This is a genomic window from Marinobacter persicus (genome assembly GCF_900114155.1).
GTDB classification, from domain to species: domain Bacteria; phylum Pseudomonadota; class Gammaproteobacteria; order Pseudomonadales; family Oleiphilaceae; genus Marinobacter; species Marinobacter persicus.
The window spans coordinates 1-115,343 of record NZ_FOSC01000007.1 but is presented as its reverse complement, the minus strand read 5'-3'; the positions used below and the strand labels follow the sequence as shown (position 1 = coordinate 115,343).

Annotated in this window: 93 protein-coding genes and 1 riboswitch (1 of these 94 running past the window's edge); of the genes, 68 read left to right on the top strand and 25 right to left on the bottom strand. The window is 54.7% G+C overall.

All coding sequences use genetic code 11. From position 1 onward, the window contains the following. The 3 genes in view from recC to recD are tightly spaced (each overlapping or abutting the next) and all read left to right on the top strand, a layout consistent with a single transcriptional unit that may run on beyond the window. Nucleotides 1-1,334 carry the 3' portion of an exodeoxyribonuclease V subunit gamma gene (gene recC, locus BMZ63_RS09100; protein WP_091704654.1) on the top strand. It extends 2,272 nt beyond the left edge of the window, so 1,334 of the gene's 3,606 nt are visible here — the last part of the coding sequence; its start codon lies beyond the left edge, outside the window; it ends in the stop codon at nucleotides 1,332-1,334. Next, the gene (gene recB, locus BMZ63_RS09095) at nucleotides 1,331-5,059 is read left to right on the top strand and encodes an exodeoxyribonuclease V subunit beta (protein WP_091704651.1); all 3,729 of its coding nucleotides are present in this window, start codon (nucleotides 1,331-1,333) and stop codon (nucleotides 5,057-5,059) included. The genes recC and recB overlap by 4 nt, the downstream gene beginning before the upstream one ends. Next, nucleotides 5,056-7,308 carry an exodeoxyribonuclease V subunit alpha gene (gene recD, locus BMZ63_RS09090; protein WP_091704648.1) on the top strand — a complete coding sequence of 751 codons (2,253 nt, stop codon included), beginning with the start codon at nucleotides 5,056-5,058 and terminating at the stop codon, nucleotides 7,306-7,308. Before recB ends, recD begins: the two co-directional genes overlap by 4 nt. 123 nt (nucleotides 7,309-7,431) lie before the next feature. Here recD and BMZ63_RS09085 read toward each other — a convergent pair whose 3' ends face one another. Next, nucleotides 7,432-9,225, bottom strand: a complete 1,794-nt coding sequence (locus tag BMZ63_RS09085; RefSeq protein ID WP_091704645.1) for an ABCB family ABC transporter ATP-binding protein/permease — start codon at nucleotides 9,223-9,225, stop codon at nucleotides 7,432-7,434. Between the two features lie 136 nt (nucleotides 9,226-9,361). Between BMZ63_RS09085 and gabT the strand changes: the two genes are divergently transcribed. Both gabT and BMZ63_RS09075 read left to right on the top strand, forming a co-directional pair. Beyond that, nucleotides 9,362-10,639, top strand: a complete 1,278-nt coding sequence (gene gabT / locus BMZ63_RS09080) for a 4-aminobutyrate--2-oxoglutarate transaminase (RefSeq protein ID WP_091704643.1) — start codon at nucleotides 9,362-9,364, stop codon at nucleotides 10,637-10,639. A gap of 114 nt (nucleotides 10,640-10,753) precedes the next feature. Further along, nucleotides 10,754-11,512, top strand: coding sequence for a VC0807 family protein (locus tag BMZ63_RS09075; RefSeq protein WP_091704640.1), 759 nt, complete (start codon nucleotides 10,754-10,756; stop codon nucleotides 11,510-11,512). Nucleotides 11,513-11,638: 126 nt separating this feature from the next. On the opposite strand, the gene gyrB is transcribed toward BMZ63_RS09075, so the two are convergent. The 4 genes from gyrB to dnaA are packed head-to-tail and all read right to left on the bottom strand — an operon-like array spanning nucleotide 11,639 to nucleotide 17,845. Further along, the gene (gene gyrB, locus BMZ63_RS09070) at nucleotides 11,639-14,053 is read right to left on the bottom strand and encodes a DNA topoisomerase (ATP-hydrolyzing) subunit B (protein ID WP_091704638.1); all 2,415 of its coding nucleotides are present in this window, start codon (nucleotides 14,051-14,053) and stop codon (nucleotides 11,639-11,641) included. Next, nucleotides 14,053-15,207 carry a DNA replication/repair protein RecF gene (gene recF / locus BMZ63_RS09065; protein WP_091704635.1) on the bottom strand — a complete coding sequence of 385 codons (1,155 nt, stop codon included), beginning with the start codon at nucleotides 15,205-15,207 and terminating at the stop codon, nucleotides 14,053-14,055. Before recF ends, gyrB begins: the two co-directional genes overlap by 1 nt. A gap of 24 nt (nucleotides 15,208-15,231) precedes the next feature. Then, on the bottom strand, nucleotides 15,232-16,335 hold the full coding sequence (dnaN, locus tag BMZ63_RS09060) for a DNA polymerase III subunit beta (protein WP_091704632.1): 1,104 nt from the start codon (nucleotides 16,333-16,335) through the stop codon (nucleotides 15,232-15,234). A 52-nt stretch (nucleotides 16,336-16,387) separates the two neighbouring features. Further along, on the bottom strand, nucleotides 16,388-17,845 hold the full coding sequence (gene dnaA, locus BMZ63_RS09055) for a chromosomal replication initiator protein DnaA (protein ID WP_177187055.1): 1,458 nt from the start codon (nucleotides 17,843-17,845) through the stop codon (nucleotides 16,388-16,390). Between the two features lie 665 nt (nucleotides 17,846-18,510). Here dnaA and rpmH point away from each other — a divergent pair. The 6 genes from rpmH to BMZ63_RS09025 all read left to right on the top strand — a co-directional run bounded on the left by rpmH (nucleotide 18,511) and on the right by BMZ63_RS09025 (nucleotide 23,863). After that, nucleotides 18,511-18,645, top strand: a complete 135-nt coding sequence (gene rpmH, locus BMZ63_RS09050) for a 50S ribosomal protein L34 (RefSeq protein ID WP_091704626.1) — start codon at nucleotides 18,511-18,513, stop codon at nucleotides 18,643-18,645. A 15-nt stretch (nucleotides 18,646-18,660) separates the two neighbouring features. After that, on the top strand, nucleotides 18,661-19,065 hold the full coding sequence (gene rnpA, locus BMZ63_RS09045; RefSeq protein WP_091704623.1) for a ribonuclease P protein component: 405 nt from the start codon (nucleotides 18,661-18,663) through the stop codon (nucleotides 19,063-19,065). After that, nucleotides 19,065-19,358 carry a membrane protein insertion efficiency factor YidD gene (gene yidD / locus BMZ63_RS09040; RefSeq protein ID WP_091704620.1) on the top strand — a complete coding sequence of 98 codons (294 nt, stop codon included), beginning with the start codon at nucleotides 19,065-19,067 and terminating at the stop codon, nucleotides 19,356-19,358. Before rnpA ends, yidD begins: the two co-directional genes overlap by 1 nt. 4 nt (nucleotides 19,359-19,362) lie before the next feature. Beyond that, the gene (gene yidC, locus BMZ63_RS09035) at nucleotides 19,363-21,060 is read left to right on the top strand and encodes a membrane protein insertase YidC (protein WP_091704614.1); all 1,698 of its coding nucleotides are present in this window, start codon (nucleotides 19,363-19,365) and stop codon (nucleotides 21,058-21,060) included. Between the two features lie 72 nt (nucleotides 21,061-21,132). Beyond that, nucleotides 21,133-22,503: a tRNA uridine-5-carboxymethylaminomethyl(34) synthesis GTPase MnmE gene (mnmE, locus tag BMZ63_RS09030; RefSeq protein ID WP_091704611.1), complete on the top strand. Its 1,371-nt coding sequence runs from the start codon at nucleotides 21,133-21,135 to the stop codon at nucleotides 22,501-22,503. Between the two features lie 169 nt (nucleotides 22,504-22,672). Continuing rightward, nucleotides 22,673-23,863 (top strand): site-specific integrase, encoded by a 1,191-nt coding sequence (locus tag BMZ63_RS09025; protein WP_091704608.1) that lies wholly within the window; start codon nucleotides 22,673-22,675, stop codon nucleotides 23,861-23,863. 45 nt (nucleotides 23,864-23,908) lie between these two features. Here BMZ63_RS09025 and BMZ63_RS09020 read toward each other — a convergent pair whose 3' ends face one another. From BMZ63_RS09020 to BMZ63_RS09010, 3 genes are read right to left on the bottom strand one after another with little or no spacing between them, the layout of a single operon-like run. Further along, nucleotides 23,909-24,253: a helix-turn-helix transcriptional regulator gene (locus BMZ63_RS09020; RefSeq protein ID WP_091704607.1), complete on the bottom strand. Its 345-nt coding sequence runs from the start codon at nucleotides 24,251-24,253 to the stop codon at nucleotides 23,909-23,911. A 60-nt stretch (nucleotides 24,254-24,313) separates the two neighbouring features. Next, on the bottom strand, nucleotides 24,314-25,990 hold the full coding sequence (locus BMZ63_RS09015) for a DUF927 domain-containing protein (protein WP_091704604.1): 1,677 nt from the start codon (nucleotides 25,988-25,990) through the stop codon (nucleotides 24,314-24,316). Nucleotides 25,991-26,005: 15 nt separating this feature from the next. Continuing rightward, nucleotides 26,006-26,200: a helix-turn-helix transcriptional regulator gene (locus tag BMZ63_RS09010; RefSeq protein ID WP_091704602.1), complete on the bottom strand. Its 195-nt coding sequence runs from the start codon at nucleotides 26,198-26,200 to the stop codon at nucleotides 26,006-26,008. An 897-nt stretch (nucleotides 26,201-27,097) separates the two neighbouring features. Here BMZ63_RS09010 and mobI point away from each other — a divergent pair. From mobI to BMZ63_RS14965, 10 genes are all read left to right on the top strand, one after another. Continuing rightward, on the top strand, nucleotides 27,098-27,697 hold the full coding sequence (gene mobI / locus BMZ63_RS15150; protein WP_227663468.1) for a conjugative transfer protein MobI(A/C): 600 nt from the start codon (nucleotides 27,098-27,100) through the stop codon (nucleotides 27,695-27,697). 90 nt (nucleotides 27,698-27,787) lie between these two features. Next, complete coding sequence (locus tag BMZ63_RS09000; protein WP_227663469.1) at nucleotides 27,788-28,741, top strand: WYL domain-containing transcriptional regulator; 954 nt, start codon at nucleotides 27,788-27,790, stop codon at nucleotides 28,739-28,741. Further along, nucleotides 28,738-31,503: a class I SAM-dependent DNA methyltransferase gene (locus BMZ63_RS08995; protein ID WP_091704598.1), complete on the top strand. Its 2,766-nt coding sequence runs from the start codon at nucleotides 28,738-28,740 to the stop codon at nucleotides 31,501-31,503. Before BMZ63_RS09000 ends, BMZ63_RS08995 begins: the two co-directional genes overlap by 4 nt. Continuing rightward, nucleotides 31,496-32,809, top strand: a complete 1,314-nt coding sequence (locus BMZ63_RS08990; RefSeq protein ID WP_091704596.1) for a restriction endonuclease subunit S — start codon at nucleotides 31,496-31,498, stop codon at nucleotides 32,807-32,809. Before BMZ63_RS08995 ends, BMZ63_RS08990 begins: the two co-directional genes overlap by 8 nt. A 20-nt stretch (nucleotides 32,810-32,829) precedes the next feature. Further along, nucleotides 32,830-33,399: a DarT ssDNA thymidine ADP-ribosyltransferase family protein gene (locus BMZ63_RS08985; RefSeq protein ID WP_091704594.1), complete on the top strand. Its 570-nt coding sequence runs from the start codon at nucleotides 32,830-32,832 to the stop codon at nucleotides 33,397-33,399. Further along, the gene (gene darT / locus BMZ63_RS08980; RefSeq protein ID WP_091704592.1) at nucleotides 33,399-34,043 is read left to right on the top strand and encodes a type II toxin-antitoxin system toxin DNA ADP-ribosyl transferase DarT; all 645 of its coding nucleotides are present in this window, start codon (nucleotides 33,399-33,401) and stop codon (nucleotides 34,041-34,043) included. The genes BMZ63_RS08985 and darT overlap by 1 nt, the downstream gene beginning before the upstream one ends. A 28-nt stretch (nucleotides 34,044-34,071) precedes the next feature. Beyond that, complete coding sequence (darG, locus tag BMZ63_RS08975) at nucleotides 34,072-35,151, top strand: type II toxin-antitoxin system antitoxin DNA ADP-ribosyl glycohydrolase DarG (RefSeq protein ID WP_091704590.1); 1,080 nt, start codon at nucleotides 34,072-34,074, stop codon at nucleotides 35,149-35,151. Nucleotides 35,152-35,173: 22 nt separating this feature from the next. Continuing rightward, nucleotides 35,174-38,431 (top strand): type I restriction endonuclease subunit R, encoded by a 3,258-nt coding sequence (locus tag BMZ63_RS08970; protein ID WP_091704587.1) that lies wholly within the window; start codon nucleotides 35,174-35,176, stop codon nucleotides 38,429-38,431. 8 nt (nucleotides 38,432-38,439) lie between these two features. Beyond that, a complete protein-coding gene (locus BMZ63_RS08965; RefSeq protein WP_091704585.1) occupies nucleotides 38,440-39,147 on the top strand; it encodes a M48 family metallopeptidase in 708 nt (235 codons plus the stop codon). 84 nt (nucleotides 39,148-39,231) lie between these two features. Beyond that, nucleotides 39,232-39,387 (top strand): hypothetical protein, encoded by a 156-nt coding sequence (locus BMZ63_RS14965; protein ID WP_177187054.1) that lies wholly within the window; start codon nucleotides 39,232-39,234, stop codon nucleotides 39,385-39,387. On the opposite strand, the gene BMZ63_RS15300 is transcribed toward BMZ63_RS14965, so the two are convergent. The 5 genes from BMZ63_RS15300 to BMZ63_RS08940 all read right to left on the bottom strand — a co-directional run bounded on the left by BMZ63_RS15300 (nucleotide 39,354) and on the right by BMZ63_RS08940 (nucleotide 42,484). After that, complete coding sequence (locus BMZ63_RS15300; protein WP_425319892.1) at nucleotides 39,354-39,686, bottom strand: DUF7673 family protein; 333 nt, start codon at nucleotides 39,684-39,686, stop codon at nucleotides 39,354-39,356. The genes BMZ63_RS14965 and BMZ63_RS15300 overlap by 34 nt on opposite strands. Before the next feature lie 330 nt (nucleotides 39,687-40,016). Continuing rightward, the gene (locus tag BMZ63_RS08955; RefSeq protein WP_091704582.1) at nucleotides 40,017-40,649 is read right to left on the bottom strand and encodes a recombinase family protein; all 633 of its coding nucleotides are present in this window, start codon (nucleotides 40,647-40,649) and stop codon (nucleotides 40,017-40,019) included. Nucleotides 40,650-40,769: 120 nt separating this feature from the next. Further along, nucleotides 40,770-41,159, bottom strand: a complete 390-nt coding sequence (locus BMZ63_RS08950) for a hypothetical protein (protein ID WP_091704579.1) — start codon at nucleotides 41,157-41,159, stop codon at nucleotides 40,770-40,772. Nucleotides 41,160-41,229: 70 nt separating this feature from the next. Continuing rightward, a complete protein-coding gene (locus tag BMZ63_RS08945) occupies nucleotides 41,230-41,643 on the bottom strand; it encodes a hypothetical protein (protein ID WP_091704576.1) in 414 nt (137 codons plus the stop codon). Next, nucleotides 41,636-42,484: a hypothetical protein gene (locus BMZ63_RS08940; RefSeq protein WP_091704573.1), complete on the bottom strand. Its 849-nt coding sequence runs from the start codon at nucleotides 42,482-42,484 to the stop codon at nucleotides 41,636-41,638. Before BMZ63_RS08940 ends, BMZ63_RS08945 begins: the two co-directional genes overlap by 8 nt. Before the next feature lie 149 nt (nucleotides 42,485-42,633). On the opposite strand from BMZ63_RS08940, the gene BMZ63_RS08935 reads away from it, so the two are divergent. Then, entirely contained in the window at nucleotides 42,634-43,866 is a 1,233-nt protein-coding gene (locus BMZ63_RS08935) for a hypothetical protein (protein WP_091704571.1), read from the top strand. A 13-nt stretch (nucleotides 43,867-43,879) separates the two neighbouring features. On the opposite strand, the gene BMZ63_RS08930 is transcribed toward BMZ63_RS08935, so the two are convergent. Continuing rightward, nucleotides 43,880-44,683: a BrxR family helix-turn-helix transcriptional regulator gene (locus BMZ63_RS08930; protein ID WP_091704568.1), complete on the bottom strand. Its 804-nt coding sequence runs from the start codon at nucleotides 44,681-44,683 to the stop codon at nucleotides 43,880-43,882. 87 nt (nucleotides 44,684-44,770) lie between these two features. Here BMZ63_RS08930 and BMZ63_RS08925 point away from each other — a divergent pair, with 87 nt between their 5' ends. The 5 genes from BMZ63_RS08925 (at nucleotide 44,771) to BMZ63_RS08905 (ending at nucleotide 55,428) form a co-directional block, all read left to right on the top strand. Continuing rightward, nucleotides 44,771-46,261 carry a Wadjet anti-phage system protein JetA family protein gene (locus BMZ63_RS08925; RefSeq protein ID WP_091704565.1) on the top strand — a complete coding sequence of 497 codons (1,491 nt, stop codon included), beginning with the start codon at nucleotides 44,771-44,773 and terminating at the stop codon, nucleotides 46,259-46,261. Beyond that, nucleotides 46,251-46,889, top strand: coding sequence for a DUF4194 domain-containing protein (locus tag BMZ63_RS08920; protein WP_091704563.1), 639 nt, complete (start codon nucleotides 46,251-46,253; stop codon nucleotides 46,887-46,889). Before BMZ63_RS08925 ends, BMZ63_RS08920 begins: the two co-directional genes overlap by 11 nt. Then, on the top strand, nucleotides 46,886-50,308 hold the full coding sequence (locus BMZ63_RS08915) for an SbcC/MukB-like Walker B domain-containing protein (RefSeq protein ID WP_091704560.1): 3,423 nt from the start codon (nucleotides 46,886-46,888) through the stop codon (nucleotides 50,306-50,308). Before BMZ63_RS08920 ends, BMZ63_RS08915 begins: the two co-directional genes overlap by 4 nt. Further along, complete coding sequence (locus tag BMZ63_RS08910) at nucleotides 50,305-51,543, top strand: Wadjet anti-phage system protein JetD domain-containing protein (protein ID WP_218141230.1); 1,239 nt, start codon at nucleotides 50,305-50,307, stop codon at nucleotides 51,541-51,543. The genes BMZ63_RS08915 and BMZ63_RS08910 overlap by 4 nt, the downstream gene beginning before the upstream one ends. A gap of 126 nt (nucleotides 51,544-51,669) precedes the next feature. After that, nucleotides 51,670-55,428, top strand: a complete 3,759-nt coding sequence (locus BMZ63_RS08905; protein ID WP_091704555.1) for a hypothetical protein — start codon at nucleotides 51,670-51,672, stop codon at nucleotides 55,426-55,428. 207 nt (nucleotides 55,429-55,635) lie between these two features. On the opposite strand, the gene BMZ63_RS08900 is transcribed toward BMZ63_RS08905, so the two are convergent. Both BMZ63_RS08900 and BMZ63_RS08895 read right to left on the bottom strand, forming a co-directional pair. Further along, nucleotides 55,636-55,959 (bottom strand): HigA family addiction module antitoxin, encoded by a 324-nt coding sequence (locus tag BMZ63_RS08900; protein ID WP_091704551.1) that lies wholly within the window; start codon nucleotides 55,957-55,959, stop codon nucleotides 55,636-55,638. A gap of 14 nt (nucleotides 55,960-55,973) precedes the next feature. Then, nucleotides 55,974-56,267, bottom strand: a complete 294-nt coding sequence (locus BMZ63_RS08895) for a type II toxin-antitoxin system RelE/ParE family toxin (RefSeq protein WP_044628576.1) — start codon at nucleotides 56,265-56,267, stop codon at nucleotides 55,974-55,976. Between the two features lie 547 nt (nucleotides 56,268-56,814). Next, a riboswitch (guanidine-I (ykkC/yxkD leader) is annotated at nucleotides 56,815-56,917 on the top strand. Between the two features lie 58 nt (nucleotides 56,918-56,975). Here BMZ63_RS08895 and BMZ63_RS08890 point away from each other — a divergent pair. The 7 genes from BMZ63_RS08890 to BMZ63_RS08860 all read left to right on the top strand — a co-directional run bounded on the left by BMZ63_RS08890 (nucleotide 56,976) and on the right by BMZ63_RS08860 (nucleotide 67,204). Further along, entirely contained in the window at nucleotides 56,976-57,701 is a 726-nt protein-coding gene (locus BMZ63_RS08890; RefSeq protein ID WP_091704549.1) for an urea amidolyase associated protein UAAP1, read from the top strand. 12 nt (nucleotides 57,702-57,713) lie between these two features. After that, nucleotides 57,714-58,352: an urea amidolyase associated protein UAAP2 gene (locus BMZ63_RS08885; RefSeq protein WP_091704546.1), complete on the top strand. Its 639-nt coding sequence runs from the start codon at nucleotides 57,714-57,716 to the stop codon at nucleotides 58,350-58,352. Beyond that, on the top strand, nucleotides 58,343-61,969 hold the full coding sequence (uca, locus tag BMZ63_RS08880; RefSeq protein ID WP_091704543.1) for an urea carboxylase: 3,627 nt from the start codon (nucleotides 58,343-58,345) through the stop codon (nucleotides 61,967-61,969). Before BMZ63_RS08885 ends, uca begins: the two co-directional genes overlap by 10 nt. 54 nt (nucleotides 61,970-62,023) lie before the next feature. Beyond that, a complete protein-coding gene (locus tag BMZ63_RS08875) occupies nucleotides 62,024-63,091 on the top strand; it encodes a putative urea ABC transporter substrate-binding protein (RefSeq protein ID WP_091704540.1) in 1,068 nt (355 codons plus the stop codon). Between the two features lie 33 nt (nucleotides 63,092-63,124). Continuing rightward, on the top strand, nucleotides 63,125-63,940 hold the full coding sequence (locus tag BMZ63_RS08870) for an ABC transporter permease (RefSeq protein ID WP_091704537.1): 816 nt from the start codon (nucleotides 63,125-63,127) through the stop codon (nucleotides 63,938-63,940). Continuing rightward, a complete protein-coding gene (locus BMZ63_RS08865; protein WP_091704534.1) occupies nucleotides 63,940-64,725 on the top strand; it encodes an ABC transporter ATP-binding protein in 786 nt (261 codons plus the stop codon). The genes BMZ63_RS08870 and BMZ63_RS08865 overlap by 1 nt, the downstream gene beginning before the upstream one ends. A gap of 406 nt (nucleotides 64,726-65,131) precedes the next feature. Next, a complete protein-coding gene (locus tag BMZ63_RS08860; RefSeq protein WP_218141231.1) occupies nucleotides 65,132-67,204 on the top strand; it encodes a hypothetical protein in 2,073 nt (690 codons plus the stop codon). A gap of 99 nt (nucleotides 67,205-67,303) precedes the next feature. Here BMZ63_RS08860 and thpD read toward each other — a convergent pair whose 3' ends face one another. After that, nucleotides 67,304-68,239, bottom strand: coding sequence for an ectoine hydroxylase (gene thpD, locus BMZ63_RS08855; RefSeq protein ID WP_091704531.1), 936 nt, complete (start codon nucleotides 68,237-68,239; stop codon nucleotides 67,304-67,306). A gap of 269 nt (nucleotides 68,240-68,508) precedes the next feature. Between thpD and BMZ63_RS08850 the strand changes: the two genes are divergently transcribed. From BMZ63_RS08850 to BMZ63_RS08705, 30 genes are all read left to right on the top strand, one after another. Next, entirely contained in the window at nucleotides 68,509-69,036 is a 528-nt protein-coding gene (locus BMZ63_RS08850; protein WP_308429625.1) for a DUF3833 domain-containing protein, read from the top strand. 18 nt (nucleotides 69,037-69,054) lie between these two features. After that, nucleotides 69,055-70,149 (top strand): efflux RND transporter periplasmic adaptor subunit, encoded by a 1,095-nt coding sequence (locus BMZ63_RS08845; protein ID WP_091704526.1) that lies wholly within the window; start codon nucleotides 69,055-69,057, stop codon nucleotides 70,147-70,149. 2 nt (nucleotides 70,150-70,151) lie between these two features. Next, nucleotides 70,152-73,298 (top strand): efflux RND transporter permease subunit, encoded by a 3,147-nt coding sequence (locus tag BMZ63_RS08840; protein WP_091704522.1) that lies wholly within the window; start codon nucleotides 70,152-70,154, stop codon nucleotides 73,296-73,298. 318 nt (nucleotides 73,299-73,616) lie between these two features. Next, nucleotides 73,617-75,503 carry a tRNA uridine-5-carboxymethylaminomethyl(34) synthesis enzyme MnmG gene (gene mnmG / locus BMZ63_RS08835; protein WP_091704520.1) on the top strand — a complete coding sequence of 629 codons (1,887 nt, stop codon included), beginning with the start codon at nucleotides 73,617-73,619 and terminating at the stop codon, nucleotides 75,501-75,503. Nucleotides 75,504-75,517: 14 nt separating this feature from the next. Continuing rightward, nucleotides 75,518-76,177 carry a 16S rRNA (guanine(527)-N(7))-methyltransferase RsmG gene (rsmG, locus tag BMZ63_RS08830; RefSeq protein ID WP_091704519.1) on the top strand — a complete coding sequence of 220 codons (660 nt, stop codon included), beginning with the start codon at nucleotides 75,518-75,520 and terminating at the stop codon, nucleotides 76,175-76,177. Between the two features lie 23 nt (nucleotides 76,178-76,200). After that, nucleotides 76,201-76,995, top strand: coding sequence for a ParA family protein (locus tag BMZ63_RS08825; protein ID WP_091704518.1), 795 nt, complete (start codon nucleotides 76,201-76,203; stop codon nucleotides 76,993-76,995). Nucleotides 76,996-77,055: 60 nt separating this feature from the next. Then, nucleotides 77,056-77,931, top strand: coding sequence for a ParB/RepB/Spo0J family partition protein (locus tag BMZ63_RS08820; RefSeq protein WP_091704517.1), 876 nt, complete (start codon nucleotides 77,056-77,058; stop codon nucleotides 77,929-77,931). A gap of 217 nt (nucleotides 77,932-78,148) precedes the next feature. Then, nucleotides 78,149-78,541, top strand: a complete 393-nt coding sequence (locus BMZ63_RS08815; RefSeq protein WP_091704516.1) for an ATP synthase subunit I — start codon at nucleotides 78,149-78,151, stop codon at nucleotides 78,539-78,541. 18 nt (nucleotides 78,542-78,559) lie between these two features. After that, the gene (gene atpB / locus BMZ63_RS08810; RefSeq protein WP_091704515.1) at nucleotides 78,560-79,414 is read left to right on the top strand and encodes a F0F1 ATP synthase subunit A; all 855 of its coding nucleotides are present in this window, start codon (nucleotides 78,560-78,562) and stop codon (nucleotides 79,412-79,414) included. An 81-nt stretch (nucleotides 79,415-79,495) separates the two neighbouring features. Next, nucleotides 79,496-79,723 carry a F0F1 ATP synthase subunit C gene (atpE, locus tag BMZ63_RS08805; protein ID WP_091704514.1) on the top strand — a complete coding sequence of 76 codons (228 nt, stop codon included), beginning with the start codon at nucleotides 79,496-79,498 and terminating at the stop codon, nucleotides 79,721-79,723. A gap of 84 nt (nucleotides 79,724-79,807) precedes the next feature. Then, nucleotides 79,808-80,278: a F0F1 ATP synthase subunit B gene (locus BMZ63_RS08800; protein WP_091704512.1), complete on the top strand. Its 471-nt coding sequence runs from the start codon at nucleotides 79,808-79,810 to the stop codon at nucleotides 80,276-80,278. A 12-nt stretch (nucleotides 80,279-80,290) separates the two neighbouring features. After that, complete coding sequence (locus BMZ63_RS08795) at nucleotides 80,291-80,827, top strand: F0F1 ATP synthase subunit delta (RefSeq protein ID WP_091704511.1); 537 nt, start codon at nucleotides 80,291-80,293, stop codon at nucleotides 80,825-80,827. A 28-nt stretch (nucleotides 80,828-80,855) separates the two neighbouring features. Then, nucleotides 80,856-82,400 carry a F0F1 ATP synthase subunit alpha gene (gene atpA / locus BMZ63_RS08790; protein WP_091704510.1) on the top strand — a complete coding sequence of 515 codons (1,545 nt, stop codon included), beginning with the start codon at nucleotides 80,856-80,858 and terminating at the stop codon, nucleotides 82,398-82,400. Nucleotides 82,401-82,469: 69 nt separating this feature from the next. Further along, nucleotides 82,470-83,333, top strand: coding sequence for a F0F1 ATP synthase subunit gamma (gene atpG, locus BMZ63_RS08785; protein WP_091704509.1), 864 nt, complete (start codon nucleotides 82,470-82,472; stop codon nucleotides 83,331-83,333). Between the two features lie 51 nt (nucleotides 83,334-83,384). Continuing rightward, nucleotides 83,385-84,779 (top strand): F0F1 ATP synthase subunit beta, encoded by a 1,395-nt coding sequence (atpD, locus tag BMZ63_RS08780; RefSeq protein ID WP_091704507.1) that lies wholly within the window; start codon nucleotides 83,385-83,387, stop codon nucleotides 84,777-84,779. Between the two features lie 37 nt (nucleotides 84,780-84,816). Further along, nucleotides 84,817-85,239 (top strand): F0F1 ATP synthase subunit epsilon, encoded by a 423-nt coding sequence (locus tag BMZ63_RS08775; protein WP_091704505.1) that lies wholly within the window; start codon nucleotides 84,817-84,819, stop codon nucleotides 85,237-85,239. Nucleotides 85,240-85,386: 147 nt separating this feature from the next. Beyond that, on the top strand, nucleotides 85,387-86,751 hold the full coding sequence (gene glmU / locus BMZ63_RS08770; RefSeq protein ID WP_091704503.1) for a bifunctional UDP-N-acetylglucosamine diphosphorylase/glucosamine-1-phosphate N-acetyltransferase GlmU: 1,365 nt from the start codon (nucleotides 85,387-85,389) through the stop codon (nucleotides 86,749-86,751). A gap of 28 nt (nucleotides 86,752-86,779) precedes the next feature. After that, nucleotides 86,780-88,612, top strand: coding sequence for a glutamine--fructose-6-phosphate transaminase (isomerizing) (glmS, locus tag BMZ63_RS08765; RefSeq protein ID WP_091704500.1), 1,833 nt, complete (start codon nucleotides 86,780-86,782; stop codon nucleotides 88,610-88,612). A gap of 141 nt (nucleotides 88,613-88,753) precedes the next feature. Then, entirely contained in the window at nucleotides 88,754-89,575 is an 822-nt protein-coding gene (locus tag BMZ63_RS08760) for a TnsA endonuclease N-terminal domain-containing protein (protein WP_091704497.1), read from the top strand. Beyond that, nucleotides 89,559-91,634, top strand: a complete 2,076-nt coding sequence (locus BMZ63_RS08755) for an integrase catalytic domain-containing protein (protein WP_091704494.1) — start codon at nucleotides 89,559-89,561, stop codon at nucleotides 91,632-91,634. The genes BMZ63_RS08760 and BMZ63_RS08755 overlap by 17 nt, the downstream gene beginning before the upstream one ends. Then, the gene (locus BMZ63_RS08750; RefSeq protein ID WP_091704491.1) at nucleotides 91,631-93,292 is read left to right on the top strand and encodes an AAA family ATPase; all 1,662 of its coding nucleotides are present in this window, start codon (nucleotides 91,631-91,633) and stop codon (nucleotides 93,290-93,292) included. Before BMZ63_RS08755 ends, BMZ63_RS08750 begins: the two co-directional genes overlap by 4 nt. Before the next feature lie 5 nt (nucleotides 93,293-93,297). Beyond that, the gene (locus BMZ63_RS08745; RefSeq protein WP_091704489.1) at nucleotides 93,298-94,863 is read left to right on the top strand and encodes a TnsD family Tn7-like transposition protein; all 1,566 of its coding nucleotides are present in this window, start codon (nucleotides 93,298-93,300) and stop codon (nucleotides 94,861-94,863) included. Next, nucleotides 94,799-96,454, top strand: a complete 1,656-nt coding sequence (locus BMZ63_RS08740) for a Tn7-like element transposition protein TnsE (protein WP_143072206.1) — start codon at nucleotides 94,799-94,801, stop codon at nucleotides 96,452-96,454. Before BMZ63_RS08745 ends, BMZ63_RS08740 begins: the two co-directional genes overlap by 65 nt. A 139-nt stretch (nucleotides 96,455-96,593) precedes the next feature. After that, nucleotides 96,594-97,724, top strand: coding sequence for a DUF3800 domain-containing protein (locus BMZ63_RS08735; protein ID WP_091704483.1), 1,131 nt, complete (start codon nucleotides 96,594-96,596; stop codon nucleotides 97,722-97,724). Nucleotides 97,725-97,968: 244 nt separating this feature from the next. Then, nucleotides 97,969-99,915 carry a Qat anti-phage system ATPase QatA gene (gene qatA, locus BMZ63_RS08730; protein ID WP_091704480.1) on the top strand — a complete coding sequence of 649 codons (1,947 nt, stop codon included), beginning with the start codon at nucleotides 97,969-97,971 and terminating at the stop codon, nucleotides 99,913-99,915. Continuing rightward, a complete protein-coding gene (gene qatB, locus BMZ63_RS15260; RefSeq protein ID WP_342351335.1) occupies nucleotides 99,915-100,763 on the top strand; it encodes a Qat anti-phage system associated protein QatB in 849 nt (282 codons plus the stop codon). Before qatA ends, qatB begins: the two co-directional genes overlap by 1 nt. Continuing rightward, on the top strand, nucleotides 100,760-102,127 hold the full coding sequence (gene qatC, locus BMZ63_RS08720; protein WP_091704471.1) for a Qat anti-phage system QueC-like protein QatC: 1,368 nt from the start codon (nucleotides 100,760-100,762) through the stop codon (nucleotides 102,125-102,127). Before qatB ends, qatC begins: the two co-directional genes overlap by 4 nt. Continuing rightward, entirely contained in the window at nucleotides 102,099-102,893 is a 795-nt protein-coding gene (gene qatD, locus BMZ63_RS08715) for a Qat anti-phage system TatD family nuclease QatD (RefSeq protein WP_306821720.1), read from the top strand. The genes qatC and qatD overlap by 29 nt, the downstream gene beginning before the upstream one ends. Nucleotides 102,894-103,088: 195 nt before the next feature. Beyond that, nucleotides 103,089-103,874: a 3-methyl-2-oxobutanoate hydroxymethyltransferase gene (panB, locus tag BMZ63_RS08710; RefSeq protein ID WP_091704465.1), complete on the top strand. Its 786-nt coding sequence runs from the start codon at nucleotides 103,089-103,091 to the stop codon at nucleotides 103,872-103,874. Nucleotides 103,875-103,932: 58 nt separating this feature from the next. Beyond that, on the top strand, nucleotides 103,933-104,553 hold the full coding sequence (locus tag BMZ63_RS08705; protein WP_091704462.1) for a LysE family translocator: 621 nt from the start codon (nucleotides 103,933-103,935) through the stop codon (nucleotides 104,551-104,553). A gap of 106 nt (nucleotides 104,554-104,659) precedes the next feature. Here BMZ63_RS08705 and BMZ63_RS08700 read toward each other — a convergent pair whose 3' ends face one another. Beyond that, nucleotides 104,660-105,124, bottom strand: a complete 465-nt coding sequence (locus tag BMZ63_RS08700; RefSeq protein WP_091704460.1) for an NUDIX hydrolase — start codon at nucleotides 105,122-105,124, stop codon at nucleotides 104,660-104,662. A 232-nt stretch (nucleotides 105,125-105,356) separates the two neighbouring features. Then, nucleotides 105,357-105,938, bottom strand: a complete 582-nt coding sequence (locus BMZ63_RS08695) for a TetR/AcrR family transcriptional regulator (RefSeq protein ID WP_091704457.1) — start codon at nucleotides 105,936-105,938, stop codon at nucleotides 105,357-105,359. 103 nt (nucleotides 105,939-106,041) lie between these two features. Here BMZ63_RS08695 and BMZ63_RS08690 point away from each other — a divergent pair, with 103 nt between their 5' ends. Next, a complete protein-coding gene (locus BMZ63_RS08690) occupies nucleotides 106,042-106,524 on the top strand; it encodes an HPP family protein (RefSeq protein WP_177187053.1) in 483 nt (160 codons plus the stop codon). Nucleotides 106,525-106,537: 13 nt separating this feature from the next. Here BMZ63_RS08690 and BMZ63_RS08685 read toward each other — a convergent pair whose 3' ends face one another. After that, nucleotides 106,538-107,434 carry a LysR family transcriptional regulator gene (locus tag BMZ63_RS08685; RefSeq protein ID WP_177187052.1) on the bottom strand — a complete coding sequence of 299 codons (897 nt, stop codon included), beginning with the start codon at nucleotides 107,432-107,434 and terminating at the stop codon, nucleotides 106,538-106,540. A 144-nt stretch (nucleotides 107,435-107,578) separates the two neighbouring features. On the opposite strand from BMZ63_RS08685, the gene BMZ63_RS08680 reads away from it, so the two are divergent. The 3 genes from BMZ63_RS08680 (at nucleotide 107,579) to BMZ63_RS08670 (ending at nucleotide 110,048) form a co-directional block, all read left to right on the top strand. Next, complete coding sequence (locus BMZ63_RS08680) at nucleotides 107,579-108,733, top strand: MFS transporter (RefSeq protein ID WP_091704452.1); 1,155 nt, start codon at nucleotides 107,579-107,581, stop codon at nucleotides 108,731-108,733. Between the two features lie 245 nt (nucleotides 108,734-108,978). Beyond that, nucleotides 108,979-109,455, top strand: a complete 477-nt coding sequence (locus BMZ63_RS08675) for a GNAT family N-acetyltransferase (RefSeq protein WP_227663470.1) — start codon at nucleotides 108,979-108,981, stop codon at nucleotides 109,453-109,455. A gap of 128 nt (nucleotides 109,456-109,583) precedes the next feature. Next, on the top strand, nucleotides 109,584-110,048 hold the full coding sequence (locus BMZ63_RS08670) for a GNAT family N-acetyltransferase (protein WP_091704449.1): 465 nt from the start codon (nucleotides 109,584-109,586) through the stop codon (nucleotides 110,046-110,048). Nucleotides 110,049-110,118: 70 nt separating this feature from the next. Here BMZ63_RS08670 and BMZ63_RS08665 read toward each other — a convergent pair whose 3' ends face one another. From BMZ63_RS08665 to BMZ63_RS08645, 5 genes are all read right to left on the bottom strand, one after another. Then, nucleotides 110,119-110,541 carry an ATP-binding cassette domain-containing protein gene (locus BMZ63_RS08665; protein ID WP_091704446.1) on the bottom strand — a complete coding sequence of 141 codons (423 nt, stop codon included), beginning with the start codon at nucleotides 110,539-110,541 and terminating at the stop codon, nucleotides 110,119-110,121. Nucleotides 110,542-110,649: 108 nt separating this feature from the next. Further along, nucleotides 110,650-111,327, bottom strand: a complete 678-nt coding sequence (locus BMZ63_RS08660) for a LysE family translocator (RefSeq protein ID WP_091704443.1) — start codon at nucleotides 111,325-111,327, stop codon at nucleotides 110,650-110,652. Between the two features lie 65 nt (nucleotides 111,328-111,392). Beyond that, entirely contained in the window at nucleotides 111,393-112,304 is a 912-nt protein-coding gene (locus BMZ63_RS08655; protein ID WP_091704441.1) for a helix-turn-helix domain-containing protein, read from the bottom strand. A gap of 32 nt (nucleotides 112,305-112,336) precedes the next feature. After that, complete coding sequence (locus tag BMZ63_RS08650; RefSeq protein ID WP_091704438.1) at nucleotides 112,337-113,617, bottom strand: aminotransferase-like domain-containing protein; 1,281 nt, start codon at nucleotides 113,615-113,617, stop codon at nucleotides 112,337-112,339. 439 nt (nucleotides 113,618-114,056) lie between these two features. Further along, nucleotides 114,057-115,277, bottom strand: coding sequence for an MFS transporter (locus BMZ63_RS08645; protein ID WP_091704435.1), 1,221 nt, complete (start codon nucleotides 115,275-115,277; stop codon nucleotides 114,057-114,059). Nucleotides 115,278-115,343: the final 66 nt, after the last annotated feature.

Sequence of the window (115,343 nt, the reverse complement as noted above, 5' to 3'; positions counted from 1 at the left end):
TGGGGCGCAGCATCAAGGACGATTCGGAACGGCCGCCCTCGGTGCTGGTGGGTCAGCTACAGGATCATCTGGACAACCTGTGGTCTGTAGAGGGGCAGCCGGAAATGGCGGTTACCAAAGCCCTGACCACCCAGCACCCGCTGCAGCCCTTCAGCCGCGACTATTTCCCCAAGGCCAACAATGGCGTGGGTGAAAGCAAAGAGGCCCGGCCCAGACCGCTGGCTGAGGTGCTGCAGGCCCGTGGCCTGTTCACCTACGAACGGGAATGGCGCAGCGCGCATGGGGTGGAAACCGTCGAACAGGCTCACCAGACCCTGCCGTACCAGGCGCCGGAAGACCCCATCAGCCTGAACGAGCTGGCAAACTTCCTGAAAAAGCCCATCGACACCTTCTACCAGCGCCGCCTGCAGGTGCGCTTTGAAGACGTGGAAGACGAGGACACCGACAACGAAAACTTCGATTTGAACGGCCTGGACCGCTGGCGCCTGGATAATGAGCTGATAGAGAGCTGTGTGCTAAAAGCCGCCAGCGGGGAAGAACTGTACCAGCGCCTGGAAAACAGCCTGGACCGCATGGCCCGCCGGGGCGACCTGGGCATGGGGGTGACCGAACACCGGCTGCGCACCGAACTGGCCGGGCGCCTGCCGGATCTTTTCGAGCGCTATCGCGGTGCTCTGGCGGAGTGGCCGGAACCAGTGGCCGAACCGCTACCGTTCGAATTTGGCTATTCGGACAGCACCGGGGCCGTCGAGGTGGCCGATTTCATCACCAACCTGCGCTGCAACCCCGAGGGCCATCTGTGCCGGCTGGTGGTGGCCAGTTCCGGCTTGCTGAGCGGTTCGGGCAGCGGCAAAAAGGTGCGCTACGCGAACCTGCTTCGGGACTGGGTGGTACACCTCGCCGGCCAGCTCAGCGATCAGCCCTTTGAAACCCTGATTCTGGCCAAAGAGGAAGGCCGCAAGTTCCACCTGCCCGTTATCCCGCCTGCCCGGGCCAGGAAGCACCTCGAAACCGTCCTGGCCCACTGGATGCAGGCGACAACCCGGGCTCTGCCCATTCACTGTGACGCCGGCTTTGCCTGGATCACCAGTTATTACGGCGGCAAGAAATACCTGGGTGATCATGAACGGGCCATCAGTGAAGCGGAACAGGCGTATACCACCGCCCTGGAGCGGGACACCGGCTACCTGCGCGGTGCCTTTGAAAGCCCGGAAGCGCTGATGGCCAGTGGCGAATTCGAAGCACTGTTACACCAGCTCTACGTGCCGCTGTGGGAAGCCGAACAGGACAAATCCGCGGCTGAGCAGGTGGGTTACCAGGAGGAACAGGCATGAGCCAGACAGCCGCTAACCGCAACCCGAACCTGGACCCTCTGGCGCTGCCACTGAACGGCAGCGCCCTGATCGAAGCCAGTGCCGGCACCGGTAAAACCTTCACCATCGCTATTCTGTATGTGCGTCTGGTACTGGGCCATGGCCAGAGCGAGGACAGCCCGCTGCAGGATCTGCTGCCACCGAACCTGCTGGTGGTGACCTTTACCGAAGCGGCCACCAAGGAGCTGCGCGACCGCATACGCACCCGCCTGACCCAGGCCGCCGAGGTGTTTTCCGACAGCCCGGACGAACCGGAACCGCCTGCGGAAACCCGACTGATCTACCAGCTGCGGGATGAAAGCTACCCGGACCCCGCCCGTTGGCCCGACTGCCGCAAGAAACTGCTGCTGGCCGCCGAATGGATGGACGAGGCGGCCGTGTCGACCATTCACGGTTTCTGCAACCGCATGCTCAGCGAACACGCCTTCGACAGTGGCAGCCTGTTCAAACTCACCCTGGAAACCGACCAGAGTGAACTGCTGGACGAAGTGGCCCGGGATTACTGGCGTACCTTCATCTATCCACTGCCGCCAACCCTGATGGATGAGGCACTCAGCCACTGGAAAACGCCGACCGATCTGCGCAAGGCCGTGCGCAACCTGATCGATAATCCGGATGCACTGGGCGCACCGCCAGAGAACGTGCACCAGGCCATCAACCAGGTGGTCAGCGAGCGGCTGGCCCAGGCCAATGAATTGAAGTCACACCCCTGGGCCCAGTGGCGCCAGGAAGTCATCGACCTGCTGAACGATCTGAACAAAAACAAACGCCTGCACGGTGGCAGCAAGAACGCCATGCTCAAGGTCTGGGATCTGCTGCTCGCCTGGACCGAATCCGGCGAACTGCTTCCGGAGAAACTGGACAGCGCCGCCGGCTTCAGGAACCAGACCCCAGAAGGCCTGGCCAATATCCTGAAAGGTGATGACCCGGCGCCCGACCACCCCGCCTTCGAGGCCATTGAGGCCCTGATGGCCTTTGGCCAGAACCAGCCCAGCGCCAGGTCCAATATCCTGCGCCACGCCAGCCACTGGATCGCCGGGCGACTGGAGGCGGAAAAACAGCAACGTTCGGAAATGGGCTTTGATGACCTGCTCACCCGCCTGGACGACGCCCTGCACGGGCCAAGGGGCGACCAACTGGCCGCCACCATCCGGCGCCAGTTCCCGGTGGCGCTGATTGACGAATTCCAGGACACCGACCCGGTCCAGTACCGGATTTTCAACCGGATCTACAACGTGCAGGCCAACAGCCCGGACACCTGCCTGCTGATGATCGGTGACCCGAAACAGGCCATTTACGGCTTCCGGGGCGCCGATATCCACACCTACCTGCAGGCCCGCCTGGGCGTACAGGACCGCACCTGGACCCTGGGCAAGAACTTCCGCTCTGCCAAACCCATGGTGACGGCGGTGAACCGGGTATTCGAGTACAGCGACCAGTACAGTCCGAAAGGGGCCTTCCTGTTCGGCAAGGGCGACAGCACACCGCTGCCATTCCAGGGCGTCGATGCCAACGGCACCAAACGCCAGTGGTCGGTGCACGGTGAGCCGCAACCGAGCCTGGTGTTCTGGACCCACGAATCCGGCGATGAAGACAGGGAAGGCAAGCCAAAGGGACTGGCCAAGGGCACCGCCACCGCGGATGTGGCCGAGACCTGCGCCAGTGAAATTGCCCGGCTGCTGACATTGGGCCAGAAACAACAAGCCGGTTTTGCCCTGCCGGATAACCCGGCAGACCTGGAACCCGTGAAACCCAAAGACATCGCCGTGCTGGTGAACAACCGCAACGAAGCCGCCGCCGTGCGGGATGCCCTGGGCCGCCGGCGCATCAAAAGCGTGTACCTGTCGGACCGGGACTCGGTACTGGGCTCCCGGGAGGCAAAGGAGATGCTGTGCTGGCTTCGGGCCTTCGCCGAGCCCCGGCAACTGGCACTGATCCGGGCCGCCCTGGCCACACCGACCCTGGGCCAGAGCTGGCAGACGATGGATCTGCTGCTGACCGACGAACTGGTACTGGAGCGGGAAATCGAGCGTTTTCAGCGCTACCAGCAGCAATGGCAAAGCCAGGGCGTACTGCCCATGCTGCGCAGTTTCCTGATGGACTTCGAGGTACCCGGTCGCCTTTTGCAAAGGCCGGACGGTGAGCGAAGACTCACTGACATCCTGCATATTGCCGAACTGCTGCAGCAGGACAGCCTGCAACTGGACGGCGAACATGCGCTGGTGCATCACTTCACCCAGATCCTGAGAGCGGCGGATGAGGAAGACGAACACCGCACCCTGCGCCTGGAAAGCGATGCCGGACTGGTGAAGGTGATTACCGTGCACAAATCCAAGGGCCTGGAATACCCGCTGGTGTTCCTGCCCTTTGGCACCGCCTTCCGGGCAGAAAATCAGAAACAGACGTCCATGAGTTACCACGATGACGAGGGCAATAAAGTCACCGTGCTCGAGCCCACACAGGAAGATGCTGAAAAAGCCGACCAGGAGCGCCTGGGCGAAGACATCCGAAAGCTTTATGTGGCCCTGACCCGGGCCCGGTTTGCCACCTGGGTGGGGGCAGCGGCCGTGGATAACTGGCACCAGAGCGGTCTGGGTTATGTGCTGGCCGGCTCACCGGAGCAGGGTGTCAGCCAGGCGCTGGCGCCACTGGCCCAGGGCCGCCCGGAAATCGCCCTGACTCCGTTGCCGCAGGCCCGGGACACCCTGTTCACCGAAACCGCCCCGGAAGCCCTGGGGCCGGCCCTGGTATCCACCCGGGAAGCGAAGGAAGACTGGTGGATTGCCAGTTACTCCAGCATTGAATACACCGGCATGGCAGGCACGGGCATTACCTTCACCGGAGAAGTGGAAGACCCCCAGACCCAGAACCTTCTGGAGGAGAGCGCCCAGGAACAGACCGGAGAGGCTCCGCCAGCCATTGCCACCGAACGCAATCATCACCATTTTCCCAGGGGCGCCAGCCCAGGCACCTTCCTGCACGAATTACTGGAATGGTGCTGCGCCCAGGGGTTTCAGACGATTGTGGATAACCCGGAGCGACTGCATGAACAACTGGCCCGAAGGTGCGGAACCCGGGGCTGGACCCAGTGGGTAGAGCCTCTCCAACAGTGGCTGCTGGCCTTGATCGCCAACCCCCTGAAGCTGGACCGGCAAGGCCTCCAGACCGCCGCGCTGACCGAACTGGACAGCCTGCGCCCGGAACTGGAATTCTGGTTTGAGAGCGCGGATGTCAGCATCCGCCAATTGGATACGCTGGTGACCCGTCATACCCTGAACGGCGCCGACCGGCCCCAGGCCGAGCCCGGTCGTTTCAACGGTATGCTCAAGGGCTTCATCGACCTGGTGTTTGAACACAAGGGGCAGTATTACGTGCTGGACTACAAATCCAATGCTCTGGGCGAGGATGATGCCGCCTACACCGATCAAGCCATGGGACAGGCAATTCTGGACAAACGCTACGACCTGCAATACGTACTCTACCTGCTGGCCCTTCACCGGCTGCTGAAAGCCCGGCTGCCCGGTTACGACTACGACCGGCACATTGGCGGCGCGGTCTACCTGTTCCTGCGCGGGGTGAATGCCACCAGCGGCGGCGCGTTCACCGACAAACCACCCAGAGGGCTGATTGAACAACTGGATGCCCTGTTCGATGGCGAGTCAGTTTCCGGGGAGGTGGCCGCATGAGCCGGACCCACCATACCGAAAGCCAGTTTGCCCTGGACCTGGGGGACAACACGCCGGGGAACACAACACAAGCGGAACCGCGAACGCCTGTGGATAACTCCCACCGCCTGGCCAGCCTGACGGACACCGAAACCCTGTTGCTGCAATGGCAACAGGCCGGCTGGATTCGCCCGCTGGATACCGGCTTTGCGCGGCTGATCCGGGAACTGAGTGAAGAACAGGGCGAGCGTCCGCAGCCACTGGTACTGCTGCTGGCGGCGCTGACCTCCCATCAGGTGGGCCGTGGCCATGTCTGCATCGACCTGGCCACCCTGCTGGCCGATGCCGGCAACACCCTGGCACTGCCACCCGAAGAACCGGCCCACACGAACCTTTCCGAAGCCGAGGTGGCAAACCTGCAAGGCCTCTATCCACAGGATCTGCTGGCCCGGGTACAACTGGCCGATTGCCTTGCCGCCCTGAAAAACTCCCTGGCCATCAGCGATGGCTCCGTGCCGGCACCGCTGGTTCTGAATGGAACCCGGCTTTACCTGCGCCGGTTCTGGCGCTATGAACAGCGTATTGCCGAGGGCATCCAGCAAAGACTGGCCTTGCACTCAATCCTGGCGGACCCGCAATCGCCCGGGGCGCAAACCCTGTCACGGGCACTGGGCCACCTGTTCCGGTCAACCGACCCGGTGGATTACCAGAAACTGGCCTGTGCCCTGGCCGCCCGGAACCGGTTTTCGGTGATCACCGGCGGCCCGGGTACCGGCAAGACCACCACCGTGGTGAACCTTCTGGCGGCACTGCAGGCCGTGGCTGGCGAAAGCCCGGAACGGGCAGGGCGCAAGTACCGCATCCGCCTGGCCGCGCCCACCGGCAAGGCGGCCGCCCGCCTGAATGAGTCCATTGGCGGCGCAGTCCGCAAACTGCCACTGGCGGACTTGCCGGGTTCGGTACAACTGGACGACATTCCCACCAGGGTCACCACCCTGCACCGGTTGCTGGGAAGCCGGCCAGACACCCGCCAGTTCCGGCACAACCGGGATAACCCGCTGCCAGTGGATATCCTGGTCATCGATGAAGCCTCCATGGTGGACGTGGACCTGATGGCCTCGGTGGTAGACGCGCTGCCGGAAAAAGCTCAACTAATCCTGCTTGGCGACAAGGACCAGCTGGCCTCGGTGGACACCGGTGCGGTTCTGGGCGAGCTTTGCCAGCGCGCCGCCGATGCCCACTATACGCCGGAGACCACCAACTGGCTGCGGGCGGTAACCGGCATGTCAGTACCCGAAGACCTGACCGACGCCAACGGCCTGGCACTCGACCAGGCCGTGGCCATGCTTCGAAAAAGCTATCGTTTTCAGGAGGATAGTGGCATTAAACAGCTGGCCGAAGCAGTCAATACCAGTACCCTTGACCAGACCCTGCTGACCCGGGCCCGTGAGGCCGCCTTCGATGATGTGGTCTGGCTCAATGGTCACATCGCCCGGCCAGACCCGGAAGCCACGCTTTCACAAATTTGCCAACACGCGATAACCGGCACGCCGGATGCCTTTGCCAATGCTGGCGTTGGGCGGGTTATCCACAACCAGCCACTGCCGCCACCGGTGGGCTACCGGCACTACCTGGAACGCATGAACAACCATGGGCTGACCGCAGACAGCCCCCGGGAAAACTGGGACGCACTGGCCATCGACGTGCTGGAAGCCTTCAACGATTTCCAGATCCTGTGCGCCCTGCGCAAGGGTCCGTGGGGTGTGGAAGGGCTGAACGACCGCATTGCCCGACACCTGCTGGCTGAAAAACTGCTGCCCCGGGCCGAAGGCTGGTACGCCGGCCGGCCCGTACTGATCACGGGGAATGATTACAACCTGGGGCTGATGAATGGCGATATCGGCATCACCTTCTCGGTGCCCTGGGGACGGAATGACCACGGCGAACCGGTGTTCGTGCTTCGCGTGGCCTTCCCGGACAGCGACAGCGCCGGCGGCATCCGCTGGATTTCTCCGAGCCGCTTACAGCAGCTGGAAACGGTGTTTGCCATGACGGTGCACAAATCCCAGGGCTCTGAGTTCAACCACACCTGCTTGGTACTGCCGGATCGCCTGAGCCCTGTGCTGACCAGGGAGCTGGTTTACACTGGCATTACCCGGGCAAAGAACTGGTTCAGTTTGATTACCGGCGATGCGCAGGTGTTCAGTGAGGCTGTTAATCAAAGGGTTGTTCGGGCTTCCGGGTTGGCGCTCAGGCTTGGAGAACACTAACACCCAAGCTTGGTGCGACAGTGAGGGGAGGAGCCCTTCCAGAACCGTGCGGAGCCATGGATGGCGGAGCTCGAGCGCCACATGGATGTGCCGAAGGAGCGTGTTTTGGAAGGGCTCCTCCCCTTACTGATCGCCACCCCGATGCTGTTGCTCCCAAAGATGGGCATAGTGACCACCAGTCGCCAACAACTGGTTATGGCTACCACTCTCAACAATCCGGCCCCCATCCATCACCAGAATGGTATCGGCATCCCGAATCGTGGAAAGTCGATGAGCAATCACCAAAGTCGTGCGCTGGCGACTGACTTCTTTCAAAGCTCCCAGAATTGCCTGCTCTGACAAGGAATCCAGTGACGAAGTAGCTTCGTCCAATATCAGCAAGGGCGGATTTTTCAGGATCACCCGGGCAATGGCCACCCGCTGTTTTTCACCGCCGGAGAGTTTCAGGCCCCGTTCACCCACTTTGGTTTCGTAGCCATCCGGCAGGCTGTGGATAAAGTTTTCCAGATGGGCCATGCGCGCAGCCCGGTAAACCTCTTCCTCGGTGGCTTCGGGGCGGCCATAGGCCAGGTTGCTGTAGAGGGTGTCGTTGAACAGCACGGTATCTTGCGGCACCACGCCGATGGCGGCGCGCAGGCTGTCCTGAGTGACGTCGCGAATGTCCTGGCCGTCGATACGAATGGCACCTTTATCCACATCGTAGAAACGGAACAGCAGGCGGGCGAGGGTGGATTTTCCCGCACCACTGGCGCCCACCACCGCCACCTTATGGCCCGCCGGGATGGTGAAATCCACGTCCCGGAGGATTGGCCGGTCCTTGCGGTAGGCAAAATGGATGTGTTCGAAGCGCACTTCGCCGTTATCCACAACCAGTTCCCGGGCATCCGGCGCGTCTTCAATGGCGGGTTTATCTCCAAGCAGTTTGAACAACCGCTCCACGTTTACCAGCGCCTGGCGGATTTCCCGGTAGACAAAGCCCAGGGCATTCAGGGGAATGAACAGCTGTAACAGGTAGGCGTTGATCATGGTGAAATCACCCAGGGTGATCTCGCCGCTGGCTACCTCGGTGACCGCCATGGCCATAATCACCATCAGCGCGGCGCCAATGATCAGCGCCTGCCCGGCGTTCAGGGTGGCCAGCGACAACCGGTTTTTCAGGCGCGCTTGCTCCCATTCCTGCAGGTCGGCGTCGTAGCGCTGGGCTTCGAAACGCTCGTTATTGAAGTATTTCACCGTCTCGTAGTTCAGCAGGCTGTCCACCGCCCGGGAGTTGGACTGGTTGTCCCGGGCGTTGGCTTCGCGCACGTACTTGGTTCGCCATTCGGTCACCTTGATGGAAAACACCACGTACACCACTACGGCCACCAGAATGGCGATCACGTAGCCCACGTTGAACACCACCAGCAGAATACCGGCCACCAGCAGGATTTCCAGCAGGGTGGGGACGATGTTGAACAGGGTGAAACGCAGCAAAAAACTGATGCCATTGGTGCCCCGCTCGATATCCCGGGCCAGGCCACCGGTTTTTCGGTCCAGGTGAAAGCCCAGTTCCCGCTGGTGCAGGTGCTCGAACACCCGCAGCGACACTCGCCGCATGGCCCGCTCGGCCACGCGGGCAAAGACGGCATCCCGCAGTTCGCTGAACAGCGTGCTGCCAAAACGCAGCAGACCATAGGCGACCACCAGCAGCACCGGAATCCACAGCAGCAAATCCTGGCCACTGTTCTGGTCCAGATAATCCACAATGTATTTCAGGGCAATGGGCGTGGCGACCGTTGCCAGCTTGGCCAGCACCAGGAGGGTCAACGCCAATGCCACCCGGCCCCGGAATTCGGTCAGGTAGGGCCAGAGCCCGGCAATGATCTTCCAGTCGGGTTTGTGGTCGGCGGGGTAATCGTTATCTGCGTAAGCGCGCACGTGGATACCTGTAATAGTGGTAAAGGAAACTGGCGGAAAGCCGGGATTTTTAGGGGCTTCGGTTTGTATGCTTAGGGCGTACTCCCTACACTGTATGTATCAATCCCTTCGACTCCACGAAAAGGAGAATGGTAACGTGAACAACCAAGAACTTCAGGCATTGAAAGAACGTTATGTGGCAGCCGGGGCCGCGAGCCCGAACGAACAGTTTGCTGACCATGCCCTGAACGCGGAACTCTGGGATGCCGATGGCAAGCGCATGATCGATTTCGCCGGCGGCATCGGCGTACTGAACGTTGGTCATCGCCACCCGAAAGTTGTCGAAGCGGTCAAAGCGCAGCTCGACAAGCTGATGCATACCTGCCAGACCGTGATGCCGTATGAGGGCTACGTAAAACTGGCCCAGAAGCTTTCCGAAGTGGTGCCGGTGAAAGGCGACGCCAAGGTTATGCTCGCCAACTCCGGTGCCGAAGCCCTGGAAAACGCGGTCAAAATCGCCCGTGCCGCGACCAAAAAAGACAACGTGATCTGCTTTACCGGCGGTTATCACGGTCGTACCTTCATGACCATGGCCATGAACGGCAAAGCAGCGCCCTACCAGACCGATTTCGGTCCGATGCCCGGCCTGGTTTACCGTGCGCCTTATCCGGTGCCTTACCATGGCGTAAGCGAAGAAGAAGCCCTGCGCGGCCTGCACATGGCCATGAAAGCCGATTCTCCGGCCCACAACACCGCCGCCATCGTGATTGAGCCGGTGCTGGGTGAGGGTGGCTTCTACGCCGCATCCCCGGAATTCCTGAAGGAAATCCGAAAGATTTGCGACGACAACGACATTCTGATGATCGTCGACGAAGTCCAGAGTGGTTTCGGCCGGACCGGCAAGATGTTTGCCATCGAACACAGCGGCGTTCAGCCGGACATCATGACCATGGCCAAGTCCATGGCCGACGGTATGCCGATCTCCGCTATTGTCGGCACCGACAAGGTGATGGATTCCTCCGGCCCCAACTCCCTGGGCGGTACCTACACCGGCAGCCCGACTGCCTGCGCGGCAGCCCTGGCGGTATTCGATGTGTTCAAGGAAGAAGACATTCTGGGCAAGAGTCAGCGTCTGGGTGAGAAACTCAACGAACGCTTCAAGCAGTGGGAAAACAAGTTCGAGCATGTGGATAATGCCCGAAACCTGGGTGCCATGGCGGCCTTCGAGCTGGTTGAAAGCAAGGACAGCCACAAGCCCAAGCCAGAGCTGGCGGCAGCCATCACCAAGAAGGCCAAGGAAAAGGGCCTGATCCTGCTCAGCTGTGGCCTGTTCGGCAACACCATCCGCTTCCTGATGCCCGTCACCATTGAGGACGAGGTACTGGAAGAAGGCCTGAAGATTGTCGAAGAAGCCCTGCAGGAAGTGGGTGCCTGATAGGCGTTAACCACTGATCCACAGGATCGCGAAAGGCGGCGTTATCATCATATACTGTTCCGGTTAGCCCGGAACCCGATGGTTTCGCCGCCTTTTTTGTTTTCAGGATCCTGCATGACTTCCAATTCTGAACCGAACACCATTCCCGACCACAAACCACGCCCCTGGATCGACCTTCTGGTCAGCATCATCATTCCTTCCGTCATTCTGATGAAATTCAGTGGCGACGAACACCTGGGCAGTGTCAACGCGCTGATCATCGGCCTGGCCTTTCCCCTGGGGTGGGGCCTGTTCGAGTTGATCCGGTATCATAAAAAGAACTTCATCGCGCTGCTCGGCCTGATCAGCGTGGCGCTGACCGGCGGCATTGGCCTGCTGGAACTGGACGCTGGCTGGCTGGCCATCAAGGAGGCAGCGGTGCCGGCCATCATCGGCCTGGCGGTATTGATCTCCACCCGCACCAGATACCCGCTGGTAAGGGCCCTGCTGTACAACCCGGCGGTACTGGATGTGGATAAAATCCACAAAGCCCTTGAAGAGCGGGGTGGAGTGGCGGAATTTGAATCCCGGTTGTTGAAAGCCAGTTATTATTTCGCCGGCACCTTTCTGTTCTCCTCGATTATGAACTACGTCCTGGCCAAATGGATCGTCGTCAGTCCGTCCGGCACCGAGGCGTTCAACGAGGAGCTGGGCCGGATGACCCTGGTGAGCTACCCGATGATCGCCATTCCTTCCATGGTCATGATGATGCTGATCTTCTATTACCTGTGGCGCACCATTCGCCGGCTGACCGGTTACACGCTGGAAGAAGTGATGGCGCCGCACCTGGTGGAGAAAGAGAAGGAAAAGCAGCGGAAGAAGGAGCAGGGCTAAAGCTGTTTTGGCTTTGTAAAGGCCCATCCCCCTGACTCATCAAACACTGCGTAGCCTTCATAAAAAAACGGTGGCTCCTCGCGGATGCCACCGTTTTTTATGCCTGCCTGAAATCCGCAGCAACCATCAGATATCCAGGTTGCTGACCTCCAGCGCATTACTCTGGATAAAGTTCCGACGCGGCTCGACATCATCGCCCATCAGGGTTGTAAAAATCTGATCGGCGGCAATGGCGTCCTCGATGGTCACCTTCATCATGCGGCGGGTTTCCGGATCCATGGTGGTTTCCCACAGCTGTTCCGGGTTCATTTCACCCAGACCCTTATAGCGCTGAATATTCAGACCACGCTGGGCTTCTTTCATCAACCAGCCCAGGGCTCCTTCGAAAGAGAAGATCGCCTGTTTGCGCTCGCCACGCTGGATGTAGGCGCCTTCCTCAATCAATCCTTCCAGAGTTTCGCCCAGACGAGCGATGGCCTTGTAGGAGGATGATTCAAAGAAATCGTGGCCGAATACGTGCTCATAGGGAATGCCGTGCACATAAATCGTCACCATCGGCAGATACAGATGGCGCTCTTCGTCACGGGTTACCGAGAAGCTGTACTTGGTACCGGTGCGGGTATCCAGGTCCAGCCCTTCGCCCAGGCGCGCCACCCAACGGGCCACCGGTTCTTCCGTTTTCAGATCTTCCAGCGTCAGGGTGCTGTTGTAGATCATCTGCCGCAGCACCAGGGCCGGGTAGGCCCGTGACAGGCGATCAATCATCGCCATCACCGCCTGATAGTCCTTCACCATGGTTTCCAGGGCGGAATCCTTGATGGCCGGGGCATCGGCGTTCACGAACAGCTGAGCGCCTTCCAGGGCAGTCTGGGTCAGGTAGGCTTCCTTGGCCTTTTCGTCCTTCAGATACTGCTCCTGTTTGCCACGCTTGACCTTGTACAGGGGCGGCATGGCGATAAACACATGGCCCCGCTCGATGATTTCACGCATCTGCCGGAACATGAAGGTCAACAGCAGGGTGCGGATGTGCGAGCCATCCACATCGGCGTCGGTCATGATGATAATGGAGTGATAACGCAGCTTGTCCGGGTTGAACTCTTCCCGACCAATGCCGCAGCCCAGTGCGGTGATCAGGGTGCCCACTTCCGCCGAGGACAACATCTTGTCGAAACGGGCCTTTTCCACGTTCAGGATTTTACCTTTCAGTGGCAGGATCGCCTGGGTCTTTCGGTCGCGGCCCTGTTTGGCGGAACCACCGGCCGAGTCACCCTCCACAATGAACAGTTCGGAAAGCGCCGGGTCTTTTTCCTGGCAGTCCGCCAGCTTGCCGGGCAGGCCAGCGATATCCAGCGCGCCTTTCCGGCGGGTCATGTCACGGGCCTTGCGCGCCGCTTCCCGGGCCCGGGCCGCCTCAATCATCTTGTTGACGATCAACTTGGCTTCGTTCGGCTGCTCCTGAAGGTAATCCGCGAACTTCTGGTACAGCTCCTGCTCAACCGCGGTCTTCACCTCGGAGGAAACCAGCTTGTCCTTGGTCTGGGAGGAGAACTTCGGGTCCGGCACTTTCACCGAGATAATGGCGGTCAAACCTTCCCGTGCGTCGTCACCGGAGGTGTGTACCTTGGCTTTCTTGCCCAGGCCTTCCTGCTCGATGTAATTGTTCAGCGAGCGGGTAAGGGCGGCACGGAAGCCAGCCAGGTGTGTACCACCATCCCGCTGGGGAATGTTGTTGGTGAAGCAGTAGATGTTCTCCTGGAAGGCATCGTTCCACTGCATGGCCACTTCAACGGCAATGCCGTCTTCACGCTCGTGGTCAAAATGGAACACCCGGTTGATTGGCGTCTTGTTGGTGTTCAGGTGTTCAACAAACGCCTGAAGGCCACCTTCGTACTCAAAGATTTCTTCTTTGCCGGTGCGCTCGTCGGTCAGGCGAATATGCACGCCCCGGTTCAGGAATGCCAGTTCCCGGAGGCGCTTGGCCAGAATGTCGTAGTGAAACTCGATATGGGTAAAGGTTTCCGGTGACGGAATGAAATGGACCTTGGTACCGGACGCATCGGTTTCGCCCACTTCCGTCAGGGGTGCATTGGGCACACCATGGGAATAGCTCTGCTCATAAACCTTGCCATCACGACGAATGGTCAGGGTCAGGGTGGAGGACAGGGCGTTAACCACCGAGACACCCACACCGTGCAAACCACCGGACACCTTGTAGGAGTTATCGTCGAACTTACCACCGGCGTGGAGGACCGTCATAATAACTTCGGCGGCGGAGACACCTTCCTCTTCGTGCATATCCACCGGAATACCGCGACCGTTATCCTGAACGGTGATGGATTCGTCCGGATGGATTCTGATCCCGATTTCCGAGCAGTAGCCCGCCAGAGCCTCATCGATGGAGTTATCCACCAACTCAAAGACCATGTGGTGCAGGCCGGTGCCATCATCGGTGTCGCCGATGTACATGCCCGGGCGTTTGCGCACCGCATCAAGGCCTTTGAGGACTTTGATACTGGAGGAATTGTAGTTCGATTCACTCATTAATGAGACTCCTGAGGGTATTCCCCGGTTTTTTCTTCCGTCAATTTGCCATGTTCCACGTGGAACATTCTGTATTCGGGTGACTGACCATCGGCCCAGAGCACGCCCGGCTCCGGGTGCTCGATGGAGGTGATAAACACCTGACAACGCAACGCCTGAAGTTTCTGTGCCAGCATCTTTCGATGACGGACATCCAGCTCCGCATTAATGTCGTCCAGCAGAAACGTGACCTGTTTGCCGCTTTCACTCAGCACCTGGCCCTGGGCGATTTTCATCAGTATGACCAGAGTTTTCTGCTGGCCCCGGGAAAAGGTTTCCGCGACCGGGCGCCCCCGGTACTTTACCCGCACATCGGCCCGGTTGGGACCATACAGGGTATGTCCCATGCGCAACTCCTGTTCCCGATGATTCAGCAACACATCGGACAATGGCTTAGAACGATCCCACCCGGGATAGAAGTCCACTTTCAGGCCTTCGTCCCAGCCGGTTTCCAGCTCTCCAAGCACCTGACTGAAGGCTATCTTGAAACGCTCGAAAACGGCCGCTCGCGCATCGCTGATCTGCTCCGCCAGGGCACTGTACTGCGTATCCCACACCCGCAACAGAGGTTCGTCCAGTCTACCATTTCTGAGTATTTTATTCCGCTGCGATGTCACTCTTTGGCATTGCTGCCAGGCGGATGAAAAAGAAGGTTCCACGTGGAACACCAGCCAGTCCAGAAACTGCCGACGCTTGCCGGGACCGCCGGCTACAATGTCAAAAACACCGGGGTCAATAACGGATACGGGCATATGCATAGCCAGTGAGGAAAGGCTGCGAACCGCCTCTCCATCCACCCGTAACACGGTTTCCTTGGCGGCAACATCTCTGGAAAGGCCCAGACGATGGGCAGGAGCACCGGTACCCGGATGGCTACCAGAAAGACCGGCATCCAGGGCGCCAAACACGGTGAGCTTCTGCTCACCGTGGGACACCACCGCCTGGTGCCGGTTCACCCGAAAGGAGCGACCCAGTCCCAGATAGCCGATGGCCTCCAGAACGCTGGTTTTGCCGCTGCCATTGGCTCCGTACAGGAGATTGAAGGAAGGGGAAAAGGTGACCGCATCTGGCGCCAGGTTCCGGAAATGCTGGGTCTGGAGTTTAATCAGCGCCATAAAAAGCCGGACCTGCCCACACGCCTACAGGCGCATGGGCATGACCACATAGAGGCAACGGCTGTCGGTTTCGGATTCAATCAACGCACTGCTGTTCGGATTGGACAGGGTGATTTTCACCTGGTCATCATCCAGCGCGTTCATCACATCCACCAGGTAACCCACGTTGAAACCAATCTGCAGGGCTTCGCCGTCATAGTCCACCGGCAGCGCGTCTTCCGCCTGCTCCTGGTCCGGGTTGTTGGCGAAGACCTGCAGTTGTCCCGGCGCCAGGTTCAGGCGAACACCGCGAATGTTCTCATGGGACAGAATACCGGCCCGTTGCAGTGTATTTTTCAAGGTTGCTCGGTCCGCCAGCACCACCTTGTCACCGCCACGGGGGATTACCCGATTGTAGTCCGGGAATTTGCCTTCAATCAGTTTCGAGGTGAACGTATAGGACCCGACCGTGGCACGCAGGTGGTTATCACCAATCACCAGGGTGGCCGGTGTTTCCACATCATCCAGCAGGCGGGCCAGCTCAAGCACGCCCTTGCGCGGCACAATAACCTGGCGAGGTTCAGGACAGCCGGTTTCCATGTCCTGGTGAGCCATGGCCAGCCGGTGACCATCGGTGGCAACGGTTCGTACGTGGCCACTGTCCACTTCCAGTAACAAGCCATTCAGGTAATAGCGAACGTCCTGCTGCGCCATGGCGAATGCGGTGGCATCCAGCATGTACTCCAGCTCTTTCTGTGGCAGTTCCAGACGGAAACTTTCGGGCTCATCTTCCACGTTCGGGAAGTGCTCCGCCGGCAGTGTTGACAGGGTAAAGTGGGAGTTGCCGGCGCGCAGGTGCAGCCGATCGCCTTCCAGTGCCATATCAATCGGCGCCTCGTCACTCACCGCCCGACAAATATCCGCCAGTTTTCGGGCCGGCACGGTAATACGACCGGGCTGATCCACGTGCACCGGTGTTACCCGCGCCACCAGTTCCACTTCCATGTTGGTACCGGTCAATGTCAGCGTGTTGTCTTCCGCTTCCAGCAACACATTGGACAGCACCGGCATGGTCTGTTTCTTTTCCACCACGCCGGCAATGCTTTGCAGCGGGGTGAGCAGGGATTCACGGCTGATTGTCAGTTTCATGGCACTCGGTTTCTGTTATCGGAAGTGAATGTTCGGCAACGACCCGATTCCGTCAGGTCGTCAGCAATCTCATGAAGTTCTGATAGTCCTCCCGGATACCCGGGTCGGTCTCCTGGAGTTCAACGATTTTCTTGCAGGCGTGCAACACCGTGGTGTGGTCCCGCCCACCAAAAGCATCCCCAATTTCCGGCAGACTGTGGTTGGTCAGCTCTTTCGCCAGGGACATGGCCACCTGCCGGGGGCGGGTAACGGTGCGGGTCCGGCGCTTGGACAGCAGATCCGCCACCTTGATCTTGTAATACTCCGCCACGGTACGCTGGATGTTGTCGATGCTAACCTGCTTTTCATGCAGGGCCAACAGATCCTTGAGGCTTTCCCGGATAAAGGGAGGCGTAATCTCCGAGCCCGTGAAGTGAGCATTCGCTATCACCAGACGAAGCGCACCTTCAAGCTCCCGGACATTTGAGCGAATTTTCTGGGCGATGAAAAACGCAGCCTCACTACTGAGTTTGACGTTCGCCTGCTCGGCCTTTTTCATCAGGATGGCCACCCGGGTTTCCAGTTCCGGCGGTTCAACCATCACTGTCAGGCCCCAGCCAAACCGGCTTTTCAGGCGCTCTTCCATGTCCACGATTTCTTTCGGGAACCGGTCACAGGTCACGATCACCTGCTGGCCGCCCTCCAATAGCGCATTAAAAGTGTGGAAAAACTCTTCCTGGGAGCGCTCCTTACGGGCGAAAAACTGGATATCATCGATCAGCAGGGCATCCACCGAGCGGTAATACCGTTTGAATTCGTTGATCGCGTTCAGCTGCAGCGCCTTGACCATGTCGGCCACAAACCGTTCGGAGCGAAGATAGGCCACCTTGGCACCGGGGTTGCGGCGAACGATTTCGTTACCAATAGCGTGCATCAGGTGGGTCTTACCCAGGCCCACACCACCATACAGAAACAGAGGGTTATAGGCGCCACCAGGATTCTCCGCCACCTGCATGGACGCCGCCCGGGCCAGTTGGTTGGACTTGCCTTCCACGAAGGTATCAAACGTGAAGGTTTCGTTCAGAAAGCTCTGATGTTTGATATCCCCTTCCACCTGCACGTCCCGGCGTTGGCCGCCAGATGTGCGATGGGAGGACGCCTGAGGTTTACCGCCGGATTGCGCCGGCACGGTCGCCGCCACGCTTTTCTCTTCTTCCGTCACACTGCGGCCGGTCTCATCCAGCGCCGCCGGATCGGGCTTTGTTTCCACCGAGCGTTGCACCGGTTCATTTTCCCTGGGCGCCGATCCCACCTTCATCACCACCCGGGGGGCCTGGCCGCCGTTCAGGTCTTTTAATACTTCCTCTATACGCCGCAGGTATTTCTGGTTGACCCAATCCATGACAAAGCGGTTAGGGGCAAACAGCATCAACTGTCCCTCTCGCAGGTCTGACTGGAGGGGCCTCAACCAGGTATTGAACTGTTGAGCGGGAAATTCATCCCTGAGTACTTCAAGACATTGATGCCACATAGTGTCGGAAAAACCGCCTGCTCCTGAGAATCGCTGTGTCCGCATGAACCGTCCCTTGCCTGATCAGCTAACGGACGGCCGGGAGGTTAACGGACGATTCTACCGTGAGACACCCGGCAGTAAAAGACCGACTGTTGTGTTAATAAACACCCTGTGGAAACAATTTTATTTTACTTTCAGTATCTTGCCACTCTATGCACAGGCTTGTGTACAGAAAATCCATGAAAAAAACTTACTCACAGGCCGGTGTGTAAACCCGGGTATCAACCCTGTGTGCAACCCTTGCACCAACCCCTGAACAACTTCGCTCATTTGCTGAAGGCCCGGTTGTTCACATTTCCTGCTGCTGCTGTCCACAGAGCTCACGTGCCTTCGTCAAGATCCTTATCAATAGCCTAATCTTCTGTTTTTACGTACAAAAAATCACTTACCCACAGAATTCATGGTGCCTAATAACAGTAATAAATAATCTTTAAAGAATTTAAAAAGACTTTATTGAATCTGTTATTCGATCACTCCGTTGCCGATGCACAGGTAAAACCCGAAAGCACAGGCGATAAGCATTGAACTTGCCCCCTGATTTGACTAGAATGCCGCTCCTGTTTTGGCTGTCTGTTTTTCAGCCAACGTTCAAAGTCCATTGACGAATTTGTGAGAACTTCACCATGAAAAGAACTTTTCAACCGAGCGTCCTGAAGCGCAAGCGTGCCCACGGTTTCCGTGCCCGTATGGCCACTGCCAATGGTCGTAAGGTACTGTCCCGTCGTCGTGCCAAAGGCCGTGCACGTCTGTCTGCGTAACTCCGGGATTACCTTGTGAAGACTTTGGGGTTTCCGAAATCTCACAGGCTTCTGAAGCCTTCGGATTACAGCAAAGTCTTCGATGACGTAACCCTGAAAGTTCCGCATCGGAATTTTCTGATCCTGGCAACACCCAATCAGTTGGGACATGCCAGGATCGGTCTTATTTTCTCAAAGAAAAACTTACGACTGGCGGTCCAGAGAAACCGGATCAAACGCCAGGTCAGGGAAACCTTCAGACACCAGCAGAATCTGCCGGATCTGGATATTGTTGTCCTCGGCCGACAAGGCCTGAACCACCTCGACAACTCAGCTATCCAGCAAGCTCTGGATGATCTCTGGCGCAGAGTGAAAAAAAAATACAAACAGGCTCAGGCACAGTCTGAATACTCAGACGCAAAATCCCGAGGTACCGGTTAATGCGTCAGTTACTGCTTCTGCCCATCCGTTTTTATCAGTATGCCATCAGTCCAATGATGGCCAGCCATTGCCGACACCATCCAACCTGTTCACAATACGCCATCGAGGCGATCCAACAGCATGGTGCGCTGAAGGGAAGTTATCTGGCTGGTGCCCGTCTATTGCGATGTCATCCATGGGCGGAAGGCGGTTATGATCCGGTTCCCGGCACCAACGCATCGGTAACGCCTGAACACCAGTACGACAGCAATCAGACTGAACGCCCCCATTCCACTACTCAGACCAGACATTAAGTTTATGGATATCAAACGCATCGTTTTGTTTGCCGGTCTTGCGATTGTCAGTTACCTGATGGTCCTGGCCTGGAACGAGGACTATCACCAGCCAGCCACGGATCAGGTTGCCCAATCCGAAGTCACCGGTAACAGCAACAGTTCGCCTGATGAAATGATGCTGCCTGACGGTGAAGGTACTTCCGGGGACGAGTTTTCCACACCTGATAGCGGTAATGCCCCGACGGCCTCCGATGAGGGCGATACCAACCTGGATAACCGCTACATCACCGTCAAGACCGATGTCTATGAACTGACCATCGACCGTATTGGCGGCAATCTGGTGTCCAGCGCCCTGCTCAAGCACGACAGAACCCTGGACAGCAAAGAGCCGCTCAAGCTACTCAGCAACACCAGCAATAGAACCTACCTGCTCGAAAGCGGACTGATTGGCCGCGACGGTCCGGATGGCCGCAACGCCAGCAACCCGCCGGTGTTTGATGCCGAATCCGCGCAATATCAGCTTGCCGAAGGCGAAGACGAGCTGCGCATCAATCTGACCCACACCACCGAAGACGGTGTGGATATCACCAAACAGTATGTTCTTGGCCGCGACAGTTACGAAATTGACGTTCGCTACCTGATTGAAAACAAATCCGATAAACCCTGGAAAAGTAATTTCACCGGCAAGATTGTCCGCGATCAGTCGCCGGACCCGACCTCCCAGGCCAGCATGGGCATCCAGGCCTATCTGGGCATGGTGCTAAGTACTCCGGAAGACCCTTACGAGAAATACGATTTCGACGACCTGTCTGAAGAACGTATCAACCAGCAGGTGACCAATGGCTGGCTGGCCTTCCTGCAGCATTATTTCCTGACCGCCTGGATTCCCGAACAGGACCAGCCGGCCCAGTTCCAGACCACCAAGCGTGATCAACTGCACGTGATGGGTTTCGTTTATCCGGCTACCACCGTTGCCCCGGGTGAAACCGCCGAAGTGGGCGCCAAGGCCTATGTCGGGCCGAAAGTCATCGACCGCCTGGAAGACCTGGCGCCAAACCTCGACCGCACGGTCGATTTCGGCTGGCTGTTCTTTATTTCCCTGCCACTGTTCTACATCCTGCAGTGGTTCCACGGCCTTGTGGGTAACTGGGGTGTTTCCATCATCCTGCTGACCGTGGTGGTCAAGCTGGTGTTCTTCCACCTGTCGGCCACCAGTTACAAATCCATGGCGAAAATGCGCGCGGTCGCCCCGCAACTGAACCGCCTGAAAGAGCTGTACGGTGATGATCGCCAGCGCATGTCCCAGGAAATGATGGCGCTGTACAAGCGGGAGAAAATCAACCCGCTGGGTGGCTGCCTGCCCATCCTGGTCCAGATGCCCGTGTTCATTTCCCTGTACTGGGTTCTGTTCGAAGCGGTACAGCTGCGTCATGCACCGTTCTTCCTGTGGATCAATGACCTTTCGCAGATGGACCCGTTCTTCATTCTGCCGATCCTGATGGGCGCCAGCATGTTCATCCAGATGAGTCTCAACCCGACCCCGCCGGATCCAATGCAGGCGAAGTTGATGAAAGGCATGCCGCTGATTTTCACCATCTTCTTCCTGTGGTTCCCGGCCGGTCTGGTCCTCTACTGGCTGACCAACAACGTGCTGTCCATTGCCCAGCAGTGGTACATTACCCGCAAGATTGAAGCGGAAACCGCCGACAAGAAATACTGAGACCTGACGTATTTCTGACCAGACAAGGGCTCCTGCAGGGAGCCTTTGTTGTTTCTGAACGGAAGACAAAGCATGCAGCCGACAACTGACACCATCGCCGCCATTGCCACGGCTCCCGGCCAGGCCGGGGTGGGAATTGTCCGGGTCTCCGGCCCCCGGGCCGGTGCCATTGCCAACCGGGTGCTGGGGTATGACCCCAAACCCCGCTATGCCCATTACGGCCCGTTTCTGGATGGTGGGGGCAACCTGATTGATGAAGGCATCGCCCTGTTTTTCCCCAACCCCCACTCCTTTACCGGCGAAGACGTGCTTGAGTTGCAGGGCCATGGCGGGACCGTGATCCTCGACCTGCTGCTGCGGGAAGTTTGCAGCCAGGGTGCGCGCCTGGCCCGACCGGGTGAATTTTCCGAGCGCGCGTTTCTGAATGACAAACTCGATCTGGCCCAGGCCGAAGCCATTGCGGATCTGATTGAAAGCAGTTCCGAGCAGGCGGCCCGCTGTGCGGTGCGTTCCATGCAGGGGGTGTTTTCGCGCCGGATTGAACAACTGGTTGACGCTGTTACCCACCTGCGTATCTATGTGGAAGCCGCCATCGACTTTCCCGAAGAGGAAATCGATTTTCTGGCGGATGGCAAAGTGGCCGGTGATCTGGCCCGGTTGCTGGAGCAGGTAACCGCGATCCTTGCCGAAGCAGAGCAGGGCACCATTCTGAGGGACGGCATGAACGTGGTGATCGCCGGCCGCCCCAATGCCGGTAAATCCAGCCTGCTCAATGCCCTGGCCGGCCGGGAAACCGCCATCGTCACCGCCATTGAAGGCACCACCCGGGACGTACTGAAAGAACACATCCACATTGATGGTATGCCGTTGCACATCATCGACACCGCCGGTTTGCGGGACAGCCCGGACGAGGTGGAGCAGATCGGCATCGCCCGTGCCTGGGAGGAGATCAACAAAGCCGACCGGATCCTGCTGCTGGTGGATGCCACCACCACTGACAAAACCGAGCCCCATGAAATCTGGCCGGATTTTATCGACCAGTTGCCGGACAATGCGCCCGTGACGGTGATTCGCAACAAGGTCGATCTGTCTGGTGAAACAGTGGGTATCTCGACCGGGACCGGTCAGTCAGCACCGGTGATTCGCCTGGCGGCAAAGTCCTCCGAAGGGCTGGATATCCTGCGGGACCATCTCAAGGAGTGCATCGGCTTTGCCAGCAGTACCGAGGGCGGATTTCTTGCCCGTCGCCGGCACCTGGACGCCCTCGAGCGGGCACGGGATTCGCTGATTCAGGGCCAGAGCCAACTGGAAGGCTACGGTGCCGGGGAACTACTGGCCGAGGACCTGCGCGCGGCCCAGGATGCGCTGGGAGAAATTACCGGCCAGCTGACCCCGGATGAACTGTTGGGGAAAATTTTCAGTTCGTTCTGTATCGGGAAGTAAAATGGCCAAAAAGATCGAAAAGCATCCAATCAAATACAAATAAGCCATTGTTTTATAAATAAATTTATTCTATTTCTTTGCAGGCAATTTGATCCGTTTTGCCCCCTCTTGCTCCGTGTGTGCTCCGAGTATAAGTTTTCGGAGCACTCGGAGCACAAAAGTAGCAAACATGAAAATCACTATCCAGAAACGAGAACCAGACAAGAACGGCCACCGTGCCTTGCGACTGGTCTACTATCACGGTTCCAAGACAGACCAGAACGGTTCTCGGGCGCAGAAGCGCTCATATGAGCCCCTGAGCCTGTTCATCTACGACAAACCCCGCCTTCCGGCGGAGCGTGAGCACAACAAGACCGTGAATCAGAAGGCTGAGGCCATCCGGGCAAAACGGCTGCTGGAAATCGAGTCGTCACAACATGGATTGGATGATCGGACCAAGCTGTCTGCCAGCTTCTTCGATTACTTCGACCAGTTGACCGACGAGAAGGCTTCCGTGAGCAAATCCAACCATTCGATCTGGATCTCCACCCGTCATCACCTACACCGCTACCATGGCTTGTCTGAACTGACCTTTGAACAAGTCGATAAGCGATTCCTGGAGGGGTTCCGGCACTACCTTCAGCATGAAGCCACCACCAAATCCGGAACCAAACTGGCCAAGAACACGACTAGCAGTTACTTCAACAAGGTTCGGGCAGCGCTCAACCAGGCCTATCGGGACGGCATTGTCCGCGACAACCCGGTTCAACAGGTTAAGTCCATCAAGCCGGAAAACACGAAACGGACTTACCTGACCCTGGAAGAGGTCCGGGCTCTGACCAAAGCCGAATGCCGGTATGACGTGCTGAGGCGGGCTTTCCTGTTTTCCTGCACTACTGGCCTTCGCTGGTCAGATATCCACAAGCTGGTCTGGGGTGAGATAGAGGAATTCGCCGATGGCCACTACCGCATCATTTTTCGGCAGAAGAAGCTGGTGAACGCCGGGAACTCACTGCAATACCTGGATCTTCCAGACTCAGCGGTGAGATTGTTGAACCTGGAGAATCGCGGTAAGCCAGGTGATAGGGTATTCAAGGGTCTGAAGTATGACTCCTACACCAACGTTGCATTAGCGCAGTGGGTCATGCGGGCAGGAATCACCAAGAATGTCACTTTCCATGCCGGACGGCACACCTTTGCGGTCAATCAACTGGCCAGGGGTGTGGATATCTATTCGTTGTCCCGGCTTCTGGGCCACAGTGAGCTCAGAACAACCGAGATCTACGCGGACATTCTCGAAACCCGCCGCACAGAGGCCATGAGGAGTTTTCCTGACATATTTGAGGAGACACTGGACGGAGTTGGGGAATGTGCAGCCTAAGTGACGAGAGGGGCTTTCACAGCCCCTCTTTACACCTGCCCCACATCATACACCCCGCCGTCCTGGTCTTCGGTGGCTCACCAGGTGCTGAGCAGCCGATTGTTCGATCTCGTCCGCTGTCGCGATCCGGTTGGACTGGAGCCATTTCAGGATGTCGGCGCGCCGAAAAAAGATCCGATGACCATTTGGCTTGAAGTGGGGGATCTTCTTTTGGGAGGTTAACTGGTACAGCGTGCTTTTCTTCAGTCCCGTGTATTCCGCACAGTCTTCAAGACTCATGATCTCCTTGTCGGCCTCCGGGGTCTTGCTACGATTAATGTGGTCCAAAATGATTTTCTTGAGGACCATCATATCCTGCAATACCCGCTGTAACATTTCTTTTTCTGTCATCGCTCTACCCCTACACCGCCATAACCAAAGTGGGAAAACTGGGAAATTGGGAACACCAAGTCAGTCCTCATGTTCAACCCTCTCCAGCTCTTCAAGTTGCCGCCTAACTTGGTCAGGCCTGAGCGCGAAAAACCGCTGCCAATCTCCGTTGACCCTAGTTTTGTAGGTCCCCCGGGAGCGCTCATTACTCACCAGGCAGTCACGCTGTAAGAGCACCTCCACTTCCCTCATGTAATGGGTCGGCAGCCCTAGTCGCTTCAGGAAGTGCGATTTATAGATCAACCACAACTCTCGCCCCTCGTGTGAGCGTCGAAAACCAGCTCCCCCCTGGCCACTCGCTTGTTCGATATCACTGAGACTGCGGTCCCAGACTTTCATGGCCCGCTCCAGCGCTTTGAGAAGCCGGAATTCCTCAGAATTTCTGGAATGACCCCTGTTATCCAGCCAGGCCTTCAGAGTTCTGTGGACTGCCGATAGAGATTCCTCTTCGGACCATGGGAGGATGAAATTTCTGCTTCCGAGGCAAAGTGCTGCCCCAATCAATGCAAAACGCCGGATGACACGTTGCACCTGGGATGCCATCTGATCGTTTGACCAAGCACCGCTCAGACAACCAACCTCATGATTTAGATACTGACTGAGCTCAGTGTGACGCTCGGTCAGCAATGACACCCACTCCCGGATGACAGTGCCGTGGTAGCGCTGACAAGACGATTTCAGCTCGTCCACAAATTGCTGAGGATGATTGTGGCCATGTAATTCGTCGAACGCACCGTAGGTCCCAAACACTGGGAGCTCCACCAGGCGTATCTGCTGGCCTGCGCGTAGCGGCTTACCGATCTGCTGGAGTAGCTCAGCAATCCAGACTTCACCGCTACTCAACACCAGCGTTCGCCAATGAGAGGTCGCGGCCAGCTCGCCGGAAACGTTAGCCCGTAACTTCCCTGAGCCGTTCATGATTTGGTATATGGCCGTATCGATGTCTTCCGGGCGAGCCATTCCGATTTCGTCCAACGGCAACAACATGTCGTTATGCTCTGATGAGACTGCCGCTAGTCCGTGACTGGTTGAAATCCAACTGCGGACATAGCGGTTGCTCCCATAGACGCTGGCCGCCAATTGCAACAAGGTCGTTTTCCCAGTCGACGATGCTCCAACCAGATGGATGGCGCCATTTTCCATACCAGCAGACACAATCAGTGGCGCAGCCAGTGCCGTTCCAATGCTGAATATTGCAAGTGGATTACCTCGGCATAACTGACCAACATACGTTTGCCAGTCACTCAGGCTGCCGGATTCCTGCAATGTAGGCGAACCGGATAGTTGACCAACGAAGTGATGGGGCTCGTCAGCTGAGCCGATAGTCCAGTTACTGGTAGCAAATACTCCACCGTGCCAACCCGTTCGATTAACCACTGTCGCCGGTTCGGCCAGAGCCATCTGTTCCAACAGATAGTGCTGAAGCCGGCTCCAGCTTGCCTGCCCGGGTGTCAGTGGATAACCGGTATCAACCAGCATATCTCTCACCTGCCGGGCATTATCGCTGTTGAGATCTCGGGCATAGACGACCTCGCGTAGCTTCACGCCATCGAAATTCTGCCACTCCAGCAACGCTCCATGCCCGTGCCGTTTATCGGTTAATCTGGTACGAGCCATTACCTGAATCCAACCGCCTACACGCTGCCAGTGGTCACCTGATAAAACATAGAGCCCGTCTTCTTGCAGTTTGTATTGCATATCACTCAGCCCCTCTCACAGCTTGTCCAGCCAAGCCTTTACATCCTGGTAGCGAAAGCGGACAGCCCTGCCATTGGGGTTGGGTTTTACAGGGGCTGGAAACCGGCCTTGTTTTACATAGCGGCGCAGTGTCGCCTGTGATGTTTTCAGAACAGTGCAGACTTCTTCATAGGTCAGCAGACGCTCTGTAGTGTTTGGTTGTTTCTTCATGACTACTCCAGTTCGGTTGTTAATTGACGGGAGCAATCATCGGAAATATTCGTCTTGGGGGAGAACCGTCGAATTGCCCTTAAAGGGCGTAAAGGCGGGTCTTCATTTTAACTAATTGATAATAAACGGATAAAAAAACTAAAAATCGAGTCAGAGGAAGCCGTAAAGATAAAACCCTGGCTTTTCTCCCTGATTTTTCCGTTTTTCGTATATTTTTCGATCCGTTCTGTTGTGTGACTTTCACATGTGAAAGTCAGTGTTCGGTATCAGTTGCATTTTTTGATGCACTGAGATCCTCAGTGCGCTGTGATCAAGTAATTCCCAAGGTTCGCACAGTGCTCAAGATATCCTCGGCGATAGGCGGAGAAACTACACCGAGCAAACAATTGCCCAGGAGTTTAAGAGCAACCTTCATGACCCCTAAATCCATTCGTCTCTGAAGACGATCCCCACGTCAATTTTTTCTGATGAGTCTCTTCGGAGTCCCTTTCGAGGCTCGGTTATTTCGCTGAATTGCGAATGAGAGTTTGCAGCCAGCTTCGGGTCTCCCAACAGACCTTTGTGATGAATCTTTCGCATCAACGACTCCCACCCCAACACTCAAAAATGTTCAGGAGACCTGCCGGATCAACAGGTCATAACGATAGGTCCCCCATAAAAAGGGGGAGGTATGGGCGTCCGCTCTTCTGCCAAAATTCTGTAGTTATGGGAATGATTGCCTCAGATCCCCCATCAGATAAGTTATCTGGAGAGAAACTGGCTAGGTCTCGGTGCTCTACCACCCGAGTCAGAGACCTGGAGGCTTTCTATGCGCCCAAAAAGGGAAAGAACGGATAGGAGCCTGAAGCCGTCGGTTGGATAACATTTGCTCCGTGATTACAAACGGAGCACCTTGTGATGAAACCAACCAATCAAAACACACAGATTGAAGAAGTCTCAGCTGCCTGGAGAAGAGCTGCCCGGCATGAGGGTATTGATCATGAAGAACTGACTGTTCGGGCCTATAGCGATTCTGAACTATTCCTCCGGGCTGTATACAAGAGCACGATTCTCGAACAGCACCGGTACTTTTACATAGCACAACGCTGGTGTGATTTTTTCTGGGCTCAGAACAGGAAACATCGTGGCGTTAGCACTCCCGGATATCCGGGGCATTACGGTTGCCGGGCCGGACTGCGGGATAACAAACTTGAGATGTTCTGGTTTTACAACGAATTCAAGCGAAAGAACGACGGTTCTGGAAAGCACCGAGTGATCAGTCATTACATTCCTCGGGAAGGACAGTATCGTTACTACAAACGAGCATTTTCCAGAGCTCATGATTGGGAGCTACCGGTAATAGAGGCGACCGAAAAGGGCTTTGAGGTGCTACGACGTGCAAACGCCAATCAGGTACAGATTCGAAAGCTTTGCCAAGCTAATGAAGCAGCGCTCTTCCAGCTTGCTTGCGATATGGATGAATTGGAGCTGGAAGGTCTGATACCAGCTGACGTCTAGCTTGTTGAAGAAAGAATCAAAATGATTGCTACATTACAACGGATACTCTAAGGTAGCTAGCCATCGTCCACCGCATGAAGGTGCCTACAGGTGTTCGCTGAGCCCGCAACAAAACTAGACAACTACGCCTATGCTCAACGCGAGCGTCTGGCCTATATTGATTTCCGGCTTCAGTATCAGGGCTCTATCGCCCGTGGCGAGTTGATGGAACATTTCGGTACGGCAGTGGCTTCTGGTACCCGAGATTTCACCCTCTACCGCGAGCTCGCCCCGGAGAATTTGGTCTTACGCCACGAAAACAAGCGTTATTATCGAACAGGCCACTTCAAGCCCTTGTTCCCTCATGACAGCCAGACGGCCCTCAACACGCTGGCCCATGGCTTTGGCGATGGGGTGACTTCACCCCGGGAAGTGTCGGGATTCTGCGAGGATACCCCCGATCTGATTGCGCCACCGCGAGACACCCTGGCTACCCTGAGTAGAGCCATCAGTCAGGGGCAAGCTGTCAAACTTATCTACATATCTCTCAGTTCTGGCGGTAGCCAACGGGTGATCGTACCGCATAGTATCGTCAACAATGGCCAGCGTTGGCACGTACGCGGTTACTGCCGTAAGCACAGTCAGTTCCGTGATTTTGTCTGCACCCGCATCACTGACATACGTATCGACCATACCGAGATAGCCCCTGCCGAACTGCAAGCCGCAGACACTGAGTGGAACCAACAGCTCACTCTAGAGTTAGTACCTCATCCGGGACACGATCATCCCAAGGCCATTGCGCTCGACTTCAATATGGACCGAGCAGACACTTCTTCACAAACTACGCAGCCGGTGCGGCGAGTCGCCATTCGAGCTGCTCGTGCCTGCTACCTCCTGCGCCATTGGAATGTGGACTGTAGCTCGGATCACCGGTTACCCGCCTACGAGTATCACCTGTGGCTGCGGAACCACGAAACACTTAAACAATGCTCAAACGCTGTCCTCGCCCCTGGTTATGCCACAGAGCGCAGAGGCAGTCCGATGAATACCAAGGTTTCACGATGAAATTGACGCTTTCCCATCTCGAATCCCTGCTCTTACGCGCCTGCGACGACTTGCGCGGCAGCATGGATGCCAGCGAATACAAGGAATACATCTTCGGCATGTTGTTCCTCAAGCGTGCCAGTGACTTGTTCGATGAACGGCGGGATGAACTGCGCAAACAGTTCAAGGCCCAAGGAATGTCAGATGAAGACATCGAGGGAGAACTGGTCGACCCGGATCATTATTCGGGCAAGTACTTCTATGTGCCACCAAGTGCCCGATGGAATGAGCCTTGGGAAGAGGTCGTGACTGTAAAGAATGAGAAAGGCGAGGCGGTCAAGGATAAAGACGGCAGAATAAAGACCAAAATTGTGCAGCGCCCAGCGCTCAAGCACGTCAAAGAGAACGTAGGCTCTGCCCTCAACAAAGCGCTGGGCGCAATTGAAGACGCTAACCCGGATGCTCTGCAGGATGTGCTCAGTGGCATCAACTTCAACCGCAAGATCGGCCAGCGCACTCTAGATGATGACACTCTTGCTGACTTCGTTCAGAACTTCGAGAAAATCCCCCTGCGAGATGAGGATTTCGAGTTCCCGGATCTGTTGGGTGCCGCCTATGAATGGCTGATCAAATACTTTGCCGATTCCGCCGGTAAAAAAGCCGGTGAGTTTTACACTCCCTGGGAAGTGGTTCGACTGTGCGCTGAAATCTGCGATCCGGAAGAAGGCATGAGCGTCTACGACCCGACCGTTGGGTCTGGCGGTATGCTGATCCAGATGCGCGACTTTCTGCGGGAAAAAGGTGGCGATGCCCGGGAGTTGGCGTTGTACGGCCAGGAAAAGATCGGCACCACTTGGTCGATCTGCAAGATGAACATGCTGCTGCATGGCATTTCCCACGCTGATATCCGCCAGGAAGATACCATTCGTGAGCCACAGCACCTTGACGAGAACAACGAATTAAAGCGGTTCGATCGGGTGGTCGCGAATCCTCCCTTTAGCCAGAACTACATCAAGAAAGACCTCAAGTTCACCGGGCGCTTTCCTGTCATGATGCCGGAGAAGGGCAAGAAAGCTGATCTGATGTTCGTTCAGCATATGCTCTCTGTGCTCAAGCACGATGGCCGTATGGCAACGGTGATGCCCCACGGTGTGCTATTCCGTGGCGGTGAGGAGCGAGAGGCGCGTAAGTACTTCATCGAGCAGGGCTACTTGGAGGCCGTGATCGGCCTGCCCGGCAACCTTTTCTACGGCACCGGCATTCCCGCTTGTATTCTGGTACTGAACAAAGCCGGTGCCCGGGAGCGTGACTCAGTTTTATTCATAAATGCCGATCGCGAATACCGTGAAGGCAAAGCTCAGAATCATCTACGTCCTGAAGATATAGATAAAATTATCTACGCCTATCGTCAGGGGCAAGAGATTCTGGGCTACGCCCGCCCGGTACATTTGGCTGAGCTGCGTGAGGAAGAATACAATTGCAACATCCGCCGGTACGTCGACAATGCTCCGCCACCGGAGCCTCATGACGTGCGCGCACACCTCCATGGCGGCGTGCCAATTGTGGAAATCGACAGTCTCGATAACTACTGGCGCAATTACATTGATCTCAAGGGTGCTCTGTTCGTTCCACGAGACACCGATTACATGGACTTTGCGCCGGCTTTGACAGACAAGCGAGAGATTGCCGGGCTTATCAACCAACATCCGGGCGTAGCCGCTGCTAACAAGCGAGTAATGGACGTGCTGGAGGCCTGGTGGGATGACAACTTACCAGTGGTCGAGGCCCTGGCACCGGATGCCGCCAATCAGCAGGCCAGGCCGCGCAATGTCTATGTGATGCGCAGCCAGTTGTTGCGAGGCATTGAAGCGGCCCTGGCGGATAACGGCTTGCTCACGCCCTTCCAGGTACGTGGTGCTCTCGCCAGCTATTTCGATAGTCTCAAATCTGACTTCAAATCCATCGCAGCCAGTGGCTGGGGGCCTGAATTGATTCCGGATGACGAGATTCTGGAAAGCCAGTTCCCGGAGGTGCTGGCCGAACAGGAGCAGGCTCAGGCCCGCTTGGCCGAACTGCAAGCATTGTTTGCCGCGGCGGACGAAGAGGATTTTGAAGACACCGAAGATACTGGTGTAATGCCCGGTGACGCGGTCAAAAGCAAAAAGGATGAACTCAAGGCCCTTACTGCCGACTGGAAGGCCCAGCTCAAAGCTATCAAAAGCCTCACCGCTAATCTGTTCGCGGAACTGAAAGTCGTCGATAAACTGCCACCAGCTAGCAAGAAAGGCTATTACTGCACCGAAGGCCTGGCCGGAAAGGATCCCACCTTTGAAAATGGTCTGCGAATTGTCGAGTTGGCCGAAGAGCAGGGCTTCGACAGTGAATGGATTGCACCACTACGTGATGCCGTGGCTCAAGGCCGCCACGCTTGGAACAGCGCTCAGCGAATCGAAACCAGCCTGACCCGTCATAAGGCCCTCGAAGATGAAGTTAAGGCACTGAAAGCGACGCTCAAAGGTATCGAAAGCAAGCGTGATGAGCTCGTTGAAAGTGCTCGCAAGAAGATTTCTATCGATGAGGCCCGCACTGTGATTATTGCCCGTCTCAAGACGCGATTGCTGGGCATCTACAGTGCCTACCTGCATGCCGAGCAACGGGCCTGTACTAAGGCCATCGAAAATCTCTGGACCAAGTACGCCATCACAGCTCGTCAGATCGAAACAGAGAGAGAAGAGGCGTCGAAGCAGCTGCGAGCGTATTTGGTGGAGTTGGGTTATGAGTGAGTGGATCGAAAGTCCTTTGGAGAAGCTCGCAGACATTTCCAGTGGCGGCACACCGGCACGAGCTAACCCCAGTTTTTGGAATGGACATATCCCTTGGGTGACTCCGACTGATATAACCGCTTGCCAAACGAACTACCTCTTCGACACAAGGGATACTGTGACAGAGATCGGTATCTCCTCCTCATCAGCTAAGTTATTGCCGGAAGGAACGCTCCTGCTTACCTCGAGAGCGACCATAGGTGAGTTAAAGATAGCGGCGAGGCCGTTAACGACCAACCAAGGCTTCAAGAATCTTGTCCCAAGGCCGCTGGTTGATGGCAATTTTCTTTTTTATCAGCTGTCTCTTAACAAGGCCAAGTTTGAACGTTATGCAGCAGGCAGTACGTTCTTGGAAATCAATCGCCGAGATGTAGGGCGGGTAGCGATCTCGTTGCCTAGATCTGTTGAGGTGCAACAGAAAATCGCCAGAATTCTGGGAACCATTGACCAGGCTATCGAAAAGACCCAAGTTCTGATCGATAAGTACCAGCAGATCAAGGCCGGGCTGATGCACGACCTTTTTACCCGCGGTATCGGCTCGGATGGCCAACTACGCCCATGTCGCGAACAGTCCCCGGAGCTGTATCAGGAAACTCCGATTGGGTGGCTTCCAAACGATTGGGAAACGCTCAAACTTAGCGAAATTCTCCAAAAGTCGGGCGGTTACTTACAAACTGGGCCTTTCGGTAGCCAACTGCACTCGCATGAATATACAGATGAGGGAATACCGGTGGTCATGCCGCAGGATATTAACAATGGAAGTGTTGATGACTCACACATAGCTCGCATTACCGAGTCTCGTGCACAAACCCTTGCAAAACATCGCCTGAAAATAGGCGATATTATTATCGCAAGGCGTGGTGAGTTAAGCAGAGCTGCCGCAATAAGCCAAACGGAAGAGGGATGGGTGTGTGGTACTGGATGCTTTCTTTTGAGGCTAGGTGGAAGCAGTCTAGACTCGCGCTTCTTTTCTCTGGCTTATCGACATTCGATGATTCAAAGACAAGTCGATGGGCTAGCTGTTGGTTCGACGATGCCAAGCTTGAACAATGGGATTGTGAGCAAATTAGTTTTTCCCTATATGAGAAAGGAGGAGCAGTCGGCTATTGCAGATAAAGTCCAACTTTTAGATAACCGAAAAACATGTGCAGAAATAGAGCTGAAAAAACTAAAAAGGCTAAAATTTGGCCTAATGCATGACCTTTTGACGGGTGAGGTTCCGGTTCGTGTTGAATCCGAGGAAGAGCGGGCTGTCGAAACCGTCTAGCTATCAAGGAGTGATAATCTGTGCCAACCATTAAAGAACAAAAACTGCTTTATCATCTGACAAGCCTGAATAATATTGGGTCGATTTTGGACAATGGCTTGCAGCCACGAGCTGGTTTGCAAGAGTTCCACGATGTGGCCGATGCGGAGATTTTAGTCGGCCGAGGTGAGCATGGACTGGAGAACTACGTCCCTTTTCACTGGTTCTCACGAAACCCCTTTGACGGGCGTGTTCAAAAAGATCGGCCAAATGAAGAATTCGTTTTGATTACAGTGCGGCGCGCCCTTGCCGAGGGAAATAACTGGAAGATACTGCCAAAGCATCCTTTAGCCAGACAGGAGTTTAGATTTTACGATTATCAAGAGGGTTTTGAGCTGGTTAACTGGGATTTGATGCAGGAAAGGGACTATCACGACTCTGACTGTAAAAGTGTCTGTATGGCGGAGTGTTTATCGCCGGAACCTGTCAGTCCTTCAGGTTTTTTTAAGTTGTATGTGCCAAATGAAACGGTGCGAGACAAGGTCCTTAAAGAGGTCAGAAGTCGAAACCTGGCGCTTGACGTAGTTGTAAACAGAGGCATGTTCTGCTGATGGCATATTCGAACCTGAATCCCGATAAGGCTCTGATTTGGAGGATAACCCATCGCCGGAACCTGCCTTGGATTCTGGTTAATGGTCTGCATGCTGGCAACAGCACTGCACGTTCACCAGACTGGGTGACCATCGGCAACCAGGAACTGATAGACCGCCGGGCACATCGTGTGGTGCCGCTACCACCGGGTGGCATGTTGAATGACTACGTGCCGTTTTACTTCACGCCGTTTTCCCCGATGTTGTACAACATCTATACCGGCCGTGGCGGGGTTGCTCGCGTAGCGAATGCGGATATCGTGATTCTGGTTTCCAGCTTGCACCGGGTTGTAGAGCTGGGGCTGCCTTATGTATTTACCGACCGCCATGCTTACACTGTGACGGTAAATTACTACAATGACCCTATAAACCTGAATGCCATCGACTGGCCTTTGTTGCAGCAGCGCAACTTCCAGCGCGACCCGAACGACCCGGAGAAGGTCGAACGCTACCAGGCTGAGGCACTGGTTCATGGGCAAGTACCCATTCAGGCGCTGATGGGCGCGGTGTGCTATACCCCTCAGGTAAAGCAGGAATTGCAAGAACAGGCGGCCAGGTTGGGCGTCCAATTGGATATCCACTGTATGCCTCAGTGGTATTTTTGAGTCGAAAGCTCATTTTGGGGAGAATGCAATGATCAGTTACACCACCGGCAACCTGCTCGACGCCGATGTAGAGGCGCTGGTGAACACCGTCAATACGGTTGGTGTGATGGGTAAGGGGATCGCACTGATGTTCAAGGAGCGTTTCCCGACCAATATGGTGGCCTACGCCAAGGCGTGTAAGGATGGGGAGGTTCAAACTGGACGGATGTTTGTCACTGAAACCGGCGAACTGATGGGTCCACGCTGGATTGTTAACTTCCCGACCAAGCAGCATTGGCGCGCCAAGTCCCGGATGGAATGGATCATCGACGGTCTTGCTGATCTGCGTCGTTTCATCGAAGACAATCAAGTACGCTCCATCGCCATTCCTCCCCTGGGCGCCGGTAACGGCGGCCTGAAATGGGCAGATGTGAAACCTCATATCGATCAGGCACTCGGTGATCTCGAAGGTGTGGAGATTGTCGTTTATGAGCCGACCAGCCGATATCAGAATGTCGCCAAAAAAAGAGGTGTGGAAAAACTGACGCCGGCCCGCGCCCTGATTGCTGAGTTGGTACGCCGTTACTGGGTGCTGGGGATGGAGTGCAGCTTTCTGGAAATCCAAAAACTGGCCTGGTTCCTGGAACGGGCCATCGAAGCCGAAGGCCTGGACAACCCCCTGGATTTGCGTTTTGAGGCCAAACATTACGGCCCTTACGCCGACCGGTTGCGCCATCTTCTGGATGCACTGGACGGCAGTTATCTGAAAAGCGAAAAGCGCATCAGCGACAGTGATCCCTTGGATACCATCTGGTTCAACGATACCCAGCGTGACAGGGTGGCGCTGTATCTGAAAACGGAAGCCAGCGCCTACTTGCCAGCGCTTGAAAAGACCACACGTTTGATTGATGGCTTTGAGTCGCCCTTTGGGTTGGAGCTCTTATCCACAGTAGACTGGTTGTTAGCCGAAGAGCATGTCGAGCCAGAGCCGGCGGCACTGCTGAAAGGTGTAAGCCACTGGTCAGAGGGAGACTTTGCAGCCCAGCGCAAGCTTAGATTGTTCGACCTTCCGAAACTTGAACTAGCCCTGAACCGTCTGCAACAGGTTCCGTTGCAGCAAGCAGTGTGAATAATGTATCGGAAGAACAATAATGAGTGAGTACACGGAGGTTGAGCAGCCGTTTCTGCAGCAATTGAAAGCACTTGGTTGGGAGATCATCGACCAGGGCCAGGAGATTCCGTCCGACCCGACGCGTAGTCATCGTGCAAGCTTTCGCCAGTGGTTGCTACCCGACGTGTTCACCAAGGCAGTGGCATCGCTGAACCAGGGTGCCAGAGGACATACCTGGCTGACCGACAAGCAGCTTGTGGACTTGCAGGAGCATGTTCTTCGGCAACCTAATCGCACCTTGCTTGAAGCCAACGAAGCGGTACAGAAGCTGCTATTCAAGGCCCAGGTGGATACCAACGAAGAGACCGGTGAGCAGGATCCGGTCGTTAAACTGATTGATTTCGATACACCGGCGAATAATCACTTTCTGGCTATCAACCAATTCCGTATAGACACTCCCGGTTGTGTTAAGCAGTTCATCATCCCTGACATTGTGCTGTTCGTGAACGGGATTCCGCTTGCCGTTGTGGAGTGCAAGAAGGGCGGGCCCACTTGCGCCAATCCTATGGCCGAAGCTTTTGTCCAGTTGCAGCGTTATATGAACCGGCGCGAAGACACCGCACGCCAGGGCCTGAAGGAAGGCGAGCCTCGCCTGTTTCACAGTAATTTGTTGTTGATTCGGTCCAGTGGTATGGAGGCCGACTATGGCACCATCACTTCTGGCGAAGAGCACTTCTACCCGTGGAAAACTCTATGGCCCCGCGATGACTCCGACGCTGAGGGGATGAATGCCCAGCATCGACTGATCGAGGGGATGCTCAATAAAACGAACCTGCTGCGCATTCTGCGTACATCGTCGGTGTATATGGATACTGACGGAGGACCGCGAATCAAGGTGGTATGCCGCTATCAGCAATTCCGCGCCGCCAATAGAATTATTGAGCGCCTGCGCCACGGCGAGACAGCAGAAGACAGGAGCGGGGTGGTCTGGCACACGCAGGGTTCGGGTAAGAGTCTGACCATGGTGTTTGTAGCGCGCATGCTGCGAGCGTCGAAAGACCTGAATGACTACAAATTGGTGCTGATCAATGATCGTACCGACTTGGAAGAACAGCTGGCCAAAACGGCGACGCTTATCGGCGGGCGCGTCAACGTGATTGAAAGTCGGCAGGCCCTTCGCTGGGATCTGGCCTCGGACCAGTCCGACATCAACATGGTGATGGCACATAAGTTCCAGATTGCCGATCAGAGCCTGCCGATTTCCGTAGCTGAGGCCTTGGGTACCTACCAGGCGATTCCGGGTAAGGAGACCTTTGGGGTGGTCAATCGCTCCTCCCGCATCGTGCTGATGATCGATGAAGCCCACCGTACCCAGAGCTCCGAGTTGGGGGAGAATATCTTTGAGGCGTTCCCCAATGCCGTTCGCATTGCGTTTACCGGAACGCCGCTGATTACCGAACGCCACGGTGAAAAACGCACAGTGAAGCGATTCGGTGAGTACATCGATAAGTACAAACTGATGGATGCGGTTGAAGATGGCACCACGTTGCAGATTCTCTATGAGGGTCGAACCTCGGACGCCGCGTTGAACGAAAAACACGTCTTCGATACAAAGTTTGAAAACCTGTTCAGAGATCGCTCTGAAGAAGAACTGTTGGCTATCAAGAAAAAGTACGGTGCCACGGGCGACATTCTGGAGGCCGAACAGCGTATCGAGGCTGTTGCCAGGGACCTAGTAGCTCACTACCTGGCTCATATCTTTCCTAATGGTTTTAAGGCACAGGTGGTTTGCCACTCCAAGCTGGTAGCGGTGCGCTACCAGAAAGCTATTCATCAGGCTTTAGCCGATACGCTTGAGGTGATGAGGGCAGAGTCAGCACTGGATGAAGAGAGAATTCGCCAAATCGAGTTTCTGAAGGCAGCAGTGGTAATTTCCGGCGATGGCACCAACGAAGCAGCCTATATCACCGAGGCCCGTAGACAAGCTCGTGCCTGGAATGCGGTCGATAATTTCTGCAAGCCCTTTGCCTTTGATGACCCCGACAAACCCTACACTGGCATCGCATTTTTGGTGGTCTGTGACATGCTGCTTACTGGCTTTGATGCGCCCGTTGAGCAGGTAATGTATCTGGACAAAAAGATCCGTGAGCACACTCTACTGCAAGCCATTGCGCGCACCAACCGGGTGAAAAAGGGCAAGCAACGGGGCTATGTAGTCGATTACGTTGGCCTGACGTACAAGCTCACTGAGGCTTTGACGCTGTACGCTGCTACGGATGAACAGCAGGAACTGGCCAGTGGGCTGAAGAACATTACCTCCGAGGTTCCGGTGCTGCAGGAGCGGTACCAGCGGCTTCTAAACCTGTTCACCGATAACAAGGTCCGGCAGATTCAGGCGTTCGTTGAGGGGGAGCTGCCTTCAGTTGAAGATGATGCGGCTGTGGTCCATGAGGCAGTGAAGCTGCTAAAGGATGAAAAGCTTCGGGCGGACTTTGACGTTTACCTCAAAAAGTTCCTGAGCAGCTTGGATATCATTCTGCCCCATACCGCGGGCCAGCCATATCGGGTTCCCGCAAAGCGACTGGGTTACATCCAGCGGGTGGCAAAGGAACGCTACAAAGACGACACGTTGAGTTTAGGCGATGCTGGACAGAAGGTGCGGGATCTGATCAACGAACACCTGATCAGCCTTGGGATCAATCCTAAAGTGCCGCCGGTGGAGTTGTTGTCAGAGGATTTTCTCGATCAGCTCAATGCGCACGCCGGGGGAAATGCCGAAGCCAAGGCCAGCGAGATGGAGCACGCAATCCGCAAGCACTGCACCGTGCACCATGACGAAGACCCAGCTTTCTATAAAAGTCTTTCGGAAAAGGTCGAGCAGCTGATCGATCGCCATCAGGGTGAATGGGAAAAGTTGGCTGAAGAGCTGCAGAACCTTCGTAAAGTAGCCGTAGAAGGCCGTCAACAGGGCGAAGCTGGCATGAGTAGGGAAGCGACGACCTTCTATGAGCATATCGCCAATGAAGCCTTTGAGGATGGTGTTGTTCCTCCGGAAGCGAACGCGAAGATGAAAGCCCTGATGGAAGCAATTGTCGATACGCTTCAGCACAGCATCGGCAGTATTGATTTTTGGAACAATGCCGATAAGCAGAAGAGGACACGTAGCGAGATTAAGACCGCGCTTACCCTCACCGGGATCTCCGAGCTAAAATCCCGCCGGGAACGCATTGCTGTCGAGATCATGAAACTGGCCAAGAACCGTCACGATGCCTTGCTGAAAAGCTCAGAGAATCAATAAGGAAACCGATGACACCAAGACGCGTGCGAGACATCGAGTATCAGTTGTTACCAGGAAGCCAGCGCAAGACGACGGATATCGTAATTGAGCGTAATGGGCAAATAGTCGTACGCCCGCCAGTGGGGTATACACCCGAGCAAGTGGACTCTTTGGTGGAAAGCAAGCGCCTTTGGATCTACCGAAATTTGGCTGAGTGGAAAGATTTGAATGCCACGGCGGTGGCGCGGGAGTGGGTCAATGGCGAAACCTTTCTTTACCTGGGCGGTGCCTATCGGCTAAGTCTGGTGTCTGGTCAGGACGAATCTCTGAAGCTGAAAGATGGACGTTTTTGCCTCAGTCGTGACTTGATTGAGCAAGGTGGCACACAAGCGGCAAGAACCGCTTTTGAACAGTTCTATGCTGACAAGGGCCAACAAAGGTTTGCCGACCGGGTAGCTTATTTCGCCCCGAAAGTGGGTGTTGAAATCAGCTCAATCCGGGTTAAGGACATGGGCTACCGCTGGGCCAGCTGCGGGCGCAATGGAGCGCTGAATTTCCACTGGAAGTGCATGATGGCACCGCCGAAGATCATTGACTACTTTGTTGTTCATGAGCTTTGTCACTTCCACCACCGCAACCACACTGATGCTTTCTGGAATGAGGTAGACAAGGTCTTACCGGACTGGCGCGAGCGAAAAGAGTGGCTGCGAAAGCGGGGCGCGAGCTTGGACATTTAAGGCGTGATCAGGGGTATAATGCCCCATTATATGGAATGCCACCGTTACTGAGGGCCAGTCCGAACAGCAGAAGAGGAACGAGCATTGAGAACTCTTGAGGATATTCTGGCATCCGAGAAACCGGAGCTTGTTGATGCTGCAAAACGAAAAGCCGCAGATATCCTCGACGAGATGGAATCAGAATGTCTGCTGGAGAGCGCCGGTGGTCAGGTTCTGGATTCCAAGACCCACCAGGAATGAAAGAGCTCGTCTCCCCCAGACACGTAGGTATGAACCTCCCGGCCATTCCAATCCAACGCCAAAACTTCTAGAGCCGCCTGCTGAAGATCGGCATCCAGCGTCCTAAGCCTATCCAACTCGAATGGCCAGTGACTGGCATTATAAAGACCTAGCAGGAAGCGCCTGACATGGCGGGCCTGGCCACCACCACTGTGAGCGGCGTTGATTAGTATTTTGAGAGCCGGAACCCCCGAGCTCTCCCTCTGTTGCGTCCGTTTTTCTTCCTGTTCCAGAAAAAGGAGAAAGCTGCCAGGAAGCATCGCTGTTTTGTCCGTCATGTGCATAACCTCATATCGGTCTCACGCATATGCTGCCATGGACAATGCTGGAGGCAGGGCTCTCAAATTGCCCGTTTTAGGCAAGAACACCAGCTTGCCCCGATTTTATTTCGGGCCGCCATTATGGCGGGGCGCTCTCTTTCGGAATCTGCGCTTTGCGAATTCTTCCAAACGGTCAGCGTTGCGGTAAGCCATCACGCAGATAAAAAGCACAACTGCGACAAAGCTCAAGAATGCAATCAGGGTGGCAGATAGATTCAGCATATTTAGGTCTCCAATGGTTGATTGCCCTAACAGGGCATTTCGATGGTTTCAGGCCATAGCATCGGCCTGTCTTAGTTCTTTGGCGACAGATGCAATCAAATGTCGCGAGCAACTCAGCATTTCCTGGATCTCGCTGTAGCTGTGGCCGCTGCGTAGAAGGCTGGCGATGTGTTGTCTGCGTTTCAGGTCTGGCTGCCGCCCTTGGTACTTTCCCTCCGTTTTGGCTTTATGAATGCCCTGGAACTGGCGACGCCGGCGGTCTTCGTAATCCTTACGTGCCACGGCTGCCAACATGTCGAGCATCATGGCGTTTACGGCCCGGAGGATGGAGTCGGTGAATCCGGTGTTATCTTTCTTTTCCAGGGCTAGCCAGCTGGTTGGAAGCTCCGGAGAGACTATGGCTAACCGCTTGGTGGCCAGCCTTTGCTTGAGCGAGTCCCAGTCACTCTGTTTGAGGCGGGCTAGCCGGTCGATCTGTTCGACCACCACAATGTCACCCTCACCGGAATCCGCAATCAACTTCATAAGCTCGGGGCGGTGCAAAGTAGCGCCGGACACGTTCTCCACATAGAAAGCCGCAATGCGCTGACCGTGGTTGGCCGCGAACTGCACCAGTGACTCCCGGGCTCGCTCTGCATCCTGTTCCTGAGTGGATGCCCGCAGGTAGGCTCGAATAAACATCTTCCGCTCCTCAGTCTGTTATAAATGGTTCTCTTTGGCCGGTCTGTTTTAGGTGGTTCTAGTGGCCGCTACCCGGCTCGAACCTATGGTTCTCCTGATCTGTACCCAAAAGGAACCACCTCAAGCGTCGAAAAACTCCCCGAACGGATCATCCTCTCGGAAGATCGGATTGACTCTGAAGTCATCGAACAGATCGCCTGCGCCTTCTTGACTCCCGGTGCCGGAGGTTGTCGTGCTGCTTGGACCGTTTTCTTCCCTACCACCGCCTCGACTAAACGACGCCATCTTTTTCTCGAATTCAGGAAACGTCATTTGCCCATCGGGTCCCTTGGTGAAAACCGTCTTGTAAGCATCGACTGCGGCCATTGCGAAGCGAATGAGCAGTAGGATCACCCAGAGCACGAACAATAGATACCATGCGTAAAGCACTGCATCGGTACCCCTTAAGGCGAGCTCCACAACGACGATCCCGGCGAGCCCCACTGCTACTATTTTTGTCACCCTCACCATGGTTTCAGTCCCCGATGGCTCTTTACTTCGAGGCTACCAGAACCTGAGAAAATGCAAATTTTGACCGGCGTCAGGCCGCTCTGGATCGCCCGGCCAGCCATGGCAGTTTCACTTTGTCGTAGACATCGTTCGTCATCGTCTTCAAATCTCCCGCGTCCAGGCGTGGAACCAGCCACGCACTGCCTTGGTATCGAACTCTGGGGTAGCTGGATGGCTGGAATACACCGTGAGGGAGGTCGTCCTCATCGCCTAGCCAATGCCTGAGCCGCAGATCAATACACCAGCCCTGTTCGAGCTCGATCCAGCAATGGGGAGCGGTGGCCATTCGGCTCAGTCGGTCCTCTGCGTATCCGATACGACATTGATGGAAGATGCCTTGCTCACTCAGAGCATTGCTGATCACAGAGGTCATGCAGTTGCTATCGATTTTGGCGTCTTCAAGCGGCAACAGCGCGAACTCAAGTTCATCATGCCAGTCACTCATGATCTGGCTCCTTGAACATCAGTCGCTGGCCCTGCTCGTAAAGCAGCGGGTACGGCAGCGGTTCGCCATCCTGGACGACGGTGCCGGGAGGAAAATACATCACCATCCAGGATGGTAAGGCACCACTGACCGTGCGGTAGAACTCGTCCACAGGGAAGCTTTGTTGTTCACCTGACTGCCGGAAAATGAGGCGAGAGTAATTCTCTGGATGATTGGCCGCGATGTTGTAGCTTTCAGGTCCAGTACCTTCCACGTAGGGCGGTGACTTCCAGCGATTCGGAGTTTTGATGTTGTAGGCAACCACACATTGACCCACACCACATCCATGCTCAGAGCTTTCAATCGACCAAAGCATAAGAGGATGGCCCTCAATCTCAGGCGTCTCCACGTTACTGAGTTTGGTGGCACTCAACGCCATATCATTGGCAGCTAGCCGGATGGCCTGGTCCAACAGATCCACATACTGCTCATATGCCTGAGCCTCCGAAGTGGCCATCGACGCAGGCATCCATCCCATCAGGCTTGGTCTCGCCGACGGATTGTCTGGAGTCATCATGATGTCAGTAGCGTTGGACAAAAACGTCTGGCTACCTGAGAGATGTCGAAGCGGTGCATCGAATGAAGTCGCCAGGCTGGCGAGATCCAGTAATGGCACCAACATGCCTTTACTGTAGGAGCGAGTGCCATCCCCAGAATCCCGCAAGTCCATATCGTAGATGCCACCGGCTCTCGCCAGGTTTAAAGCCCGAGACTCTTCCGGATTGTAAGCTCGTGGGGTGGCCGCGCAGCCAACCAGGGCAGCGGCCAATATTGCTATAGTTAAGGGTACTAATCTTTTCATTACGTCCTCCTGCTTTTATTAAATATTCTCACGAGGTTGAGAATATGCAAGAGAAAAACTAAAAATAATCTTTATAAATCAATAGCTTGTACTAACAGAACAAAGTTTAAATTCGGACGTAGCGAAAAATTGGCGGGGCAGGCATATCTTTGGCTATAAAAGAAAATGGCACTTTCGATCAGCAGAGGTTACCTATGGAAAGCGTCGCCGCAATTACGCGAGAATCACTTTACAACGAGGTATGGGCAGAGCCTGTCTCCAGAGTTGCGCCGCGCTATGGGATATCCGGTGTTGCATTGGGAAAAGTTTGTCGCAAGCACAAGATACCTCTGCCGCCACGTGGGTACTGGGCAAAAATCAACGCCGGACATTCACCGAAGAAAATTCCGCTTCCTATCGCCAGGGAGTTTGAAAATTACTCCCTACCTCTCAGCCGGTCACGCACTTACGACCCCAATAATCCCGATGCCTCGCGGAAAAAAGCCACGACAGCCCAAGAACGTATAGGCTTTGTTGATGTGCCAGAACGGCTCGAATCTCCGCATCCCTTAATAAAGAAGGCATCCAAGCGACTGAGGCAAAAATCCGGATGGGACAACTACAAAGGACTGCGTTCAGCACCGGGAGAAATTTTTGCTTTCGAAGTGACCAGAGATGCCATCGATAGAGCATTATTGATAGGCGACACACTGATAAAAGCGCTTGAACGTCAGGGTATGAAGGTTTGGGTGGACCGTGAAAAGAGTTGTACCCTGATCGGATTGGACGAAACTTCGTTGACCATAGCAATCAGCGAGCATGTCGCCAGGAGCAAGCATGAAGTAACCGCAACAGAGAAAAAAGCAATTGAACGCTGGCAACGTTCTCCGAATCGCTGGGGAACCGGATACCACTACCCAAGGCCACCTGATTACGACCACCACCCAACCGGAAAATTGACGATTTCAATCGGCGGTTACCCATCCAGAAGTTGGGGGGATACGCCGAAAACTCCGCTGGAGCAACGGCTGCATCAAGTTGTTGCCGGTGCATTAGACCTGATCGCAGAACATCGTATCCGAGCTGAAGAGCAGGAACGCAGACGCCTATTATGGCAGACAGAAAAAGACCGATACGACCGCCAGGTTGAGCTCCGAAAGCAGGAACTGGAGCAACTTGAAGAGTTGAAGGTAAGCGCCACTCAGTGGCTGGAAGCCGAAAGGTTACGACAATATATCGATGCGGTAGAGCAGGTTGCGATCAGGAATGCGGAGCTCAGCGACGAACTCAAGGACTGGATAAGCTGGGCGCGGATCAAAGCAGACTGCATGGACCCGTTAATAGCAGTCTCAGATGCTATTCTGGATGGCCCGGAACCAAGGTCTCCGGGCTATTATTACTAGTAGCATGCGAGTCTCACCCGTCGTCCCGAAGTGATTCCGTCCGGAACAGATAAATTTGAAACTCTGGTGGGTGCTGAACTTCAGGGTTTTCTGCAACCTCTAAATCTCTCAAGACATATCTTATCAAGGCGCGCCGAGTAGTAATGCGTCTGCCAATGGCGCCTTTGAATAGCTCATCTCGAATCAGTTTTTCTTGTCCCTCGGTCAATGATGGGTGTGGTCGTAACTCGAGCTGAACTTTTTCTTCCCAATTGATATCCGTGGGTGTTTCTACACCCTTAGGGGCTGACTCCGCGCAGGATATTCGGGCGAGGTTAAAGTCCCGGTGCTGTTCAGTGAGTTCATCGAAACCCCTCACATGCCATCTTCTCCCGGCGAACACAAACGCCAAGGGATGGATAATACGTTCAATACCATCCGGATTGTTCATAGACCTGTAGATGATTCTGGAGGCTGCACCCTGGTCCATCGCTGAGTGAATAACTCGAAACAGTGCTGGATCAACGTTGGTAAAGTCTCTCTGGGTCTCCTCCACCCTGACATGAGCAACTTGGTCTTTCACCGACCGGAAATAGGCCTCGATACTAAGATTAGCGATTTCTGGCTTGAATCGAGCCGTAGGAACATATCGCCCACGGCCTTTCCCTTTCAGAGTTTGAGTATTAGATGGGAATGCGTCTCGATACGAAGCCAATACCCGCGAGGCTTGCACGCTGGTTACCCCAAACTTTTCCCTAAGGCGCTGATTGGTTATCTCCCCTTCATATGCTAGCAACATCTCAATGAACTCAAACTGCAGTCTCGTGCGGCTATCCAATGGCGTAACTCTCTGCTGGATTTGTATTAATATCAGTGTTAATTTAACATTGATGTTAACTAGGAGTCTAGGAAGATTGGGTGGCCTATGCCTGAAGATGCGGACAACCTATTTGATCGTGTACCTGAGCATATTTTTAGACCGCTCGGGGCGCACGAGCATGCGCGTCGTAACTGGTCGCTCCTAAACCATCTGTATAACGATTTCTTTGCACCTGAGGCTGATCCTCCAGAGGGAGAAGGCTGGACACAGAAGCGTGTGGTGGCATCAATTGAGCGTTTCTTGGTCCGGTGGGATGATGAGCATGAAACCAATGTTGAGGAGCGAGGGACTCCGGTAAACATACGCGCCCATGACGCTCTTTCAAGCTTCCTGGATAGTGGCTGGCTGAGCATCGATCGAGTTGGCTTTACCCAATTCGTCATCATGCGCCCCACGGTCCAAAACCTGTTTGAGTTGCTCAAAACCTTTGCTGAGCAAGGACCCGAGTTTATCGGTGGGCGTGTGCAATCGGTCCGGAATAACTTACTGCAGGTGCAGGCGGATCCTGAAAAAAATGCCGCGGTGTTCCAGGTTGCTGCTAAAGAATGTTCCGCGCTTCTGCGAATGTTGAACACTACGCGCATGCGCGTTAGGGAAGCTAGTGAATACTTGCGCACCCAGGAGTCAACCCATCTCTTCCTCGAGAAGTTTTTTGGTGACTATATCTCCAGTTTGTATATCGGCGACTACTCAGACCTGTTTTCCCGAAATCATCCTCTCGCATCTCGCTGGGATATCGTCGACCTCGCTTCCCGAATTACAGAAGAACCAGAAAGTCGTGAACAATTGCGTCGGTGGTATCGCAAGAACTTACGTTGTCGGTCTACTGAAGAAGCGGATGCATTAATTGAAAGTGATACGGCCCGTGTTCTGGCACTTCGCGAGGTCGACCGATTGCTCGCACGCCTTAAAGATGCCGTCACCCGCGCCAACGACCAAGCCCTCGGATATCTCGAATACAAGGTCCGCTCTCAGGGCAATTTCGATATGAAGACCGATCAGGTCATAAATGCAGTTGTTCGCGCTGCTGATTCGCGACCCAATGATAAAAATCTGGCTCTACCCACAGGTTGGTCTCAAGGACGACTCTTAAGTGAAGACGCCCTGAAAATGCCGAACAAGAAGCCACGAAAGCGCAGAGGTGCGGTTATCCAGAAGCGTCAGCTGTCACCGGAGGCAAGAGCACGACGATTGGTCCGTCAAATCATGAAGGGGAACCGAGAGGTTTCGGAGGCTCGCATTATTCAGTACATCGATCGTCATGTGGACTCTGGAGGTATTTTAGAAAGCAGTTCCATGGAAGTGGATTCCATCAACGACCTATGTATTTTGGCAGCATTCTCTCGCCTTGGGTTGATTGCCGACCGAACGGAAAGGAATGCTCGGGCCGGCATTGTTCGACCAACACTATTCAAGGAGCTCAACAGGCATATCGAGATTGAGCTGACAGGTGAGCGCTTTGAGAACGAATACATTGAGGCGCCTGTTGTAAGGATTCGTCGCCGAAAGGACGGGAGTACAAATAATGCCAACTAGCTGGAAACGTATTGCAGAGCAAGACGAGGCTCATACTGTTCGGGATTTTCAGAGGGCGGCACAACGTCTGATTGTTGATCAAGTGTTGTACCAGGCAAACCCGAAGCAGAGATCAGACTATGACTTGGTGGCGGCCCACGAAAATGCATTCGCGGAAGCGCTTGATCTCTTTGGCTGCATGCTCGATCTCAATGTCCAGGAGCGATATGTGGCTGCTGTTCCGACAGTTACCGAAGTTAGCAAGATTCCTCTGATGCACACCTTATTGGCTTTGGTGTTGCGGAAACTGTATGACCATCACATGAACAGGGGATCACTCAATGCAGGCGTTGCGGGTGTTAGCTTGCCTGAACTAGAGGCGGCGTTCCAGGAATCAACAGGACGTGAATTACCAATGAAGCCCCAGTCGGAGCTTCAGGGGATGATGGATGCAATGAAAAGGTGGGGAATTGCTCGTTTAGTCAGAACTGAGAACTTAGGTGAGGCGACATGGTTTGCTGAGATTCTGCCCGGTATTCAAAGCCTGATAAACGAACGAACTCTCGCCATGCTGAAATCCCATGCAGAGTTTTTATATGAGCCTGATGGGTTGGGCGATACGACAGAACAAAAGGAGAGTTCTTTGTGAAACAGCTCAAACGCATCTCATTAGTCCAGTTCTATCTCCACGAAGCAGTCGATATTGAGGTAGCAGGAGCAACTGCCTTCCTGGGGCCAAATGGCTCTGGAAAATCGTCGACGCTGGACGCGATACAAATCGCAATGCTCGGGGGAAATCAGCAGTACACACGTTTTAATACCCAATCGGTATCAACCAAGCAGCGGCGAAGCTTAGCTGGCTATTGCCTTGGCATGCTCCGCAATCCAGAGAAAGACAGTGAAGTGATCGGGCGCGCGCGTGACGAGGCTCGAACCTACATCATTTTGGTCTTTGGCGATAATAAGGAAACTGAATGGGTTTCTGCTGGAATTTGCATCGAGGCCGATGCAGAAACTGATGAGCACGAGGTTAAAGGCCTTTTTGTCCTCCCTGGATTGGCTTTAAAAGCCGACGATTGCATTGTCTACGACGGCGACGATCAGCGCCCGATCCCGTTTGCAGACTTTCGAGAAAATGTCCGAGAACAAGCTCGGAACAAAGGACGGACGCCCATCTTTACCGATAAATCGAGTGAGTATGTTCAGGAGCTGCTATACGCTCTGAATGGCGAGCGAATGCCTAATGCACGACGGTTTATGTCGTCTTTCGTGAAGTCGATGACCCTGAAAAATGTCGATTCGATCGATCAATTTGTCCGAGATTACGTGGTTGAGTCCAATCCAGTTGATATTGCGACGTTTCGCAAGCAGGTCGAACAGTTTATCGCATTGCGCGATTTGATAAAGAAAACAAAAGCAAGAATCTCACGGCTCGAAGGCATCATTACTGACTTTGATCGCGCGCGCCAGGCAGAACGTCGAATCGCAACTCTTGAAGCCATAAAAGCGATTTTTAATGCCGAATGGCTGGGAGAGAAGATTGACGATATCGAAACCCAGATCGATACACTCCAAGACCAAACAAAAACTGCAGAAGGCTTTGCTGCTGATGCGAAAGAACAGCGAGATCTCAAACAAGAGGAAATTACCCAACTGAAGGTTCGCTTGGAGAGCGACCAAAATGAGCAGCTTCGGCAACGCCTCGAAGATCAGATTAACTCTCAGCGCCAAATAATTACAGCCTACCAACATCCGGAGATATCCCGAGCGAACCGCCTGATCACTTCGCTAAGAGAGTTGATCGACGAACCGGTTTTTTCTGAGATTCGAAGTCTTATGAGTACCGTAGTTGATGAGCTGGTCGAGGCTCGGGGAAGTGAAAACTCGGGAAGCGCGCTGAGCGAATCAATTGGGAAGCTCGACGGGGATCTCGCACAAATTCGGGTCTTCTCTCAGTCTAATCTGGCCTTGATCCAAAAGAAGCAAAATGAACTGGGTGAGGAGCGTGATGCAATTCGACGTCGGATTTCAGCAGCAGCTCAAACCGGACGATTGTTGAATGATGGCGCAGCGCGGTTATTGGAGATACTTAATCGCGCCGGTATGGAAGCTAAGCCCCTGTCGGCGTTACTACGCATTTCGGACGCAAGCTGGGCGCCGGCTTTGGAGGCTTATTTAGGTGGTGATCGTGATGCTCTGATTATCACGGAAGGAGAGACCCGTGAGGCGGTCAAACTATTGCGCCAGGCGAGGCAGCAAGGCATCCAGGTAAACGGTGCGGCTATCATCCAGCCATCTCACCTACGCAATGTCGACACTTCCGCTAAAGGTGAGGAATTCGCATTGGGTGTTTTTGAGACCGATGACGATACGGCTCGTCGTTTCGTTTGGCAGAAGTTCGGAAACATGCGCTTAGTCGACACCGAACTGGAGCTCGAGACCCATCCAAGAGCAATCACCCGAGACGGAATGCTGAGCCAGGGAGGTCTAACAAAATCCATCCGCATCGCACCGATAAGTGATCTTCGTATAGGCAAGGAAGTCCAGGACACATCGCAATTATCGCGACATGTATCGGAACTCCAGGGAGAACTGGAGCAGCTTGAGACGCAGAGGAAACGCGTGGAAGGACTCGAAAAAGCTCTCGCCACGAACGCCAACGATGACGATCAGGGCGTCACTGAGAAGCTTGCAGAGGCCAATAAGGTGATTAACCTGGCATATCAGCAGCTCAAGGGCCTAGATGTCTCACACCTAGATGAGTTGCGATCTCTTCTTAGAGCTGCTGTCTCGCAACACTCAGAATACGACAATCAGTATACGAAGCATGATCGACTCGCGGCAGGGTTGAAAGAGCAAATAGGTCAATGTGGGGAGCGGAAAGAGCAACTGGAACAACAGTTACCTGCAAGTCGCCAAGCTGAACATGAAGCTGTAACCAACGCTTTAGTCGATAAAGAGTGGCTGGACAGTATGAAAGACGAGATTGAGCGCGCCGAAACCAGCTACGATCTTCGGCTTCAAGAGGTGGATAGGAAACTTGACTATCACACACCCCGCTTGAGGAAGGCCGAGGAAAACGCTTCTCTTGAACTTGCCCGCTATGTCCAAGACGAGCGTTTGGATGTGCAAGTGCCCCATATGGAATGGCATGAACGTTATGCATGGACACTAGAGGAAAAGACGAAGCTTTTTAATACCGAATTGCATCGGTACGAGGAGGAAGCTGAGTTGGCCCGTCAGGCATCCGAGGAAACGCTGCGCTCAGACATCGCCATGTCTCTCCATGATCGGTTCAAAGAAATGGAGTTGGAGCGTCGGGAGCGAAATAAAATACTTGAATCATGTCCGTCTTTCACCGGTGGGGAACGTTACAAGTTCACAGCCAAGGTTGTGCCGCAATACGAAGCCTTAGTGCGATACATCAACCAGATTGCTCAAGAAGACACCAATTTTTCTTTGTTTGCCGAAAACCCCGATGAGATTAATGAAACTCTCCGCGATCTCGTGGAAGCCGCTGCTGACTCTGGTAACGCTAGTGGCGTTCTAGACTACCGACAGTTCTATACCTTTGATTTAGACATCTTGGTCGATGGTAAAAGAGTGGATCGTATGAGTAACCGGCAAGGGGCAGGATCCAATGGTGAACACATAGCGCCGATGTACGTTGCCGCGGGTGCTGCTCTTGCAAAGGCTTACAGGCTCCACAGTAACAAAGGAAAGCAACGCGGTATCGGCCTTATTTGTCTTGATGAGGCTTTTCATGGCATGGACACAATCAACGCCATAGCCACCGCACGCTTCCTTCAAAGCATCGGCTTGCAGCTTATTATGGCGGGGCCGGAGCTTGAACGCACCAAGCTGGCACCTGTAACCCAGACCATCTATGACTTGGATCGAGAAGGGCTGGACCTACAAATGGAACGGACCAAATTCAAGGAGGCAGCCAACAAACTGATGGTGAGTGATATGCCTGACGAGAACCCGGAGGTTATGAAAGGTGCTTACCAGCAACTTGGATTTGAACAGCCAGTAGAATATGCAGTTTCTGACAATGGTGGGCAATGATGCTGCGCTCAGGAGCAGATGCATGTGATGAGAGTATGCGTCGCCTTATCAAAAAAGCTGCCCGTGCTGTATTCGCAGATGGCGAACTTGACCCGTCTGTAGAAAAAATTTCGGTAAGTTTGCCTGCAACGAATTCGAGCTTGCGGGAGTACTATCGCCTTGAGCGCTTTGCAGACCGAGAGGAGTATCATGCGCGACTTCAGATCTACTCAAATGCAAAGGCGATAAAGGTAGACTGGGACGTCGGTGCAGGAGAGAGAGGGCAGCTTTCGAGAGTAACGCTGCTTGATCCCAAAGCGGTGGTGAGTATTTTTGGCGAAGAATTGCCGTGGGAAGTTGCCTCGCGAGCCATAGCAAGAATAGCGGCTGTAGCTAAAGAAGGGCTCCCTAACGTTGACCACATTATTGATGCGTGGCGTTTCGGAAAGGCCCCTGGAGGTGTGCCAGCAGAGCGTGCAAATCAACTGGTCGACAGCATGAGGGTTATAGATGCCGCGCAAAAACTTTCTGAAGGTGGGCAGGATGTACTGCTACGCAAGCTAAGCGCCAGGCTATTCAGTGATAGTAAACGGATAGAAGCACTGTCTCGTCAGCTTGCTTTCCTTCTTGGAGAGCCCGCAGAAACCGAAGAAGACGATGTTTTTGCGCGGTTGGGCCTGGTAAAGCATCCTCAACCTATGCTTCTGAGTGGCCCACCGGATTGTAGGATTCAAATTGAAGGGGTAGCTATTCCTCTGGCGTCCCCCTATCTCGGCTTCAGACCGGACACCATTAAAGGCCTGGTCGTTTCAAATGATCCTATTCGGCGTGTTCTCACCATTGAGAATCTAGCGAGCTTCAACGAAGCAGTTGACCTCGCAAAAAACGCGAGGGACTTGCTGATCGTTTATCTTGCTGGTAACCCCACACCATCTTTTCTCGCGGCATACAATCGAATACTTTCATCCGTGGAGCCCACCGAAATCCTGCATTGGGGCGACATTGATGTAGGTGGGTTTAGGATTGCGGCAAGATTAGCCGATAGCATCAGGTCTATCGGCCATAGTCTTAAGCTTTGGCGGATGAATCCATTGGAAGTAGCCTCGGGACAGCAAAAGACCGTCCCGGAAAAGAAAATCGAAGAAGCATCAACAATATGCGAGAAATACGGCTGGAACAAAGAAGCCGAAGGATTACGGAGCAATCCAGTATTTCAGGAGCAAGAGTTCCTCGATTGGGCGCCTCCGAATGATTAAACGAGAACATAACTCATTGAAACACAGTGGTGTTATCCCAGTTTTCCACTTTTCCCAGTTCGGTGATGGACTCCGGCGTCTGGATTTAAAGAAAGTTGCCGACAATTACTGCGGAGGATTTTCACCATGCGTATAACAGCAACCCATCTCACACAGTGGTCAGACAGGCGTGAAGCCCAGGGGATGCTTCCCGTATTGGTGAGAAGATTGATTTCGGCAACAGCTCGTACCACGGCACTTGTCATGCCGGGCGGCGACTCAGTCAATATACCTGGCTGGGACGGTGTTATAGAAACGGCAGAGGGAAACCCTTGGGTTCCAAGTGGAGTCAGTTATTGGGAACTGGGCACTTCAAAAGATCCGGCTTTAAAAGCGAGAAGTGATTTCAAAAAACGTCTGGAACAGATTTCCAAAGCGGATGCTGCTCGGGCCATTTTCGTTTTTGTGACTTCTCGTCGTTGGCCTGGAAAAGACGCATGGCGGGAAAGCGTGAGAAGCCTGAATGCTTGGGCTGATGTTTGGGTGTGGGATGGAGACGATCTCGAAGCCTGGCTGGAAACCTCTCCGGCCACCGCGTTGTGGTTGGGTATTCAGTTGGATATCGCCGGTCACGGCATAGAGGCTGTAGAGAACCACTGGGCTCACTGGGGCAACCAATCCAAACCGGTTGTAACAGCCTCTAATTTGTTTGTCGGTCGGGAGGAATCCAGGACTGCATTAAAGAACAGCATCCAGCAGCATGAACCGTTGATTTCTGTTATGGCTGACAGTCAGTCCGAAGCTGTTGCCTTTGTATGCGCGCTATTGATTGAAGACGGATATTCCACACGCGCCGCCTGCGTAACCTCAGAAGAAGGCTGGCAATTTGTCGATGCTAACCCTGGCATTGAAGTGGTAGTCATCACCGATAACCGACTGAGCTACCATCGTTCCCCGCGTAATGGAATTAGCCTAATAGTCCCTATGGCTTTTGGAGATCAGGCTTTCAATCTCATGGGCATTGGTGGAAGAGCGATAGAGCAGAAAACTATAGAGCTCCGACGTCCAAAGCCTGATGAATTCGAGAGATCCCTGATTGAACTGGGTATAGCAGCATCTGATGCTGCCCGATATGCTCGTACAATGGGAAGATCGTGGACCGTTTTTCGCCGTTGGCATGCGCTAAATCCCGCCATCAAGAAGCCGGAATGGATCGAGGCTGCCGATTCCACAAGCCTGCTTATTCTGACTCTCGTAGGTGCCTGGAATAGCGCCTCAGATGGTGACAAGGCTTGTATCTCAAAGATTGCCAACCGCGCTTATGAGGACATCGAAAACGAACTACTGCGACTAGTCGCCCTCGATGATGCGCCCGTGATAAAAATCGGCTCCCTATGGAAAGCCAAGGCACCGCTAGAGTTGTTGCATCTCATAGCCCCTCGGATAACGAGCGATATATTGATGAGATTCTTCGAGGTCGCCAGGGCTGTGTTCGAAGAGCCTGACCCGGCCTTGGATCTCGAGGAAGATAAGCGTTGGATGGCTTCTATCTATGGCAAGGTTCGTGAGCACTCCGGTGTTGTGATGGAAGCCATGGCGGAGTCAATTGCGAAATTGGGTTACTTTTCTGATAACGCGGGCTCAACTGTTATCAATGACCATGTGAGGTGCTTCGTTGGTCAGCTTCTTGAGGAAGCTAGTGGAGAACGCTGGCTTTCAATTTCATCCTTTCTAAAGTCATTCGCCGAGGCCGCTCCCGATGAGTTCCTGCGCGCGATCGAAAAAAGTTTGCGTAAGCCTGACAAACCGGTTGCTCGGTTAATTACGGAAACACAATCATCGGGGGTATCTGGCCGCTGCTGGCATGCCACCCTGCTTTGGGCACTGGAGTTGTTGGCGTGGTACCCCGTCCGGCTCGGCCGGGTGGCGAAGATCCTGGCTGAACTGTCTGATGTGGAAGTAAAGGGTAATTGGGGCAACACACCGTTCAATTCATTGGTTTCTCTTTTCCGACCGTGGTACCCGCAGACGGCAGCGTCGGTCGAACTTCGCCTCCGTACAGTCAGAAACATAATCGAGCGACATCCTGAAACAGCTTGGAAACTTTTGCTGGCATTACTGCCAGGGCGACACGATATGGCTTCACCTAATGCAAAGCCCCAGTGGCGCGACGATGACGCTGGCGCAGGTGAAGTTGTTACCTATGGAGAAATTAGGCAGCTCGTACTTCCAGTTGCAAGTTTGTTGCTCGAACAAGCTCAGGGAAATGCCAAGCGCATTGCCGATTTGATACCCAAGATTGATGAGTTGGATACGAATTTCCGTGACGAGGTCATAGCATTGGTTGTCAGCGCAAAAAGCTTCCCCGATGAAGATAGGGAAATTGTTCGCAGTGCAACTAGGAAGCTGCTGAATTGGGAGAATTCTTTTAATCAAGACGGAGGTAGTCACGATCGATATTCAGCGGATGCACTGAGGCCCTTATTCGATGAATTGGCAGCCGATGATTTGGTTAAGAGACATGCTTGGATTTTCGCCAATGGTTTGGTCGCGCTTCCAGATGGACGGGAAAATGACTTTGAAGAGGCAGAAAAGGTGAGGGCAGCATTGCGCACTATGGCCATTCGAGAGATATTCGCAGCTCGGGGTTGGCAAGGCATTAATGAACTAGCCAAGCAATGTGAGGTGCCAGGGCTTGTAGGCTGGGAGTTGGTTAAGGAACCGTTTGAACGTGATGAGTTGGTGCGGTGGTTATGTCAATGGTATGTCACCTTGCAAAATGATTTTATATTTGACTCGTTGACCTCAGGGGTGCTGCATGCAGTACCTCAAGAAGAATTTATTGATTTCCTACAAACCTGTTTGGGCTCGCTTGAGAAACAAGCGCGATCCCCAGAGCAGGTTGCTGATTTTATATCCAATGCGCCGCAGTCGATGGCTCTATGGCAAGTTATCGAAACACAACCACCAACACTTCACGATCACTTCTGGTTTGTTGTCAGGCCTTCCTCTATTCGGTCTAGTAGTAGTCATTTATCTTTCTGTATAGAAAAGCTTTTGACTGCAGGTAGGCCTAATACCGCAATGGAAGCCGTGGGAGGTCGCGCATCCGAACTACCCTGCGAACTGCTGATTCGTATACTCAAAGGAATTGCTAGCGGTCAGGAAAAAAATGCGGCCCTTCCACAGCCATGGCATATCGCTCGTGTATTTGAGGTGCTTTCCAAAAAGGACTGCAGCCAGCCTGAGATGGTGGGTCTGGAATTTGCTTACTATCCAGCTCTTAAACATGATAAGTATGGTATGCCCCATTTGATGGCGGAGATATTGAGCAACCCTGAATCGTTCATGGAGCTTATATGCTTGGTGTACAAGCCGAGTAATGCCAAGCTTGAACCTGCCCCCGGAAACATACGTGCGTCTGCAGAAACAGCAGGTTCCTTGCTCCATAGTGGGCGTGGTGTTCCTGGGCTAGAGTCCAATGGGGAGATTGTGAGGGAGAGTTTTTTCTCATGGATCAATAGAGTTCGGGTATTGGCAAAGGAGAAAGATCGAGAAGTCATCACTGATTTGAAGATTGGTACTTGGCTATCTAACTGGCCTATAAATCAAGATTTCGATTGCTGGCCAGATCCAGTCATAGCTGAATTGTTGGATATGGACGACTGCGAAGATATCAGGCAAGGTTTTTGTACAGGAGTATACAATTCCCGAGGCGTTACTTCTCGCATGCCATACGACGGCGGGCTGCAGGAGCGGAAGGTTGCGGAGGAATTCAGGCGTTTCTCCATTCATTGGAAAGACTCAAAACCCAACGTCGCTTCGATGATCGAAGGCCTTGCCGAATCATACGAGCAAGAGGCCCGGCGTCACGATGAAGACGGATTATGGGCTCAAGAATGGTAGAGAAAACTATGATTAACGACTCAATCACATTTGGATAGGCATGGAACGGTTTGGGCGATTTTTGTGCCGTAGATCATAGTTGTATAATGCGCATACCGATTGCTGTTTTACCTAGGTGCAAAAAGACCTGGTATCGGTAACATCGTTTATGGCGGTTAGTTGTAGATTTTCAAAAGAACGGGAAGCACGGCGGAACCGAAATATTCTTCAGGCCTGCTTCATCGGTAGAACGTGGGGCTTTACAGGTTTTACGTTCTTAGCTTCGTGCTCATAGGCACGATGACGAACATCCCATAACTCAACCGCGTGCTGAATATTCAGCCAGAACTCCGGCGTATTCCCCAAAGCCGCTGCGAGTTTGATGGCCATGGGTGCTGTCAGCGTGCCTTTGTCATGTGCAATCCGGCTGAGTGTATTTCTGTGCACACCCATTGCTTCGGCCAGTTCACTGATTTCTATTTTCATCGGCTCCAGAAACTCGCTGACCAGCATTTCGCCAACTGTCACTGGACGACGTTTTGTATTCCTCATTACCATAACCTCCTCTAGCCCTTGTAAACATGCGGGTCTAGATATGTATCTTGGGCGGTGCCATCTTCCCAGCGAAAAATCAGGCGATACTGTTTGTTAACCCGAATGGAACACCATCCAGAAAGGTTTCCCTGCAAATGTTCAAAACGGTTACCCGGCGGAATCCTCAAGTCTGACTCCTGCGTCGCGGCATCCAGAATCTGAATCTTTCTGAACAGAGCGCCTTCAATAGTGCTGGGTATTTTCTTGTGGCTTTGGTCTTCGTCGTAGAAAGCCTCCAGCCATATATCCCTGAATTCAACCGCCATAGTTACCTGATCGCTTTTTAGTCATTTTATGCACAACAACGTTGTGCGTCAAGTCCGTTCAAAATGAGAACGGATCCGTTTAGAAAACGATGTTACTATAATTTTGTTTGGCAGAAGGGGCTGAAAGAGCGATCTCACGGCACTGATTTCATAGAGATAAAAGCGTATACAAGGCTCCCAGTTTCCCACTTATCCCAGTTTAAAATGGGTCGTCAGGAGCCGACGCAGAGGAAATTTGCCAATATTTACACTTTTTTTCGCAAATTCCCGTACTCCAAGGGTGCTCCGATAACTTTATAAGTTATTGTTTTTAAAAGATAATAAATATTCTGCATCGGCAAGTGATCCTGAACCTGCACCATCGCGGTTCGACTGCACCAACGGCGGGCATATTACTCGCCGTGCATTTCTCCTTTATTCCCACCTGAAAGGCCATATTTTCAATAAATATCAGTTACTTGAATTAAAATGGCACAAACCTTGATTGGTTAGAACCACGCAGCGAGACGTTGGTTTCTGAAACCACCATCAAAGCGCAACAATCTGACAAATGGTCAACTAGGGTTCCGGTCTGCCCACTACCGCAGACGACTGGTCCGAGAGTTGACGGCCTTTCCAAGGCTACACGGCGGGACAAAAGCCCGGGAGGATCGTTCAGTTACTGACGCCTCTCGTTTTTTTGAAACGCCCAGCCAGGAGGAAAAGGCCATGCTCGAAACGGCAGCTCCCCTCTACGACGATCTGATTCCCGGCGGATCCCACTGGTCCTTCATCATGCGCCGCGGCCACGTGCTGCGCCTGATTGACGAAACCGGTGGCGCCAACGTTGGTATGTTGATGTACAACCTCGAGAATCTCCTCGAGCGGTACAACATGCCGGATACCCTCAAGAACCAGCACACCTTCCTGCTCACCAAGGGCCACGTGCTCATGTCGGACATGGGGCGGGTATTCGCGTCCATCATCCGTGACGACCTGGGCTGGCACGATTCCGTCAGCGGTACCTGCAACGCCGAGCTGGTGGAACAGCGTTGGGGTCGGAAGACTTATCAACAGGCTCACAATCACTACCACCGCAACGGCATCAGCAGCTTTCTCAACGAACTGGCCAAGTACGGGCTGGGCAAGAAAGACCTCACCGCCAACCTGAACTGGTTCAGTAAGGTGCACACCGACGACGAGGGCAACATGGCGTTTGCCGAAAACCATTCCCACGCCGGTGCCACCGTCGACCTGCGGTTCGAGATGGACACCATCGTGGTATTGCATACCTGCCCGCACCCGATGAACCCGGCCACGGAATACCCAAGCCACCCCGTGCGTTACCAGCTCTTCAAGGCGGCCCCCGTCACCGATGCCGACCCTTGCAAGACCTCGTCGCCGGAGGCCACCCGCGCCTTCGCCAATAACGCCCTGTACCACTCGTTCCTGTGAGGGAGGCCGGACATGATCAAGGTAAGCGAATTGAACCCCGAAAATGCCAGCTTCCGGGAAACCGTTCCCGCTGGTGAGTATTTCCTGAAAGTGGTGAAGGCCGGCGAGACCGTGCGGATTCTCGATCTGGAAGGTAACCAGGCCGCCGACACCCTGTTCTACAACGCCCACAACCCCACCGAGCGCTACAGCGTGATGGACACCATCCGCGAGCAGGGCAATGTTTACCTGACCGCCGGCTCTGTACTGATGTCCTCGGAAAATAACCCGATGCTGGAAATCACCGCCGATACCTGCGGCCGGCACGACACCCTCGGTGGCGCCTGCGCGGCGGAGAGCAACACCACCCGTTACGCGCTGGAGAAAAAGTGCATGCATGCCTGCCGGGACAGCTGGCTGGTGGCGGTCACCGAGCACGAAGAGCTGGGCATGACCAAGCGGGACATTACCCACAACATCAACTTCTTCATGAACGTGCCCGTGACCGCCGATGGCGGACTGACGTTTGCCGATGGCATTTCCGATGCCGGCAAGTACGTGGAACTGGAAGCGAAGATGGATGTGCTGGTGATGATTTCCAACTGTCCGCAGCTCAACAACCCCTGTAATGGCTGGAACCCCACGCCGATCGAGGTGCTGGTATGGAGTTGAACCGACCCGTCGACAAGGTACTGATCGCCAATCGGGGCGCCATTGCCTGTCGCGTAATTCGTACACTTCGAGCGCTGAGCGTTGGCTCGGTGGTCGTGTACGCCGAGGCCGATGCAGATTCCCTGCATGTGCGTCAGGCCGACGAAGCCTGGCCACTGGGGGAGGGTACCGCCGCCCAGACCTACCTCGACCAGGACAAACTGTTTGAGGTGGTGCGCCAGAGCGGCGCCGGTGCCATTCACCCAGGTTACGGCTTTCTTAGCGAGAACGCGGATTTCGCCCGCCGCTGTGAGGCCGAGGGCGTGGTGTTCCTTGGGCCCACCCCGGAGCAGATGGAGCAGTTTGGGCTCAAGCACACCGCCCGTGCCCTGGCCCAAGAGGCCGGTGTGCCCTTGTTGCCGGGCACGGAGCTGCTGACCGACCTGGACGACGCACTGAAAGCGGCCAGCGATATTGGCTACCCGGTGATGCTCAAAAGCACCGCCGGCGGCGGCGGCATTGGCATGTCCCGCTGTTACGGCGCCGAGGACCTGGAAAAGAATTTTGAATCGGTCCAGCGCCTGAGCCAGAACAACTTCAGCAATGACGGCGTGTTCCTGGAAAAGTTCGTGGAACACGCCCGCCACATTGAAGTCCAGCTGTTTGGTGATGGCAACGGTCAGGTACTGGCCCTGGGTGAGCGGGACTGCTCCGCCCAGCGGCGCAACCAGAAAGTGATCGAGGAAGCACCGGCGCCGGGTCTGACCGAGGACGTCCGGGCGCGAATGCATGAAACCGCCCGCAAGTTGGGGGAGAGCATCGCCTATCGCAGTGCCGGCACCGTGGAATTCATCTACGACCCGGACACCGCCGAATTCTACTTCCTGGAAGTGAACACCCGGCTGCAGGTGGAGCACGGTGTCACCGAGCAGGTCTACGGCGTGGACCTGGTACGCTGGATGGTGGAACTGGGCATGGGTACCCTGGCGGACCTGCCTGAACTGGATCGCCACCTGAACCCGTCGGGCCACGCCATTCAGGCCCGCATCTATGCTGAGGACCCGAACAAGGACTTCCAGCCCGGGGCCGGGCTACTCACCAACGTGGACTGGCCGGAAGACGACGGCCTGCGTATCGATACCTGGATTCAGCCGGGCACCGAAGTTTCACCGCTGTTTGACCCCATGCTGGCCAAGGTGATTGTCCACGAATCCGACCGTGAATCTGCCCGCACCCGTTTGCTTGGCGCCCTTGGTGACAGCCGCCTGTATGGCATCGAAACCAACCTGGCCTACGTGCAGCAGGTGCTGGCCGACCCGAGTTTTGTCGAGGGCCGCCTGTTTACCCGCACCCTCAACGAATTCGACTACCAGCCCGCCACGGTGGATGTCCTCACCGGCGGCACGCTGACCACCATCCAGGACTACCCGGGCCGCATCGGTTACTGGGAAATCGGCGTGCCGCCTTCCGGGCCGTTTGACAGCTATTCGTTCCGCCTGGGCAATCGCCTGCTCGGCAACCCGGAAGGCGCGCCGGGCCTGGAAATCACCCTGAAAGGGCCGGTGCTGTCGTTCAACCGGGCGACCCAGATCGTGCTGACGGGCGCCGAGCTGGACGCCACCCTGGACGACCAGCCGGTGAAGTTCTGGGAGGTCGTGGATGTACCCGCCGGCGCCACCCTGAAGCTGGGTGCCACCACTGCCGACGGCGCCCGGGCCTATGTCCTGTTCCGGGGCGGCCTGGACTGCCCGGAATACCTTACCTCCTGCAGCACCTTCACCCTGGGCCAGTTCGGTGGTCATTGTGGTCGGGCCTTGCGGGCCGGGGATGTGCTGGCGCTGGCCGAGGCTGAGCCGGTGAAGGCCACCTCGGTGGCGAACGATCTGAAACCAGCCATCGGAAAGACCTGGGATCTGCACGTGACTTATGGCCCCCACGGGGCGCCGGACTACTTCACCGAGCAGGACATCCAGACCTTCTTCGACAGTGAATGGGAAATCCATTACAACTCCAGCCGCACCGGCGTTCGCCTGATTGGTCCCAAACCCGAGTGGGCCCGCAGTGACGGCGGTGAGGCGGGCATGCATCCCTCCAACATTCACGATAACGCCTACGCCGTGGGCACCGTGGATTTTACCGGCGACATGCCGGTGATTCTGGGCCCGGACGGCCCCAGCCTGGGTGGTTTTGTGTGCCCGGTGACCGTGATCAGCGCCGACCTGTGGAAACTCGGTCAGCTCAAGGCGGGGGATAAAGTCCGCTTTGTGCCGGTCAATCAGGAACAGGCGGTGGTGTTGCGCCAGGCGCTGGATGAATCCATTGCCACGCTGACCGGTGCCAGTGCCCGGATTAGCCCGATCCAGCCCCAGACCCCGATTCTGGATGCCCTGAGCAGCCGGGAGCACGAAACCGGCGTGGTCTACCGGGCCGCCGGGGACAATTACGTGCTGGTGGAATACGGCGACATGGAGCTGGACATCCGCCTGCGCTTCCGGGCCCACGCGCTCATGCTCTGGCTGCGGGAGCAGGATCATCCGGCGATCCTGGAACTGACCCCAGGCATCCGGTCCCTGCAGGTGCATTACGACAGCCAGAAGCTGGACCAGCGGGATTTGCTGGAGCTGCTTATCCGCGCCGAAAAAGAGCTGGAGAAACAGCCCGAGTGGGATGTGCCCGCCCGCATCGTGCATCTGCCCCTGTCGTGGGACGACGAAGCCTGCCAGCAGGCCATCAACAAGTACATGCAGTCGGTACGCAAGGACGCGCCCTGGTGCCCCAGCAACCTGGAATTCATCCGCCGCATCAACGGACTTGAGAGCATCGACGAGGTCAAGAAGACGGTGTTCGACGCCAGCTATCTGGTGATGGGCCTGGGCGATGTCTACCTGGGTGCTCCGGTGGCCACCCCCCTGGACCCGCGCCACCGCCTGGTGACCACCAAGTACAACCCGGCCCGCACCTGGACCGCCGAAAACTCGGTGGGTATCGGCGGCGCCTACCTGTGCATCTACGGTATGGAAGGGCCGGGCGGTTACCAGTTTGTCGGGCGCACCCTGCAGATGTGGAACCGTTATCGCACCACCGAGTACTTCCAGCCGGGCCAGCCGTGGATGCTGCGCTTCTTCGATCAGATCCGTTTCTACGAGGTGAGCGCCGAGGAACTGCAGCAGATCCGCCGGGATTTCCCCAACGGCGATTACCCCATCGAAGTAGAGGAAACCCGGTTCAACCTCAAGGATTACGAGCGGTTCCTGGCCGACAACCAGGACGAAATACAGAGCTTTACCGATCACCGCAAGCAGGCCTTCGATGAGGAACTGCAGCGCTGGATTGAATCCGGCCAGATCAACTTCAGTTCCGAAGCCCCAATTGAAGACACCGGCGAGGACGACATTACTGACCTGCCAGCCGGCCAGTGCGCCATTGAAAGCCACGTCGCCGGCAATGTCTGGGAGTGCCTGGTGAAGCCCGGCGACGTGATTGACGCCCAGCGCCCGGTGGCGGTGGTGGAGTCCATGAAGATGGAAATCGAATTGCTGAGCCCGGTGGCGGGCAAGGTGATCGAAGTGCGGCGGGAAGCCGGCCAGGCCGTCGCCCCCGGGGCGCCGGTGGTGATCGTTGAAGAACTCGCAAGCTGACAGACAAAAGATTTCAGTCGTGACCAGACGGGCAAACGCCCGAGGAGAGATACCATGAAAACACGTAACCTTTGCAAACCCCTGGTGGCCGGCGTACTGGCGGCCGCTTTGTCACCCGCCGCGATGGCCGAGGAGAAAGACTCGTTCAGCATTGCCTGGACCATCTACGCGGGCTGGGTGCCCTGGCAGTACGCCGAGGACAGCGGCATCATGAAAAAGTGGGCGGACAAGTACGATATCGACGTGGATATCGTGCAGGTGAACGACTACATCGAATCCATCAACCAGTACACCGCCGGCCAGTTTGACGGCGTGGTGGCTACCAGCATGGACGGCCTGTCGATCCCGGCGGCCTCCGGCCTGGACACCACCGCCCTGATCGTGGGTGATTACTCCAACGGCAACGACGGCCTGGTGTCCAAGGACGCCACCTCCATCGAAGAGCTGGAAGGCGAAACCGTGCACCTGGTGGAGCTGTCCGTGTCCCACTACCTGCTGGCCCGTGCGCTGGAAAGCGTGGGTCTGAGTGAACGGGATCTGGACGTGGTCAACATCTCCGACGCCGACCTGGTTTCGGCCTTCCAGACCGACGACGTGCGTCACGTGGCCACCTGGAATCCGCTGCTGAGCGAAGTGGAATCCTACCCGGGCGCCACCAAACTGTTTAATTCCAGCCAGATTCCGGGCCACATCAAGGACCTGACCCTGGTCAGCACCGAAACCCTGGAAGACAATCCCAAGCTGGGAAAGGCTCTTGTTGGCGCCTGGTATGAAACCATGAGCATCCTGAAATCGGACAGCGAGAAGGGTCAGGAAGCGCGCGCCCAGATGGGTGAGCTTTCCGGCACGGACCAGGCCGGGTACGAGGCGCAGCTGGCGGACATGAAGATGTTCTGGGAGCCCCGGATGTCGGTGGATTTTATCAACAGCCAGCAGGCATTCGAGGCTATGGACGGCGTGCGCCAGTTCTCCTTCGACAAGGGCCTGCTGGGGCAGGGCGCCATGAGCCCGGACTTTGTCGGTATCGAATTTCCGGATGGCACCATCATGGGGGATGCCGGCAACGTGAAGTTGCGTTTCAACGATACCTACATGCGGATGGCAGCAGAGGGCGAGATCTGATTCTCCCACTGCTGGTTTCGTTGGAGACCGAACATGCGACTGATAAACCGCAGGCCTGGCCGGCTGACCGCCACCGCGCTGGGCATCCTGCCTTTCATTATTCTGTTACTGATTTACGGGGCCGCCTCGCAACAGCGGCTGGCCGAAAACCCCAACGACAAGCTGCTTCCGGGGCTGGAACAGATGACGGCGGCCGTGGACCGGATGGCGTTCCAGGAAGACCGCCGCAGCGGTGATTACCTGATGTGGGTCGATACCCTGGCCAGCCTTGAGCGCCTGGGCATGGGCGTGGGGGTGGCTGCGTTGATGGCCCTGGTGGTGGGCCTGGCAAATGGGATTTTGCCGCTGGTGCGCGCCAACCTGGCGCCGCTGGTTTCGGCGTTGTCCATGGTGCCGCCACTAGCCATCCTGCCGATCCTGTTCATCGTTTTTGGCCTTGGCGAATTGTCCAAGGTGATGCTGATCGTGATTGGCACCGCCCCCATCATGATGCGTGACGTCGCCCAGCGAGTCAGCGAACTGCCCGGCGAGCAACTGATCAAGATCCAGACCCTGGGCGCCAACAGCTGGCAGGTGGTTACCCGCATGGCATTGCCCCAGGTGTTGCCGCGATTGATTGATGCGGTCCGCCTGAGCCTGGGTCCGGCCTGGCTGTTCCTGATCGCCGCCGAGGCCATTGCCTCCACCGAGGGTCTGGGTTACCGGATCTTCCTGGTGCGCCGTTACCTCGCCATGGATGTGATCCTGCCATACGTCATCTGGATCACCGTTCTCGCCATTGTCATCGACCAGTGTCTGCGACTTGCCAACCGCAGGTTGTTTCCCTGGTACAACGTCGGAGGTCACTGATGAGTTTTATCAGCGTCAACAAACTGTGGAAGGAGTACGGCGACCAGGTCGTGCTGGAAAATCTGAACCTGGAAGTGGAGCAGGGCGAGTTCTGCACCCTTGTGGGGGCGTCTGGCTGCGGCAAATCCACCTTCCTGAAAATGCTGCTGGGGCAAGAGAGCCAGAGCCGGGGCGAGTTGCTGCTGGAGGGTGAAACCTTTCCCGCCGAGCCGGACCGTAACCGAGGAATCGTGTTCCAGCGTTATTCGGTGTTTCCCCACCTGACCGTGCGCCAGAATGTGTTGATGGGGTTGGAGCTTGAACAGAAACCAGTCCTGGGAAAGCTGTTTGGCAGTGCCCGCTCCGAAGCACTGAAGAAAGTGGACGACATGCTGGAGTTGGTTGGCCTGGGACCGTCCGCCAACAAGTGGCCCCATGAGTTGTCCGGCGGCATGCAGCAGCGCCTGGCCATTGCCCAGTCCCTGATCATGCGGCCCCGGGTGTTGCTGCTGGACGAGCCCTTTGGCGCCTTGGACCCCGGTATCCGCAAGGACATGCACGAGCTGCTGTTGCAACTCTGGCGCGAGATCGGCATCACCATTTTCATGGTGACCCACGATTTGCACGAGGGCTTTTACCTGGGCACCCGTCTGCTGGTGTTCGACAAGCTTCGGAACGATCCCCACGCTCCCAACGCCTTCGGTGCCACCATTACTTATGACCTACCCATTGGCCAGACCGATGAAAGGCTATTGCGTGACATCGACCAATCCGTGACCAATACCGCGAGATATCAGGCGGCGTAAGGTTTACTCCCCGGGCATAAACAGGCTGGCCAGTGCCACCCTTGTTTGTGCCCGATTTCCCTTTCTGAGTGTTAAAAATTGTAACAGGCCCCTTTTATAGACAGATTTTTTCTGGCTATTCTGTGAGCTGTTGGTATCTTGTCTATTAAATTTTTGAAATTTACCCAAGCTATTCGGACTGACTGTCATGAGTAACTCGCACCCCTCGGATAACCAGTACAACGGAACGACAAACCAGGACGAGGGGGCTGACAACACCTCAGCCGTCGCATCGGAAGCCCGGGTAGTCAAGAAAGCGGCGACCAAAAGCCCCTCCCGAGCGAAAACCACCAGCAACAGCACCCGTAAGTCTTCAAAATCACCAGCCAACAAACCCAAAGACAGCACTCCGTCGAGCGATCCCTATATGTATTTCACCGAAAGGGATCTGGATCAGATTCTGTCCAACCTGGACCACCTGCGTGAATCGGTGTTTCCCCGGGTTTTTTCCGACAGCCAGCGCGAAGAGCGTAAACAGCAGTTTTTCCCCTCGGTGTGCCTGATCGGCCTGGGTCGCTGTGGCTCCAATATCGCTCTGGATGTGGCGGAGCTGGTGCACAGCGCCCGTTCCTATTATCTGCAGGAACTGGACAACGAGGAGCGCCGCAGCCGGGAAAAGGAAATCGGGCCCATGCGCTGGATCCGCCAGAGCCTGAACCTGCCCACCTCCAACACCGTCAAGCCGGTGTTCCTGATAGAACCGATGGTGATGCTTGGGGATCTGGACAAGGACATTGAGGGGCGCATTCGCTTCTCCCGCAGGGCCGACGAAAGCACCTTCCTGGAAGACTACAACAAGATGAAAATCATGGACCTGTCTGAGGTTCATGCCGGCGGCGCCGGTAACGCGCCGATTCTGGGCCAGTATCTGGCTCGGATTATCCTGAACAAGGATACCGACCACTTCTCCAACGAGGACTGGAAGTTTATCCACAGCTACCTGATTGATTCCTGTGGCATCAAGGCCAACCAGTCCCGTTTGTATTTCTACATTTTCAGTGCCGGTGGTGGTACCGGTTCGGGCATGGCGTCGGAGTTTGGCCTGGCGCAGCAGTATTCCTACATGCGCAAGACCTTTGATCCGAAGCTGGAAGACCGGGAACTGGAAAACCACGACCATTCGTTTGTCTTCGAGCCGATCTTCACCAGCGGTATCTGCATCCTGCCCAATATCCAGGACAACCGGGTGGAAATGTCCGAGGCGCTGCACATCAACGCCGGCCGTCTGCTGTGCAAATACCTGGCCGAAGAGTGGGATTTCTCCTACAACTTCGACGCCGACGAAACCCGCGATGCCGACATGATGCACCGCATCCGGCCGTGGAACGCCATGATGCTGATTTCCAATGACATCATGCGCTACGCCGAGCAGCAGGACGACAGCCAGATCCGCGATGTGGACGTCAACGCCATGGAGAAGTACGCCAACCAGTACATCTCCCAGCAGATCTTCAACATCCTGACCGCGCAGGCCGTCACCACCGATTACGACGAGGACTATTTCCGCCGGGCCGGTGTGGATATCGGCGAAACCATCCGCCTGGATGCCAACGACCTGTTTATGAGTCTGGCCGGTCCGGTGGCGGTGGCTTACGCTGAATCGGTGGTGCCCACCGATGCCCATGCCACCGAGTTCCGCAGCATCAATGAAGACTCCCGGCTGGATATCGATGACCTGTTCTTCCGCTCCATCGATTTGCCGCACTTCAACAAGGTGACCGAGGCCATCGAAGGGGTGAGCCTGCTGCCGATCGAGGCCTCCCGTTACCGCGAGGCGCTGAAGAAGTACAAGGAATCCGGTTACGATGCCAGCCATCTCAAGGACCTGCACTTCTTCAAGAACTGTTCATCGATTGTCTCCATCGTGTCTCTGCCCAAGGACTACAAACTGTCCTACATGGACCTGAACCGGCTGAAGACGCACCTGAACGCACTCTTCCCGAACACCACTCTCAAGCGCTATGCACTGGTGATCGGGGCCTCGGCCAACCTGTCCCTGACCACTCTGGTGGTGAAAAGCCCGTGCCTGAGTGACGACTTCCTGACCCTGATCGTTGCTTACATCAAGCGCTGCTTCGCCAACGACCAGGTGCGCTACGACGACAGCCTGGATGAGGCCATGCTCGATTTCATCCGCTCACCGGAGCTGGATGAAGAGCTGATCGATAGCATGCTCAACGAGTTCGAGAACCCGGCCAAGATCCTGGATACGAACTGGTACGCCATCAAACCGATGTACGAGAAAAAGTACCGGGAGATGTGCCATGACCAGGACAACTTTGTCTCCATCAACGATATCCGTCTGAGTCGGTCGAACGTCAAGAAAGCCATTAAATACTTGCGGGAAATCTACCGCCACCGCATCAGCAAGACGCGGATGATCAGCCTGAATGGCGAAAAGGGCGCCAATCGCGGCTTGAGCCTGTCCGACGACGACTGATCGGCCTGTGGATAACCTGAAAAAGAAAAAGGGGAAGCCCTCGGGCTTCCCCTTTGTTATTGGGGTGGGCTTGTTGAAGCCCGGGATAAACCAGCGTTGTTAACCGGTTTTGCGCAAATCCGGCGATTCAATCGGCACCAGAGCTTCGGTATTCGTGCGGTTACCGAGGAAATCCGGGCGCGGGCGATTGCCGCAGAACGGCTGCTCCAGCTGGTTTTCCACACTGTTATAGACGAAAAACAGGTTGCTGCGCGGCCAGGGCGACATGTTCGCGTTGGAGCCGTGCATCACGTTGCAGTCGAAAATGATCAGCGAACCGGCGCCCCCGGTCGCGGTCTGAATGCCGTTTTCCCGGATCATCTGGTCCAGATCCTTGTCACTGGGTACGCCCAGTTCCTGTTTTTTCAGGGACGACTGGTAGTTGTCCTCCGGCGTGCGTCCCACACAGGGGAACCAGGTTTTGTGGGTGCCGGGCACCAGCATCAGTGGGCCATTGAACGGGTTGTTGTCGGTCAGGGAAATGGAAAAGCTGACCGCCCGCATGCGCGGCATACCGTCCTCGGCGTGCCAGGTCTCAAAGTCTGAATGCCAGTTAAAGCCTTTGCCGTGGAAACCGGGCTTGTAGTTGATGCGTGACTGGTGAATGTAGACATCACCTCCGAGAATCTGGCGCACCATGTCCAGGATACGGCGGTCGCGGGTCAGCCTGTCGAACCGGTCGGACAGCTCATGAATACCGAAAATTGAACGGATTTCCTGTTTGCCTGGTTCGGTAATGGTGCCTTCGGAGCGCAGGATACTGTCATCGTCTTCATAGGCACGCAGGTCATCCCGGAATCGTTGTACGGTTTCCTTGTCCAGGAAGTTGTTGAAGACCAGAAAGCCGTCCCGTTCATACCGGGCCAGTTCGGTTTCACTCAGCGGGCCGTTGGTGCGCGCCTCGCCCTGGCTGTGGACAACCGGGTCTTTGCGTTCAAAGCTGGGAACAGGGCGTTCCAGTCGGGTGGGATAAAAGTCGTCAGTACGATTTTCCATCTTCGAACCTCCTTCTTTTATATGTCTTGCTTGTGCCATACGGCCGCCCGATGCCTTCCGGGCAGCGAAAAATAACCTCGTGGAGTTTATGGATAAAAAGTGAATCTGCACCCACAACGTAGGGGTGTTAATCGGGATTTCAAGGGGCGGCGTAAAACACTCCATGGCACTGTGTGTATTCAGCAAATTCAGGGAGTGTAAAAGTCATGCAAAAGCCCCGTGTTTCACTGTCCATCGGTGGTGTCTGGCGGTCCGGTCTTATACTGTTGATGGTGGCGCTGGTGACCGGTTGTGCCGGCCCGGCTCTGGAAGATTACCGAGACGCCCGTCCGCAACTGGTACCGGATGAGTTTTTCCGGGGCGAACTTTCCGCCCGTGGAGTGGTCAAGGATTTCTCCGGCGAGGTGATCCGCACGTTTGATGCCGATATCCAGGCCAGTTGGGATGAAAATGGCGTGGGCACGCTGGATGAGGTGTTCCGTTTCAGCGATGGCGAGGTGCAAACCCGGGTCTGGACCCTGGAACCGGAGGGTAACAGCTACCACGCCACCGCCGGTGACGTGGTGGAGCCTGGCACCATGCGCTGGCAGGGCAATGCCATCCACATGAACTACGTACTGCGGGTACCCTATAACGACGGCACTCTGGATGTGCGCATGGATGACTGGATGTATCTGGTTACGCCGGACACTTTGATCAACCAGACCACCATGAGCAAATGGGGCATCGATGTGGGCGAAGTGGTGCTGGTGATACAAAAACACGAGGGGCGTGAACAGCCTGCTCAGGACCGATAACAGGAAGGGTTTTTTCCCATGTGGAAACAATGGCTGGTGGCACTGGTGTTGATTGCAGGCGTGGCCGGTGGTGCGCTTATCTACCAGAACAGGGCTCCGGCGCAGGATGGCGTCGACGACCAGCAAGCCAGTGCCAGGCCGGTCAGTGTGGTTGCCCCGCAACGCAAGCAGGTGCGGGATGAAGTCCGGGCCGTGGCCACACTGCGCGCCCCCGATTCGGTGGAAGTGACCACCGAAGTCAGCGGCCGGGTGGTGGAACTGAACCTGCAGCCGGGACAGCGGGTGGAACGGGGCGACCTGCTGGTACGGTTGGATGACCGTCAGGCCAGGGCGGACCTGCAGGTGATTGAAGCCCAGTTGGCGGATGCCCGCCGGCAACTGGACCGGGCCCAGCGCCTGCGTTCGAACAACAGCATTTCCCAGTCCCAGGTGGACGAAATCCGTACCGAAGTGGACGTGGCCCTGGCGCAGCGCCAGGCCGCCCGTGTGCGCCTGGACAACCATCGCATTGAAGCTCCCTTCGCCGGCGTTGTGGGGCTTTCCGATATCAGTGTGGGGGCTTACCTGCAATCCGGCACCAGTCTGGCCACACTGGACACCACCGACCGGATGGAGCTGCGTTTCTCGGTGCCGGAGCGTTTTATCGGACAGGTGAAGACCGGCCAGACGGTACTGGCGCAATCCCCCGCTTTTCCCGGTGAAACCTTTGAAGGGAAACTGGTGGAGCTGGACAGCCGGATCAGTGAGCTGAGCCGGGCCCTGCCGGTGCGCGCCCTGATTGATAACCGCGATGGCCGGCTGCGGCCCGGGCAGTTCATGTCCGCATCGCTGACGTTGCAGAAGCGAGAGGGCCTGGTGATTCCGGAACAGGCGCTGATGATTCGCGGCGACGAGAAGTACGTGTTCGTGGTGGACGGTGAGCAGGCCCGGCGGGTGTCGGTGAGTACCGATGCGCGCATGCCCGGCTGGGTAGAAATCGCCGAGGGTCTGTCCGCTGATGCCGAAGTGGTTGTGACCGGCCAGGATCGCCTGAGCTCCGGCAACCCGGTTCGGATTGTGGATAACGAACAGGCCATACCGGATAACCGCTTTGATCAGTCCGCGGAGTCCTGAGCATGGTTCTTTCGGACATCTCCATCAAGCGACCGGTCTTCGCCACCGTCCTGAGTTTGCTGATTGTGGTCTTCGGTATCGCCGCGCTGATGGGCCTGGCGGTGCGGGAATATCCGGACATTGACCCGCCGGTGGTATCCATTTCCACCGATTATACCGGGGCCGCCGCCGAGGTGGTCGATACCCAGATCACCCAGGTGATCGAGGGTGCCATCAGCGGTATCGAAGGGATACGTTCCATTGAATCGTCCACCGAGCAGGGCGAATCCCGCACCAGTATCGAATTCAATACCTCCCGGGACGTGGACATTGCCGCCAACGATGTGCGTGACGCGGTGTCACGGGTGGCCAACCAGTTACCGGAAGAGGCAGATCCACCGGTGGTGCGCAAGGCCGATTCCGACGCCCGCCCGATGATGTGGGTCACCCTGCTCAGTGATGAGTGGGACGCCGCCGAACTCAGTGACTACGCCGACCGGGTGCTGGCGGACCGGCTGTCGGTGCTCGATGGCGTGGCCGATGTCCGGATTGGCGGTGAGCGCCGGTATGCCATCCGTGTCTGGCTGGACCGCACCAAGCTGGCGGCCCGGGACATTACCGTGGCAGAAGTGGAGCGGGCGTTGCGGGCCAATAACGTGGAGCTGCCCGCCGGTTCGGTGGATTCCTCCACCCGGAACTTCACCGTGCGGGCCGAGGGCCGATTGTCCACAGTCGAGGACTTCCGTGAACTGGTGCTTCGCCGGGATGGCAACGATCTGTTGCGACTGGGCGAGGTCGCCAATGTGCAGGTTGGGGTGGAATCGGATGTCGGTCGCCTGCGGGCCAGTGGCGAAACCGCCATTGGCATGGGCATTATCCGTCAGTCCAAGGCCAATACCGTGGCGGTCTCAGACGCGGTGCAGGCCGAACTGGACCTGATTCGCCAGACACTGCCGCCGGAAGTCCGCATTGCCGAAAGCTACGACGAATCCATTTTCATTCGTGCGTCCATCAAGGAAGTGCTCACCACCCTGGCCATCGCGGTTTCCCTGGTCATTCTGGTGATCTTCCTGTTCCTACGCTCCTGGCGGGCCACGCTGATCCCGGCGGTGACCATTCCGGTGGCGGTGATCGGCGCCTTTATTGGCCTGGGATTTCTTGGCTTCTCCATCAACGTGCTGACCCTGCTGGCGATTATCCTGGCCATCGGCCTGGTGGTGGACGACGCCATCGTCATGCTGGAGAACATCCAGCGGCGCATTGATAACGGTGAACCCCCGTTGCTGGCGGCCTACCGGGGCGCCAAACAGGTGGCCTTTGCCATTATCGCCACCACGCTCACCCTGATTGCCGTGTTTGTGCCCATTTCCTTTATGGGCGGCAATGTGGGCCGGTTGTTTGCCGAGTTCGGTTTTACCCTGGCCGCCGCCGTGGTGTTTTCCAGTATCGTCGCGCTTACCCTCGCGCCCATGCTCTGTTCAAAGTGGTTGCGCCACAGTCCCGAGAGCGAGGAGGGGCACCGGCTCTGGGCATTCAGCGAGAAGATCCTGAACGGCCTGGCCAATGGTTACCGCAAGGTGCTGACCTTCTCACTGAATCAGCCCGGCTTGCTGCTGGGTGTGGGTGTCGGAGGCCTGATCATCGCCGGGGTGATTTATCCACAGCTGCCCCAGGAACTCTCGCCGGTGGAAGACCGGGGGGTGATTATCATGCCCACGGATGCGCCCCGGGGCTCTACGGTGGAATACACCGACCACTTCGTGCGCCAGGCGGAAGATAAACTGCTGCCCTATCTGGATGAGGGCATTGCCGAGCGTTTCCTGTCCATCGTCGGTTTCCGGGATGAAGAAGACAACGCCTTCATGATTCTTGGTCTGGTGCCCTGGGAGCAGCGGGACATCAAACAGCAGCAACTGGCCACGGAGATCCGCGGCAAGCTGGCGGATATTTCCGGCGTCAAAATCAACGTCATCAACCCGCCGGGGCTGGGCCAGAGGGGATTCAGCCAGCCGGTGGAGTTTGTGATTGGCGGCCCGGACTATGAATCGGTTCAGGCCTGGAGTCAGGAAATTGTCGAGCGGGCCGGCGAAAATCCGAACCTTTTGAACGTCGACACCGATTTCGAACTGACCCGCCCGGAATTGCTGGTCAATATTGACCGGGACCGGGCCTCCGATCTGGACATTACCGTGGAAGATGTGGGGCTGACTCTGCAAACCATGCTGGCGTCCCGGCAGGTGACCACCTATCTGGACCGGGGCCGCGAATACGATGTGGTGGTTCAGGCCAATGATGCCGACCGGGCTACCCCGGGGGACATGGAACAGATCTTCCTGCGGCCCCGGGAAGGCGGCGACCTGGTACCGTTAAAAGCCCTGGTGTCGGTGGAGGAAATCGGCGCCAACCCGGATTTACGACGGATTGACCGGTTGCCGGCGGTGATTGTCAGCGCCAACCTGGCTGAAGGGTATGATCTGGGCTCGGCCCTGGAGTATCTGAACAACCTGGCTGTGGATAACCTGCCGCCGGAAGCCCGGGTGAGTTACCAGGGCCTGTCGCGGGAATTCCAGGATTCCTCCGCCGCCATTTACGTCACCTTCGCCCTGGCCTTTGTGATTGTATTTCTGGTCTTGGCGGCCCAGTTTGAAAGCTGGATTCACCCGCTGATCATCATGCTGTCGGTGCCCCTGGCGGTCACCGGGGCACTGATCGCGCTGGCCTGGTCCGGCATCAGTCTGAACATCTACAGCCAGATCGGCATCATTATGTTACTGGGGCTGATGGCGAAAAACGGCATTCTGATTGTCGAGTTCGCCAACCAGTTGCGTGACAAAGGTTATTCGGTGCGTGATGCCATTCTCGAAGGTGCCACGCTGCGCTTCCGTCCGGTGCTGATGACCACCATTTCCACGGTATTCGGTGCGGTGCCTCTGGTACTGGCTTCCGGCGCAGGGGCCGAAAGCCGGGCCTCCATTGGCATGGTGATTCTGGGTGGATTGGTGTTTGCCACCACACTGACGCTGTTCATCATTCCGGTGCTATACAACCTTCTGGCCCGCTTTGCCAAATCCTCCAACGCCGTTGAGAAGGAACTGGAACGGCTGGCGGCGGGTACTGCCGGTGGCTCGGGCGCGTCCGCAAGCCCGGGCAGTAAAGCCGATGACTTCTGAACAGGCTGTGCCAGCTTGTGGATAGTTTCAGGGAAAAGTTTCGGATAAACTTTGGAAGAGTTTTTAAAAATAGAATAAAAACAGATAGTTATGTTTTATCGGGAGGGTTTTCAAAGAGTACTTTCATGTGGATAACTTTCTTGAAAAGTTTTTGAAGTGAATTTGCCAAGCCGTTGAATGGGTAAAAGTTTCGGCTTTTACCCATGATTCTTTCTGGTTAAAATTTGCACATTCTGACTGCAATTTCCCCGGCGAGGCGTTATACTCGCCCGCCTGTTTTTACACCCTTTTTTTACAGCCCGTTTTCCGAGGTGAAGAGTGGATTTCCCGACCCGTTTCGATGTCATTGTCATTGGTGGTGGCCATGCCGGTACCGAAGCCGCCCTGGCGGCCGCGCGTATGGGCTCGCAAACCCTGCTGCTCACCCACAACATTGAAACCCTGGGGCAAATGTCCTGTAACCCGGCCATCGGCGGTATTGGCAAGAGCCACCTGGTGAAGGAAATCGATGCTCTGGGCGGGGCCATGGCAAAAGCCACGGACCTGGGCGGTATTCAGTTCCGGGTATTGAACAGCCGCAAGGGCCCGGCGGTGCGGGCCACCCGGGCGCAGGCCGATCGTGTTCTGTACAAGGCCGCCATTCGCCAGATTCTGGAAAACCAGCCGAACCTGATGCTGTTCCAGCAGGCGGCCGATGATCTGATTGTGGAAAACGATCAGGTGACTGGTGTGGTCACCCAGACCGGCATTCGCTTCAATGCCAAAACCGTGGTGCTGACCACCGGCACCTTCCTGGGCGGGGTTATCCACATCGGCATGCAGAACCACTCCGGTGGCCGTGCCGGTGACGCTCCGGCCAACGCCCTGGCCAAACGATTACGGGAACTGCCGTTTAACGTCGGCCGCCTGAAAACCGGTACACCGCCGCGCATCGACGCCCGGTCGGTGGATTTCTCCGTCATGCAGGAGCAGTGGGGCGACAACCCCACGCCGGTGATGTCGTTCATGGGCGACCGCGGTCAGCACCCGGAGCAGGTGTGCTGTTACGTCACCCGCACCACCGAGGAAACCCACGACATCATCCGCAGCGGCTTTGACCGCTCGCCCATGTTTGCCGGTGAAATTGAAGGGGTGGGCCCGCGTTACTGTCCGTCCATTGAAGACAAGGTAAACCGTTTCGCCGACAAGGATTCGCACCAGATCTTCGTGGAGCCGGAAGGGCTGACCACTCATGAGCTGTACCCGAATGGCATTTCCACCAGTCTGCCGTTTGATATCCAGCTGGCGGCGGTGCGCTCCATTCCCGGGTTCGAAAACGCCCACATCACCCGGCCGGGCTACGCCATCGAATACGATTACCTGAACCCGCAGGACCTGCGCCACACCCTGGAAACCAAGTTCATCCAGGGCCTGTACTTCGCCGGCCAGATCAATGGCACCACCGGTTACGAAGAAGCCGGTGCCCAGGGTCTGCTGGCGGGCATCAACGCCTCGTTGCGGGCCCAGGAAAAGGACGAATGGTACCCGCGCCGGGACGAGGCCTACCTGGGTGTGCTGGTGGACGATCTGATCACCATGGGCACCAAAGAACCGTACCGCATGTTCACCAGCCGTGCCGAATACCGCCTGATCCTGCGCGAGGACAATGCCGACCTGCGCCTGACCGAAACCGGCCGCAAGCTGGGCCTGGTGGACGACGAGCGTTGGCAGCGGTTCACCGACAAGTGCGACGGCATCCAGAAGGAGCGCCAGCGCCTGGAGAGCACCCGCATTCACCCGAATACCGAGGCGGGAGAGCGGGCCAACCAGTACCTGAAGCAGCCCATGGCGCGGGATCATTCCCTGGCCGAGCTGCTGCGCCGTCCGGAAATTGTTTATGACCACGTGGCGGATATCGGTGCCGACCGGGCCGAAGACCCGAACGTGGCTGACCAGGTGGAAATCGAGATCAAATACGAGGGCTACATTTCCCGCCAGGCGGACGAGATCGAGCGCCTGCGCAAGAATGAGAACACCGCCCTGCCGATTGACCTGGATTACGATGTGATCGGTGGCTTGTCCAACGAGATCAGGCAGAAGCTCAAGGAAGTGCGCCCGGAAACCGTGGCCCAGGCCTCCCGCATCCAGGGTGTTACGCCGGCAGCGGTCAGCCAGATTCTGGTGCACCTGAAAAAGCGGGACCTGTTGAAAAAGCAGAGTGCATAAGAAGAGTGCCTGAAATGAGTTATCCACAATGGCAAGACCAGCTCCGCCGGGGGCTGGCAGCAATGGACCTGGCACTGACCGAAAGCCAGCAGCAACAACTGCTGGCTTTTCTGGCTCTGCTTGATAAATGGAACAAGGCCTACAATCTGACGGCGGTGCGCGATGAGCGGGTGATGGTCGCGCGCCAGTTGCTCGACAGCCTGAGCATCCTACCCTGGGTGACCACCGATCATCTGCTGGATGTGGGTGCTGGCGGTGGTCTGCCGGGCATTCCGCTGGCCATTGTCTTTCCGGACAAACAGTTCACCCTGCTGGACAGCAATGGCAAGAAAACCCGGTTTCTGAACCAGTGTGTGCTGGAGCTGGGTTTGAAAAACGTCAGGGTTATTCACGGTCGGGCCGAACAGTGCCAGCCTGAGCAACCGTTCCACCAGATCAGTAGCCGGGCCTTCACCGCCCTGGAAAACCTGGTGAGCTGGTGTGGTCCCCTGCTGGCGGAAAACGGCCAGTTCCTTGCCATGAAAGGCCAGTATCCGCATGATGAAGTGTCTGCCCTTCCGGCCGGCTGGCAGGTAGAATCCAGTCATTCCCTGCAGGTTCCCGGTGCGGACGGTGAACGCCACCTGCTGATCGTCACCCGGGCAGATTCATCAACGGCTTCGGCAACCCTATAATCACTATAAAAGGAGGCACAGGCATGGCACGCGTGATTGCAGTGACCAATCAGAAAGGCGGTGTGGGTAAAACCACCACCTGCGTGAACCTTGCTGCCTCTTTGGCTGCCACCAAGCGGCGGGTATTGCTGGTGGACATGGACCCCCAGGGCAACGCCACCATGGGTAGTGGTGTGGATAAAAACGCCATGGAACTGTCCGGCTTTGATGTCCTGACCAAACGGGCCAAACCGTCCGAGGTGGTGGTGAATGTCAGTGAAGCCGAATTTGATCTGATTCCCGCCAATGGCGATCTGACCGCCGCCGAAGTGGAGCTGATGAACGAAATCGGCCGGGAACACCGGCTGCGCCTCGCGCTTAACACCGTGCGCGACAATTACGATTACATCCTGATTGACTGTCCGCCGTCACTGAACCTGCTGACCGTCAATGCCCTGTCGGCGGCCGATTCCATCCTGATCCCCATGCAATGTGAATACTATGCGCTGGAAGGGTTGGCGGCGCTGATGAGCACCGTCGAGCAAATCCGCGAAACGGTTAACCCGGACCTGCAGATCGAAGGTATCCTGCGCACCATGTACGACCCGCGCAACAGCCTGACCCTCGACGTTTCCGGACAGCTCAGTGAATACTTCGGCGACAAGGTCTACCGGGCGGTTATTCCCCGCAACGTGCGCCTGGCCGAAGCTCCGAGTTATGGCCTGCCGGCACTGAAATACGACCGCGCTTCCAAGGGTGCGGTGGCCTACCTGGCGCTCGCGGGTGAAATGGTGCGCCGCCACGGCACAAAAAAGACAGCTGCCGCCGAGGCGGTGTAACATAGACCGCCATCCGGCGGGCATGTATCCAACAAGACGAAGGGAAGAACGGCAGACACCATGGCGGCGAAAAAACGAGGTCTGGGCCAACGGGGGCTCGGCGCATTACTGCAGAACTCGAAAGTCGATCTGAACGAGGCGACCAGCAGCCACGACGGCGAGTTGCGCGAAATCCCCATTGATCTGATCCAGCGCGGGCGTTACCAGCCCCGGCGTGACATGGACCCGGCCGCCCTGCAGGAACTGGCCGATTCCATTCGCCAGCAGGGTGTGATGCAACCGGTGGTGGTTCGCCACATTGCCGAAGGCCGTTATGAACTGATCGCCGGCGAACGCCGCTGGCGCGCCACGCAAATGGCCGAGCTCGACAGTATTCCCGCCATCGTCCGGGATGTTCCGGATGATGCCGCCATCGCCATGGCGCTGATCGAGAACATCCAGCGGGAAAACCTGAACCCCATAGAGGAAGCCTTCGCCCTGCAGCGCCTGCAGGACGAATTCGGCCTGACTCAGGGCCAGGTGGCCGAAGCGGTGGGTAAATCCCGCACCACCATCACCAACCTGCTGCGCCTGATTGGGCTCACCGAAGACGTGCGAACCATGCTCGAGCACGGGGACCTGGAAATGGGCCATGGCCGGGCCATGCTCACCCTGCCACCGGAACAGCAGGTGCAGGTGGCCAAACAGGTGGTGGCCAAATCCCTCTCGGTACGCCAGACCGAAGCCCTGGTGCGCCGCGTACAGAATGAAAAGCCCGGTGAGCAGAAAGCAGACAAACCGCCGGTGGACCCCAACATACGTGCCCTTCAGGATGATCTGTCCGACCGCCTGGGCGCCCGGGTGTCCATTGCCCACGGCAAGCGAGGCAAGGGCAAACTGGTGATTGAATACACCTCACTGGATGAGCTGGACGGCATTCTCAACCACATTCACTGATTGTCGCCGGTAAATCCGGCTCTCATCCAAAAGTCCTGTAAGCGAAAGAAAACACCAGATGTGGTTGCCGGTGAATAGCACCGGCACAACTTGCTGTGACGGGGCCACCAATACCCGAAAATCTGTTTGTTTTTTGAGCGATTTTTCCGCCGGATTGTATTGAACGCGTTACGGTTAACACATATAATTCCGCGCGCTTGATTCAACAGCAGGTGAGATGACGCGTATCAAGAAGGCCATCATACAGTTGCCCCTTATAAAGTGGCTGGTTATCGAGATGGCAGCGTTGGTTATTTTCAGCCTGCTGTGGTCATTGGAAAGTCGTTTGGCTGGTTATTCCGCGTTTGTTGGCGGTCTTATATTTGTCATACCAAACGTTTATTTTGCCCACCGGATGTACCGGTATCAGGGCGCACGGCACGCGCACCTGATGGTGGGCAGCATGTTCAGGGCAGAAGGCGTAAAGCTGGCCCTTACCGCAGTGGGTTTTGCGGCAGTTTTCATCTTGATGGAGCCAGTCCATGTACCGGCTCTGTTATTCACTTTTGCTGTAATGGTTGTTCTCAGTGGTGTTCTGCACTTCCTGATTCAACCTAAACGACAGCTATAGACTGGACGTGAGAGCAGTATGGCAGCTGATACCCCAGTAGAGTATATACAACACCACCTGACCAACCTGACCTACGGTAAACTCCCGGAAGGCTATGAGCGTGCCGATGGCACCGTGCTCCAGGAAGCAACCTGGACCATGGCCCATACCGGCCAGGAAGCCTCCGACATGGGCTTCATGGCGTTTCACGTAGACACCCTGGGCTGGTCCATCTTCATGGGCATCCTGTTTCTGGGCCTGTTCCGCATGGTCGCCAAGAAAGCCACCACCGGTGTGCCGGGCGGCCTGCAGAATGTGGTCGAGATGACCTTCGAATTCATTCAGGGCATTATCCGCGACGGTTTCCACGGTCGAAACCCGGTCATCGCACCGCTGGCGCTGACCATCTTCGTGTGGATCTTCCTGATGAACAGCCTGAAGCTGATTCCGGTGGATTTCATTCCGCAAATCGCCCACTTCCTGGGTCTTGAGTACTTCAAGATCGTACCGACCACCGACCCGAACGGTACCTTTGGTATCTCCATCGGTGTATTCCTGCTGATTATTTTCTACAGCATCAAAGTGAAAGGCGCAGGTGGCTTTGCCAAAGAGCTTTCCTTTACGCCGTTCAACCACTGGGCACTGGTTCCGTTCAACCTGGTGTTGGAAATCCTGGGTCTGTTGACCAAGCCGCTCAGCCTTGCGCTGCGTCTGTTTGGCAACATGTACGCCGGTGAGGTAGTGTTCATTCTTATCGCGATTCTGCCGTTCTGGGTACAGTGGACGCTGAACGTGCCATGGGCGATCTTCCACATTCTGGTTATCACCCTGCAGGCGTTCATTTTCACAACCCTTTCCGTGGTTTATCTGAGCCAGGCTCACGAAGACCACTAACGGGCAGCCGACAAGTTTCGAAATAAAAACCTGGAAAATCTTAAATCAACCTTTAATCAACTGAAAGCTAAGGAGTTTTAAATGGAAATCGTATTCATCGCAGCTGCTATCATCCTGGGTTGTGGCGCTCTGGCTACTGGTATCGGCTTCGCTCTGCTGGGCGGCAAGCTGCTTGAATCTTCTGCTCGTCAGCCGGAAATGGCTCCGTCTCTGCAAACCAAAACTTTCATCATGGCTGGTCTGCTTGACGCCGTACCGATGATCGGTGTTGGTATCGCGATGTACCTGATCTTCGTTGTAGCTGGTTAATTTCGCCCGAAAGGCCTGGGCGCTGAACCGCAGCGCCCGGTTTTCCGGAAACCAGGACGCAACGAATAGCAAGAGGTATATGTCGTGAATATAAACCTTACGTTGATAGGGCAAGCAATTGCCTTCGCTATTTTCGTCTGGTTCTGCGTCAAATATGTATGGCCGCCGATCACGGCTGCCATGGAAGCGCGCCAGAAGAAAATTGCCGACGGCCTTTCTGCTGCGGATCGGGCCTCTCTCGATCTGGAACTTGCGCAGGAAAAAGCCTCGAAAGAATTGCAACAGGCAAAAGAGGAAGCTGCAGCCCTGATTGACCAGGCCAACAAGCGTGCCGCCCAGATCGTCGAAGCCTCCAAGGACGACGCTCGCAAAGAAGGCGACAAGCTTATTGAACAGGCCAGGGCCGAAATTCAACAGGAGCGTATTCAGGCTCGCGACGCACTGCGCAAAGAAGTGGCCACTCTGGCCATCGCCGGTGCCGAAAAGATTCTGGAAACCTCTGTAGACGCCAAAGCTCACAGCGAGATGCTGGACAAGCTGGCCGCAGAACTCTAAAAGAGGGTCATCATGGCACAACTGACTACGTTAGCCCGACCCTACGCGAAAGCCGTATTCGAAGCCGCCAAAGACCAGAATGCCATTGATCAGTGGGATCAGGCGCTGGCTTTCGCGGCTGTGGTCGCGGCTGACCAAGAGGTAGCGAACATTCTGGCCAATCCGGGCCTCTCTGAGCAGCGTAAAGCGGAACTCTTCGTGGACTGTTTTGAAGAGCCGCTGCCGGAAGCACTCAGAAACTTCCTGTTGATTCTTGCTGAAAACAAGCGTCTGGCTCTCGTGCCGGAAATTTCTGCTCTGTTCCATCTGTACAGATCGGACTTTGACCAGTCCGTAAGCCTGACAATCGATACCGCCTTCGAGCTGTCTGCCGACGAACAGCAGAAGTTGATCGACGCGTTGTCCAAAAAACTGGAGCGTAAGGTCGAGCTTGAAACCGCGGTGGATCAATCGTTGATTGGTGGCGCGGTAGTACGCACAGGCGACCTGGTTATCGACGCTTCAGTCCGTGGCAAGTTGGCCAAGATGGCCAAAGCTCTGGGCTCCTGATTTCAGCACAAGGTTTGAGGACAAAGGCATGCAGCAACTGAATCCATCCGAGATCAGTGACATCATCAAGAAGAGAATCGAAAAGCTCGATATCTCTTCCGAAGCTAAAAACGAAGGTACGATCCTGTCCGTTTCCGACGGTATCGTACTGATCCACGGTCTTGCCGACGTTATGTACGGCGAGATGATTGAATTTGCCAACGGCACTTACGGCATGGCTCTGAACCTGGAGCGTGATTCCGTGGGCGCGGTTGTACTGGGCGACTACGAAGATCTGGCCGAAGGTCAGAAGGTTCGTTGTACCGGTCGTATCCTGGAAGTTCCGGTTGGCCGTGAACTGCTGGGCCGCGTTGTTGACGGTCTGGGTAACCCGATCGACGGCAAGGGCGAGCTGGGCAACAGCGAAACCTCACCGATCGAAAAGGTAGCACCTGGCGTTATCGCCCGTCAGTCCGTTGATGAGCCGGTACAGACCGGTCTGAAGCCGATCGACACCATGGTACCCATCGGTCGTGGCCAGCGTGAGCTGATCATCGGTGACCGCCAGATCGGTAAGACCGCCGTCGCCATCGACGCGATCATCAACCAGAAGAACACCGGCATCAAGTGTATCTACGTAGCTATCGGCCAGAAGCAGTCTTCCATTGCTGCGGTTGTACGTAAGCTTGAAGAACACGATGCGATGGATCACACCATCGTTGTTGCGGCGGGCGCCGCTGATCCGGCTTCCATGCAGTACCTGGCCCCGTACGCCGGTACCTCCATGGGTGAATTTTTCCGCGACCGCGGCGAAGATGCTCTGATCGTATACGATGACCTGTCCAAGCAGGCCGTTGCGTATCGTCAGATCTCCCTGCTGCTGCGTCGTCCGCCGGGCCGTGAAGCATTCCCGGGTGACGTATTCTACCTGCACTCCCGTCTGCTGGAGCGTGCTTCCCGGATCAACGCCGACGAAGTTGAACGCCTCACCAACGGCGAAGTGAAAGGCAAGACCGGTTCTCTGACCGCGCTGCCGATCATCGAAACCCAGGCAGGTGACGTTTCCGCTTTCGTACCGACCAACGTGATTTCCATCACCGACGGTCAGATCTTCCTGGAAACCAACCTGTTCAACTCCGGTATCCGTCCGGCGATGAACGCGGGTATCTCCGTATCCCGTGTGGGTGGTTCTGCCCAGACCAAGATCATGAAGAAGCTCGGCGGTAACATTCGTCTGGCCCTGGCCCAGTACCGGGAACTGGCGGCATTCGCCCAGTTCGCTTCCGACCTCGACGAAGCAACCCGTAAGCAGCTGGAACACGGTCAGCGCGTCACCGAGCTGATGAAGCAGAACCAGTACAGCCCGATGTCCGTTGCGGAAATGGGTACCGTACTGTTCGCAGCCAACGAAGGCTTCCTGGACGATGTTGACGTAGACAAGGTTGTAGCATTCGAAGCGCAGCTGCTGGACTGGATGCGTTCCGAGCAGAAAGAGCTGCTGGACCAGATCGGCCCGGATGGCAACTACAACGACGACATCAAAGCTGGCCTGAAAGCTGCTCTGGAGAAATTCAAGACCACTCAGAGCTGGTAAATCCAACGGGCCCGCCGAGTGCGGGCCTGATGGTGCATTTGAGTGTCTAACTTGAAAAGGCAGTGACTTATGGCCGTCGGAAAAGAAATACGTAATCAGATCGGAAGCATCAAGAGCACGCAGAAGATCACTTCCGCCATGGAAATGGTGGCGGCAAGTAAAATGCGTAAGGCTCAGGAGCGTATGCAGGCAACCCGCCCGTACGCTGAAAAGATGCGGCAGGTAATCGGGCACATTGCCAAGTCCAACAAGGATTACCGTCATCCGTTCATGCAGGAACGCGACGTCAACCGCGTAGGCTACATTGTGGTCTCCTCCGACCGTGGCCTGTGTGGTGGTTTGAACACCAATACGTTCAAGCTGCTGGTTCGCGAAATGCGTGAATGGAAAGAAAAAGGTGTTGAGACCGACATCTGCGCCCTGGGGCAAAAAGGCGCGTCTTTCTTCCGTAACTACGGTGGCAAGGTTGTAGCGGCGGTTACCCACATGGGTGACAACCCCTCTGCAAACGAGCTGGTAGGCAGCGTTAAGGTCATGCTCGACGCCTTCGAAGAAGGCAAGATCGACCGCTTGTACCTGGTAAGCAATGAGTTCGTGAACACCATGACTCAGAGCCCCAAATCGCTGCAGCTGCTGCCCCTGCCGGAAGGCGAAGACGAAGATGTGGGTCACCAGTGGGATTATCTCTATGAGCCGGATTCACGTCCGATTCTTGACGGGCTTTTGCCACGTTATATCGAATCCCAGGTGTATCAGGGTGTGGTAGAGAATCTGGCCTGTGAACAGGCTGCCCGGATGATCGCCATGAAGAGCGCGACCGACAACGCCGGTAGCATCATCGATGAGCTTCAGTTGGCCTACAACAAGGCCCGTCAGGCAGCCATCACCCAGGAGATTTCGGAGATTGTAAGCGGCGCGGCTTCTGTTGGTTAACGCTTACAACCCTACTGGTTTTATTGACTACTAGATAACGAGGAACCGAGCATGAGTAGCGGACACATCGTTCAGATCATTGGCGCGGTTATCGACGTGGAATTCCCACGTGACGCCGTGCCAAGCGTTTATGACGCACTGCTGCTTGAAGGTGGCGATACAACTCTGGAAGTCCAGCAGCAGCTGGGTGACGGCATTGTACGTACCATCGCCATGGGCAGCACCGAAGGCCTCAAGCGTGGCCTGAAGGCAACAAACACCGGCAACCCGATCTCCGTACCGGTTGGTACGAAGACTCTGGGCCGTATCATGGACGTTCTGGGTCGTCCCATCGACGAACAGGGCGAAATCGGCGAAGACGAGCGTTGGGCTATCCATCGCAAGGCTCCGGGCTATGCCGACCAGGCAGCCTCTGCCGACCTGCTGGAAACCGGTATCAAGGTTATCGACCTGATCTGCCCGTTCGCCAAGGGTGGTAAGGTTGGCCTGTTCGGCGGTGCCGGCGTAGGTAAAACCGTAAACATGATGGAACTGATCAACAACATCGCGAAAGAGCACTCCGGTCTCTCCGTATTCGCCGGTGTTGGTGAGCGTACCCGTGAAGGTAACGACTTCTACTACGAAATGAAGGACTCCAACGTCCTTGATAAAGTAGCGATGGTTTACGGCCAGATGAACGAACCCCCCGGGAACCGTCTGCGCGTAGCCCTGACCGGCCTGACCATGGCCGAGAAGTTCCGTGACGAAGGCCGTGACGTACTGTTGTTCGTGGACAACATCTACCGTTACACCCTGGCCGGTACCGAGGTATCCGCACTGCTGGGCCGTATGCCGTCCGCGGTAGGTTACCAGCCGACCCTGGCCGAAGAGATGGGCCAGCTGCAGGAGCGGATCACTTCCACCAAGACAGGTTCCATCACGTCCATCCAGGCGGTATACGTACCGGCGGATGACTTGACTGACCCGTCTCCGGCGACCACCTTCTCGCACCTGGACGCAACCGTAGTACTGAGCCGTGACATCGCTTCCAAGGGTATTTACCCGGCGATCGACCCGCTCGACTCCACCTCCCGTCAGCTCGACCCGCTGGTGATTGGTGAGCAGCACTACAACGTGGCCCGTGGTGTTCAGAACGTTCTGCAGCGTTACAAGGAACTGAAGGACATCATCGCCATTCTGGGTATGGACGAGCTGTCTGAAGAAGACAAGCTGACCGTAGCCCGCGCCCGTAAAATCGAGCGTTTCCTGTCTCAGCCGTTCCATGTTGCTGAAGTATTCACCGGCGCGCCTGGTAAATACGTGTCTCTGAAAGAGACCATCAGCAGCTTCGAAGGCATCCTTAACGGTGACTACGACGACATGCCGGAGCAAGCCTTCTACATGTGCGGTACCATTGAGGAAGCAATCGAGAAGGCTAAGGCAATGAAAGAGAAAGAAGGCAAGTAAACCCCTTCTTTCCTTTCTGACGCAAGAGGCGTAAGACATGGCTATGACCGTACATTGTGACGTCGTAAGTGCCGAGGAAAAGATCTACTCCGGGCTGGTAGAGATGCTTATCGCTACCGGCACCGAGGGTGAGCTTGGCATCCAGCTGGGCCATGCTCCGCTCCTGACCGAGCTCAAGCCCGGTTCGGTGCGGATCATCAAGCAGGGTGGCAGCGAGGAGATCCTGTACGTTTCCGGGGGTTACCTGGAAGTACAGCCCAACCTCGTGACCCTGATGGCCGACACTGCGATTCGCGCCAAAGACGTGGACGAAGCCGCAGCACTGGAAGCCCAGAAGGAAGCCGAGAAGGCACTGGCGAACAAAACAGGCGAATTCGAATACTCCCGGGCCGCCGCCGAGCTGGCAGAAGCCGCCGCTCAGCTGCGTACCATCCAGAAACTGCGCAAGAACCTGCGTTAAGCAGGCTTGTGTCGGTGCCCGGAGTGGCCTGACGATGAACCGCATCCGCGGGTGGAAGTGGTTCTGTTCCTCCAGGAACAGGACTCCTTTCGCCGGGAAGCGGTTTTTTTATTTCTACCGACCAAGAAAACCGGAGCGTAACGCCCCATGACCCCGTTACACGTTGTGATTCTGGCCGCCGGCCAGGGCTCAAGGATGAAATCCGCACTGCCCAAGGTGCTGCACCCGGTAGCCGGCAAACCCATGCTCCACCATGTGGTTGATACCGCCCGCCAGCTGGGCGCGGAGCAAATTCACACGGTAATTGGCCACGGCGCCGAAGCCGTTCGGGCGTCTTTGCCGGACAATTCGGTGAACTGGGTCATGCAGACCGAACAGTTGGGCACCGGCCACGCGGTTGCCCAGGCACTTCCGCACTTGCCGGACAACGCCCGGGTGCTGGTGCTGTACGGCGACGTGCCGCTGACCGCAAGAAACACGCTGGAAGCCATGGTCTCTGACCTGGACGAAAGCAACCTGGCGCTGCTCACCGTGGATATGGCAAATCCCCACGGCTACGGCCGGATTGTCCGCAACGCGGCCGGTCAGGTGCAGGCGATTGTCGAACAGAAAGACGCCAGCGCCGAACAGCAGGAAATCAAAGAGGTCAACACCGGCATACTGGCTGTGTCCGCAAAACACCTGAAAGACTGGCTGCCGACGCTCTCCAACAGCAATGCCCAGGGCGAATACTATCTGACCGATATCATCGCCATGGCCGGCGACAAAGGCTTGTCGATCACCGTTTCCCAGCCGCTCAATCCGTTCGAAGTTCAGGGTGTGAACAACCGTCTGCAACTGGCGGAACTGGAACGTTGGTACCAGCGCCAGCAGGCGAATCGCCTGATGACCGAAGGCGCCACCCTCGCCGATCCGGCCCGCCTGGACGTACGCGGCGAGGTGACCATCGGGAACGACCTGTGGATCGATGTGAACGTTGTTTTTGAAGGCAAGGTGACGCTTGGCAGCAACGTTAGCATTGGCCCGGGTTGCGTGATCAAGGACGCCACCATTGCCGACGGTGCCACCATCAAAGCCAACTCGGTGATTGAAGGCGCCAGTGTGGGCGCCAATGCCGAGGTTGGCCCCTTTGCCCGTCTGCGGCCGGGCACCGAACTGGCGGCCAACACCAAGGTTGGCAACTTTGTGGAAACAAAAAAAGCGGTCATCGGCGAAGGCAGCAAAATCAATCACCTCAGCTACGTGGGTGATACCTCAATGGGTCGTAATGTAAACGTGGGTGCAGGCACCATCACCTGCAATTATGATGGGGTGAACAAGCACCGGACGGTGATGGGTGATGGCGTATTTGTGGGTTCAAACAGCTCACTGGTGGCACCCGTTATCCTTGGCCAGGACGCGACCATCGGCGCGGGTTCCACAATCACCCGTGATGTGGGCGATAACGAACTGGCCGTGGCCCGCGGCAAGCAGCGCAACATTACCGGCTGGGAACGGCCGAAAAAAGCCTAACGACAGATAACCAACAGGTGACATCAGCATGTGTGGGATTGTAGGAGCGGTTTCTGAACGGGACGTTCAGGGAATTTTGCTGGAAGGACTGCGCCGTCTTGAGTATCGCGGTTACGACTCCGCCGGTATGGCCGTGGTCAATGGCAGCAACCAGACCCAGCGTGCCCGGGAAGTTGGCAAGGTGGCCGCCCTGGCCGACGCCGTTACCGCCCACCCGCTGGAAGGCCACCTGGGCATTGCCCACACCCGCTGGGCCACCCACGGCGTGCCGTCCCAGGTAAACGCCCATCCGCACATGTCCGGTGAACGCCTGGCCATTGTTCACAACGGTATCATTGAAAATTACCAGGAACTGCGCGACGAACTGAAAGCCGAGGGCTTCGAGTTCACCTCCCAGACCGACACCGAAGTGGTCGCGCACCTGATCGAAAAGCACTACCGAAAGCTGGGCAAACTGTATGATGCGGTAAAAGCCGCCATCACCCGCCTGCGCGGTGCCTATGCACTGTCTGTGGTGCATGCTGATGAGCCGGATCACATGGTGGTGTGCCGCGAGGGCAGCCCCCTGGTGGTGGGCGTGGGTATCGGCGAGAACTTCATTGCCTCCGACCAACTGGCCCTGTTGCCGGTGACCGACCGTTTCATGTTCCTGGAAGAAGGGGACATCGCCGACATCCGCAGGAACAGCATCGAGATTCACGATCGGGAAGGCACACCGGTTGAACGGGACATCACCCGCTTTGAGCATGGTGCCGATTCCGCCGACAAGGGCGAATACCGCCACTTCATGCTCAAGGAGATCTACGAGCAACCGAAAGTGATCAAGGCCACCATGGAAGGCCGGGTTACCGGTTCCCGCGTGCTGGAACAGGCCCTGGGCACCGAGGCCGCCAACCTGCTGGACAACGTGCGGCACGTACAGATCATCGCCTGCGGCACCTCATACCACGCCGGCATGGTGGCCCGTTACTGGATTGAAGAGCTGGCCGGCGTGCCCTGCTCGGTGGAAGTGGCCTCCGAGTTCCGCTACCGCAAACACGTGATCCAGCCAGACACCCTGTTCCTGTGCATATCCCAGTCCGGCGAAACCGCCGACACCCTTGCTGCCCTGCGCCAGGCCAAGAAAGCAGGCTTCCGCGCGGCGCTCGCCATCTGCAACGTGCCGGGCAGCTCGCTGGTGCGCGAATCCGACCTGGTGATCATGACCCAGGCCGGCCCGGAAATCGGTGTGGCCTCCACCAAGGCGTTTACCACCCAGCTTACCGCGCTGCTGATCTTCACCCTGGCCCTGGCCCGTCACAATGGCCTTGCCGAAGACAAGGAAGCGGAAATCGTCAAAGCCCTGCACCTGGTGCCCGGGCAGGTTAGCGACATCCTGGCCCTCAATGCAGGCATCGAAGAGATGTCCAAAGCCTTCATGGATAAATTCCACAGCCTGTTCCTGGGCCGGGGCTCGCAATTCCCGGTGGCCATGGAAGGGGCGCTCAAGCTCAAGGAAATCTCCTACATCCACGCCGAAGCCTACCCGGCCGGCGAACTCAAACACGGCCCGCTGGCGCTGGTGGACAGCGAAATGCCCGTAGTCACCGTGGCGCCCAATAACGACCTGGTTGAAAAACTCAAATCCAACCTGGAAGAAGTGCGCGCCCGGGGCGGCGAACTGTTTGTCTTCGCCGACAAGTCCGCTGGCGTGCAGGAGGAAGAGGGCATTCACGTGATGCAGTTGCCGGAAGTGCACGAAATCACGGCGCCCATCGTCTACACCGTGCCGCTGCAGCTGCTGTCCTATCACGTGGCGGTGCTGAAGGGCACTGACGTGGATCAGCCGCGGAATCTGGCGAAGAGTGTGACGGTCGAATGATTCGCCGGCTGCTGATGACCGTCTCTGTGGGGTCATAATAAAGTTGGTAACACCATAAAAGAGTTGGTAACTTTATAATAAAGTTGGTAACTAGCGGCCTATGTGGCAAAGTTAGGCTATTCTCCTCGGGAGTGATAGGGAATGGCCAACTACAAACTCGACAAGAAAACCCAGAAGTGGATCAAAGAAGAACGTGGTAAAGGCAGCGGTAAGGATTACCATCCATGGCTGACCGTCAGAGATCTATCTTCCAGGGGGCGCTCGCATCGAGTGATGGGCCACCTGACAGGACGAACTCATCATTTCTTCTCAGATACAGAGTTAGCCGCGTTCCTGCTACTTGAATGGAACCCGGATGTCACCGACATCCGTGAACAATTTCCTCTCCGAATAGAAGACACCCTCTCAGTGGCTGAGCAAGCCAATATTCGCCACCCCGAAGCAGGCGGATACCATCAGATCATGTCCAGCGATTTTGTGGTTGACCTTTCCACGCCTTCCGGGCCAAAGAGATTCGCCGTTCAGGTGAAAACCTCGCCCGACCTCATGGATTCGCGCACAGTCGAAAAACTGGAAATTGAGCGCCGGTATTGGAAACGTAAAGGCATCCCCTGGTATCTGATAACCGAGAAGCAGATGCCTCCTATCGTAATGGCAAATCTGGATCTGCTTTACTCGGCCCGGGTCCAAAGTGAGAGCCTGGAGATCCTATTCCAGAGTTTGCCAATCTATGTCGAGGTGTTGGCAAACAATCCTAATGCCAGGCTATCCGATGTCGGCATGATGGTTGACCATTCCTATTCACTGGAGCCAGGCACATCGCTCGCAAGATTACGGGCGCTGGCAGCTTTAAGGGCATTGACGTTTGATATATCCATTCCCTGGATCAAGCTGGTATCACAAGACTTACAGGTGGTTGAGGACATCGCGCTGCTGAGGGCAAGTTATGCTGCGAATCAATGACGTCTTCCAGCTGGAGCAGGAACGGCATCGCATATTGGCACTGGCGGACCAACATGTGCTCTGGATAAATATTGACTCAGATAAAGCATGGCCGGAGTTGGTAAGAACCGCTGAGATCGAACAATGGATACTTGATGAATCACTGCGCCGGGTAGAAGATCCCTATCAGGAGCTTGCCGCACTGATCGTCGAACAAGGCAGTAAAGCCCAGGTGATTCGGGATCAGCGATATGAATTAATAGCTCCTCTGCTTGCTGATGAAGAAATTTATTACCGTAGTGGCAGGGGCCGGTTAGTTCAGTCGCGTAGCGATGAAACTGGCACACCCAGGAAATCGCTTTATAAAAACCTTCGGCAGTACTGGCAGCGCGGTGCAATGCCCAACGCTCTGTTGCCGGATTACCGAAAATCCGGGGGAAAAGGGCAGAAAAAAGTTTCCAAGAAGAAACTGGGTCGACCCCGGAAAACCTCACCGGGTACCGGGATTACCGTTGATGCCTCCATCGAAAAGATGTTCCGTCTGGTACTTGATCGCTACTATGTGAACGACAAAGGCCATTCCCTGCCATACGCCCATAGACGATTCATCGACATGTTCGAGGCCGCCAACCCGAATGTGCAGCCCGAAGATTATCCAACAATTGCTCAAATAAGATATTTCTATCACCGAGAGTATGAGAATGCCGACCGCATTCGCCTTAGAGTAAACAGAATCTCCTACCAAAAAGATATTCGGCCCTTAATAGGGACTGCCACAGCAGGAGTGGTGGGGCCAGGCTCAAGGTATGAAGTTGATGCGACGATTGCCGATGTTTACCTGTTATCGGCCGACCGGCAACGAGTCATCGGTCGTCCTACTCTGTATGTGGTGGTTGATGTTTTTAGCCGCATGGTGACCGGCTTCTACATCGGTTTGGAAAACCCATCCTATGTGACAGCAATGAATGCACTGTCTACGTCGATGTTAGACAAGTCTGAACTCTGTGCCCGTTATGGCGCGGAGATTACTTCAGAGCAGTGGCCAACCGTTGGCGTGCCAGATGCGATTCTCGCGGACCGTGGGGAATTACTGGGGCACCAGATTGAATCCCTGGAAAAAGCATTTGGCGTGCGCATTGAGACCACCCCGCCATACCGGGGAGATGCAAAAGGCATTGTCGAGCGTTATTTCCGAACCCTCCAAGCAGAATTCAAGCCGTTTACGCCCGGTGTGGTAACAGGCACAAAAGTTAGAAAGCAGGGCGGAAAGGACTACAGGCTGGATGCAACGCTAACTCTGGACGATTTCACCCAAATCATGGTCGCCTCGATTCTTCACCGAAATCAATATGCCGTGTTGTCGAAGTACGACCGTGATCCGGATATGCCAAACGATATGGCGTTAACCCCGCTCAATATCTGGAATTGGGGCATAAAGAATCGAACTGGTCGGTTGAAGAACGTATCGGAACAAGCCCTGCGGATTGCTTTGTTGCCGCGTCAAAAAGTCTATCTTTCTGATCTGGGGGTTAGTTGTTTTGGCGCTTACTACACGTCGAAGGAGTTGTTAGCCTCCGGATGGCTCCACCGTAACGGAGAACGCAGAGTCACAGACCTTCAGGCAGCCTACGATCCTGCAGTGGCTGATCATATTTATCTGTTCCCGGAAAAAGACAGTTCGGAATACTGGGTGTGTTCTCTGACCGATCGCTCACGCCAGTTTCGCGGCAAGTCCATGTGGGAGTTATGGACCAGCCAGGAAGAACAGCGAAAAGCCACGAGCGCCGCAAAAGTGGCCGAGACAATCAGTAAACGGGACCTGGAAAATCTGGTCAGCAACACCATCAAAAACGCCGAGCGTTCCCGTCCCACCATCAATAAACAGCAATCCAAAGCCGAAACGGTCAGGGGCATACGAGATAATCGCAAGCAAGAGCGAGATGCTCAAAGGGCCGAACAGACAAAAGCCCGGCAGCCCGACAATAGGAAACCGAAATCTGATGTAACCTACCTACATGGCAAACCCGACGATGGCGCCTATCCGGATTTACTGGATGAGCTGTTTGGAGACGACGAATGACCTTACCTTCCGGCATGGTAACTGCTGTTTACCAGGACACGGGAATACCGTCATACCATGGAAATCCACTGATTGAGGCTTTACCGCCAATTCCAGACCGTAAACAGCTCATAGCCGGGCTCAGTGAGACCACGGAGCTCCGACCGTCCGAAATATATCTGGACGGTCAGAGACGGGTTCATATCATCTCCCAGCTACTGGACGGCTTCTTTCAGCCGCTGGCACGCCATATTGAGCTGGAAGCAAAAATCTCGATCATGCTGCGCCAGGGGTACGTGGGTCGAAACATTGCTACTGGCGACCTCTCGGCCCACTTACAGAACGGCTATGAGCGCATCAAGAGTGGAGACTTGAAGGCATTCCGGTTTGACCATGTTGAGTCGACTGCGAAAAGCTTGGCGTTTATCGGGTGCTCGGGCTCCGGGAAAACCAGCTCTCTGAACCGTATTCTGGCAACGTATCCCCAGATGATTCACCACCCGGAACACAATTTCACACAGATTGTCTTCCTGAAAATCGACTGCCCCCACGATGGTGCTCTCAAGAGCCTATGCCATAACTTTTTCCGGGAAATCGATTCCATTCTAGGAACAGATTATGTCCGGCGCTACGGAGAAAAACGCCACGGCGTAGAAACAATGATTGCGTTGATGTCGCAGCTGGCAAACACCTATGCGATTGGCTTACTGGTCATTGATGAAATTCAGCACTTGAATGTTCGCGCCTCAGGCGGAGCGGAGAAAATGCTGAACTTCTTCGTAACGTTGGTAAACGAGATCTCCGTGCCGGTGGTAATGGTCGGAACACCAAAGGCTCGACCTGTCTTTGAAACCGACCTGAGGTCTGCTCGGCGCGGGGCGGGGTTTGGCTCCATATTATGGGAACCCCTGCGCCAGCCCACAGCTGAAGAAAATGTAGATCGAACCGAATGGGGCGCATTCACAAAAAAGCTCTGGAAGTACCAGTGGCTGACCAAAGCCAGTGACACTATGCCGGATGATTTAAGGGATCTTTGGTTCGACTTGTCTCAGGGCATCATGGATGTCGTCATCAAGTTGTTCGTGTTGTCCCAGATACGGGCGGTTGTAACAGGCACGGAACGAATCACGCCCAATATCATGAAAAAGGTTTATCACGACGAACTGAAGCCGATACACCCGATGATGGAAGCTCTGCGTTCCGGAGACCCGAGCAAGATAGCCCAATACTCAGACCTCACGATCCCTGATGTGGATAAGAAGATTTTGGAGCTCAGTACCCTCCTGGATTCAAGCAAAGACCAGATCCGGAAATCCGTTCAGTACAACGGCAACGATCAGGCAATTCGGCTGCACAACCTGCTGGTTGATATGGGCCATGAATCAGACCTTTTGGAACCGTTAATTCAACGAGCGTTCGAGGAGTACCCTGACCTACAGCTGAAAGACCTGATGCCCATCATTCTTAACTGGTACCAGTCTTCCGAGAAGACGCTACCGGTGACGGGAAAGCAAAAAATCAAATCGATTAAAATGAAAGAATGGCACACCCTTGAGTCAGACGATTTGCGCTTTATGCACTCCCAGGCGGCGAACGAGGACGAAATGCTGGATGCCGCGCGTCAATCGGGTCTGGTTTTTAACAGCGACGAGTGGCTCGGTTTTGGTAACCAGGCTTAGCTGCCATGCTGAACTTCCCGGTTCCGTACCCTGAGGAGCTGATATATAGCACAGTGGCCAGGGCAGGCATTCGGGAGGGGATTATTAGCCCTAAAGAATTGCTGGATGAGGTGTATGGTAATCGCAACGTCATCGCCACGCTGGATTTGCCCAATCAACTATCGAGGATTTCTCGGTGGTTGCTCACTGGTTATAGTGTTGAAGTGATTGCCTACTACCACACTCTATTCCCCTTGTACGCCCCATTCATCCCGGAAGAACGCCGCAAACGGTGCCTGGCATGGATGGCTGGCGAATCCCGAGGTGCAGTGCACCTCGCGATGGGCGTCGCCGCATCGCTTGTGAAGGTGCCTGGCCGTGTTCGATATTGTCCCGGGTGCCTGAAAGAGCAACAACGTACCTATGGAGAGTATTTCTGGAAGCGGGAGTGGCAGATAGCCGGAGTGGACTGTTGTGAGAAGCACGGCGAACTCATACATGCGGCCATTCCCCGCCCCTTAGTCAATCAGCACCGCTACCATGACGCTTCGCCAGACACTTGTCCGCTATTTCCTCAAAAACCTGATTGTAACGAATCAGAGATGATTCTTACTCAGGTTAGGGAGCTATTGAAACAACGGCCGGCCATTTCACCGAGTTATGAGCAGTGGTCTTTTCACTACCACCGATTGGCTCAACAGTCTGGTTTTATTCGCGGCCAGGCTCACATTGACCATGCTGCCATTGCCGAGACTGTTTCAGACCACTGGCCTGCGAGGTTTTTGCGCCGATATGGTTTGGGGATAGACCGGAATTCGGATTATTGCTGGCTACGAGGGATTTTCCGGAAACACCGGAAATCCTTCAGCTACCTCCAGCACATTATTGTTCACCACGCGCTTTTGCCTGAATGCTGGTCGATCACCGATGTTATTGAGAGTGTCAGAGAGTCGCGCATGCCCCTATCACCAGGGCCATCAGAGTCAACCTGGGAGGCGTACATCGCGGCTACACACGGCTTAACGCCAGATCAGCACGACTGGATTAAAATGCTGGCAGACCGGTCACCGAAAAAGGCCCGTGTAGCGGCCCCGGCGCTTTACGCCCGGTTGTATCGGTACGATCGATTGTGGCTGAAGCAGGTCAATCAAGTTCAACCACGAACGCAGGCTCTTAAAAGAAAACCGAGAATTGATTGGCGGCAGCGGGACCGGCATTATTTAACCAAACTGCGGGAAATTCTCAGGTTTTTGCGTGCGGCCCCACGCGGCCCCCGGCATTCACAAACGTATTTGCTGAAACAACTGGGTAAGCTCTCCACGCTGGAAAAGACACTCGATCGGTTGCCGCGAACCCGGCGACTGCTGGCACGTTATACCGAAAGCGTTCCCGAATACCAGGTACGGCGGCTGAGAAACGCTTGGTGGGAATTAAAGCAGGAGTTTCAGTACCCACCACGTTGGCGTTTGATCCGTATCGCCGGGCTAAGTGAAACACGGCTTACCGACCAAGCACGGGATTACTTGCATGGCCTCGAAGAGAACGAAGAAGACACCAACGATCAAGGGAATCAAGGACAACAGCCAGGTTAAAGAAATTGGCTCAATGGTTCGTGATCTGCGAACTCCAAACTGGTACATCGAGGTGAAGCTGGATCCGGCCCAAGAAAAGGAAAAGTTTGGCATATCCCAGCTGGGCCTGATACCGAGGCGGCGTGCGTTAAATGTGACAAAGGCCGGAGGCTCCAAAGTTGCCGGTTATGAAAAGGACTTAAAGATAAACAGTACCAGCACCTGGTCGTCTTGCCGGATAGCCGACTGTCCAATAGTAAACATTCGCAGGCAGGGAGACCGGCAGCAATGGTGTTTTAGCTTTGAAGCCGGCGATACACAGTTTTTCCTGCCACAAATAGAAATGGCCCGGGCCCTTTTTTTCCATTCTGCCTACCTGACTCGCCTAGCAATGAACCCGAATGGATTAGACGAGGAATTCGACGTTCAGATGGGTGAGAACCCGAATAGGGCAGAGATCCATATCTTGCCAAGTAGCTCACTGCCTAGGGTAGTGCGAGGTAACCCCAGCCAACGCAGAATGCTGGCGTGGCTTCTGTTGGATAAAAAGGTTCGGAACTCGTTTCAAAGCATCGCCCAATACCAACTGACAGAGGGCGAAGTTAGAAATGGTCGCCGGTACTGGCCGTTCCGTTTCGATCCCCCGCCTTTAGAAAACGTGAAAATGAAGGTGCGAGGTCAATACGCCAAAGAGTCTGAGCTTTTTTTCGTGTATGAAATACACAGTCTTACAAACCTGAGCAGCCAGATCCCGAAAGAGATAGAGTTCTTCGATCCGAAATTCAAGGAGCAAAAAGCAGGGAAAAAAGGCAGTACCACAGAAAGAGGGGGAACGGATGGCCCACCGGAGATTAATGATGACGAGCTGCCAACTACCGATGCAGATGAGTACGTGCTGGAGGTCCCGGAAGTAGAATTGGAGTTCTCCGAGCCTGCTTACACTACCCGCAAGCCTTCGGATGGCAGACGTAAGTCTGCTGCCAGAAAGGGAAAATCAGAGGGAGGCGTTGTTGATCTGGCTGACGGCACAACGGATGTCAGTACTGATGAGCCAACCGTTCGAGGAGAGCTGCCAGCGGGTGTTTCTGATGGCATTGATGACCAGAGTGAGGATTCACATCTATTCACCCACAAATTTGAAGCATTTATTGCCATGAGCGACCTGTTGGAAATCAAAGGTTGCCGAATCGTGGCTGAAGAAATGATTCCGCTACCGGCGCTGAAAGGTCACTCGAAATATCGACTGCCAGATGGCAACCCAAGATACTTGCTTTACCGTGTGTTCAGATATCAAAACCAGAATTATGCATTGGTGGAGGTTGATACCGTAGGCTCTGAAGCAAGACTCTCGACACTGCTTCTGAAGCAACCATCTGAAAAATACGATTGGCACTCAAAGCTTTCGGCTATGGGCTGGTCGTTGGTGAAGGCTTCCTTACGCTGGCCTGCCAATGAGAAGCTAAAAAAGGACTTTCCTGCTGGGTTCCGTCGAATTTCTCATCAACAAAACATCACATCAAGCCTGGGCCCAACAGACACGGCTACATTGTGCCATTGGATGGGTCGGGTCTATGCTGTGCTTGCTGAATTACATACTACTCGGTTGCTCTAGGTGCATCAGCCCAATCCCGACTTTGTGCTGGCTCTGTATCCGATAGATCGTTAGGATTGAGCAGCAGCTGCCACTTTACGTCATTCTCGGCTTACTACTTAAGATAATTGCACTTTCATAAGTTAATAAATTTATTATTATGATGACCAAAATCCAAGTTAAAGAATTAAGAGAGAATATTTCGCCGCTCCGTAATTGGGACAGTGAAATGCAGATGTTCTATGATGAGACTAACAATGTTAGGCGTTTAAAGTTAACGGAAGTGGGGCTAAATGCGCCGATTGAAAATCCTTTTGTTCTTGCTGGGGTTGCGACTCAAAGCGGACTCCCGGCGTCGAGCGAAGAATCTCTCCGTGATTTACTTAAAATCCAAAGATCTGCTAATGAAATCAAGTTCGAATATCTTTCTAAAGGAAGCTACGAAGATGCTTTGGGGTCAGAGAGGATTTCAAATTTTTTGGTATGGATTTTAGACAACGATATTTATATTCATTACTCTTTTATAGACATCCTTTACTGGTCAATTCTGGATATTGTCGAATCACTAATGCCTGGAGATCCTCTTGGAATCATTCCGTTTCATCTAGAGATTAAATCGGAACTTCATTATTTTGTGAGTAAGAATTCATATGAATTCATGCAATTGTTGGTTAATTTTAACTATCCAAATATAAAGCGGTCTGAGGTTTCTAGTTTCCTTAGTGAAATTTTACGATTCTTGGATTCCCAAGTAGTTGAGGACCGAAGTCTTGCAACACCTATATTAAAACAGACGATCAGAAATGCGTCAAAAATTAGAGGGCTAGAGCTACCTTTCTTGCATGATGATGAGCCGGGGGAGTTAATTAAAGATTTTAGTCCTCATTTTTTACACCGTTTGTATCTATTTAAAAATTCTTCCCATACTTTTGATAGAGAAACGCATATAGAGAAGGTGCTATCAAAAGTGGAAGTCTATGACGGATCCAAAAGGCTGGATTATATATTTTTGAACTCAAAGAGCAGCATCGGTGTTCAGATATCTGATGTGGTAGCAGGGCTAATGGGAAGGCACTTTGGTTTTGTTAGTCAGAATTCATTGCCAGTCTTACGACAGAAAAAGAAGAGCTTCTCTCAAGCTCAGTTAAAAACTCTTGAGCTGTTGCGATTACTAATTGATCGTTCCAATGCTTTCAGTGAGGGTTTACTTCATTCTGTTGCGCCGTTGGAAACTTTGCTTAGAAATGATGCGTTTCTACACGATAGATCAGTGCCTGATTTTTTGGGATAGTATGACAATTATGAAGAATGCGATTAAAGTTACTAGATATGGTGTTGTGACCTGCCCGTCCTTATCGGTCGTGGGTTATTGTTGGGAGCGGGCATCCATGAACAGCAGAGCCACATTGAGGAAGGCAGGTCAAAACATCATGCCATCTCAGTTGGTGGTCAACCCCCCATCGACGGCCGAAATTGATCCAGTAATCCAACGTGCCTGATCCGACCCTAGAAACACTGCTGCTCCGGGGGACTGTATGATTGTCGCCGATAACGAAACATCTGTTGATCTTCTGTATTACGAAGCCATTGCTCATACCGTAGTGCGTCTGGTTAATGAGAAGTCGGATGAACCGCTGACAGTTGGCGTTCACGGTGACTGGGGCGCAGGGAAGTCAAGTGTGTTGATGATGGTAGAGGATGCTTTTGCCGACCGTGAACGTGTCCTCTGCGTGAGATTCAATGGATGGTTATTTCAGGGGTATGAGGACGCGAAAGCCGTCCTTATCGAGACAATTGTAGAGGAACTGCTGCGGAGCCAGTCAGCATCGACCCGAGTTGTTAACCAGGCAAAAACGGTTTTGCGTAGGGTTGACTGGATGAAGTTTGCGCGCAGAGTCGGTGGTGTGGCCTTCACTGCAGCGACCGGTGTCCCGCATCCGGACACGCTGAAGGAACTCTACGGCGCTGCATCAAACCTGGTTGGAAAGTCGGCTGATTCGATCACCCAGGGTGATCTCCGGTCAGTCGTCGAGCAGGCCGGACAATATCTGAAGGAAGCGGAACCTGAAACTGAAACTGCACCGCAGCAGATGCATGCCTTTCGAGAAGAGTTCGAGGAGCTTTTGCGCCGCGCTGATATCGATCGTTTGGTTGTGCTAGTAGATGACCTGGATCGTTGTCTTCCTGAGACCGCAATTGAAACTCTGGAGGCCATTCGCCTCTTCCTATTTGTGCCTAAGGCAGCATTCGTCATCGCTGCCGACGAGGGCATGATCGAATATGCTGTGAGGCAGCATTTCCCAGACCTTCCGGTGGCTGCTGGGCCAGCAACGTATGCGAGGAACTATCTCGAAAAGTTGATTCAGGTGCCATTTCGTTTGCCATCGCTAGGGTATGCTGAGACTCGTATCTATATCATCCTTTTGCTTGTGTTGAACGAATGCGGTGAGCAGTCGGATGAGTTTCAGAAATTGGTTGCCTTTGCGCGCCAGGTTCTGCGACGCCCATGGAAAGGTCCGGGACTCGATCGAAACGGCGTTGCGGAGGCGCTAGGGACCGTGCCGCCCTCGGTAGAGCGAGCCCTCGATCTTGCGTACCGGATCGCGCCTATCCTGACTGACGGTGCACGCGGCAATCCACGGCAGGTGAAGCGGTTTATCAATACGATGGTGTTACGCCTCGCAATCGCGGAGGAGAGGGGGTTTGGTGATGACCTCAATCCAACTGTTCTGGCGAAAATCATGCTGGCGGAACGCTTTGCGCCGGAGGTTTATGATGCAATTGCGCGAGGATCAGCAGGGACAGGGGCCTCTGAGGAGTTGGCCGAGCTTGAAGCTGTAGTTCGTGGTGACAGGCAAGAACCGAAGGATGCTGAGGGCGGTAAGAAAAAAGATACAGGGAGCGACGTGGCCCTCGAAGCATCGGCATTACCAGATTGGCCTAATCTGGAGTGGGCCAAGCAGTGGGCCATGATCGATCCATCACTTGCTGAATACGATCTGAGGCCCTATGTCTTCGTAACTCGTGATAGGCGCAGCGTTTTCGGCGCGGTCACGTCGCTCGGGGAACTTGATGAGCTACTCGCTAAGCTTAGCGGTCCACCGCTTCAGGTGCGACAGGCAGCTGCGGAGGTGGCGCGTCTGCCTGGCTCCGAAGCCGAGCAGCTTTTTGACGCCTTGCGAGCCAAAGCCACTGTAGCGGAGGACTTTAGTGAGCAGCCAGCCGGTGCGCTAGGTCTCGCAGTAATCTGTCAGCATCATTCGTTTTTGCAGCCTTCCCTCATTGCCTTTCTAAAGGGGCTGCCGGTTTCCAAGCTAGGCCCGTGGGCTGTAACCGGGTGGACGAATGCATTGACGTCGGAGGATGTGAAGGTGGAATTCAAGACGCTTCTTTCAGAATGGGCTGCACAGGATGACAATAAACCCTTGCAGGTCGCGGCCAAGGCAGCGAGGCAAATGGGTAGAGGCGGGGAGAGACGCTAGTGGGGACGTCAGGATCTTTTGGTGGCTCAAAGACCGGGCTGGTGCCAAGCTGGGTTGATGATCCACCTGCTGTGCCGGTAGCAGCACCCGAAGGCGGTGAATCGCCTGACGGTAATGGTGATAGTGACGGTGAGCTGCCATCACCTATCTATCCTCCATTACAGCCCCCGCCCCCGGGCACGGGACTTGGTCAAGCGCGCGGCAGCCTTACACGGGGAGCCAGAACCTCTGACGGCAACGCTATTCGTCGCGGTGCCGGGCGATATGTAGCCGCGAGTGGTGGTGGAAGGGGTGCTTCGCGCCGCATGCCTAACTCACGGGCTACAGCCGGTGGTGTTGCTGGTCTAGTTCGCACTTTTGCTACACAAGGGCCTGCTGAGGCGTTGAAGCCATTCAACCTTCAAGAACTTGCAGGTGCGCCAGCCGTAGATGTATTCGTCGCGTTGACAGAAGCATTGTGTCCGCCGGGAGGGACGATCGATGAGGCGATAGCGCGTGATGCGATGCTCGAAACCATCGCAGCACTGGCAGCCGAGGGCATCGGCAATTTTGACGAGATGGTGCCGGCCGATCTTCAGGAGTTCTTTATCGGCGTTGTTAGTCGATCTATCGAGGGTAAGATATTGAACGAGGTTGGTACGAACAGCATTCGCGTCTCGTCCGATCTCACCTCAGTAGAGCGGGCGCAGCGTATGTTACATGAGTTCGTCGAGGGTTGTGTTCGAGACAGGTTTTCGTCTTTTGGATCCAGCCTGGCCGATGTGAGTGGCCAACAGATTGATAACTTCGTTTTCGATCTTTACGAGGCCGCATTTAACCTTATGCACGCTATGGGTGATGCGTCATGAAAAGGTTTAGCCTGATTGGACGACTTGGTGCCGATGACAAGGCGAACGTTCGGGTTATCCAGAGAGACTCTGCGGAACATGAGATCAACTTCCTGAATGCTGACAGGAAGATCGACTTTGGAATTGGGCACGCACTCGACCAACTGTCCTCACTAGGGCTGGAGCCAGCAGAGGAAGCTGTGGACCTTGTGCTGCTCGCCGCTATGGTCAACGCCGGTGATACACGTGTGTCAAGGAAGATAAATGCTCAGGATGGCTGGACCCGTGAGATCGATCTATATGTGCCAGTTTCAGACCCGCCTATGTGGACGCGGCTATCTCGACGGCTTGAATCGCTTTTGAAATTCCTAACCGGTGACCGTTGGCGACTCTTCTTCCGAGCTCGTCCGGAACGGATGTCATCGATCGTTGAGCCAACCGAAAGTCTTTTGCTCGATGGCTTTGACGAGGTTTGTTTATTCTCCGGCGGGTTGGATAGCTTGATTGGTGCGATCGATCTTATCGATGACGGTAAGTATCCCCTCCTTGTTAGTCACTACTGGGATGCAGAGACAGCCAAGGCCCAAACCTATCTCCTTGAGCGTATACGGCGACGGTTTCCCACCGTTGAGCCCCAGGCTATTCGGGTGCACCTCGGGTTTGATCATAACCATCTGGATACCGGAGAGGTTGAGGAAACCCAGCGTGGTCGGTCTTTTTTGTTTTTCGCTCTAGCGTCTCTGACGGCCTCAGCATTCCAAAAGCCGGTAACTGTGAATGTGCCGGAAAATGGTTTGATTGCACTCAATGTTCCGCTAGATCCTTTGAGGTTTGGTGCGCTGAGCACGCGAACGGCACATCCTCACTTCATTGCAGGTATAAACCAGTTGCTTGAAGCTATCGGCATCCAAGCAACGCTTTTGAACCGGTATCGACACAGCACGAAGGGGGAAATGGTGAATTCTTGTGCGGACCTGGATTTTCTTAGAGAGGTAGTCGGCAATTCGATGTCGTGCTCGTCTCCCGCCAAGGCGCGTTACAAGAAACTTTCACCGCGCCACTGTGGCTACTGTGTTCCGTGCCTTATTCGCCGAGCTTCCTTAAAGGCTGGACTTCGGTCGAGCGATCCCACGCTTTATACTGTTTCGGACCTCGCAGCGCAAACCCTCTTTACTGACAGGTCGGAAGGTGAACATGTAAGATCATTCCAGCTTATGGCCAAACGATTAGCCGATCGGCCGGAACTAGCCGACATTCTGATTCACAAGCCCGGCCCGTTAACAGCCGCGCCGGCTGAGATACCTGATTATGCCGAGGTTTTCCGACGGGGTGTCTTGGAAGTAGCTGAACTACTTGATGGCGTTACCGCCAGACCGAGTCGATGATATGCGTCCTGAATTTGTGGATTTTCATTGTCACCTAGACCTATATCCTGATCTGGAGGGTGCGATCGCGGAGTGTGAGGCACGGCAAACGGCAACCTTGGCAGTCACCACTACCCCCAAAGCTTTCCCGCGAAACAGGCAGTTGGCGAGTAATAGTGAGTTCGTCCGTGTAGGGTTAGGTATTCACCCTCAACTGGTTGCTGAGAGAGCCCATGAGTTGAACTTGTTTGAACAGCTCCTTCCAGAAACGCGATATGTCGGAGAGGTTGGTCTGGATGCTGGACCGCATCACTATCGGTCATTCGATCAGCAAAGGGAGGTTTTCCGCTCAATACTTTGTCTTTGTGCGCGGGCAGGAGACAAAATCCTAAGTGTGCACAGTGTTCGATCTGCGAAGCATGTTCTTGATCTGGTCGAGGAGCATCTACCAGCCGACCGAGGGAAAGTAGTCTTACACTGGTTCACAGGAACTGTGTCGGAGGTGCGGCGTGGTGTACAGTTGGGGTGTTATTTCTCCGTGAACGAGCGGATGCTCAGTTCGCAGAAGGGGCGGCGTATTCTGTGCGAGATTCCTGATGATCGGTTGCTCACGGAGACGGACGGCCCTTTTGTAGAAAGATCTGGCCGGCCCGTGGGACCGGGAGACGTAAAGCCGGCGCTTGGAGAAGCGGCTAAGATTAAAAACATAGGTATAGAAAATTTGCAAGATCGTGTCCTGAAGAACTTGAGGGATATTTTAAAGGTAAGCTCCGCTAAGGATCAGTGAGGCAGATAACGTTTAATCTGTTTCGTTCATTAATGCTTGCTGCTGGGGTCCCACGTTTATCTTTATTTTTTCCCCTCGCCCAGAACGCAACGTCTGTTTTAATGTGGTGGGCGGCACTCTCTTGTCTTCCGCTGAGGTGTGGGCATTGCTGGCAAAAAGATCGGCCTGAAACTCATAGGACATAGGAGAGAGATCATGAAGCTGAGTGCAAGATCGTTATCCAAACTCAAAGGCGTAAAGCCTATTACCATGTTGACCGCATACAATTGTCCCGTGGCACGAAGCCTTGAAGAAGCTGGTATCCCGGTGATTCTGGTAGGCGACACTGTGGGTATGGTAGAGATGGGATTTGAGAGTACGCGGCAAGTCACCATCGAGCACATGGAGTATCACATTGGTGCTGTTCGAAGAGGCGCCCCGGATACGCATATCATTGGCGATCTTCCGTTTGGCACTGATAAAGATGCAAACACTGCTCTAGTGAATGCCCGGCGGTTGATTGCGGCCGGAGCGGATAGCGTAAAACTTGAAGGGCCCAATGTCCCCGCGATCCAGTGCTTGGTTCAAGATGGGATACCGGTTGTTGGTCATGCCGGTCTATTGCCGCAGACGGCAAGTAGTTTCAAGCAGGCAGGTAAAACAGCGCCAGAAGCCCAACAAATTATGGAAGGCGCGAAAGCAATTGAGGGCGCCGGGGCGTTTATGGTGGTTTTGGAACATATACCTTACTCATTAGCCGGGCGGATTACGCAAGCACTTTCAGCCCCGACGATCGGTATTGGCGCGGGGCCTGATTGTGACGGTCAGGTACTGGTTATTAATGATGCGTTGGGACTGGGTGACTATTGGCCACCTTTCTCAAAACAATATGCTTATGTCAGCCAGACAGTACTGGATGTAGCGCGCGCCTTCTCGAAAGAAGTTGAATCCGGAGAGTTCCCGAACAATATCATTCGAATGACTGGGACCCATTGGAAGTAGATGGCAGTGACGGTGCTTCAGAAGCCACCTTGCTGTAGTTCATAAAGGAGAATCAACTGTGACCCTATCGACGATCCTTTTATTCATACCAGCGAGCTTTGCTTTAAACATGGCTCCTGGGCCAAACAACCTTCTTTCAATGGCGAATGCCAAACGTTACGGCATCAAGGCAGCCTGTTGTGCTGGCATTGGTCGGCTTGTTGCTTTTGTGGGCATGATTACTCTTGCAGCTACGGGTTTGGCAACGGTGCTGTATACGTCGGAGAAGTTATTTCTCGCCATAAAAGTCGTCGGCGGACTATATCTGCTTTGGCTGGCTTTCCAGCTTTGGACAGCTGATCCAACCGGTGCCGATGATGAGTCACCTGCGGGTAAAAATTTGCTCCAACTGGCGAAACAAGAATTTCTTTTAGCGGCTGGTAACCCAAAGGCCATTTTGATTTTTACGGCCTTTCTCCCTCAGTTTGTCGACCCGTCAGGTTCAATAGGACTCCAGTTCTTGATTTTGGGTGCTCTTTTTCTGATGCTTGAGTGGATAGCGATAAGCACGTACGCCTTCTTTGGTAAGGGATTGCGCCACTGGTTTTCTCGTCCAGCTATGCGTCGACTATTCAATAGGATCTGTGCTGGATTTCTTGGGAGTGCCGGAGTCGGATTGCTATTGGCTCGCCGTGAGTGAGCTAACTAAGCGCGTAAGGCTCCTGATTGGGAACGACAGTTACCTCTTGCTTCCCGCACCGTTAACTCACGTAGCATTCATCAATGCCCCAAATTGGTTGGATTTGTCATAATGTTTGGCTTTCTAGCTTGTTAGCCAGATGAGCAACCTCTACCACACCCAGACTTAGTGCTAAATCATGATTCTCTAGGCTGCGTATCGGAATCCAGCGTGCATCCAGGGCATCATCCCCAGCAACGGGCTCACCGGCAATCCATCGACATAACACTGCTATAAGCACAAAGTGCTGTTGGATTTGTCCAGAGTCATCACGGCCAAAGACGTCTACCGCAGTGAACGTGTTTACAGCGTGTGCCTGAATTCCCGTTTCTTCATATAGTTCACGTATTGCTGCGCTTTCAATAGTTTCGCCGAAATCTATCTTTCCTCCGGGAAACCCCCAGAACTGAGCATCTGGTGGGTTCTTTCGGCGGACTAGTAACACGTTGCCATCTCGAATCACCGTAGCAATTGTTGCAGGGATCGGGCGCTGCAAAGAGCTGGGGCCGGGTTTGTGTGAGTTTTTCTCCATTAGTTCATACTCCTAACACCAGGGTTGGCTTTTGGTCTGATCAAGCTTGGGGTGCTACCTCCGCAGGACTTTATCCATACCCATGGTGTTCAACGAGTTGAACTGTCGTCACTGCAAACCGAAGTAGATTCAGCTCCACCGAGCCAAGCGCGATGCAGATTGCGGGCGGTACCTGAATTACCATTGCGCAAGGCCCCGCTGTAAACCAAGACTCGATGGTCCAAGCATTCCCTCACACATCACCCACTCGGTCTCGCAGGATATTTTCCAGTATATCTTTGGCTTCCATGGCTGCGTTTCGGTTCCCCCGAACATGAGCCATAGATATAGCCCCCTCCTTGAGCAAAACAATCAGGTTTGTGAGCTCGTTTGTTAATTCCTCTGAAAGAGACAATTCGTCGACATGCTGTCTAATTAAGGCCGTCACATCGGCTTTGTGTCCTGCACAAGCCTGATGGATGGCATTGTCTCGGTCACCAAATTCAGCACAGGCATTAATAAAGAAACAACCATTGAAGTGGTCGATCTCCGGCACACGATCATGAAACCAGTCATCCAGGGCATTAAATAACTCCAGAATAGCAGCCTTGCCTGCGGAGACCTGCTCCAGCCGTGAGGCCAGCCAAGCCCTGTAATTGCGGTCACGGTACTGGATTGTGGCCCCTATCAGATGCTCTTTGCTGGGAAAGTGATGGTAAAGCGTTTTCTTGGCTATGCCGGATTCTGCCAGTACAAGATTTACACCCACGGCATGGATGCCCCGGGAGTAGAACAATTGAAAGGCAGTACGAACCAGCTCTTCTTGCTTGTCCATGAATACAGAACCTGCGTTAGTTAGCCCAGACTCTTGCATATTGACACGGGTAGACAATACTGTCTACCCTGAGTAGACCAATCTGTCTACTGGAGACTTACTGATGTATCAACGCCTGACCACCTCACGATATTTTGTTCCTCTGCTGGCCGGCCTGGGAGCCATGCTGTGTATTACCACCCTCGGAAGCCTGGGCAGCGCTTTTCAGTCTTCTGTCTGGTTGATGGCGCCCTTTGGTGCAACGATGGTAATCCTGTTCGGGTTGCCGGAAAGCCCGCTGGCACAGCCAAGAAACATCATCGTTGGTCATTTGTTGACCGCCGCGATCGGCCTTCTTGTGGCTACCTTCGCGGGCGTTACACCATGGTCTATGGGGTTGGCAGTAGGGTTAGCCGTATGCTTGATGTTGTTGACCAAAACAACTCACCCACCGGCTGGAGCCAATCCGTTAGTTGTTATGGTGGCCGGTGAACACTGGGATTTTTTGCTCATGCCCGTAGGGGCAGGTGCCGTTCTCATTGTGGTATTTGGGGTTTTTTACCACCGGCTTATTTCCGGGCATCGCTATCCGACGCACTGGTTGTAAGTCTGTCTTCCTACTACATACCGGTCAGGGGTTGTGAGTTGACCAGTTCCCGGAGTTTTTCACTTAAGGGGTTTCCCTCCTTGCTGGCCATCAGAAGTGGCTGAGAGCAGCACTCACCCGCCAAAGGTATGGTGATCAGGCCGTGAGCCATAGACGCAGCACTGGCAGGAAGGATTGTGATGCCGATACCGGCTCCAACGAAACAAAGCGTACTGCCAATATCGGGTACCTCTAAAACACGGCTTATGGACATCCCTGCCTTGTCTGCTAACGTCTCCAGTTGTCGCCTTAGAAAGGTTCTTTGGGTGGCTGGTTGGAGCAAAATTCGTTCGCCGTCAAGCTCCTTGAAGTTGATTGATGATCTTTCCTGCAGCCGATGGCCTCGGTTCAGGATCACAAAAAGCGGCTCATCTCCCAACCTGGAAACGGACAAGCCAGACAAAGAGTCTTCATTCAGATCAGCCCGGAGTATCGCGGCATCAAGCTTGCCGGCTTTAAGCGCCGTGATATGAACAAGGGCATTCCCTTCAATTATTTCCAAATCCAGCATTGGGCGTTCGGTGAGTAGGTGAGCCAGAGCCGACGTGAGGGTTGTGGAGAAGATCGCGCTAGCCGAATAACCAACGCGCAACGTTCCTATGTCACCATGGGCTGCCTGCCTTGCAATACTGACGCTTCGATGCGTTGCACTGAGTACCTCCAGACTTTCTCCGAGAAAGGCTTCGCCGGCTTTTGTAAGTTGGACTCCCCGGGTATTCCGCTCGAAAAGCTTTACGTCCAGAGTTTCTTCCAGTGCTTTGATGCTTTGACTCAGCGGTGGCTGGGTAATATGCAATCGCTCGGCAGCTCGTCTGAAGTTGAGCTCTTCCGCAACCGCCACAAAATGCTTGATCTGTTTCAGTTCGACCATCTCATACATCCCTCCCTTCAGTAGAGAATACCCTGATTTATGACCCAGGGCTCTGTCAGATCCTGTATCACTGCGATACTAAAACCGACATTCATTCGGGCTTGGTTCCCACGTAGCTTATTCCTGTCTGGAAAGGAATAAGTCATGCGTACAGTCTTGATTATCGGATCGCTCGGCGCTTTTTTTAACTTGTATCAGCTGCAGGCCCTGTACCCACAGTTGGTGGATCGGTTTGGTACAACGTTATCTGAGGCTGGCTGGCTAAATATGGCGTCGTTGCTGGGGATGATGATAACTGCGCCGATAACCGGTGCGATGACCAAACACGCCAGCCCTTCTAGGCTCCTGGTATTGGGGTTCCTGGCACTGGCGACGCTTAATGCTTCGGCTGCCTTTTCTACGAGTCAGCACTGGCTTTTCATACTGCGGCTTGGCCAGGGAATCGTTATTCCATTTCTTTTGACATCAACAATGAAGCTGGTCTCAACCCGCCCCGGGAGCTTGGTGCCGCTGTATGTTACCGGAACGATTGTGGGTAGCACATTCAGTCGGATGTATCCTGCGTGGTCAGTTGATGCAATTGGCTGGGAGCTGGGGTTCCTGAGTTCGGCATGCCTGATGGTGCTGTCCGCAGTGACGATTCACTTTCTTTCGGATGCCTCCGGCGCTGCGCCAGCGAACGGCTTCGAGCGGCATCAGGTTCCGCAGCAATACGCGAGACAAGCCTTCGCCGACCGCACGCTGTTCGTTGCGTATCTCGCAGGATTCGCACTGCTTTTCACGCAAAGCGCGGTTTTCACGGCACTCGGTCTGCGGCTTTCCCAAGAGCCGTATCTTTGGGATTCAGAGCAGATTGGAACGATCTATTTAGCTTGCCTGCCTGCACTTTTTTTCGTTCTTACTTCGCGCTTCGTGAGGCGCTACATGAGCGAAACAGCGCTGACAGTATCACTGATTTCGTTGATATGGGTATCGCTCTGGATGATCGGCGGAACCAGCACGTCCATCATTGTAGGCGTTGCGCTGTTCGCCACAGGAACATACATGTTTCAGACCGTGACGACGCGGTTGTTAAGCAGCTCTCGCAAAGTGCCGGTTGCAGTGGCAACCGGAATCTACCTCTCTTTCTATTACTTGGGCGGCGCTATTGGTGCAAGTCTCGCGGCTTATGCATTTGCTGCATCGTCCTGGAACGGAGTTTTTGCGTGTATCGCGATAACCCAGGCATCCATCTTTTGGCTGGTTCTTTGTGTGCGACATAGTTCCTTAATGCAGCGCACAAAAGAGTTGAGATGTTGATTTTGATCGCCCTTTCTCTGGGACTTGAGCGGATAGTGATATGCGCCTACGCCTTCTTTGGTATGGTATTGAGCCACTGGTTTTTTCTTCCGGCTATGCGCCACTTGGTCAACAGGATCTGCGTCAGATTTCTTGGGGATGCCGGGGCGGGCTGCTACTGGCTGAGCGTGAGTGAACTAACCTATCGCGTAAGGCGGTGTGGGCTTCGCTCAGCGTTATGTTTCTGAGTCATCGAGATTGGAGTAATGATGAATTTAGATGGGTTGATTGTGCGGGAAGCAAGGGATAGTGACTATCGCTCTCTCGTTGCACTGGAACAGAAAGTGATTGATGCCGAGCGACCGTATAATGCATCTCTGAAAGATAAAGATGCCTATTACTACGACATCGAAAAGCTGATTTCGGATCGTGATAGTCGGTTGGTCGTTGGAGAGGTGTCTGGCGATATCGTCGCTACAGGGTACGTTCAATTGCGCCACTCAAAGCCTGCCTTGGACCACGATAAGCATGGATATTTGGGATTCATGTATGTGGCAGAGGAGTATAGAGGGCTCGGGCTAAACAAGGTTATCTTGCAAGATTTGGTCAGCTGGGGTCAACAACGAGGAGTGGTAGACTTCTACCTTGACGTGTACGCGGAGAATAACTCTGCGGTTCGAGCGTATGAGAAGTTTGGCTTTCGTGGTTCTCTGCTCGAGATGAAGTTGAATCTTGAGGGTTGATTCAAAAAATAACTATTGCAGCATGCGCACCCTTTCCGTTGTGCCTTCAGCTCCATTCCATAGGCGCATGCTGCAACCATTAGTCTGTTTGCGAACGAGAGCCTTAATACGTCAGGGATGCTGCAGCTATGAGTTCAGTGAAGATCAGGTACCCCGAAGAAAGAGATCGAGCGTTGGCTGTAGAGATGTTACGAGATGCTGAAGTGATGCGGTTTCTTGGGCCTCGTCGCCCCCTCACACAGATAGAGGCAATGGATTGGTTTGACGACGCGCTACACAAACCTTCCCGTTTTGTTATTGCTGATGCGAAGACAGATGAGTTCGTTGGTTTCTGTGGCCTTAAAAAAATCAATGATATGTGGGATTTCGGTTACTTCCTCCGGTCGGAGTTTTGGGGGCGCGGAATAGCAACCGAAGCCTGCAGAATAGCTATTGAGCGGCTATCGAATCAAACGGATTTCTCGAAAATCCAGGTCTTTATTGCCGACGACAACAAAGCGAGCAAACGAGTAGCTGAAAAGCTTGGATGGAATAGAACACAGTCAGGTTACAACAACGGTGAATTTGGTCATTTTTATTTGATTGCGCCGTAAATTCAGTAAAGTGTCAGAAGTGTAGTGTGAGCGACTGCTTTTGGTAGTTCGGATGACATATTGGTCCTCATTAAAGTGGCTGCACATTCCAACCATGTTCAGTCCCAACCAAACAATCTGTAAGTCCGATGTTTTTTAGAAATGTGTCATCATGGGACACCACGACCAACGCACCGTGGTAGTTACGTGACATGACTTCTAAAGCTTGTACTGAGCGCAAATCAAGGTGATTGCTCGGTTCATCAAGTAACAACAGTTGTGGTAGTGAATCGGCGTAGAGTATGCAGGCTAGAGCTCCCTTCAGACGCTCACCGCCACTTAGTGACCCGCTGGGGGTTACTATTTTCTGTGCATCAAGCCCCAATTGAGCTAGGCGCATACGTAAGTCCCTTCCGGTAGCTGTACGGTTTGCTGCTTGCAACTGTTCTAATACCGTCTTCTCCGGACTCAGGTTTTCTAATCGCTGATCAAGATATGCGCTTTCTGGTGTCATCTTGGCTTCCCCGGCCACAGGAGCAACTTGGGAGGCGGGCCGGTTTATGGATCAGGCGGAGACAGCCCTCGGGTAGACCCGTACTGAATGTCCTGCGGGCTGGTCAGCTCATATTGTCGTCTGCCTGATAACTGATAAACCGGAAACAGCCTCGTATGCCAAGGTAAGAGCCATCAGAATGATTAAGCCACCTCCGATACGGTTTACGATTTTAATACTGTCCACATTAGCAAAAAGGCGGGAGCTTACGCTGTGCGCAGTTACAACCCAGACACTATCGATCGCAATACCCAACATGATAGGTATCATCGAATACATGAGCAGGACGTTTGTGGGGCTCGCAAGATTACCGCTGAGAAAGCTGGGGACTATGGTTCCAAACATGATGAAAGCTTTGGGGTTGGTTATACCGACTATCACTCCAGCAGTGAGCGGTGATTTTCTCTTTGTTGGCTGTTCGGCTGCAACCGGGCTCGCGTCTTTCGAAGCTACAAGATATCCTATGCCGATAAGCAACAAGGCGATCGCACCCAGCATTCTGATAGCAGACAAAGCGAAATCGGACTTCAATATTAGAGGGCCGAGTCCAAACGAGAGAAGTATCGCAATGCTCAACATGCCAATTGCATTGCCGATCACGCCACGCAACGCATGACTTCTACCCTTCATGATTACCTGCCCAATAAAAAGCATGATGCTTGGGCCTGGTACAGCAATGAGTATCGAGCTGGTTATAATTAGGCCCAGTATCCCAATCCCACTGACAGATACCCCAATATCTTGCATGTAAATATTCCTCCATGGTTACTCATTACTTTGTCTCTGTGAATCACTCGATCCCCACAAAGGTTTCATATGAGGAAGATTGGTCGTTTCTCAAATTCTCTACGATAGTGTGATGGGGTTTGTCCGGTAAACTTCTTGAATTGTTTTGAAAAGTTGGAGGCGTCTGAAAAGCCTGAAGAAAGTGCAATTTCTAAAATGGAGTATTCGTTGCTCTGGAGTAACTGACTAGCATATTCTATTCGCTTTCTTAATATATAAGCGTGAGGGGAGTCGCCGGTTGCGGATTTGAATACACGACAAAAATAAAAAGGACTTAAAGCTACTTGCCGAGCTAAGTCATCTACAAAAATTCGATTGGAAAGATTCGATTCGATATATTCATCGATCCAGCGAACTTGTCTGGTTGTCAGGGTTGACCGGGTGGTGTTATCGGTTCTCACTCTCCTTGTGTTTTCGCAGATGATCTGAGCCGCTAACGCTTTACCATAAAATTCGGCAAACATTGGACCATGCGGGTTGCCGTCTCCGATTTCATTGTCGATTGCCAGAGCGGTTTCCAGAAGCAAGCTGTTTTGTTTGAAAAACAGAGGATGACCGTGGAAGCGGCTAACGCCCATTTCTTCCGCCACGCTTGAAACAAGTTTCTCTGGGATGGTCATCAACAGCAGCTTACCCAATGGCGATGTATAACTGACCTGGTGGGGGCAGTTGTGGGGCAGATACACTGCAGAGCCCCTGTTTTGCGATTCTTTTCGGACGGTACCATCTACGCGTCGGTTAGCCTGAGAGGCCGAATTGAGCTTTACCATTAAGTAATGACCGGTCAAAGCATGTTCGATGGTTTCAAAATGATCTTTTTCTACTCGCTCGAAAAAGACACTCTGCCATCCAAACTCACGACTTCCCCTGCCATCGTTGTCGGCGAGAAGCTGCTGTCGATCGTCTTCATGTTGGAAGTTAAATTGTTTCAGGCCCATAAAAATTCCGTTTAAAATGGTCGGTGTTTGCGCTAGTCCTGAGTTTCGCGTTGTTCCGTCCGCTGGATCGCAATCGCAAGCCGCTTAACAGCTTCGTCCGCCAGGGACGGAGTGATCGTTGAGAACGAAAGGCGAATCGAACTTAAGTCAGGTGTTTCACTATAAAAATATTTCCCCGGAACGAACATCACGCTCTGGCTGAGAGCTTGCTGAAGAACGAGTGATGCGTCCAGCCCGCTTACAAATCGCCCCCAAAGAAACATTCCACCGTCGGGCACGTTGAGTTCCAGGGTGTTTGGCAAATGTTCAGAAATAGCTTTTATCAGCGCATCACGCCGGCATTTGTAGGCCTTTTTAAGAAGTTGAAGCCGGCCATCAAGACGGCCGCTTTTCAGGTAATAACCTGCAATGTATTGCGAAAGCGTACTACTGTGAAGGTCCATAGATTGCTTGGCACGGCATAGCGAGTGAAAATAGCTCTCCGGGGGAATACACCAACCCAAGCGTAATCCGGGGGCGACAGTTTTTGAAAAAGACGAAATGTAGATAACCCGGTTTTTCGAGTTAAATGACTGTTCGGCTATTTCAAAGAGTGACGCAACATGCTCTCCGTCGTATCGAAGATCTCCGTATGGGTCGTCTTCAACGATCATAATGTCATGACGGATAGCAAACTCAACAAGTTTTGTCCTTTCGGGAAGTCGCAGGGTTGTGCCGGTTGGATTACTGAAGTTGGGAACAAGGTACATCAGCTTAATACGGTTATTGGCAACCAATGATTCCAATCGTGTGAAATCAATGCCGTACTGATCACCTTGGAATACTAATGTCTTCGCTCCTGCCATATTGAAAACCTGTAATGCGGCCAGATAGGTTGGCTCTTCAACCAACACACTATCACCCTCATCAAGAAAGGCTCTGGCTACAATGTCGAGCGCCTGCTGCGAACCGCTTGTAACTAGAATATGGTCGGGTTCCGCGCTGATTCCCTGCGCTACCATGCGGGAGGCAATTTCTTCCCTTAAGAACAATTCTCCTTCGGTCAGTCCATATTGAAAAGTGGTATTTCTTGCACTTTCAACAGCTCGGAAAGTGGCTGCTTCAAGCCCTTCGGTATCTATGAGATCTGGCGCGGGTATTCCTCCCGCCAGCGAAATCATACCAGGGATTTTGGAATGCCTGAGCAGATCCCTTATCGCGGAACTGCTCATTGTCTGCATTCGACGAGAGAGCATGCTCTCGGAAGAGTTTGTTGACCGACGGTTCAGGTTCGTCTCAGACTCATTCGATTTTCTATCAGTATCTTTTGGCATATAAATCACTCTTGATTGGCTGACGCAACACTTTGCCGGCAGCCCTCGGATCCGTCCAAAAGGCTTTTTGGCACGACAAGTTAGCCAGAAGCAATCTGGCGATTGTTAATGCTCGTATTCATGAGCTCGCAATACGGTGACCAGATGAACTGGCTCCAGTATGCTTCGGCTACCTCTATCCAGTTTTCTGTGCTCCGCGTTTCTATTGGTTCCCACACGGGTTCTTTTCTTGAGTCTATGGTGATTCTGCCACGGTGTTGGAAATGGTAGGGTTGGATGAAAGTGCTTGTCTTGGTTCAGATTGCGAAATTTGTGTTGTTTTGCTCGTTTTGCCCACTGGCGTGATACGAGTGGTATAGCATTTAACCATGTTGCCAACCGCGAGCTTAATCAACCAGGTAACCCGCGCAGGAAGAATATTTGAAAACACAATAAGTTCTCACTTATGTGGTTGGTCTCTCAAAAATAGAGATGCGATTACCCCTAGCCCGCTTATGATTAAGGGCAGAATCAACGCGAATTGATAACTCTGAAGACTAGGGCCAGTTCCTTTTTCTGCAATAGACACGATATCCAGAATGATCCCAAAGCCCGATTGAACCAAAGCTGCTGCCAAGAATGCACCCATATTTACAAGCGCTGTTGCAAACCCGACGTTCTGCGGGGCTATCGCCTCCTTGGTGGCCGAAAAAATCACGCTTACCTGTCCTCCTGAGAGCCCCAGGAGTACAAACAGAACCATTGCTCCCCACCCAGGACGCCATTCAGCAAAAGCCATTACGCTCCATACAGTCGCCGATATCAGTGCTGCCGCAACAATTACCGGCTTCTTCGCTCCAATACGGTCAGCTGCCCACCCTGCAAACAAAGAGCCCACACCGTAAACAATAAGTGCAATAGTTGCGTACTGTGCGGCTTGTGTAGGTTGCAGGCCGAAACCGTCTATTAAGAGTGGCGCAGCCCACAACCCTAGAAATGCATACAGGGTTCCATTAGTGGCAGCTACACAAAGAAAAAGCAGCCATACTTGGCTGGATCGCAGGACGCCCCGATTTCCCTGCAGTAATTGATGTACTATTGCCTTGGATTTCGTTGAGTGCTCTTGTCTTCGCTTAGGGGCATCTCGACAGAAAACAACAAGACAGGTGGAGGCCAAAAACGTCAGGCCACCAAAAAAGAGAACAATCTCTCTCCAGCTGAACCAGTTCAGTAGATGCGCGGTCGGGCTCTGTGCTATCACACTCCCGAGTGCAGCCAGAAGCATCGTTGTGCCCATGACGAGCGAATGGCGATCTGAGGAAAACCAAGTTGCGTTGTAAGTCATCAGGGCGACGAAAACTGCCGATAACCCAAGCCCTATCAGAGCTGACCCCACGAGCAAAACCACTAGATTTGGGGCAAAACCAAAACAAAAAGCACCTATCGACGTTACAGCGCCCCCGATAATCCCACTATTTCGTACCCCAACCGAGTCGGTAAAAATGCCAGCGGGCACCTGCATCAGTGTGTAAACCCAGAAGTGCATTGATGCCACAATACCAAGTGCAGTGGCTGTCAAACTGAGTTCTTGCTGCATACTCCCCGACAAAGTCGCGGGCGCGAAACGGAAAAAGAAGCCACTGATGAAAATGCTAACAAGTGACTGTGGTGTCAATTCCATAAATTAAGCCATTTCAGCCCGCCATGGTTCCTGGTTTTTGATCATGGTATTGAGCACCACAATCAT

Excerpts from the sequence above, each read along its gene's own strand:
- qatD (WP_306821720.1), top strand. The coding sequence starts at position 102,099 with ATGGCGTTACCGCCAGACCGAGTCGATGATATGCGTCCTGAATTTGTG.
- BMZ63_RS08665 (WP_091704446.1), bottom strand. The coding sequence starts at position 110,541 with ATGACACCAGAAAGCGCATATCTTGATCAGCGATTAGAAAACCTGAGT.
- BMZ63_RS08945 (WP_091704576.1), bottom strand. The coding sequence starts at position 41,643 with ATGAGTGACTGGCATGATGAACTTGAGTTCGCGCTGTTGCCGCTTGAA.
- BMZ63_RS09075 (WP_091704640.1), top strand. The coding sequence starts at position 10,754 with ATGACTTCCAATTCTGAACCGAACACCATTCCCGACCACAAACCACGC.
- BMZ63_RS08755 (WP_091704494.1), top strand. The coding sequence starts at position 89,559 with ATGCTGCGAATCAATGACGTCTTCCAGCTGGAGCAGGAACGGCATCGC.
- uca (WP_091704543.1), top strand. The coding sequence starts at position 58,343 with ATGGAGTTGAACCGACCCGTCGACAAGGTACTGATCGCCAATCGGGGC.
- recB (WP_091704651.1), top strand. The coding sequence starts at position 1,331 with ATGAGCCAGACAGCCGCTAACCGCAACCCGAACCTGGACCCTCTGGCG.
- atpD (WP_091704507.1), top strand. The coding sequence starts at position 83,385 with ATGAGTAGCGGACACATCGTTCAGATCATTGGCGCGGTTATCGACGTG.
- BMZ63_RS08815 (WP_091704516.1), top strand. The coding sequence starts at position 78,149 with ATGACGCGTATCAAGAAGGCCATCATACAGTTGCCCCTTATAAAGTGG.
- BMZ63_RS08895 (WP_044628576.1), bottom strand. The coding sequence starts at position 56,267 with ATGGCGGTTGAATTCAGGGATATATGGCTGGAGGCTTTCTACGACGAA.
- recD (WP_091704648.1), top strand. The coding sequence starts at position 5,056 with ATGAGCCGGACCCACCATACCGAAAGCCAGTTTGCCCTGGACCTGGGG.
- BMZ63_RS08660 (WP_091704443.1), bottom strand. The coding sequence starts at position 111,327 with ATGCAAGATATTGGGGTATCTGTCAGTGGGATTGGGATACTGGGCCTA.
- rsmG (WP_091704519.1), top strand. The coding sequence starts at position 75,518 with ATGAGTTATCCACAATGGCAAGACCAGCTCCGCCGGGGGCTGGCAGCA.
- BMZ63_RS09010 (WP_091704602.1), bottom strand. The coding sequence starts at position 26,200 with ATGAAGAAACAACCAAACACTACAGAGCGTCTGCTGACCTATGAAGAA.
- BMZ63_RS09015 (WP_091704604.1), bottom strand. The coding sequence starts at position 25,990 with ATGCAATACAAACTGCAAGAAGACGGGCTCTATGTTTTATCAGGTGAC.
- mnmE (WP_091704611.1), top strand. The coding sequence starts at position 21,133 with ATGCAGCCGACAACTGACACCATCGCCGCCATTGCCACGGCTCCCGGC.
- BMZ63_RS08670 (WP_091704449.1), top strand. The coding sequence starts at position 109,584 with ATGAGTTCAGTGAAGATCAGGTACCCCGAAGAAAGAGATCGAGCGTTG.
- BMZ63_RS08690 (WP_177187053.1), top strand. The coding sequence starts at position 106,042 with ATGTATCAACGCCTGACCACCTCACGATATTTTGTTCCTCTGCTGGCC.
- BMZ63_RS08870 (WP_091704537.1), top strand. The coding sequence starts at position 63,125 with ATGCGACTGATAAACCGCAGGCCTGGCCGGCTGACCGCCACCGCGCTG.
- BMZ63_RS08680 (WP_091704452.1), top strand. The coding sequence starts at position 107,579 with ATGCGTACAGTCTTGATTATCGGATCGCTCGGCGCTTTTTTTAACTTG.
- darG (WP_091704590.1), top strand. The coding sequence starts at position 34,072 with ATGATCAGTTACACCACCGGCAACCTGCTCGACGCCGATGTAGAGGCG.
- BMZ63_RS08875 (WP_091704540.1), top strand. The coding sequence starts at position 62,024 with ATGAAAACACGTAACCTTTGCAAACCCCTGGTGGCCGGCGTACTGGCG.
- BMZ63_RS08990 (WP_091704596.1), top strand. The coding sequence starts at position 31,496 with ATGAGTGAGTGGATCGAAAGTCCTTTGGAGAAGCTCGCAGACATTTCC.
- BMZ63_RS08950 (WP_091704579.1), bottom strand. The coding sequence starts at position 41,159 with ATGGTGAGGGTGACAAAAATAGTAGCAGTGGGGCTCGCCGGGATCGTC.
- mobI (WP_227663468.1), top strand. The coding sequence starts at position 27,098 with ATGAAACCAACCAATCAAAACACACAGATTGAAGAAGTCTCAGCTGCC.
- BMZ63_RS08655 (WP_091704441.1), bottom strand. The coding sequence starts at position 112,304 with ATGGGCCTGAAACAATTTAACTTCCAACATGAAGACGATCGACAGCAG.
- BMZ63_RS15300 (WP_425319892.1), bottom strand. The coding sequence starts at position 39,686 with ATGCTTCCTGGCAGCTTTCTCCTTTTTCTGGAACAGGAAGAAAAACGG.
- BMZ63_RS08955 (WP_091704582.1), bottom strand. The coding sequence starts at position 40,649 with ATGTTTATTCGAGCCTACCTGCGGGCATCCACTCAGGAACAGGATGCA.
- BMZ63_RS08920 (WP_091704563.1), top strand. The coding sequence starts at position 46,251 with ATGCCAACTAGCTGGAAACGTATTGCAGAGCAAGACGAGGCTCATACT.
- atpB (WP_091704515.1), top strand. The coding sequence starts at position 78,560 with ATGGCAGCTGATACCCCAGTAGAGTATATACAACACCACCTGACCAAC.
- BMZ63_RS08645 (WP_091704435.1), bottom strand. The coding sequence starts at position 115,277 with ATGGAATTGACACCACAGTCACTTGTTAGCATTTTCATCAGTGGCTTC.
- BMZ63_RS08825 (WP_091704518.1), top strand. The coding sequence starts at position 76,201 with ATGGCACGCGTGATTGCAGTGACCAATCAGAAAGGCGGTGTGGGTAAA.
- darT (WP_091704592.1), top strand. The coding sequence starts at position 33,399 with ATGGCATATTCGAACCTGAATCCCGATAAGGCTCTGATTTGGAGGATA.
- BMZ63_RS08970 (WP_091704587.1), top strand. The coding sequence starts at position 35,174 with ATGAGTGAGTACACGGAGGTTGAGCAGCCGTTTCTGCAGCAATTGAAA.
- BMZ63_RS09020 (WP_091704607.1), bottom strand. The coding sequence starts at position 24,253 with ATGACAGAAAAAGAAATGTTACAGCGGGTATTGCAGGATATGATGGTC.
- BMZ63_RS08900 (WP_091704551.1), bottom strand. The coding sequence starts at position 55,959 with ATGAGGAATACAAAACGTCGTCCAGTGACAGTTGGCGAAATGCTGGTC.
- BMZ63_RS08965 (WP_091704585.1), top strand. The coding sequence starts at position 38,440 with ATGACACCAAGACGCGTGCGAGACATCGAGTATCAGTTGTTACCAGGA.
- BMZ63_RS08700 (WP_091704460.1), bottom strand. The coding sequence starts at position 105,124 with ATGGAGAAAAACTCACACAAACCCGGCCCCAGCTCTTTGCAGCGCCCG.
- atpA (WP_091704510.1), top strand. The coding sequence starts at position 80,856 with ATGCAGCAACTGAATCCATCCGAGATCAGTGACATCATCAAGAAGAGA.
- BMZ63_RS08840 (WP_091704522.1), top strand. The coding sequence starts at position 70,152 with ATGGTTCTTTCGGACATCTCCATCAAGCGACCGGTCTTCGCCACCGTC.
- thpD (WP_091704531.1), bottom strand. The coding sequence starts at position 68,239 with ATGGAAAATCGTACTGACGACTTTTATCCCACCCGACTGGAACGCCCT.
- panB (WP_091704465.1), top strand. The coding sequence starts at position 103,089 with ATGAAGCTGAGTGCAAGATCGTTATCCAAACTCAAAGGCGTAAAGCCT.
- qatC (WP_091704471.1), top strand. The coding sequence starts at position 100,760 with ATGAAAAGGTTTAGCCTGATTGGACGACTTGGTGCCGATGACAAGGCG.
- BMZ63_RS08820 (WP_091704517.1), top strand. The coding sequence starts at position 77,056 with ATGGCGGCGAAAAAACGAGGTCTGGGCCAACGGGGGCTCGGCGCATTA.
- atpE (WP_091704514.1), top strand. The coding sequence starts at position 79,496 with ATGGAAATCGTATTCATCGCAGCTGCTATCATCCTGGGTTGTGGCGCT.
- BMZ63_RS08740 (WP_143072206.1), top strand. The coding sequence starts at position 94,799 with ATGGCCTCGAAGAGAACGAAGAAGACACCAACGATCAAGGGAATCAAG.
- BMZ63_RS08845 (WP_091704526.1), top strand. The coding sequence starts at position 69,055 with ATGTGGAAACAATGGCTGGTGGCACTGGTGTTGATTGCAGGCGTGGCC.
- BMZ63_RS08735 (WP_091704483.1), top strand. The coding sequence starts at position 96,594 with ATGATGACCAAAATCCAAGTTAAAGAATTAAGAGAGAATATTTCGCCG.
- BMZ63_RS08925 (WP_091704565.1), top strand. The coding sequence starts at position 44,771 with ATGCCTGAAGATGCGGACAACCTATTTGATCGTGTACCTGAGCATATT.
- BMZ63_RS08745 (WP_091704489.1), top strand. The coding sequence starts at position 93,298 with ATGCTGAACTTCCCGGTTCCGTACCCTGAGGAGCTGATATATAGCACA.
- BMZ63_RS08760 (WP_091704497.1), top strand. The coding sequence starts at position 88,754 with ATGGCCAACTACAAACTCGACAAGAAAACCCAGAAGTGGATCAAAGAA.
- BMZ63_RS08865 (WP_091704534.1), top strand. The coding sequence starts at position 63,940 with ATGAGTTTTATCAGCGTCAACAAACTGTGGAAGGAGTACGGCGACCAG.
- BMZ63_RS08890 (WP_091704549.1), top strand. The coding sequence starts at position 56,976 with ATGCTCGAAACGGCAGCTCCCCTCTACGACGATCTGATTCCCGGCGGA.
- BMZ63_RS08910 (WP_218141230.1), top strand. The coding sequence starts at position 50,305 with ATGATGCTGCGCTCAGGAGCAGATGCATGTGATGAGAGTATGCGTCGC.
- qatA (WP_091704480.1), top strand. The coding sequence starts at position 97,969 with ATGATTGTCGCCGATAACGAAACATCTGTTGATCTTCTGTATTACGAA.
- BMZ63_RS08860 (WP_218141231.1), top strand. The coding sequence starts at position 65,132 with ATGTATTTCACCGAAAGGGATCTGGATCAGATTCTGTCCAACCTGGAC.
- dnaN (WP_091704632.1), bottom strand. The coding sequence starts at position 16,335 with ATGAAACTGACAATCAGCCGTGAATCCCTGCTCACCCCGCTGCAAAGC.
- recF (WP_091704635.1), bottom strand. The coding sequence starts at position 15,207 with ATGGCGCTGATTAAACTCCAGACCCAGCATTTCCGGAACCTGGCGCCA.
- atpG (WP_091704509.1), top strand. The coding sequence starts at position 82,470 with ATGGCCGTCGGAAAAGAAATACGTAATCAGATCGGAAGCATCAAGAGC.
- BMZ63_RS08995 (WP_091704598.1), top strand. The coding sequence starts at position 28,738 with ATGAAATTGACGCTTTCCCATCTCGAATCCCTGCTCTTACGCGCCTGC.
- BMZ63_RS08695 (WP_091704457.1), bottom strand. The coding sequence starts at position 105,938 with ATGGACAAGCAAGAAGAGCTGGTTCGTACTGCCTTTCAATTGTTCTAC.
- yidD (WP_091704620.1), top strand. The coding sequence starts at position 19,065 with ATGCGTCAGTTACTGCTTCTGCCCATCCGTTTTTATCAGTATGCCATC.
- rpmH (WP_091704626.1), top strand. The coding sequence starts at position 18,511 with ATGAAAAGAACTTTTCAACCGAGCGTCCTGAAGCGCAAGCGTGCCCAC.
- yidC (WP_091704614.1), top strand. The coding sequence starts at position 19,363 with ATGGATATCAAACGCATCGTTTTGTTTGCCGGTCTTGCGATTGTCAGT.
- dnaA (WP_177187055.1), bottom strand. The coding sequence starts at position 17,845 with ATGTGGCATCAATGTCTTGAAGTACTCAGGGATGAATTTCCCGCTCAA.
- gyrB (WP_091704638.1), bottom strand. The coding sequence starts at position 14,053 with ATGAGTGAATCGAACTACAATTCCTCCAGTATCAAAGTCCTCAAAGGC.
- BMZ63_RS08850 (WP_308429625.1), top strand. The coding sequence starts at position 68,509 with ATGGTGGCGCTGGTGACCGGTTGTGCCGGCCCGGCTCTGGAAGATTAC.
- BMZ63_RS08675 (WP_227663470.1), top strand. The coding sequence starts at position 108,979 with ATGATGAATTTAGATGGGTTGATTGTGCGGGAAGCAAGGGATAGTGAC.
- BMZ63_RS08650 (WP_091704438.1), bottom strand. The coding sequence starts at position 113,617 with ATGCCAAAAGATACTGATAGAAAATCGAATGAGTCTGAGACGAACCTG.
- glmU (WP_091704503.1), top strand. The coding sequence starts at position 85,387 with ATGACCCCGTTACACGTTGTGATTCTGGCCGCCGGCCAGGGCTCAAGG.
- BMZ63_RS08795 (WP_091704511.1), top strand. The coding sequence starts at position 80,291 with ATGGCACAACTGACTACGTTAGCCCGACCCTACGCGAAAGCCGTATTC.
- BMZ63_RS08940 (WP_091704573.1), bottom strand. The coding sequence starts at position 42,484 with ATGAAAAGATTAGTACCCTTAACTATAGCAATATTGGCCGCTGCCCTG.
- glmS (WP_091704500.1), top strand. The coding sequence starts at position 86,780 with ATGTGTGGGATTGTAGGAGCGGTTTCTGAACGGGACGTTCAGGGAATT.
- BMZ63_RS08905 (WP_091704555.1), top strand. The coding sequence starts at position 51,670 with ATGCGTATAACAGCAACCCATCTCACACAGTGGTCAGACAGGCGTGAA.
- BMZ63_RS08775 (WP_091704505.1), top strand. The coding sequence starts at position 84,817 with ATGGCTATGACCGTACATTGTGACGTCGTAAGTGCCGAGGAAAAGATC.
- BMZ63_RS08885 (WP_091704546.1), top strand. The coding sequence starts at position 57,714 with ATGATCAAGGTAAGCGAATTGAACCCCGAAAATGCCAGCTTCCGGGAA.
- BMZ63_RS08750 (WP_091704491.1), top strand. The coding sequence starts at position 91,631 with ATGACCTTACCTTCCGGCATGGTAACTGCTGTTTACCAGGACACGGGA.
- BMZ63_RS08685 (WP_177187052.1), bottom strand. The coding sequence starts at position 107,434 with ATGGTCGAACTGAAACAGATCAAGCATTTTGTGGCGGTTGCGGAAGAG.
- BMZ63_RS09025 (WP_091704608.1), top strand. The coding sequence starts at position 22,673 with ATGAAAATCACTATCCAGAAACGAGAACCAGACAAGAACGGCCACCGT.